The organism is Pseudomonas quercus, from assembly GCF_012033695.1.
Lineage (GTDB): Bacteria > Pseudomonadota > Gammaproteobacteria > Pseudomonadales > Pseudomonadaceae > Aquipseudomonas > Aquipseudomonas quercus.
The window spans coordinates 113,072-206,607 of sequence record NZ_JAAVJI010000009.1 but is presented as its reverse complement, the minus strand read 5'-3'; the positions used below and the strand labels follow the sequence as shown (position 1 = coordinate 206,607).

Genomic DNA, 93,536 nt, shown 5'->3' with positions numbered 1-93,536 from the left:
CCGGGCTGCACTACAATACGTTCCGGTACTACGATCCGGAGGTGGGGCGGTTTACCACACAAGACCCGATTGGGTTGTTGGGTGGGGAGAATCTGTACCAGTATGCGCCGAGTCCGGTGGGGTGGGTAGATCCTCACGGACTTTGCAAAAGTAGCGCAAGTGGAGACAAGGGTAGAAATAAAGCTATACACGATTTTGAACAGAATGGATATAAAGTAATAGCAGAAGAAGTAACTATGAAAGTAAATGGGAGCAGAATTCGTGCCGATTTCGTCGTAAAAGGGCCTCAAGGAAATATGCATGTTTTCGAAGTAAAACATAGCTCAGGAAATTTAACAAAAAATCAGAAAGCTGCGAACGTATTTAATATTTCAAATCCAGCAAATATGACCCGACACCTTGGTGGTGGTAAAATTAAACCTTCCAACGGAAAGGTCGCTGTGTTTCAGGTTGATACAAAAAGTGATATAGGTCGAATTTTAGGTGGCAAAGGTGCGGTGCATACTGCTAACTTTAACGTTCTCAGGTATTGGTGAATCATGACATCGCAGAATAGGACATTCTTCGAAAGTGCACTGCTGCACGAGCTTAAGAAGATAGAAGGTGCTGAAAGGGTATCTATTGCCGCTTCTAAGAATAAGCTTAAGTTCAAGTGGGAAAAAAAAGTTGTAGCGGATATTTTTTTTCAGCACTTGGCTAGGGCTGACGCCTATGTGCTTGGAGGCTTAGTATATGGCGGTCCAATATTTGATCACTCCAGCCAGTTCACTCCCCCATATAAGAGTAACCTTCCTAACGATTCCTGCTACTCATTCACAAGCTCAGGTGAGAAAGATAATAGATTCTGTCGGGCTTTTGGGGGAAGCACCAATACCCCGAATGTATCCTCGGCCGAAAATGTATGCATCAACATACGAAAGGTACTTGAAGAATTCTATGTGCCTTCATTTATAAATCGGATTGTGCCTGGCAAGAGAACAATGGAGGATGTTTTGACCTTTCCAGAAGACTACGCGTATCCAGCAGTTTTTGTATTTGCTTCGGCTGCCTTAAAACCCGAGATATTTAATGAAGAAGTCTTTAAAGCTGCCGTTTCGAACAAAAAAGTGATAAAAAATGAGCGTTTTGATATTGCTCTTTTAAGTAGGCTAATGTCTAGTCAATAGTTGCATTAGGCGGGATAACGGTAAAACCTGAGTACAACAACTTTTTCTTCTAGTGCAATGTGTCACTGTGCTATCAGGAACTGAGTATTGATTGAAAGTGCGTGCATAGATACAGCTCGGCTAGCTTCATGCGTAATCTAGCGGCTGGTCGTTGGGATGTCCGATCGCATGCTCTCAACCATTAGCCATAAGCTTAGTGGGAATGGATTCAGTGCTGCGGCCTGTTAGGTCAGTCATGCTCACTACCACATGTGCCGCCGCCACATTACCGATCAAGCTATGCGCGTATCGACAGGGCCGAAGGAGATACCGAAAACCAGGTGTACTACTTCCACACCGACCAGATCGGCACCCCGCTGGAAATGACCGACGCCGAAGGGCAGATCGTGTGGCAGGCCAAGTACCGAGCCTGGGGTGCTATCGATGCCATGGTCGTGAACGAGGTAGAGCAGAACCTGCGCTTCCAGGGCTAGTACTTCGACGACGAGACGGGGCTGCACTACAATACGTTCCGGTACTACGACCCGGAGGTGGGGCGGTTTACCACGCAGGACCCGATTGGGTTGTTGGGTGGGGAGAACCTGTACCAGTATGCGCCGAGCCCGGTGGGGTGGGTGGATCCGCTGGGGTTGTCGACTTGTGGGCCTAACAAAAAACAAGTTATGAGGCCGTGAGTAGAAGAGATGCTTTCAGGCAAGCGAAGCGGGATGCTGGTATACCTAATACGCAAAGCCCTACGGTTGAGAGAGAATATTTAAAAGACGGTTACGGTAACATGGTAAAAAATTCAAAAGGTGCCGTAGTGAAAACTCGTGATTACTACTTTACTAATAATAAGGGCAAAAAAATTATTATTCAAAAGCATAGTATTGGTCACTCCAAAGCTGTGCCTTTAAGAGGGGCAGATCCGCATTTCAATGTAAGGCCAATTGATAGACCTATGACAGGTAATGTTAGAGGTACTCATGGCCACTATAACTTTAACTGGGAGTTAAAATGAATTTACTTGATATTGTTTTTAATAAAGAATTCCTGGTCAAGCTTTTTCCACAAGGTCTGGCTGAAGAGCTAATAGTTGGCCTGATTGAGTTTGATCCTTTTGGCAATACCACTGTCGCTCTGCACACTAGGCAGCAGCCTGCAATGGAAGTGAAAAAATGGGGCAGGTGGGGGGAGAACTATAATACTACAGTCGTAATACTTTCAATTTCGAGAATAAAAGAATTTTCAGTAAGGAATATTTCTGGAGCATTATACTCGAAAGTTGAGCTTGTGGAGGTGGAAGGTGGTTTCAGGCTCGCACAACAATCGGATGGCTGGAGTTTTCATATGGTTTTTGATCATATCAGTTTCGATAGCTGTAGGATTTATATAGATGGAGATGATGACATTTGTGAGTGACTGAATTTTTTCAAAGGATTTAGAGAAAATAGTGAAATCCATCTCAATATCAGGCCAAATGGTAAGTCCGCCAAAGAAAATTTGAGCGGCAGCCATGGGCACTGCAATCGCAGTAGGGGAAAAATGAATTTACTTGATATTCTTGACTGTAAACACTTTCTCGCTAACCTTTTTCCAGAAGGCCTGGATAAAAATTTGATGATAGGTCAAGTGAATTTGAATTTTCTAGGTAATAGCACTGTGTCGCTGCACACTAGGCAGCAACCTGCTATTGAAGTAAAAAAATGGGGGAAATGGGGTGAGGCATACAATGTAATAGTTGTAAAAATTTCAAGCGTTACAGTGAAAGAATTTTCAGTAAAAAATATCTCTGGTGCCTTATATGCAAGCGTAGATGTTCAGCAAGTGGATAATGGTTTTAGACTTACGCAGCGCGCAGATGACTGGAGTTTTGACTTGGTCTGTGGGTATCTAATGTTTGATAGTTGCAGTGTTTATCTGGATGAGCCTGATTGTCAGGTTTATCTGTAAACCCGGTGCGAATAGCGTCACCGGCACTCATGCTCACTATGAATTTAGTTTGAAGGACAAATGAATTTATTTGACGTTATTTCCTATAAAGAATTCCTGGTTAAGGTTTTTCCTAAAGGATTGTCAGGGGATGTGTTGGTTGGGCAAATAGGGATTACCCCCTTCAGTGACACTAAGATTACTGTGCATACTAGGCAGCAGCCTGAGATAGAAATAAAAAAATGGGGGAAGTGGGGCGAAACCTTCAATACCGTGGCCATAGTCCTCGGTAGCGGTACGGTGAAAGGTCTATTGGTAAAAAATATTTATAAGGCATCCTACGCAGCATTGGATGTTCAGAAAGTTGAAAGGGGTTTTAGATTAAAACAAATGTCAGGTGAGTGGGAGATTGATTTTACGGTTGAAGATTTAGTTTTCGATAAATGCATGGTGTACATGGATGAGGCTGATTAGCTTGTAGATTTCAGAGCTTCCGGTTTAGCGCTTTACAAGGCTGGACTAGGTTTAGCTGCCTGGTAAGGATCGTTTGTATGAATATGCGCCGAGACGGATGGGTAGTTGAACCCGCTTGGGTAAAGTTGCATAATTCTCAGTGACAAGGATTTTCCAAGTGAAAAGTCCAAACTTCCCAACGGGGCTGCTGAATTTTACAAATGGCCAATATGGAGTTATCGTTAATAAAAATATAGGCATGTATTTTAATAAAAATGCGAAGGCGGGTGGTGCATTTTTTTCTACATTTCTCCTTGTTCGGCCAGAAGACAGTCTAAAGCAGGTGCCGCTTTGCTGCTTGAATGGAAAAATACTCGGCAGTTTGAAGAGAAGGTGTTAGTTAAAAAAACTTATTTTGAATGTTGATTCGGTGGCGGCGTAAGTAACAAGTTTGGGGTCTATACATAAAGATGGAGTTTATCAACAGGAAAATTGCTACTTCTCGCGAAAAAGAAATGAAAAGACAGGAGCTAAGCGATCTATTGAAAGAAATTTTGGTAGATTTAAGGGGTTTGGAAGCAATTCGTGGTGGTTGCAGTTTGTACTCAATAATTTCCAGCTATGAGGATACACTTGTATGCCTGGCTCACAAACGGTTAAAAAATAATCATATTAAGCATGCTCCCAGAGAGTATCTTGAGGTTTATAATGATTACAAAAATCCTTTGCTTGAGCGAATGGATCTTGCACAGAGAAAAGTCAAGGAATTTATCGAGCTAGACCACTAGCTGTAGGATAGTTTTTCACCAGATTAGTTTGGAACTGTATAAGAAATTTTCTTAAAAGGAGTGTATTGGTGTCAGGTCAATTTATGATCTTGTCACAGTCAATATCATGTGCACCCATTGGCGTTATAGCTTTATTTAGAGGTTTAAATGAATCTGCTTGATATTGTTTTTCATAAAGAATTCCTAGTCAAGCTTTTTCCACAAGGCCTGGCTGAAGTGCTAATGGTTGGCCAGATTGAGTTTGATCCTTTTGGCAATACCACTGTCGCTCTGCACACTAGACAGCAACCTGCACTGGAAGTGAAAAAATGGGGCAAGTAGGGTGAGAGCTATAATACTATAGTCATAATACTTTCTAGTTCAATAATAAAAGATTTTTCAGTAAAGAATATTTCTGGCGCATCATACTCAAAAGTTGAGCTTTCAGAGGTGGAAGGTGGTTTCAGGTTTGCACAAAAACCGGATGGCTGGAGTTTTCATATGGTTTTTGAACATATCAGTTTTGATAGTTGTGAGGTTTATATAGATGGGGCTGATGAGATTTCCATATAGGGCGCCGCGTGTAGTCGGGGGTAGGCGCGATAAGGTTGCCTGGTAACTGGGAAAGCCAGGGCAGATCCGGTTCAAGGTTGAATTTGACGCTCTCGTTTACACACGGCACCAGCGCTCTTACCAAGCAGGTAAGCAGGGCGCTGGCGGGAGAAAAACCGCCCTTTTCAATAGGGCTGATTTGAAAAACGCTGGCCTCAGCGTGGCATGGCATTTTCAGCAGTACTTTTGAAATACCACGCGAGTCACGCGTTTCCCTCCGCCTCTGCCAAGGCCATCTCTACAAAATGCGCCAGTGCCGGGATGTCGGCATTGCGGGCATAGACCAGCGTAATAGGAGCAATCATTCGAGGTGTGGCGTCTCGTATAGGGCAATAGACGACGCTGGCACTGTGGAAACCTCGCATGGAGGCAGGCACCACGGACACCCCTGCGCCGGCGGCCACCAGGTTGATATTGGTCAACATGCGTTCAACTTCGAACGAAACGCGCGGGGTGAAGCCTGCGTGCTCGCACGCCTGAATAAGGTTGCCGTAGAGGCCAGGTGCGCCGTGGGTGCGGACCAGAATGAACGGTTCGTCTGTCAACTGTGCCAGGCTGATCCCGTGCGTTTCACTGTCTTGGTTCAACAGCCGATGCCCTACGGGCAGCACAAGCAGCATGTCTTCTTCGAGGAGGGGGGAGAAAACGAGGTTTTCCGGGTGAGCCACTGGCGCACGGAGGAACCCGACGTCCAACCGTTGCTCAGCCAGTTCATAGGTTAGCTCCCGGGCATTGCCTTCGCTGAGGTTAAGGCTGACACCGGGGTACCGCGCGCGAAACGCACGAAGCAGTGTGGGAATGGCCGGGTGGGCTGCGGCAGAGGTGGTAAAGCCGACGTTAAGGCTGCCGGCGTAGCCTGCGGCTGCCAGGGCGGCATGGCGGCTGGCATCCTGAACCCGGTTGAGAATGTCCCTGGCTTCGGCCAGAAACACTTGGCCACCTGGCGTCAGGTCCACCCCCCTGGGGCGGCGTACAAAGAGTGCAAAGCCCAGCTCCTGCTCCAGTACCTTGATCTGCTGGCTCAGTGGGGGCTGTTGTATGTTCAGGCGCATAGCGGCCCGGGTGAAGTGGCGCTCTTCGGCAACCATTAAAAAGTAGCGCAGGTGTCGCAGTTCCATCGTGCTATGGCCTGTAGGGTAATGAACGCTTAAAAAAGCTTTTCAAGGCGTGGTCGACAGCAAGCTGCTGAAAGCCTTGTCGAGGTTGCCTTGGGCGTTGGCCAAGTTGTTGCGCTTTGTTTTAAGCCACTGACGGTCCACCTCAAGGGCCTGATGGGCCTCGGCAAGCATACGCTTGACCTCCTCAGGTTGCGGGCCACCCGTGCCTTTGCGTGTGTTAACCATCGCCCGTGGCGACAGTGCCGCACGGAAGGTGGCTTCGTCCAGCGGCAGTGTCGCGGGCGACCATTTGTAGTGCTCAGCAGCCTGGGCGTACAGCTTCTGGGCATGGTCGTAAGGGAAGTTTTTGGGAGTAAGGCCGTTGTCGCGTGCTTCCTCCACAATCAACGATGCAAAGCTGTGGCCGATGCGAAAAGGCACTTTGTGCAGGCGTTCCAACGTATCAGCCAGCTCCATGGAGGTGGTCCATTCATTTTCCAGCTCTTCCAGGGCGCGCTGCGGGTTGACCTGCAGCGCATCCAGTACGGCATTGGTGGCACTGAACATCTCACGGGTGGCGTCGAACACGCCCAGGCTATCGAACGCAAATTTGTAGTCGGTCATGCCGGTGGTCACGTTGTGCGCGCGTAAGGTGACCGCTTGAGCCAGGCCTGCCACATCCGAAGCGGCTTCACGGGCACGCATCAACAGCCCAGGGTTGCGCTTCTGAGGCATGGCACTGCTGGTGTAGGTTTTTTCTTCGTCCAGCAGCAGCCACGGGCGGATCTGGTGGTATTGCGTATGAATGTCGCCCACCATCGCACCGACACGGATGGCTGCGTTGGATGCAATATTCACCGCCTCGATAGGTATGTCATAGGTGGAGACCTGGCTGGCATCGAGGGAGTTTTCCCGTACCCCGTCAAAGCCCAATAGCTCGGCCAGGCGCTCCCGGTTCAAGGGGTAGGCTGAATTTGCCAGTACCGCCGTGCCCATGGGGCTGAGGTTCAGGCGCTGGTACAGCTCGTGAATGCGTTGCCCATCGCGCTCAAAGGCGGCTTCGAAAGCCAGTAGATAATGCGCGTAACTGATGGGCATAGCCTGTACGCCGTTGGTATAGGCAGGCACCAGGGTACCGATGTGCTTGTCGGCCAGTACCAGCAGGCGTTGGCGGGTGCTGTTCAGCGCATCGGCCATGGCCAGTACGTCGGTGCGCAGGGTGGCCAATCGGTACGTGGCCAGCATGTCCTGGCGGCTACGGCCGGAGTGAATCAACGACGCTTCAGGGCCAATTTTGTCCGTCATGATCTGCTCCAGTTGCAGCACATCAGTGGGGCGCCTGCCATCGGGCTGGTCGCCTTGGTCGATGGCGTAGCGCACGCCCCCGGCAATCTTTCGGCCCAGTTCCGGGGTCACGATGCCTTCCTCCGTGAGCATCACGATCGACGCCTGGTTGATGCGGTTAAGCCAGGCGAACTGTGAGTCGGCCGGATCACCTGCCAGCTTAGGCTTTTCAACCGTGGCCCCGATCTTCGCGGCCTGTGCAGCGCACTGTTCGGTCGTGGCGCAAGGTACGCCAGCTGTATTGGCTGCATAGGCGCAGTGGCTGCTGAACAGCGCCACAGTGATGGCCAACGGGGTAAGGCGGGTATGGGAGGGCATGGTGGTCGCTCTTGTTATTAGAAGGTTATGACGCTGGAAGGCAGTGCGCCTGTGATGGCCTGGAAAAGCCTACAGAAGCCATTGGCACAGTTGAAATATATAAAAGAGGGGGTGTCGAGACGCTTCAGGTATGGCAACGATCGCTATCGTTGGCCAGGGTTGTGCTAGCGCGGTACGGTCGGCAGCACGTGCCCCTTTGCGCAGGCGCAGCTTTGCGCTTACGAAGTGCCTTACACTCAGGCGGAGTGAATTCGTGTTTGTTGCTTAGGGCATGAGCTCACGACGCTACAGGCTCAGTTTTCGATCTGAATGACCTCGTCGGTCACTTCGTCCAGCTGCCTGATCACTTGATAGATTTGCGCCACTGCCTGGAGGGTAGGCCGAGGGATGTACCGCCCTTCGGCGACTTTGTAGAGCGTACGCGCCAGCCAGATACTCTGTACCACTGGTACCTTTGCGGCCTTGGCCCGTGCAATCAGGTCCAGGGCGTCATTGTCTTCGCCTTTGCAGTGAATGCGCGGCAGTGGGGTTTCACCGGGCCGGTAGAACAAGGCCACGGCGTAGTGGGTAGGGTTGACCACCACCATGTCGGCCTCTTCCACAGGCTGTTGCGGGGGAGCAGAGCTGGGGGCCTGGTTCAGCAGCTCGTGGGCCAGTTGCTTGCGATGGCCTTTTACATGAGGGTCGCCTTCGGACTGTTTGTATTCGTTTTTGATGTCTTCATGGCTCATGCGCAGCTTTTTGGCATGGAAGTACTTTTGCAAGGCCACGTCCAGCCCCGCCAGTACCAGCAACAGGCCCAAGGTGGTACGCAACACATGGCGGAACAGCTCCAGCAGGGCGTGCCAGTACGTGGTGAGGTCGGAGTTGGCCAGCAGGACCAGCACGTTGAGTTCCGGCTTTACCACGGTATACAGCGTGATGGAGATCAGTGAGGCTTTGAGTATGCTCAACAGCAGGTTGGTGACGTTCTGGCCCGAGAACATCTGCTTGGCATGGGAAAACGGGTCTATCTTCTTCAGGTCGAACTTCAGCGCCTTGGGTGCGAACAGGAACCCGATCTGCACCCAACTGCCCACCAAGCGCATCAGTACCGCCACGCCCACACTGCACAGAATGAACCCGCCCAGCAATGTTGCACCGTCCATGGCCACTTGGCCTACCACACTCGCAAAAGGCTGGCCGGTCGCCGCCAGTGCTACCGACAGCAGGCCCTGAAGGCGACTTACGCTGTCATCAGCCAGCCCCAAGGTGATTTCACTTACCACCAGCAACACCAGCAGTTTGCTCAGGTCCTGGCTTTGGGCAACCTGGCCTTTCTCACGCGCATCGCGTAGCTGCTTGGGCGTGGCTTTTTCTGTTTTTTCAGCCATGGCTCAGGGCACCTGTACAAGGTGAAGCAGGAGGGCTTTGACATCTACCAGCCGGGTAATGCGCTCATTGCCCAGCGCCAGCAACGTGGGCAAGTAAACGATAAGAAACGCCAGCCCCGCCATGCTCTTGGCCGGCATGGCCAGGATCGACACGTTCAGTTGCTGGGCGTACAGGCCAATGATCGCTAGCGACGCTTCAATCAGCAGCAACAGGCCTATGAAAGGTGCGGCGTACAGCATCATGTGCTGCAAGGTCTGGTTCAGCTGTTCCAGAAACAGGTCCAGGCCCTCGATGGTCATGGCTGGCAGCCAGGCTGTGGGAGGCCACACTAGGTAGCTGTCCCAGATCACCTGGAGAATCAAGGTCAGCCCCCCCGACAGAATCACCAGCATGATCAGGGTTTCCTGGAACAGCTCACCCAGCGGCGTAGCGTCCGGCCCGAGCGCGGGGTTGAGCTGCCCACCGCTCAGGGCACCGCGCTGGCTGTCCAGCAGCGCCCCTACCGACGCGAACATCCAGAAGGGTGCGTACAGCAGCATGCCCAACAGAATTCCCAGCACGCCTTCCTTGAGCAGCAGCCCGGCGATGGCAATCAGGTTTTCCTGGCTGCTCAGTGCCTGGCCAATCGCAGGGGCCGGAATCATCGCCACTACGATCACCACCGCATAGCGCAATGGGCCTTTCAGGTATTTGAAGCAAAAGGCCGGTACCAGCATCATGCACGGCAGCAGCCGCGCCATGGAGAGCCCAGTACCCAGCATCAGGTCAAACAGGTACTGAGCATCTAGCGGCAGCGGCACCGAGGACACTGCCACCTAATGAGCCCCGCCGGTACGGGCGATCAGGTCAAAGGCCATGTTGATGAACTGGATCAGCTCCACCCCCACCCAGCGCCCGGTCATGGCCAAGGTGAGGCCCACTGCAGCCAGCTTGATACCGAAGGGCAGGGTCTGGTCCTGGATCTGCATCAAGGCCTGTATCAATGACGTGGCGACCCCCACCAATACCGCGACCAACAATGGCGGAGCGGTGAGTATGACCACCAGCACCATGCCCTGCTTGAACAGCGCCAACGCTTCCATACTGCCTCACATATAGGAATAGAACAGGCTGTCGAGCAGGCGTGTCCAGCCGTTGACCAGCACGAACAGCAGCAGCTTGAGCGGCAGAGAAATGGTCATGGGTGACACCATCTGCATCCCCAGGGCCAGCAGCAAATTGGACACGATCAGGTCGATCACAATGAACGGAATATAGATCAGAAAGCCGATCTGGAACCCCGCCTGTAACTCCGACAGCACGAACGCCGGAATGGCCAGCAGCAGGTCGTCTTTGCTGGCCTGGTCGGCCAATGCCTTGGGCCACATGCGCTGGGTGTTGTCCAGCAGATGGGCCGATACGTCAGGGTCGGTATTGCGTGTCATGAAGCCTTGCAGTGGCCCGATTACACCGGCTGCGCTGGCTTGCAGCTTTTCAGTGGAAGACATGTCCAGCGGGCGTGCCTTGACCCGCTCGCTGATGTCATGGGCCACAGGCGCCATCACGAACAGCGTCGCTGCCAAGGCAATACCGTAGATGGCCATATTGGGCGGCACCTGCTGCACACCGATGGCATTACGTGTGATCAGCAAGGTCATGGAAATTTTCAGGAACGCCGTACACACAATCAGCAGGAACGGAATCAGCGACAGCGCACCCAGAAACAGTGCCAGCAGTACCGGGTTCACCCCGTCCATGATCATGGTTGCGACGCCAGCCGGGTGATCTGCAAGCCAAGGCGACCGTCCACGTCCACCAGCTCACCCTCGGCCACAACGCGCTCGCCGTAACACAGGGTCGCCTGGCCGGGCGCTACGCCGTTTATCTCCAGCACGCTGCCGCTGCCCAGTTCGCGCAACTGCCCCAGGGTCAGGGTCAACTGGCCGCACCGAAGGGTCAACGCCAGCGGCAGGTCTGCCAACAGGTCTGGGTCGGCGGCTACTGCCGGCTCGTCGGCATACTTGGGTGACAGGCCTTCATCGTAGCCTTCTTCGTGGTAGCTGCCTTCGTCATAGCCCTCTTCGTTTTGCGTGCCCTCGTCTCCGGCATAGGACGGTGCATCGTACTCATTTTCCTGAACAGCAGCGTCTTCATCGTAGGCGTTCATGATGCAAAGGATTCCTCATGGCTCAAGGTAAAAAAGAGCTGGCTGCCCTGAGCGACAGCTTCGCCGGCCCACTGCCGGCCTGCTAGCACCAGGCTACCTTGGCCTTGCGTATCGAACAGGCATTGCTGGGGCAGCAGTACATCGCCGGGGCGCAGCGAGGCCAACTGCCGGGCGCTGAGTTCGGTGTAGCCCAGTGGCACGGAAAAAGTCACTTCAAATCCCTCGTCGAGGGGGCGCTGCAAGCGTTGCCAACCGGGTACCTGAAGCCATTGCAGCAGGCTTTGCGGGGGCATGCTCAAATAGGCATGCACCTGTTGTTCGCCTGCCTGTACCTCCACCCGGCAATGCACCAAAGGCCCTTCGGGCACGTGAGTGGTCAAGGGCTCCAGTGGCGACAAGCTTCGGGCGATCGAAGGGGCCAGGTGCTGGCCCACAAACTGCCAATACCAAGGCTGGGCCGGCCCTTGAACCACCACCGGGTGTTCGCTCAACAGGCTCAGCACGGCGTCGGCGTCGCTTAGCCACACTGGGCCTACTGCGCTACTCAACCAGAGCCCACGTGTGGAAGGCACGGTCGCCAACGGGTGCAGGCTGAGCGCCCCGGCCCAGTCGCTTATTCGAAACGGTAAGCGGGCACCTGCGCCCAGTGCTTGGGTCGCGCGGGCCACATGGGTATTCACCGAGCGTAGCTTCAGGGGCGTCACAGGGTAGCCTCGTCGTACATTGCCAGTTCCACAGGTTTGCCCAACGCGTCGGCAAACGCCGCTTCACACTGCCGCTCGCGTGGGCGAAGGCGGCGCGCCACGTCCCGGCGGGCAAAACCTAGCTCAATGCGCCATTGCCCTGGCTGCGGGGTAGCCCGTACGTGAACATTACCCAGGTTGGGCATCAGCACGGTGATCTCCAGCCCCTCCGGTGGAGCCTTGCTCAAGTGCTGAGCCAGTGTGCCTATCCATTCCCCTGACGTTTCTTCTGCGGGGGCGGCCCAGGCAACACTACGGTTGCCACCCATGCCTTCATCACCGCTGCGGGCATCGGCAGGCAGAATCAACTGCGAAAAAAAGTGGCTGTCACCGCTGGGTACCGCTTCTGCCTCCCGGCTAAACCCATTGCCTCGCAAGCGCTCGCTTTCGCTGCGACGCGGCGGCGTGGCCAATGCTGGCTTGGCAGGTTCGGGTGCAGGCGCCGGGCTGGCCACAGGGCGAGGCGGTGAAGGCGGGCGTTGTTCAGCTTTCATCAGCGATGGCCTCCGCCAGGCACGCAAGTTTTTCAGTGGCACGCTGGGCAGCTTTGGCACTGCGCTGCGCATCGAGTACGGCCTGCTGCTGTGCCACTACGGCGCGTCGCTGTTGTTCGATGCCTTGGCGCAACCGTGACAGGTGATCGAGCAGCTTACGTTCCTTGTATTGCCAGCGGTCCATGTCCTTGAGGGTCATGGCCTGGTTCAAGTGTTCTGTAGCCATGGCCTGGCGCTGCACGCCTTTACGTGCGGTTTCGTCCGTCAGCACGTCTTTGGCCTGCGTCAGTTGCTCCTGGCCGGCTTCAAGGGTTTGCTGTGCCTGGCGCTGAGCGCGCTCGGCACGGGCCTGCCGGTGTTGGCGCAGTGGGTTCAGCACGTGAATGACATGCTCTAGCGCTACGCGGTCTGGATCTTCCTGCAGGGCATCGTCGTCCATGGGTCACTCCGGTAGCTGCGCGGTCAGTTGCATCAGGGCGTACAGAGTATCTTCCAGTGGCACAGGTTCCCTAAGGTCCTGGCGCAGAAACGCATTGATAGGCTCGTGCAAGGCCACTGCGCAGTCTGTGACCGGATCGTTGCCCGGTTGGTACTCGCCCAGGCGCAAGAGCATTTCTACCTGCTTGTGCGCCGCCATCAGCCGGCGCAAACGGTTATTGGCCTGTTGGTGCTCGCGCCCGGTCACGTTGCTCAGGATCCGGCTGATGCTGGCCTGTACGTCGATGGCTGGATAGTGCCCCCGTTCTGCCAGCTTGCGCGACAGCACGATATGGCCGTCCAGCAATGACCGTACTTCGTCGGCCACCGGGTCGTTCATGGAGTCCTGCTCGATCAACACGGTGTACAGGGCTGTGATAGAGCCCACTTCGCTCATGCCTGCACGCTCTACCAGCCGTGGCAGCAACGTGTACACGGAAGGTGGCAGGCCGCCACGGCCCAGCGGTTCACCGGCGGCAATACCGATCTCGCGTTGGGCACGGGCGAAGCGGGTAAGGGAATCGAGCAACAGCAGCACCTTCAGGCCTTTGGCACGGTAAGCCTCGGCAATGGCCGTGGCAGTGAACGCCGCACGGGCGCGTTCCATACTGGAGCGGTCCGACGTGGCACACACCAGTACCGAGCGCTGCCGCAGGGTCTCGTCCAGTTCGTGGTCGAGAAACTCGCGCAGTTCCCTCCCACGTTCACCAATCAGCCCGAACACGATCACATCGCAGTCCATATTGCGGGCCAGTTCCGCCATCAGCGTAGTCTTGCCGCAACCGGCACCCGCGAACAGGCCCACACGCTGGCCTTCTCCCAGCAGGATGGCACTGTCGATGGCGCGCACACCGGTGGGCAGGGCGCGGGTGATACGCGGGCGCTGGGTCGGGGGCAGCGCCTCGGAAATGACCGGCACCGTGTCGCGGGGGTCGTTAGGGCCGGCAAAGGCGCCTTCGGTGCCCACCAAAGGGCGGCCGAAGCCATCCAAGACATTACCCAACAGGCGCTCGTCGACGCCGATGCGATGCGCCATGCCCAGCGGGCGTATGCACGCATTGACCTGAATGCCTTCTGGCGTGCCCAAGGCACTGAGCAGCGTGTACTCAGCTGTGAAGCCCACAATCTCTGCCAGGATGGTACTGCCATCGGCCTTGCTTACCTCGCACAGCTCACCGATTTCAGCAGCTGGCACCTGGCATTGCAGCAGAATCCCATTGACCGCGCTCACCCGCCCGCTGGCACGCACCGCCGAGAACCGTTCCAGGCGCTGGGCATGCCCGGCGGCCCATTGCTGCAGAGCGGCATTCACCAGCGCACCTCATAGTGGCGATCACCCTCGAATTCCACTTTGCCGTCGTCGATGCGCGTCAGGCGCAGGCCCTCAAGGGCATCGCCGATATACAGGCGCTTGCCGTCAGCGGTGACCAAGTGCGCCTGAGGCCCCGACAGGATCTGTACGATCACGAAGGGCAGTGCTGAACCGGCGGCGCCCACTTCGTCGATCAGGGGTACCGCGCTTTCGAAGCTACCTTCGAAACGCTGCAGCATGCGTTGGTACACGGCGCGTGTGTCTTCCTGCAGGCTGCCGGTCAGTATCAACCCCTTGGGGGTGGCTTCCACATTGATGTCATTGAGCAACCGATCGCTAAGCATGGTCTTGAGCTTGAGCCGGGCTTGTTCGGCGCTCAGCCGGGTACGTGAGGACGTAGCCACGGCCGGAGCTGATGTGTTGGCAGTGGCATGGCTGACCGGGTGCGCACCGGCCATAGAGGGTTCCAGGGGGGCTGCACTACGGGACAGGCTCCAGGCGCTGCCGACCACACCGATCAACACACCGGTGATCAGCAACGTGGCGCGGTTGAACACTGACCGCCGTGCCTTAGGCACTGGCGTGGGCGCCACGGGCTCGGTTTCACCGGTATTCTGGGCTACCGGCACAGGTACGTTGGGCCAAGCGGCCTCGGCAGGCGTGACCGCCAGCCACACCGACCCCAACACGAACGGGCTGCCGGGTGCCAGGGCAGTCACGGGGTGGGCGTGACCTTCTTCATCCATCACCGCACCGTCTTCGGCGTTCAAGCTCCAGTGTTCGCCGCTGCGTTCCAGGCGGCAATGGCGCTGGGCAACGCCGGGGTCGTGCAGTGCCAGGTCCAGTGCTGCGTCCGAACCGATCAGCCATTGGTCGCCTATCAGGGGCAGCGCGGCGCCTTGATGCAGGCCGGTCAATACGCGCAATTCAAACATTTCGTGTGACCTCACGTCAGGCGGCATAGGGGTTTTCCAGCGCGTCCATTTCTTCTTCCAGCTCGAAACGGCCCATCACTTTCACTTGGGAGGTGGCGCCGATTTCGGCATACGACATCACCGGTACATGGTGGAATTCTTCCTGCAACAAAGTGCGCAAAGGGCTGCGCAGGTCTTGGGCTACCAGCAGAACGGCTTTTTCCTTGGCCCGTACCGGGAATGCCAGGTGCAGCTGCTGCACCAGCAACTGGCTGGTTTCGTTACCCAGGGCAAAGAAGGTTTCAGTCTGGGTCTGGCGCAGGCCATCGCGCAGCACGCCTTCGCTTTCCGGCGTCATGAGCCACACCTGCAAGCCGTCGTCACCGGCATACTGGTGGTACAGCTGGGATTTCAAGGCGATACGCACGTAGTCCGTCAGCGCAGTCACCTCCCGCTCGTACTGGCCATGTTCAATCAAGGTTTCGGCGATTACGCGCACCGAGCGCAGGGGGACGCATTCGGAGGCCAGCCGTTGCAGTACTGCAGCAAAACGGGCCAGGGGTACGGCCCGTTGCATTTCCTGGGCAACTTCGGGTTGCTCCGATTCAAGCCAGCTCAGAATGGCCCTGGCTTCCTGCAAGCCGATGAACTTAGGGCCGCAGGCATGCAGGGCTCGCTCCATACGTTCGATGATCAGGGTATGGGCACTGACAATGTCTGGGTGCGCCTCCATGTCGGCAACCGTCTCGCTGGGCAGCCAGAGCCAATCGGCCTCCTGACGCTCAGCCAGCCCTGCAACGGCCTCATCGGCCTGCTGAGCAAATACATCAGCGGGCACCGCCGTGTGGCTATGTGTGAAGGTGGCTCGTACCAGCGGAACTTCGTACACGTTGAAGCGAAACTCATCCGGCGCCAGGTCGTTAGAGTGCTCGATGACGAAGGAGGGCAGGGTAAGCCCATACTGGACCACCAGGCGGTTGCGCCGCTGACGGATTTCGGTCACCAGCGCCTCCACGTGCCCCTGGCTCTGGGAGGGGTGGAATTGCAACACGAACTGCCGGCTGGGCGAGAAGGTACGCAGGTCTTCGTGGCCGTTGAATTCAGGTGCTACCGCTTCAGCATCGCCGATGGCTGCCGAAGGGCGTGCCCGGTACAGCTGCAACGCACCGCCCACGCCACAGATGATGGAAATGACGATAAACACGGCGGTAGGCATGCCGGGCAGGGCAGCGAAACCCAGCATGGCTACGGCCGCGATGATCCAGGCCTTGGGCTGGCTGGTGATCTGCTCAGCGATTTCCCGGCCGATATTGGTAGGCACGCCCCCGTCATTGTTGGGTACGCGGGTGATGACGATACCGCAGGTAACTGAAATCAGCAGTGCCGGGATCTGTGCGATCAGGCCGTCACCAATGGTGAGTACTGTGTACAGCTGCAAGGCATCACCGGCTGACATGCCGTGCTGCACCACACCGATGGCGATGCCGCCGATCATGTTGATGGCCACGATGATCAGGCTGGCGATGGCGTCGCCGTTCACGAACTTCATGGCCCCGTCCATGGCCCCGAACAGTTGGCTTTCTTTCCCCAGTTCCGAGCGGCGCGTACGGGCTTCCTGAACAGTGATCAGGTTGGCACGCAGGTCGCTGTCGATGGACATCTGCTTGCCAGGCATTGCATCAAGAGTGAAGCGTGCGCCCACTTCGGCCACACGCTCCGAGCCCTTGGTGATCACCAGGAAGTTCACCACCGTAAGGATCATGAAGATCACCATGCCCACGGCCAGGTTGCCCCCCACCACGAATTGGCCGAAAGCTTCCACGATGTGGCCCGCATCCTGGTTCAGCAGAATCAGGCGAGTGGTGGAAATCGATAGGGCCAGGCGGAACATGGTAGTGAGCAGCAGCACGGCCGGGAATGTAGAGAACGCCAGGGGTCGGGGCAGGTGCATGGCCAGCATGATCAGCAGGCAGGAGATACAGATGTTGATGGCGATCAGCACGTCCACCAGCCCAGTGGGCATGGGGGTGATCATCATGAACACGATCGCAATGACTACGAAGGCGCCAACGATCTCTGAGCGGCGCATAGCCGCCAGGGCCACGCCATTGAGTAGGTTGATTACGCGTTCCATAAAGCGCTGTTCTCCTGGATAAGCTTTTGTTCCTCAGCCGTCATGAGGGTGCCGAGTTTGAGGAGGTTGTCCTGGGCGGCGTGGTAGTTCTTGACAGCGCCCCACAGCGGCCTATGTACCTTGTAAAGCAGAATGTTCCTGATCCCGTTCAGGCACGCCAGCTGATCGCGCAGGCGCTTGCCGCCAATCAGCTCCAGCAGCGTGCGAGTATTTTCAATTGGCATCTTGTGCCCCGCCAAAGCGAACAGTTGATGCAGCAAGGCAACGCCTTCCACTCGTAGCTCAGGGTTCTTGCTGCGCATATGGGTCAAAAGATCTTCACAGGCGCGCTTGAGGGTCGCCACATGGGTGGCTGTGGTCATCCCGTGCATCAATGGTCGGGTTTGCGCCTTTGCATTGGCCGCTGCTGCAGAGGCGATGTCCTTGGCCATCTTCGACTGCACTTCTCTAAGCGAGATGTCGGACTTACCGTGCTCGCGCATGTCTTCCAGCAAAGCTTCCAGTAGCCCGATCACGTTATGCGGGCCGTCGACCGCAGCGTTGTACATCGCCTCCTGGGTGTCGCCTCTGGGGCCTGTGGCGCGCGCGCGCCCTCCTCGAAGGGTGGCCTTGCGGTTATATCTAAGCGCACGAGACACATCCTTGCGCATCTTCTGCGCCATCTCGCGCAGCTCGTTGCCCTCTTTGGGTTGTCCCTCCTGATGTGCTTGTCGAGCGGCCTCTTGCAACCATGACCAGGCTACGCCTACATCCCCCTCAGACTCCTGCAGTACACGAGCGGCGATGTTTTGGTAGGTCGGGGCTGCGAGCCCAGGAAGGTTGCGAAGGTCGCGACGCAAGTCGCGCACCTTCGTGTCTACGGATTTTTTATAAGCTGCATTGAGCTCGCGGCTGATCTGGCTGGATTGCGCCGCCTGCGACCTCAGGCCATTGAGGGTTCTTGCCTGATCCCGCTGGTCATGGGTATCGGCCTGTTGTACAAGCGACGCATCATCTTTCAGGTCACCCAGCTTCTGATCGGCCAACGTCTTGGCGGCCGCATCTCCTGTCCCTGGCCGCAAGTTGGCAGGTGTAGAAGGAGGCGGCACCGGTGACAGGTGGCTGGTCTGCGGTATGACGGGAGGGGCGATTTTCATAGCGCGCTTCTGCTCAGGTGATACGCCTGAGTGGTCGAAGCGCTAGGCCGGTTCCATGCGCGCTACGCGCAGAGCGTTTGTGCAAAACCTCGCACCTGGCCATGCAACATTTTGCAAAAACTTGCCCTAGATAACACTGTTTCGAAAGGTGAATATCTTTTAAATCAATTGTTTATGAAACATTCTTCATATGGCACAACTATCGCAATACAGCTAGGGACACTTCTCCAATAAAAGGTAAGTTCCCATGCAAACGAATTGCGTACTCGGCAACGGTGCTCATACCCAACCGGCCAGCGCTATCCGTCACCTGACCTCTGACCAGGTACAGATGCTGCGTGCCTTCATTCACAAGCGCGTGATGAACCCAGACGATGTGGACGACCTTTTGCAAGGCACCTTCCTTGAGGCCATCCGTAACGAGCACAAGTTCCAAGGCACTAGCAAGCCTCAAACCTGGCTGTGTGGGATTGCCCTGAACCTGATCCGGAACCACTTCCGCAAAATGTATAACCAGCCTTACCAGGAAAGCTGGGAAGAGCAGGTGCATTCGGATGGGCACCCCGGCCGTGACATCGGCCATCAGGTAGATGGCCATCGCCAGTTGGCGCGTGTGGTGGTCGCCATTGGCCAGCTTTCGACCCACATGCAGCAGGTGATTGAAGTGAGCTTGGAGATGGATGGCAATTACCAAGACACCGCTTCGTCCCTGGGTGTACCGATCGGCACGGTACGGTCGCGCCTCTCCCGCGCACGTGAGCAACTCAAACGGCAGATTGGCGCTTCGATCTGAATGGCCGGCATACGGAGCACTCAAGGTAGCGACGCTGCAATGCGCTGATTGATCCAGGCATGCGTACGGGCTACTACCTCATTAGCCATGGCTGTGGGGAAGTGAATAAAGCCATGGGGCGCGCAAGGCACGAGGTGGGATTCTACGGGGGCCGACGCCCCCCACTGTTCGGCAAGCATCAAGGTGTCATCGCGCAGAGGGTCAAGTTCACCTGCGAGCAAGAGTGCAGGCGGCAGGCCATTGAAGTCCCCATACAGGGGTGACAACGGGGCTTGCGCGCGCTGGGCATCGGTCAGGCCTGGCGTAAGCCTGCGAAACGCAGCCACCATACCTGGCCCATCCAGCACCAAGGTGTCTGGCTTGGCAGCTCGCACGCTGGGCGTACCCATGAAGTCGTATACGCCGTAATACAGTACCGCGCCGCTCACGCGCTGCAACAGGCTCGGCCATTGTTTGAGCGCCAATAACGTTGCGGCCGCCAAGTGCCCACCGGCTGACTCGCCCACCAGAATCACCGGCAGGCCCACGAACTCTGGGTGTTCCTGGCTGAGCAGTGACCGGGCCGCAGCGAGGCAGTCCGCCAGCAGGCCTTCAATGGGGGTTGAGGTCGCCAGCCGATAATCCACGGACACCACCGTCACCTGGCAGGCGTTGACCATGGCCACGTTGAGGTCGTCGTTCATCTGCGCATTGCCGATCACCCAACCTCCGCCATGAATATCGATCACCAGAGCACGCGCTGGGCCATTGGGCCGAAGAATGCGCACGGGTACTTGGTGGCCTTCACAGCTGAGCACCTGTCTTTGAGCATGCAGGCCATGCCGTGCCAGCTTGGTGGCGCTGCGCAGTTGCCCCATGCGTAGCAATGCCTGGATGGCCAGGGGCGTAAAACGGTTGCGAATACGAAACCTGGGCAGCCAGGCCAGGGTTTTGTTGAAGCGGCGCGCTTGCGCCAAGGTGTGCTCACTCCAGTGCCACGGCGTTTCGTTTTCCACGGGTGTCCCTCTCGTTTGGCCGGCCCGGAGCACCAGCGGCTGTTTTGGTATAGAGCGTACGGTCGCACCCGCCGTTCGTCCGGGTTCATGCATTACGCAGGAACGGTGCTAGTGAAAGAGGGCCACATTCCCTGCTTGTTCGTTAACTGTGGAGGACATCATGAAAGCAATCGTTTACAACGGCCCACGCGACGTCAGCGTTCAGAACGTGCCCGATGCCAGGATTGAGAAACCCACGGACGCTTTGGTCCGCATCACCACCACTAATATCTGCGGCTCAGACCTGCACATGTATGAAGGCCGTACCAGTTTCGAGACGGGTCGCGTGCTGGGCCATGAAAACATGGGGGAGGTGGTCGCCGTAGGCCAAGGCGTGGATCGCGTAAAGGTGGGTGATCGTGTGTGCCTGCCGTTCAATATCGGCTGTGGTTTTTGCGCCAACTGTGAGAAGGGCCTGACCGGGTTCTGCCTGACGGCCAACCCCGGCAGTGCAGGGGCGGCCTATGGTTTTGCAGAGATGGGCCCCTACCAGGGCGGGCAGGCTGAGCTGCTGCGCGTGCCCTATGCCGACTTCAATTGCCTGGTACTGCCTGAGGATGCCCAGGAAAAGGAAGACGACTATGTGATGTTGTCGGATATTTTTCCCACTGGCTGGCATGCCACTGAACTGTCTGGCCTGATGCCGGGCGAGAGCATTGCTATCTATGGCGCGGGCCCGGTGGGCCTGATGGCTGCCCATTCGGCCATGATCAAAGGCGCGTCCCAGGTGTTTGTAGTGGACAATCACCCCGACCGCCTGAAATTGGCGGAGAAGATGGGCGCCATTGCCATCAATTCCCTCGAGAGCGAGGCCGTTGAGCAGATCCTGAATCACACCAACGGCCAAGGCACAGACCGCGGCTGCGAATGCGTGGGCTACCAATGCTGTAACAAGCACGGCCATGAAGCCAACCACTTGACCATGAACAACCTGGTGGCATCGACCAAACCTACGGGTGGTATCGGCGTAGTGGGCGTGTTCGTACCTCAGGACCCCGGCGCCAAGAGTGACCTGGCCAAAGAAGGCAAGATGGCTTTCGACTTTGGTTCGTTCTGGTTCAAGGGCCAGTACATTCGCACCGGCCAAGCCAACGTGAAGCAATACAATCGTCGCCTGGCCGAACTGATCCATCATGGCCGTGCCAACCCTGCGCAGATCATTTCCCACCGTTTGAGCCTGGCTGAAGGCCCAGAGGCGTATAAGCACTTCGACGCCCGAGATCAAGGCTGGACCAAGGTGGTGCTCAAGCCCGCCGCCTGACCACGTCGCTGCCCCGGCCATCGAGCGCAGCCGGGGTAGCAGTGCTTATTCTTATCAGCTGCTATGCAGTACCGCCCACACCCATAGGGCACCCACGCTCGTGCCTGCAGTTTTGCGGATAGAGCCAGACTATGAAGTTTTATTTAAAAAATAATTGGTGCACCAAGGAATTTTCTCATTAAATTGACGCCAAATTGTTGATGGCCTGGAGCCATCCTTCCCAGGCTTCGATTCCCATGAGCATTCCTATGAACAACTCCCTTTCTTTGGCCACACGTATCGGCTTAGCGTTCGCGGCGGTGGTGTCCCTGATCGTTGTTATTACGGCGGTCGGCATCCAGCGCGTGAGCGTGATCGACCACACCTTGTCCAACGTCAGCCAGAACGCAGCGCTGGTGCAGCGCTATGCAATCAACTTCCGTGGCAGCGTTCACAACCGCGCTATTGCTATTCGTGATGCGGTGCTGGTCAACAATGACCAAGACTTGGCCACGCACTTGAATGAAGTACGGCAGTTGGAAGCGGTGTATGTGGAATCGGCCAAGCCCATGGACCAGTTGTTCGCGGACCGCCCTGTGACCGCCCAAGAGCAGAGCCTGCTCACGGCTATCAAGGACATCGAACGCAAAACCCTGGCCTCTTCTGGCGAAGTGGAGGCCTTGCGTCGTTCCGGTGATATCGCCGGTGCCCAGGCCCTGCTGCTGAACAAGGCCTCGGCTGACTACAGCGAATGGCTCAAGCGTATTAACGCCCTGATCGATTTCGAAGAAGCTTCCATTCATGGCCACCTGAGTGATGTGCAGCAGACAGCAGGGCAGTTCAGCTGGCTGATGCTGGTGTTCACAGGCGTAGCCCTCTTGTTGAGCATTGTGCTGTCCACGTTGATCATTCGCTACGTGAAACGGACCCTGGGTGCAGAGCCTGCGGACGTGGCACACGCCATTCGCCGGTTGGCCGACGGAGACCTTAACCAGACCATTACCACTCGTTACCCTGATAGCGTGATGGACGTGCTAGGCAAGGCCTTGGCCAACCTGCGCGGTACCATTGGCCAGGTACGCCTTGCGGCCTCGCAGCTCAGCCAGTCGTCCGCACAGCTTCAAACGGCGTCGTCGAGCAACAACGAGCAGATCAGCCTGCAAACCTCCGAAGCCCAGCAGATTGCGGCCGCCATCACGCAGATGGCGACCACTACCCATGAGGTCTCGGGGTATGCCGTACAGGCGGCCAGCGCCACGCGCCAGGCTGACACTCAGGTAGAAGGGGGCAACCAGATGGTAGCCGCCAGCGCAGTGGCCATTGGTGAACTGGCGCAGATTCTGGAGCAGACCACCTCCACCATGGAGCGGGTAACCACTGACAGCGCGCGCATCGAGACCGTGATCGAGGTGATCAACTCTATTGCGGCACAAACCAACCTGCTGGCGCTCAACGCGGCCATTGAAGCGGCCCGTGCTGGCGAGCATGGCCGAGGCTTTGCAGTGGTGGCTGACGAAGTGCGGTCCCTGGCCAACCGCACGCAACTGTCTACTCAGGAAATTCGTGACATGATCAGTGTGCTGCAGGAAGGCACGCAGAGCGCGGCCAAGGCCATGCGCCACAGCTGTGAGCTGGCCGAGCGCTCGGTCGAGCAAACCCGTCAGTCCCAGCAGGCACTGGACAAGATCAGTGTGGAAGTGGGGGCCATTAACGACATGAACGCCCAGATCGCCAGTGCCTCCTCGCAACAGACCGCCGTGGCGGAGGAAGTGGCCCAGAACATCACCCGTATCCACGGCTCCACCCTGCAATCGGCGTCGGGCTCCAAGGAAGTCGCGGCCTCCAGCCAGGCGCTGGCTAAATTGGCAGACCAGCTCACTGATAAAGTCGCGTTCTTCAAGATCGCCTGAGGCTTGGTCACGGTTTGGCTCATGGTTGAGGTAGCATGCTCCGTCGCTTTCCAAGGAGCCTTACCATGAGCCGCCGCTTGATCCTGATGTGCCTGCTTGCCTTACCCCTGCTGCCTGCTGAAGCGGCTAAAAAGCCCGACCCCAAACCACAAGCCAGCCTGGGCATCACGCCAGCGGCGCTACAGGCGGGCGTTAAAAAATACATTCAGGAGGAAGCGGACTGCCGCTCGGTCAGCTTTGGCGAGGCCAAGACGTTGAAAAAAGGCGCCAGGGTACGGCAGCGGCTTGAGCGGGACGGGGCACAGGTGGACATGACCCTGGATGTGTCCAAGGCCGGTAATGTGTCCAACGCCCGCTTTGCCGCACCCACCAAGGACCCCGCCCATTTGACGGTGATGCTGTGTGCTACCTATGCGGTGATGCGCACTTTGCAGCCCAAGGGTCAGGCACTGGATAGCGCTCGCACCACGGCCTTGGACGTATGGCAGAAGGCGCAGCAACAGAAGGTACAGGTGCCGTTTGCTTCCCATCAGTTCAGGGCACAGATGCAGCCCTTTGAGCTGAACGTGTTGTAGCCGTGAGCGCCAACTGTGTGTTGGCAACGTGCGTCATGGCAGCGCTGGCGTGGAGCGGGCTGCCACGCTGTGTTGCCATGCCCTCAGCCCATACACGGCCAGTACGATAAAACCGGCGTACAAGGCCGCCGTCAGCGGCAGCGCCTTATAGTAGTACAGCCCGGTATACACCAGGTCCAAGGCGATCCATAGCCACCAGCTGGCAATGTACTTGCGAGCTGCCCAGTAACTGGCAACCAGGCTGTAGGCGGTCAATGTGGCATCCAGCCAAGGCACCTCGGCATCCGTGAAATGGGCCATGCCAGCGCCCAGCAACAGGGCTAGTAGCCCGCCTATCACCAGGCTGACCAAGGCCACGTGTAGGGGTAGCCGATCCACGTGCACACGGCCTTCGTCCATTCGGCCCGCCCGCCATTGCCACCAGCCATAGCCTTGCATGAACACAAAGATGACCTGCAACAGCATGTCTGAGTACAGCTTCACATCGTAGAAAATCCAGACATACAACAGCACGGCAATGACATTCACAGGCCAGCACCAAGGGGTGCGCCGGGCGGTCAGCCATACGCCGAGCACGTTAACCAGCACGGCAAGTATTTCCAGGTTGGACATGACGGTTTCCTTAAGACGTTTACGGTGCCTGGCGCTAGAAAGCAGGGCACTGCCTAGTATGAGGGCGAACATACCTTCTGAACCGCCTTTATGCCCACTCCCGTTGCGAACAACCTACAAAATGTACGCACGTAGTCAAGAAATGCGCACAGCGGTCGATAGCCAAAGGTTGAATACGCACGCCCAGCACCCTGAAGCCCTCCGGTACACCCGGCTTGCATGGCAGGGCGAGTCAAATTTTGGAGGAATGCATGAAAACCTGGTTTGAAAACATCAGTGTGACCGCCAAGCTCTGCTTGGGTTTTGCCGTGGTGCTGGTGTTAACAGCACTGCTGGCGCTCACGGGCTGGAACAGCCTGGAAGGCCTGATCCAGCGCAGTAACTGGATGAGTGACATTTCGCAATTGAATAGCGCCCTCACCAACCTGCGTATTTCACGCCTGCAATACATGGTCGCCGACGGCGATGACGCCGCTGCGCAGGTTGTTAAGGTAAAGCTGGACGCAGCTATGGCTCAGCAGCAGAAGCTGCTGGCCTCGTTCAAAAGCCCAGAGAACGTGAAGCGCCTGGAAGAGCAGAACCAATACCTCAAGGGCTACCAGGTGTCCTTGGCGCACATGCGTGATGCGTACACGTCCAGCATCGCGCACCGAAAAGCCCTGCATACCTGGGAAGACACGGTTACGGCCCAAATCGCCAGCCTGGGCAAGACAGCCGCGCAGTCGAGTGACGACGCGGCGGCAATGGCACGGTTCCAGGCCATCACCCAGGTGCGCGAGCAGTTCCAGGCGACCCGTTACGACATCCGGGGGTACGTGCACACCATTAACGCTGAGAACGAAGCCACAGCCTTCTCACAGATCGACGCTACCATCGCCGCCATACCTGCCTTGCAGGGCGCGCTGTCGGGTGACCCGGCCCGTTTCGATGAGTTGAGCACCAGCCTGGCGGCTTACCGTCGCGCGCTGGCCGACTTCAAGGCCGATACCGTGAATATCAACAGCGCCCGCGCTGAAATGACTGACCAAGGCAACGGCATTCAACGCCTCAGCGATGAGCTGTACCAGTTGCAGATCGACCGCCGCGACCAGGAGAGCCAGCACGCACGCGTGGTTCAGGTAAGCGCCGCGTTGCTGGCGCTGATACTGGGTGCTTTGGCCGCTTGGCTGATCACGCGCCAGATCACCAAACCGCTGCAGCAGACCCTTGCTGCGGTGGAACGCATCGCCGCGGGTGACCTTGGTAGCACCATGACGGTGACACGCCGGGACGAGCTGGGCGTATTGCAGCAAGGTATCCAGCGCATGGGCGCTACACTGCGCCAATTGATCACCGGCATTCGCGACGGGGTCACCCAGATCGCCAGCGCGGCCGAGGAACTGTCCGCCGTGACCGAACAGACCAGTGCAGGCGCCAACACCCAGCGGGCCGAAACCGACCAAGTGGCCACGGCCATGCACGAAATGACTGCCACGGTGCAGGAAGTGGCGCGCAGTGCCGAGCAAGCCTCCGAGGCAGCCGTCGCGGCTGATCACGAAGCCCAAGCGGGCGACAAGGTGGTGGGCGAGGCCATCGCACGCATCGAGCGCCTGGCCGAGGAGGTGCGCGGCTCCATGGACGCCATGACCAACCTGCAGGCCGAAAGCAACAAGATCGGCAGCGTAATGGACGTGATCAAGGCGGTGGCCGAGCAAACCAACCTGTTGGCGCTTAACGCTGCCATCGAAGCGGCGCGCGCCGGTGAAGCTGGGCGCGGTTTTGCCGTGGTGGCCGATGAGGTACGCGGCTTGGCCCAGCGTACGCAGAAGTCCACAGAAGAAATCGAAGGCCTGGTGGCGGGCCTGCAGAACGGCACCAAGCGAGTGGTGGACGTGATGCTGAGCAGCCAGGCCTTGACCGACAGCAGCGTGGAGCTGACCCGGCGCGCCGGTGGCTCGCTGGAGAACATCACCCGTACGGTGTCCAACATTCAGGCCATGAACCAGCAGATCGCCACGGCGGCTGAACAGCAAAGCGCTGTTGCAGAAGAAATCAGCCGTAGCATCGTGAACGTGCGTGATGTATCGGAGCAGACCGCGACTGCCAGCCAGCAGACGGCCCTCTCCAGTGCTGAACTGGCGCGCCTGGGCGGCAACCTGCAAGCGTTGGTCGGGCATTTCAAAGTGTAAACCGTGCGGTAAGGGCGGGGCCTGCTCAACGGGCTCCAAGCGCGCCAGGTGGAACCGAGCGCGCTTGGAGGCCACTCAGGGGTACGTTCTTTATTCGTATCAAAGGCCCGTTACCATGACCGCTATTCGATCAGGCGCATCGTCGCCTTCTAGTGTGATAAATACGCCTATGACTGAAGGCCATGAGGCAACAACTTCTCGCCCCGCCTCACCGGCTCCAGTGCCACAAGCCCCTCCAATGCCTCCCAGGCCTGAGGCCTCTGCTGGGAAACCTATGGCTAGCTCGCTTCAAGCTGCACGGTTTAGTGAGTTGGCAAAACCTCAGGTTCAAGCGTCAACGGTGAATGCTGCTCCGGTTTCTGCAAAAGATGAAAAGCAGGCGGCCTGGCACAAGGCGCATTCGGTCCTGGATGCAGCCATCAATACCTTGAAGGTGAAAACCGCGGAGCTAGGTCCACACGACGACCTTGCCTGCCCTGAAAATGACGAGGCGCCTTCGGCAGTATTAGCCGTGAGGGAAGCCTCCAAACAGGCAGTCAACGCGTTTAACGAAACACTGGCAACCAAGGACATCAAAACAGCTACGCCGGCAGAGCAATCGATATTTGCTCAAGATTTTTTGAAGCTTGGCCTTGCGCGGGAGCATCACCCGGAGTTCGTTAAACCTCTTGATGCGCTGTACAACAGCCTGCCCAGCATCGCTGCAAATGACCCCAAGACTGCAAAAGCATTAATCCCAGGGCTGATGACCTATGGGGTGGGCTATTTGGGTGAAAAAGATAAATTCAGTGAAGGTATGAACAGCGTCGTCGCCGCGCTTGAAGTGCTGACGAAAGCCCAGCAACTACCTCAGAAGGGGGAAAGCTATGCCAACAGCAGAGATGAGTTGTTGGAGTTGCAGACCCTGGCCAGCCAAACGTTGGAGAAATGCGAGTTCATGTGCAGCGTTGGCGCGATACAGCAAGAGGTGCTGGATAAGGCAGACCAGGTATCCATAGAGACAGGCAAGGCTGTTGATAAATACAAGTCAGCTGTGGTGAAGGACGCCTCTGCCCATGTACTTTCACCTGAGCAGATTCAGGACGTTGTGAAGGCGCTAAGGTGCACAGAAGACCGTGAAGACCAAGAAGCTCTAGGGAACGCTGTGTTAAAGGGGCTCAAAGAGCCTACCCCTGCGAAGGTTGCACAGTTCATTGCTGACATAAAGGCAGCCACACTGGGTGTGGAAGACATGGACGTAGCCTTATCTGCTTTGAAGAAGGTGATTGGGTAAGGCGTAATCGGCAGGGTCGCACATGTGGGGTAACTGAGGATGGGCCGCCAGGGGGAAAGCCGGTGGCATGTAGAGCAGTGCATTCACTGAACCCCTACGTTTTCAAGCCAGTCCTATCAATACCCACACCGCGCACAAGGACTGAATCCAATGCCCCTCCGTAGCCTGCTCTCTTCAGTATTGATTGGCGCCGTGGCCAGTTGCCGGTCCATGACGCCCATGGCAGCCATCGCTGCCACACGGCTGGCGGGGTACGTTACCCCAGGCCGCCTGCTGCTGCTGGACCGCCCCTTGTTCAAGTATGGTGCGCTGGCCATGGGCATCGGCGAGCTATTGGGCGACAAGATGAAGTCCGCCCCGGACCGGACCGTGTTCTTGGGGCTTTCGGCGCGGCTGGCCAGTGCCGGGATCGCGGGTGTTGCCCTAGCTCCGCAGGGCAAGGAAAACGCAGGTGCAGTGGCTGCCGTGGCCACGGCGGTTCCCTTGGCTTACCTTTCCCTGGCTGCCCGCAAAAAGGCCATCGCACAGGTGGGCCAGACCCGCAGCGGCCTGGTCGAAGACGCCCTGGTAGTGGCAGCGGGCGCAGCCATTGTGTATTTCGCCACTCGCGGTTATCGCGATTAACCCTTCTCAACGCCCAGGCGGGCGGCCAGCCGCGCCAGGTTGGCACGGTCTAGCCCCAGGCTTCGTGCAGCCGCAGACACATTGCCCGCGTGCTGCGCTAAAGCCTCTTCTAGTAATTGCCTTTTGTAGGCCTCCACGGCTGCGCTGAAATCCAGGTGGGCAGGCGCCCTCTGTCTGCTATCCACTGCGTTCGGTGTTTGCATGGCAGGCTGTGGAGCAGGCAAGTCCATGTCCTCCAACAGCAGCGATAGAACGCCCTTTCGGCCTACTTGAGTCATGCGCCTTTTGGCTTTCAGTACCGCTCGAGCAATCAGGTATTCCAGCTCCCGAACATTACCCGGCCACGTGTAATGAAGCAGGGCACCCCGAACTTCAGGGGCCAGGCGAAGGGCCGGTAACCCCATGCGCCAACGGTTTTCCTCAGCAAACGCCCCGGCCAGCAACAGAATATCGCCCTGGCGCTCTCGCAACGAAGGCACCCGAAGCGGATAAGCGCTTAGCCGGTGGTACACATCTGCACGGAAACGCCCTTCACGGACTTCATCGGCTAGCAGCCTGTTGGTGGCGGCTACCAGCCGAATATCCACCCGGTGAGGTTTGTCCGAGCCTACCCGTTGCAGTTGACCATCCTGCAACACCCTCAACAGCTTGGCTTGCACCGCCAGGGGCAGTTCACCCACTTCGTCCAGGAACAAGGTGCCACCGTTGGCCATCTCGAACTTGCCCAGGCGGTGTTCGATGGCGCCCGAGAACGCGCCCTTCACGTGCCCGAACAGTTCGCTTTCCACCAGGTGCTCGGGCAGGGCTGCACAGTTGACGCTTACCATAGGCCGGTCGGCGCGCGTGGATTGCTCATGCAACCGACGCGCCACGAGTTCTTTTCCCACACCGGTCTCTCCGGTGATCAACACGGTGAGGTCGCTGGGCGCCACGAGGTCGATTTCGGTCAGCAACTGCGTGAAGCTCGGGCTGTTGCCAATCATCGCCGGGGCAGGGCGGTGGGCGGCCAGGCGGTATGCCTCTGCGCGCTGGCGCTCACCTTCTACCTTTTGCGCAAGGGCTTCGAACTGGGAGGCCGCCACCACGGTAGCGGCGGCAAAGGTGGCGAAAGTGTCTACTACTTGCAAGTCCACCTCGGAAAACTGGCCCACCTTCAAGGCATCCAGGGTCAAAGCCCCCCACACCTGGTCGTTGATCCTGAGGGCGCACCCCATACAGTCGTGGACGGGCAGCGGGCTTGAGCCGATCAGCCCGTCGTAAGGGTCTGGCAGTTCGCAGCCTGCTTCGAACAGTACCGCCCCCGGGTTGTCCACGATCGCTTGCAACCGGGGATGGTGATGCACCGGGTAGCGCCGGGCCATGGCATCCTCGGCCAACCCATACGCCGCGACTGGCACCAGTACATCGCCGTCCAGCCGCAGCAAAGCGACAGCGTCTGAGGGCACCAGCTCGCGCAGGGCATCCAGCACGCGACGGTAACGGGTGCCTGGCGCTACGTCTGCACTGAGGTCACTGAGCAAAGGCAATAAGGCATGAAAAGCATTGACCTGCTGAGTCGATAGGACCTGATGTGGCATAGATGAAGTCTTTTTGACCTGGGTTAAAAAGACTTTTTACGGGGTTAGAGGCCGTGTTTCAAGGGCTCGGGTGCTGGCATACCCCTTGCTCATGCCAATGTAGTCATTTATCGGAGCTACCCCATGTTGACCGACGTCCAACGCCACATCGTCAAAGCCACCGTTCCGTTATTGGAAGCGGGGGGCGAGGCACTGACCACGCAATTCTACCGGCTGATGCTGGACGGCCACCCTGAAGTAAGGCCCTTGTTCAACCAGGCGCACCAGGCCAATGGCGCCCAGCCACGGGCGCTGGCCAATGCTATATTAAGGTATGCCCGCCATATCGATCACTTGGAAAACCTCGGGCCGCTGGCGGCGCAAATCGTCAACAAGCACGTGGCCCTGCAGATTCTGCCGGAGCATTACCCGATCGTTGGGCGCTGCCTGCTTCAAGCCATGGGGGAGGTGCTGGGGCCTGAGGTGGCCACTCAAGCGGTAATCGACGCCTGGGCAGCGGCTTATCAGCAATTGGCAGACCTGCTGATGGCTGCTGAGGCCAGCCGTTATGAGGCAATCGCCATGGCCCCAGGCGGGTGGCAAGGGGCCAGGGTGTTCACCGTGCTGCGCCGGGTCGTGGAAAGCCGCGAGATTACCTCGTTCTACCTGGCACCGACCGACGGGAAGCCTGTGATCCGCCATCTTCCAGGGCAGTACATCGGGCTTCGGCTGATGGTTAACGGCCAGGAGATACGGCGTAATTATTCATTGAGCGCGGCTGCCGACGGCACCACCTACCGCATCAGCGTAAAGCGCGAACCTGGCGGCGTAGCGTCCAACTACCTGCACGACTGTGTGGTGGAGGGCACCCAGGTAGACCTGTTTCCGCCCTCGGGCCACTTCACCCTCACTCACAGCCCTAAACCTTTGGTGCTGATCAGTGGCGGGGTTGGCATTACCCCCACGCTGGCCATGGCCCAGGCGGCCCTTGAGCACGGCGGCCGCCCGGTGGTGTTCATTCACTACGCCCGCAATGCACAGGTACAAGGGTTCCAAGGCGTACTGCAAGCCTGGCGTGCGGCCTACCCACAGTTCAGCAGTCACGTGGTCCATGCCCAGGCCTGCCATATGCCCGAACAGGCACCTGATGCGGTGGGTTACCCTAGCGCCGAGCACCTTCAGGCCTGGCTGCCCTGCAATCGGGACCTGGACGCCTACGTCCTGGGGCCTACGCCCTTCATGGCGTTCATGAAGCGAACCCTTCAAGGGCTTGGGGTGCCAGCGGCGCAAATCCACTACGAGTTTTTCGGCCCGGCCGAAGCGCTGGCGTAACTGACATTGTTTGATAGCACTGTAAAGGAGTGCCAATTGATGGACGTTCACGAACCCTTTGCTCGGCTGGGTATTCAACGCCCCATCCTCCAGGCGCCCATGGTAGGCGTGTCCACACCCAGGCTGGCGGCCGAAGTCTCCAATGCCGGCGCCCTGGGCGCCATTGGCCTGGGTGCCAGCACCCCTGCGCAGGGGCGTGACCTCATTCGGCAGACACGCGCGCTCACCAATCGGCCTTTCAATGTCAACGTGTTCTGCCATCGGCCCGCCGTGCTTGATGGGGCCAGGAATGAAGCCTGGTTGAAGTACCTCGGAGGCCTGTTCGCTGAGTTGGGCGCTACACCGCCATGTGCCCTGCAGGAAATCTATACCAGCTTCCTCGCCGACCGGGCCATGCTGGACATGCTGCTGGAGGAGCGCCCAAGCGTGGTCAGCTTTCACTTTGGCGTACCGGTTAACGCGTGGGTTGATGAACTGAAGGCTGCAGGTATCTATACCTTAGGGTGCGCCACCACCCTGCAGGAAGCCTGTCAACTGGCGCAGGCCGGTGTTCAGGCCATTGTGGCCCAAGGGTACGAGGCCGGTGGCCACCGCGGTGTGTTCGACGACAGGCCAGGCCAGGATCACCAACTGGGGCTGTTTGCACTGCTGCGCACAGTGGTCTCGCAGGTCGACCTTCCAGTGATTGCAGCGGGCGGCATCATGGACGGTGCCGGTATTCGTGCAGCTATGGCGCTCGGTGCCGCCGGCGCCCAGTTGGGCACAGCGTTCATTCTATGCCCAGAGTCCTGCGCCACCCCGGCACACCGGGCGGCGCTCCGCAGCGACCAGGCTTACGCCACACGGGTCACCCGCTACCTGTCCGGGCGGGCGGCGCGGGGTATCGTCAACCGCTTGTACCTGGAAGGCCACGCACCGGGCATACCCGAACCTGCCGAGTACCCCTTGGCCTACGACGCCGCCAAGGCGTTGCACGCAGCGGCCAGTGCCAAGGGTAACCAGGACTTTGCAGCGCAGTGGGCCGGGCAGGGCGCGCCGTTAGCCAGGGCACTGCCGGCGGCAGCGTTGGTGCAGATACTGGTCCAGGAAATGGCGGCTGCGAAATAGGTGCTGCGTGTAGTACGTTCGCGGTATTGGAAACCAGGATAACCCCTATGACACCCCACTGCGCGCCCGTTCCGCTGATTGTCCTTGATGTTCAAGAGGCCATTGACCGCCCCAACTGGGACGGCAAGAACAACCCTGGGTACCTGGCTGTCATCCAGCGGCTGCTGGGCCTCTGGCGAGCCAGTGGCTGGCCAGTGCTGCATGTGAAGCATGACGAGCCGACGGTGACATCAAGCTACTACGTGCACGGCCCCTGGAACGGTATCAAGGCGCAGGTAGCACCTGTTGAGGGCGAGGCGGTTATCACCAAACAGCAAAATTGCGCGTTTATCGGCACTGAGCTGGACGCGGCGTTAAAAGCAGTGGGTGCCAGGCGTTTCGTGCTCACCGGGGTGGTGATTCACAACAGCATGGACGCCACCGTTCGGGCTGGGAAGGCCCTTGGGTACGACATTCTTCTGCCTGCCGATGCCACCACCGCAGTACCCGTCACGGGCGCCCAAGGAAAGGCCTGGAGCGCTGAAACCGTGTATGACCTGACGCTGGCCATACTGAACGGTGAATACGCCACCGTGCTAGCGGCCAGTGAGATCGTGGAACAGCTTGGTTTACCAAACGCTTAGTTACGCTCAGGCCAGCGAATTGCACACCGCAGGCGACGTATTCGGGTGCATCTGCACTGCGTTTTCAATCAGGCGCAACTTGAACCGAATGTGCAAAATTCCAGCGGGGTGCCGTCTTGGCCAGGCGTTGGCGCATGTCATCTACGTTTGCGGCCAACTGCTGTGTCATCGCACGGTAGCCATCCAGCGCAGGGTAGGGCAACGCCTCGGTCGGCTGGCCAGCGGGGCGGTCCGTGCCACGCAGCAGCCGCTCGCTGTTGCCGTCCCGCAGGGCGCGGGCCATGCCCACCAACTGCCGCCGGATAAAACGGTGCTCGGCGGCCAGGGAGCTACGTAAGGCGGCCATGGCGGCTTCGTCATCGGCAGGGGGGCGGGTATCGGCCAGAATCTCAAGGAAGGAAATACACAGGCGCAGGTTGCGTTGCAGGGCGTCCAGTTCGGTCTGGGAAATATGCACTTCCTTGGACACCGAGGCCATCAGGCCGCGCAGTTGCACCAAGGACGCGCTGAGCGTACGCATGCGTTTGAGGTGCGCATCGCTGGTCACTGCATCGCCGGCAACGATCCGCCCGTGCACCGCGGCACACTCGCGCAGCGTGCTGGCCAGGTTGTAACGCCAGGAATACACCGCATACAGCGGCAAGGCGAAAGAAAACGCCAAGGCCAGCACGTTGCCGATCAGGATATCTACCGTGCGCCACAGGCCATCAGACATGGGGTTGTCACCGTGGCCGGCCACGATGAACACGGTGATGGCCGACAGCAACGCGGTATAGCCCCCTTTGCCGATCGCGTGGTACGCGAAAAAGCCACAGGCCGTGGACATCAGCACGTAAGTGAGCAGGGACCAGCCCAGGTAGCTTTGCTGGGCGACGATCGCCAGCCCGATGACCGCGCCAATCAGCGTGCCATAAGCGCGTTCGGTGGCCTTGCGGCGAATGTTGCCATGGTGCTGGAGCCCGCCGATCACGATCAGCATGGTCACCGACGCCCACTCCCCGTGTGGCAAATGAATGCCGGTGGTCAGCAGAATGGTCGCTATCAGCCCTACGGACACGCGCAGTGCGTGGATCAAGCGGGCGTGGCGGAAGCGGCGATAGGGGTCAAGCAAGGGGCGTAGCAAACGGCGCAACAGCAAGGGCAACGAGGCAGTCATTGAGGGGCTTCAGGTCACGGGTTGAACAGCGGCGGGCATGAGGCGCTCGTGGAGGGCGGACAAGGCGAGCGGCTGGCCGGGTGAAGCTGGAAAGGGTAGTAGTTGGGTGGGTTACAGGCAAGAAAAATGGGCGTTTGCATAAGGGATTGGGCCCTGCCGTGAGGGTGCGGCCCGGAATGGCCACACCGATCAATCACAACAGGCCCCAGCGTGTCCCCTAACAGAGCACTATCAACGCACGTTGCGGAAGGTTTCACGTACGTGCTCGGTCAACACCAGGGGGTTTTCCATTGCGGCAAAATGCCCGCCGTGTTCGGCTTCGGCAAAGAATTGAAGGTTGTCGAAACGCGCCTGCGCCCAGCGCCGTGACAGGCGAAGCAGCTCACCGGGGAACATGCTGATACCCACAGGTAAGGCCAGCGCCGGGCCGGGGCCCTGCTGTTGCATTTCGCCCATGGCCTCCCAATAGAAGCGAACCGAGCTAGGGCCCGCATTGGGCAGCCAGTACAGCATGATGTCGTCGATCAAGGCATCAAGGTCAATGACATGTTCAGGCTCGCCTTGGCTGTCGGAGGCATCCTGGAATAACGCGTACACCCAGGCCGCCAGGCCAATGGGAGAGTCTGAGAGGGCAAAACCAATAGACTGCGGCCGGGTGCTTTGCACTTTCATATAGCCGCTGAGCTCACGCTCGTAGCGCTGGGCATCGGCGAGCATACGCGCCTCTTCTGGTGTGGCCTGTGCGATTTCTTCTGCCGTGGGGCGGTACATCACCATGTTCAAGTGAATGCCAACCAGGCCCGGCGGGCTCAGGTGCCCAATGGCCGTGGTGACGGCGGCGCCCCAGTCCCCACCTTGGGCCGCCCAGCGCTCGCCATACCCCAGGCGGTCCATTAACTGTACCCAGGCGGCAGCCGTTCTACCGACACCCCAACCCGGTGTACGTGGCTTGTCACTGAAACCAAACCCCGGCAACGCCGGAATTACCAAGTGAAACGCATCGCTGGCCTGGCCACCATGGGCCATTGGGTCCGTGAGCGGCCCGACCATGGCCCTGAATTCAAGAATGGAGCCTGGCCACCCATGGGTCAGCAGCAGTGGCAAGGCGTCAGCATGGGGCGAGCGTATGTGCAGAAAGTGAATGCCCAGGCCATCGATTTCGGTACGGCTGCTGTTCCAATGGTTGAGCTGGACCTCGGTTGTTCGCCAGTCATAGCCGCTGCGCCAGCGCTCGGCCAGCGCCTGGATACGGTGGAGCCGTGGCCCCTGGCTATTGTCGGACACGGTCTCCGGTGCTGGCCAGCGCACTTGGGCCAGGCGCTCGGCCAGGTCATCCAGGTGTGCTTGAGGAATATGCAGGGGAAAGGGTTCGATAAGGTGGGTCATCACTGTGCTCCTGGCGCATAGGTACGGGCCAATGTGTCACGGGCAGAGGCCCATTCACGGTGGCCATAGCGGTCGTTATCCACTGTGAGCAGCGTGCCGCGGCCACTCATCATGTCTCGCAGGTACTGCATGCCCTGCCAGGCAGGGAAAGGGTTGTCGGTGGCTGGCGTCAGCGCGCGCGTCACACCGATAAGCGCCGACAGCACGCCGATAGATCCAGGGCGCACTGTGCGGTAGGGCTTGCCTGTCAGCTCGGTCAGGGTGTCGGCAATCTGCACAGGGGACAGGCTGTTGCCGGCAATGCGCAGGGTGCGCGGGGCTTGCGGGTCCAGTGCTGCTGCCGCAGTAAACGCCGCCACATCGTTCTTGGCGGTGAAGTTCAGCGGCTGGTGCGGGTCGCCGAAACACAGCACACGGCGCCCTGGCAGCACGAGGGGCGCATCCCCTTCCAGCAGCTCCAGGAACCCGCCGTTGAGGATGGAAGTGGCCTTTAGGGTGGTGGCATCGAGCCGGCTGGCGAACTGTCGGCGCAGGTCCATGTTGCGGTTATCGCCAGGCCGGGTGCGGGTGTAGTCGAGGCAGTAATCGGAGGGAATGAACCTGGGCACGCCCGCTGCTAGGGCGGCCTCCAGTAGCCTCCCCTGCTGCTCGATGATGACGGGTTCCAGCCCGTTCAAGGCGGACACCACGCAGCCCGCGCCAGCGAGAATAGTTTCTAGCCTGCGGGTGTCATCCAGCGACACCGTAGCGATGGTGCAACCAGGGGCTTCAAGGCCGGCCAGCCGTGCTGGGGTGGTGCCTGGCCGAACCAGGGCGGTCACCCGAGCGCCGTGTTCCATAAGCGCCCGCACCAGGCGGCGGCCCAGATCGCCTGTGGCACCAGCCACCACAACAGGTGAAGCGTTAACGTGGTCCAAGAAGCGTCCTCTTGCTCAGGGTGAACAGGCGTAGAGACCGCCCGCCGTCAAAAGTGAATAACTGAACGGTAGCGTTTAGTTGACGATTGCGCAAGCCGGTTGTAAGTTGCCGACCATGACGTTGACCAAGCCCAAATCCAAAGGCGGCAGGCCCCGGCAAAGCCAGGCGGGCGAGGTCGAGCGCCGGTTGCTGGATGCCGCGCTTCAGTGCTTTCTTTCATACGGTTTCGAAGGCGCCTCGTGCGAGGATATCGCCCGTGCTGCAGGTGCCAGCAAAGCCACCCTCTATGCCCGGTACGCCAACAAGGAAGCGCTGTTTGAAGCCGTGGTTCAGCGCCATGTGGTGACCTTGCTGATGCCTGCCGAAGCCATCCCCGCACTGGCCTTGGAAGGGCGGCTGCGGCATGTGGGGCAGGGTATGCTTGAACACGCGCTGCAGCCGGGCACCTTGGCGATGATGCGCCTGGTTATCGCGACCGCGAACCGCGCGCCTGCATTGGCCGCTGAAGTGAATCGCATGGGCTGGGAAGGCGGGTTTTCACGCGTGCTCGCTGCCATTGAGGCCGGGCCGGACCAGCCTGCAGAGGCTGACGCGCTCGCTCGTCAGTTCGTTGACCTGGTATTTGCGCCTCATCAGCTTCGAGCTGTGCTGGGCGAAGACCGCGCTCAGCTGGTTCACACCATTCCCGAGCGCGTGGAGTGGGGCCTGAAGCTGGTCAAGGCCGCGGGTTTGCTGCACTAATTGTCGCCTTGCCTAGGGTCGGCAAGGGCAATGCAGGCCAGTGAGCGCAGCCGTAATGGCAGCGCAAGCAGCGGCTATTCTGTCCGGGGCGGGGCCTCCTTACCCCCTCACTCAAAGGCTCGCCCTGGAGTGTGCCCTTAGAGGAATTTGCGGACGAGGTAATGGCGTTGCTCGACGAGCAGCCATCGTCGGGTGAAATCCTGGTGGAAAGTGTCAAGCCCTTCCGTTTTGCCGAGCAGGAAGGCACAACGGACAAGCTGATCGCCAGCATGCTGCCTAAATAACGGCAGGTTGGCGGGTGCCGTTGCAACGCCCTTTGGAACCGACTGGGCCCTTGGTGCCACCTAAAGCCCGAGACGCCCGAGTTGCGAATCCCTTGCCTGGGGTTCTTACCCGCACATGCTTGCCCACGCATTTGGCTAGGCAAGCATGTGCTACCTGATTCCATAGGAGCATTTTGCATGGCCCTTCCTCCCATTACCCCGCCTGGCTCACCCTCTATTCAACCGCTTACGGGCGATCCGGTTACCTCCGGCTTCGCTACCCCACCCCAAACCCCGCAAAAGAGCGGCGTTATCGATTTCGGCAAGATCCCTCCATTGTCGCTGGATAAAAAAGAAGTTGAGGAACCTGCTCAGAATGAACACGCCGACAAAGGCGGGTTCAGGGGCGCGATGGATAAAGTAGCCGACAAAACCTGGGCGATCCCTGGCTTTTCGGCGGTAACAGGCGGCATTGCAGACGGCGAGCCTGGGGTGGGTGGGGCGTTGAAAGGCGCTGCAGGGGGTGTGGGCGATGTGATGAAAAACAACGTGGAAAGCCTTAGTATAAGCAGCTTCAGGGACATTCCAAAGTCGCCTATGAAGGCCTTGGGAGATGCTTACGCGAAGAACATTGAAAACTCCGACAGAGCACCAGAGTGGGCAAAAAAGGGTGCTGAGAAACTCGGCTAACCTTCGTGATACCTATGCAGTGGTCAGGGCCAGACAGTCGTGCCCGCTGCATATGACTGCGCTGCTACCCTGTGATTTTGGGTATCTTGGCGAAGGCTGCCAAGGAGGTCGGGCTAGGCCACTGTTCTATCTCACGTACGACCATTGGCCTCTGCCCGCACTACCCACCCGACACCGAGTGTGGACACTGCCATCCCCGCCACCATCTGCCAGGACAAAGGCTCGCCAAACATGGCCCAGGCCCAGATCAGGGTGATCGGTGGGCTAAGGTAAAGCACGCTGGAAACACGGGTAGCGCTGCCTCGGCGCAGGCATACCCAATACAGCCCATAGCCGCCGAACGTGGAGAAACCGGCGGTCCATAGCACGCTTAGGGCAAAGCCTGTGGTGGGCACCGGCGCCAGGCTGCCTTGGGTAAGCTCAATGGCGGCGAACACGAAGCTTGAGACGAAACACTGCAGCCATAGGTTGGGTAGCACGCCCATGGAAGAGGAGGGGCCGGCCCGTTTCTGCCACAGCGTTGCGACCGCCAGCGACAGCATGCCGGCAATGGGTAACCCATAGGCCCACAGTGGGGCATTGCCCAGGCCCAATGCGCCATGGGTCACCCACAGCACACCTACCAGCCCCACCACCAACCCCACCCACACCTGCCGCGCCAACCGCATGCCGAAAAACATCGCACCCAACAGTGCCATGCCCAAGGGGAGCAGATCGGCGCATAAAGCGGTCAACCCAGCCGGTACGCCCTGCTGGATGCCCTGTGTTACGCCTATCATGTAACCGGCCATGGCCAGCAGGCCGATCCCGGCGTTTCGCAGCAGCACCCCAAACGGCGTGGTTCGCAGCGCCTTGTAAACAAAGGGAAGCAGCAGTAGGCATACCACCACACAGCGCCAGAACACCACCAGCAGCGCGGGAGCATAGTCGATGGAAAAGCGTGCACCGATAAACCCTGAACTCCAGGCCACCAGCAGTGCGGCCTCCAACAAGGGCAGCGGCAGCGTGTGGCCCCAAGGGCGGCGCGTCGAGGGTTGGGTGCGAGTGGAAATAGGCTGGCTCATTCCCAAAGGCTAAGGAATGCGCGTAATCTAATAAATCAAAATATCCTGTACGAGTTGTTCACGAAGGTTGAAGTATGGCCGCCATTCTCGATATTGACTTGTTACGCACCTTTCAAGCGGTTGTACGCCTTGGCAAATTCAGCGCAGCGGCTGAACAGCTGCATAAAAGCCCGGCGGCCGTCAGCGTCCATATTCAACGCCTTGAAGCGATAGCAGGCGGGCGGCTTCTTGATCGTGATAACCAAGCCATTTCACTAACTGCCCTGGGCAAGCGCCTGCTGAACTCCACCTCAAGCCTGTTGCGGGTGCACGACCAAGCCTTGGCCGACCTTCACGGCACGCACTTGGTCGGGCGTATTACCTTAGGGGTGCCTGATGAGTACGCCACCCATGTCATCCAGGATATTCTTCCCACCTTTACCGCTGCCTGGCCCAATGTGGTGCTAGAGCTCAAGACTGCGCCAAGCGACACGCTGAAAGCCTGGGTAGGGCGGGGGACGTTGCAGGTTGCTGTCATTGCCCAGCCCAAAGGGGAGCTAGGCCCTGTTACCCAGATACTTACCTCAACCACCCCAGTCTGGGTAGGCCCTGCCCACAGTGCTTTGGCCTGTAGCGATCCCTTGCCGCTGGCTGTGCATGCCGTACAGTGCCCTTACCGCCAGGCGATGATCGGTGCGCTGAAAGTGGCAGGGCGCCGTTCCCGGATCGTGTTGGAAAGCACTTCCAATCAAGCGGTCAAGGCGTGCGTGGAGGCAGGCTTGGCCATCAGCCTGATCGACCGCGGCAGGGTCACCGAACGCATGCAGATCCTGGAAGGGCTGCCCGTTATTGCAGACTACGACATTGTGCTAATGCGCAGTGCGGCCTCCCAGGAAGAGGAGGCGGTAGACCGACTGGCGCAGGCGATTCAGCAGGGGTTTAGGTTGTAGGTAAGGCCAGCGCCTGGGAAGTCATACGCTTTTGGCAGTCACCTTGCAGCTCCACTGGCTTCAGAAGCGCTAGATTCAGATGGACTTCACCCATTCTGCAGCCTGGCCCGCGACCGATGGACTTCTCACGGCAATCTGCGATCTTACTGTTCAAGCGTTTCATGCTTGCCACGGCTCGGCACTGCTTGCGCATGCCGAGCGGTCTGAGTAATTGAGTGCCCCACTGGCGGTTTTTGGCACGTAGCCCCCCGGTACAGCGACGATGGTGCCACGCAGAGGTAAACGATTTGACTGAATGTGATCTGAGCCTGTTGTCCCGCGAGGCCCTAGAAGCCGAAGTGGTTCAGTTACGAAGTTCGCTCTACCAGTCGGTTCAGGACAAAGCCTGGAAACTGGCTGCCTTCGACAGCGCCGTGGAGTTTGCAATCGTTGTCACGGACACGGACGGCACTATCACTGCCTGGAATGCCGGTGCCGAGCAGGTCATGGGGTGGTCATCGACGCAGATGCTCGGGCGGGACGCCTCGTGCTTTTTCACACCTGAGGACCGCACGGCAGGGCGGGTAGCCTATGAGATGCAAACGGCACTGCGTGATGGCCGTGCCACGGATGAGCGTTGGCACCTGACCCAATCCGGCGAACGCTTCTGGGCGTCCGGCCAGATGATGCCTTTGCGGGATGAGCATAAGGTGCATATCGGCTTTTTGAAGATCTTCCGTGACCGCACCGCTGAACACCTGGCTGGCAAGGCACTGAAGGAAACAGAACGTCTATTGCGCCAGTCCCAGGAAACCCAGACCGCAAGCAATGCTCACTACCGAACGCTGTTCAATGCCATTGATGACGGCTTCTGCATCATCGAATTTATCGATGGGCCTGAGGGCCCCTTAAGCGACTATGTGCACGTGGACGCCAACCTGGGTTACGAGCGCCAGACGGGCATTACCGGCATTATCGGGCAGACCATTCGTGGGCTTGCCCCGGCCGAGGCCCAGGGCTGGGTCGATCTGTACAAGCAGGTGTGGAAAACCGGCCAGCCCTTGCGCATGGAACGCTACTTCGAGGCCGCCGGCCGTGATATCGAAGTATTAGCTACCCGCCTGGAGCCGGTTGGCCAACACCAGGTGTCCATCCTGTTCAGGGACATCAGCCAGCGCAAGCACACCGAAGCACTTGTCCGTGAAAATACGCGACGCCTTCAACTGGCCCTTGCCGCAGGTGCGGTTGTGGGGACGTGGTTCTGGGATATCCAGGCTGACCGTTTCACGGTAGATGAAGCGTTTATTCGCACCTTTGGCATGGACCCGGACCTGGGCCATGTGCATATCTCTCCTAGCAGCATCCTGGAAACGGTGCACCCCGATGACCGGGAAGGCCTTTCCGAAGCCGTAAAGGAAGCGTTGGCACGCGGCGGCAGTTACGCCCACCAGTACCGCACACGGCGTACCGATGGGCGCTACTACTGGATCGAAGGCAATGGTTATGTCACACAGGCACCGGACGGCAGCCCTCAGACCTTTCCAGGCGTTCTGGTCGATATCCAGGACCGCCGTGCCGTGGAAGCGGAGCGAGACCGTGCCAACGAAGCCTTGCGTGCCCTTGCCGAGACGCTTGAGCAGCGGGTAGAAGAACGTACGCGGCGGTTACAGCTTTCCGAAGAGCAGCTGCGCCAGGCACAGAAGATGGAAGCGGTAGGCCAGCTTACCGGCGGTATCGCCCATGACTTCAACAACCTCCTGGCGGGCATCATGGGTAGCCTAGAGCTGATGAACACCCGCTTTGCCCAAGGGCGCCTCAAAGACATCGATAAATACATGGCTGCCGCCCAAGGCGCGGCCAAACGCGCCGCCGCGTTGACGCACCGATTGCTGGCCTTCTCACGCCGGCAGACGCTGGACCCGAAAACCACCGATGTGAATGCGTTGGTCGATGGCATGTGCGACCTCATTCAGCGCACGGTAGGCCCCAGTGTGCCGCTGCGTGTCGTCGGCGCCGCTGACCTGTGGCTGGTACAGGTGGACCCCTCCCAACTGGAGAATGCCCTGCTCAACCTGTGTATCAATGCCCGGGACGCCATGCCGGAAGGCGGCTCGATCACCATCGAGACGGCAAACCGTACCATTGACGAACAAGGCGCTGCGCGGCAGGGGATGCGCCGGGGGCAGTACTTGGCATTAAGCGTGTCCGATACCGGCACGGGTATGTCTGCGGAGGTGATCGCCAAGGCCTTCGATCCGTTTTTCACTACCAAGCCTATCGGCCAGGGGACCGGCCTGGGCCTCTCCATGATCTACGGGTTTGCCAACCAGTCCAACGGCCAGGTCAGGATTCATTCAACCCTGGGCCAGGGCACTACCGTGACCATCTACCTGCCCCGGCACAAGGGCGCACTGGAGCCCGAAGATAGTGGTAGCGATCCGTACTTGCTAGGCCAGGCCAAGGCAGGTGAAACCGTGCTAGTGGTGGAGGATGAGCCCACGGTGCGCCTGCTGGTGACCGATGTATTGGAAGACCTGGGCTATACCGTGATTGAAGCGACGGAAAGTGTAGGCGGGTTGCGTGTGCTGCAATCCAATACACGTATCGACCTATTGATCACAGATGTAGGCCTGCCCGGCGGCTTAAACGGTCGCCAACTGGCAGATGCCGCCCGCGTGCGCCGTGCTGGGCTCAAGGTACTGTTTATCACCGGCTATGCCGAAAATGCCTTGCTCAGCCAGGGCCAGCTGGAGCCTGGCATGTCTGTGCTAACCAAGCCGTTTGCGGTAGAGGCACTGGCTTCACGGCTGCAGCAGCTGCTTTCCCATTGATAGCTCGATAACGGAAATGGACGGAAGCGAGGGGCTGGGCCAGTACCGCCCCAACGCCTTTCCCTCGGGCACGCCTGGCAAACCCGCCGTTTTGCAGGCAATAAGCATCAAGCTTCCTGTGGCCCAGCCGATACGCAAGGGATGAGCTAACGCACAGGCGCAGTGCCTGCAGCCCGATCCCTTGCCATGAGGCCCCCCAATGTCCGTTTTCCAGAACATGAAGCTAAAGCCCAAACTGCTGTTTTCTTTCGGGTTGTGCGCGGTCATTACCGTTGGGGTTGCCGTATTGGGCCAACTAGGCAGCTCACGTATTTATGCGCTACTGGCTGACACGGTGGCCAATAGCCTGGTATCGATTCAAAGCGCAGACTCTGTCAAAGCCAACGCCATTGGCACCAATCGCGACCTGTACAAGGCCATGGGCCTGGTGCTGAGGAAGGCACCCGCCGAGGAACTGGAAGCAGCTGTCACGTCCTTCCGGGGCAACCAGGCTGACGCCGAGAAAGACTTCAAAACCTACCGCGCTACACCGCTGGAAGATGACGAACGTGCGGCGGGCAATGATTTTGAGCGCGACTGGCCGGCCTATGTGTCTGCGGCCGAGCAAGTGTTCGCCCTGCTCAAAGCCGGAAATGTCGAGCAGGCTGCCGCATTGTTGGACACCTCAGCCTATCCGCTGTACCGCAAGGCAATCGGCGAGCTGAAGATCATTATCGACTCCAATGCCCGGCAAGCCGGTGACGTAGCACGCAACGGCGCAAGCACCAACCATGAAGTCACCTGGGCGCTGATTATCGGCGCTATTATCGCAGCCGCGTGTGCATTGGGCTTGGGCTTGCTGGTCACCCGCATGATCACCCGGCCGTTGTACCAGTCTGTAGAAAGCGCCAGCCGCATTGCCCAGGGCGATCTTACCCACGCTGTCGCCTCAGGCAACCAGGACGAAACCGGGCAGTTGCTGTCGGCGCTGTCGGACATGCAAGGCAACCTCAAGGCTACCGTACAGCAGATCGCTGACGCCTCCGATCAACTGGCATCGGCGGCTGAAGAACTGACCGCCGTGACAGAGGACAGCACGCGTGGGCTGGTCCGCCAGAATGACGAGATTCAACAGGCGGCCACGGCGGTCAATCAGATGACCGCTGCAGTAGAAGAAGTAGCACGCAACGCCGTGAGCACGTCACAGGTCTCCAGCGAGACGGCTGCAGAGGCCAGCAAAGGCCAGCAGCAGGTTCAGCAGGCGGTTAGTGCCATGACCACCATGACCTCGGACATTACCCATTCCACCCAGCGGGTCGAGACCTTGGCGGGCCAGATCCACGACATCACCAAGGTGCTGGACGTAATCCGCGGTATCGCCGAGCAGACCAACCTGCTAGCCCTGAACGCGGCTATCGAGGCAGCACGGGCCGGTGAGCAGGGCCGAGGCTTTGCGGTAGTAGCCGATGAAGTGCGCGCCCTGGCCCACCGTACCCAGGCCTCCACCAGCGAAATCGAAACGATGATTACGCAGGTTCGCGCCGGCGCGGACGAAGCAGTGCAGTCCATGGCCAAGAGCCAGGCCATGGCCCATAGTACCCAGACGCTGGCCACCGAAGCAGGCTTTGCCCTGGAACGTATCAGCGAAGGGGTCAGCCAGATCAACGAGCGCAACCTGGTGATCGCCAGTGCCGCCGAAGAGCAGGCGCAGGTGGCCCGCGAAGTGGACCGCAACCTGGTCAATATCCAGGACCTCTCTACCCAAACGGCTGCTGGCGCCAACCAGACCAATGCCTCTAGCCAGGAACTGTCACGCCTGGCCGTCTCGTTCACCCGAACGGTCGCGACGTTCAAGCTGTAACTGTCCAGCGCATCGGCTACACCTGCCGGGGGCCTTTAGCGTGGCCCCGGTATCCACCCGCCACATGGAACCCTCTTCCCTTTGCCGCCACACACCATGGAGCCTCCCTCTCATCCAGAGATGACCATGATGCGTATCCCTTGCGACGGCGTAGCACCGCAACCCAGCAGCCTGCCAGAGGGATTATCGCTGGCGCGTAGTCAAACCCCCAGCCAGGGCCCAAGCACAAACGGCACGGGCAATGGCCTGATTCACTTTGGCAGCGACACCAAAAGCGCGGTAACGCCAGACTCGCCCGCCGCTCGCCCCACGTCCTCCTCCGGTTCACTGACAAGCCTGTTGAGCAGCCTGATCACTGCCTTGAGAAACAAACTCGGCAACGCGGACGGCCCGGGCCAGAAGCCTCTTGCCGCCTCCACCTCGGCCCCTGTGCAAACGCCTGCGGCACCCACAGAGCCCACTGCGGAACAGAAGCTCGCCATCGAGGGCAACTCGACTGACATCCCAGCGGCCGATGAAAAAGCACCGCCCGGCTTTGACGTTAAAAAGATCAACGAACTGAATGGCGGGATTCTCGGCAAGCTGGGCAACAACCAGGATGTGAAAAAAGACGGCAACAGCGTGGGGCACTTGCGCGACGTGCTGGCCAAGGACCCGAAGGTCAATGGCGATATCGATAACGACCCGGACGCCGCCTGGCGTGCCTACAAAGTGCTGACCGCAGTCAAGAACGAAAAGAACCCGGACGGCTCGGACAAGCCTGCGGACTTTCGCCATAACGGCAGTATCGGCGGGTTTACTGCAGCCAGTTGGGGGGATGCCGCCGGCGGTTCGGAAGCCGGCACCCTGCAAGACTATTTGGTGAAAGGCCGTATACCTAGTAAGCGAGAAGACCAGCGCGACCCCCATTGCGGCGAAAACGGTGGCGGCACCACTGGCCTGCAAACCTTCGCCAATAAAGTTAAATACGGCTTCGAAGACTTCGGCAACATGATTGTCGATACCGCCAAGAAAATTGGCAACGCGTTCGTCAACCTGGGCCATGACATTGCCAATGGCTTCAACCATTTTGGCCAAATGGTCAAACATGGCTTTGACGGTATTGGCGCGGCCATCCGCGGCGACGAAGCCAGCAAGGAAAAGGAATGGGCCGAAGCCCGAGACAATGGCACGAAGTTGGGCGAGGACATCAAAGACGGCTTCCAGCAACTGGGCACCATTGCCGAAGAGTTAGGGCCGCTATTGCTCAATGCGATTCCGGGGGTGGGTACTGAATTGTCCGTCGCCGTGATGGCCGCCAAGTTTGGCGCTGAAATGGCCCTCAAGGCAGGCCTGAAAGTGGGCACCAAAGAGTTCACGGAAATGGCGCTCAAGGAAGGCGGCAAGGAATTGGCCAAAGGTACCGCGCAGGCCGCCGGGAAGTCCGAAGCCCAGGCGGCTGGCTCCCAGGTGTACGAAAACATCACCGGTGAAAAGCCTAGTGAAACGGTAAAAGGCGCAGCGGGTGAGGTGAAAGAGGATGTGAGGGCGATTGCCTGAGCAGGTTGACCACCACAAGCGCGGGCCGTGCCTTGAACAAGGTTTAGGCCAGCGCCTCACGGTGCGCATGACTACGTCCCCCATTGAACAGACCATAGGTGATTCATGAAGATTTCTCCCCCGCCAAGCCCTACCTCTGTACAGGCGTTAAACGAGCCACATCGCATCAGCGCCGATACTACGCCCTCACGCGAATCAAGCCTTAAGAGTAGAACGACCGACCGCTCTCATGACTATCTGCTACGCCTGACAAACCATGGCAACTTGCACGAAAAACAAATGGCTAGCAGTGCACGTATCGCATTGGAACATGGCACGTTCATTCATAACCCCGCTGTAAGCGAACCGGTCCACCAGTATGGTATCGCCTCAGAGGTTGAGGATCGAAAAGGTGTGCTGCTAGCGAATTTCATCGCCCATGGCGAACAGCTTGAACTAGCGGCCTTGGGCTTCAGGGAAAGCCGTTACTTCGGCGGGGAGGCTGGCCCTGTGAAAGTCGTGGCGCTGGACCACGCCAAAGTCCTGCCGGAATCGAAGCCGTTAGTGCCAGCAGGTGCCACGCCATTTTTGGAAGATCCTGTCACTGCCCCGGAAACGAAGCTGCGAAAGTCTGCTTCGACACCTTTACTGGCCAAGAAGAAAGCGACTGGATTAAGTGATATCTCTACACAATCTGAACCGGCAAAGACGTTCGAGAAGGACATCAAAAGGGCGCGCCGTGATTTGAAATGGATGGCCCTCAAAAACCAGCTTACCCCGATGCATTTTCAGATGGCGTCTGTTTTGGCCGCTAGTCGTGTGAAACAGGCGGAGGAAGAAGGAAGGCATATGAACTCATGGGCAGCGCTCCCTGCTGCACATCTGGATATTTTGAAGGCCAAGGTCAAGAAACCCGGGAAATCTTCAGCTCTGGAAACTGCTCCATACACGCCGCCACCGCCTGTTCAAAAACGTGAGATACCAAACCTTCTGCCTTATCAATTTCCCAAAGAAACCTTCGCAGTGTTTCATGAGGATTTTCTCTTGCAGGAAAGCGATATCAAGGCGCCGAGCTTGCCAAAAGTACGGCCTAAGGGTGGCATCGTGGATCAGCAGACAGTCAGGAAACTCACCAAGCGCCTAGCTGCGCATCCGTCACGTACATCAGAACCCGATGCTGGCCCTACATACAGCCAGTTCATTGGGTCCATGCCGGTCAGCCTTCGCGCTGCCATAGACGCCGCTGAAAAAGAACGGCCTAAGGGCAGAATAATGGATCAGCAGGACGTCAAGAAACTCAACGAGCTGCTAGCGGAGCAACCGTCACGTATATCAAAACTCGATGTTGGCCCCACATATAGCCAACACATTGCGTCCATGCCGCGTAATCTCCGAAATGCCATAGATGCCCTTGACAGCGATACAGACGATGAAAGGGCAGAGGTCAGCCCTTCTAACGGCCTGTCTTCAGAACTAAATACGGCAGCGATGGATCCAAGCAGATGCCTAAGCGACCGCTAGCTGCACTTATTCGCGCAGTTGATCGCCTTCGCCTGTGCCGTATTTCACGGCACAGGCGAAGGCCGTGGAAGTGTAAGAAGCAAGCACCTTGTTTCACATGGCTTGTACTAGCAGCTTCTTGAAACAAGTAAACCGCATGATATTTATACAAAACAGGCGTTTCGTCGACTTGCGAGAGCAAAGTGGGCTGAAAACGTTCTGTGAGTGGTGAATAGTCATGACGTGGACGCTTGGATATGCCTTACCGCGATGCCCCCCTGGCTGACAGGTCAATCGTGATATTGATCGTAGAGGATGACCTGATCCTGCGCGACCTGCTGGCCGAAGTAATGACGGAAATGGGCGCTAAGGTGCATACCGCGCCTACGGCCGATGCGGGTTGGGATGCCGTGATGGAGCACCCTGAACTCAACCTGCTGATCACAGACGTAGTGACGCCAGGAACGGCCACAGGCTGGGACTTGGCAGCCCGCGTTCACGAACAAAAGCCTGACCTTCCGGTGATTGTAACCAGCGGGTTCAGCGCCAAGCACGCCGCAGACCTGCCACCCAATGCTACCTTTCTGGCCAAGCCTTGGTCGTTGACTGAGATCTGCACGTTGGTCAACAGTAGCCTGGAGCGCCGTTAGCCACGCGTTGCCAGTAGGGAGCACCCAGGCGTAAGGCCATTCGCCCTGCGCCTGGTTGTTCTCATCCTTAAGCCTGCTCGGCCTTGATAACACCGGTCATTGCCGTGAACCGGCTCTGCTTGTGCTGCACCTTGTCCAGCACCTCATCAGGCGTGGATTCGCGAAACACTACCATGTGCCCCACGTCCTTGCCGCCCTCGGTCACCCGCTCAATGTCATTGATCATCCAGGTGGTCAATTCGTCAACGCTGATGCCCAGGGACTTGGCAACTTCAGTGTGGAGGTACTCGGTGGTGTGCTGATTGCCGTGGTCACTGCTCATGGGCGTTGCCTCGTTACGGTTAAGGGTAAGCATCAGGCCCCATGGCATGCCGAACAGTTCATTTGCTGTCCCTTGGGGTTATGCAGCGCCCAGTGCCGGATCGTGCTGAACACCCACCAGCTCCACCTCAGGCACAGGTGCGGCAAAAATGAAGTTCGCCCCTTGTACATGCGCGGTCTGGTTGCCGGTCATGGCGAACTCGAACTGGTTGCCATCGGCGTCCGGGTCTCGGGATTTGAAGTAGGTCTTGTCGCCAGCGTCGTTCAGCACCATGACCAGCGTGCCGTCGTGGCCATCGCCCAGCCCAGTGAAACCCAGCGCTGACACGTCGATACGGTCGGTGCTGGCATCGAAATCGGTGATGAGGTCGCCCTGGTTACCTTCGGCCTTGCTCAGGTTGTAGTTGCGGTAGCTGTCCAGCAGGTTGGAGAAGCGGAATACATCGTGGCCGCCACCGCCAGTAAGGATGTCTGCACCCGCACCGCCATCAATGATCTCGCTGGCATCGGTGCCTGTGAGCCGGTCATTACCTGCGGTGCCCAGTACCAGGTGCTGAAATACCACGTTCTCGCTGTTCAGGCTGCTGGCTAGGTTACCGCTCAGGCCGACCTCGAAGCGGTTACCGTCGGCATCCGGGTCCAGGCTTTTGAGGTAGGTGCGGTCTGTAGCGGCGTTGTACTGCACGGCGAGGGTGCCGTTATGCCCATCTCCCAACCCTGCGAAGCCCAGGCCCGCTACGTCTATGACGTCCTCGTGGGCGTCGAAATCCGTGATCAGGTCAGCATGGCTGGCGTTGACGGTACGGTAGCTGTCACTGATGGCGGTGTAGCGGAAGGTGTCTGCGCCGTCGCCGCCGGTCAGCTTGTCGGCGCCACCCCCACCGATGATCAAGTCATACCCGTCGGTCCCCATTAGCACATCCTTGCCGTCGGTGCCTTCAATGCGGTTTACCGGAATATCTGCCAGCACCACGCTGCCTTCACCGTACACCAGGGTGTCGCCACGGGCGGTGTGCTCGACAGTGTTGCCATAAACGCTGTTATGGGCTGTGCCGGGTTCGCGTCGTTCGGCGATACCGTAGGTGGAGAGGTCACTGCCCACGATGGTATTGCCCTGAACCAGGTTGTAGTCGCCTGTGTAGTAGCGGCCACTGACGCCCGTGGTGTCGTCATAGGATTGGATAATCACTTCCGGTACGCCACCGGCCTGGGCATTGTCATGGATGCTGTTGTCCAGCAGGTTTACGCCAGTGCTGCCGTACAGCCGAACGCCAGCGCTGCCGTTGTCGTGGATATCCAGGCCCTGAACAGTGATATCGGTGCTCATTTTCACCAGTACGCCTTCAGCCGCGTTGCCATACACCTGGCCCCCGGTGATGACCACGTTGGTCACCAGGTCACGGTCTTCGCTGCCACGCTGCACCACGATACCTGCGCCGCCGTTGTCATAGGCCACATTGCCCGTGAGGGCGAAGTCATGGGTGCTGGTGACGATGTTGAAACCATGTCGGTCATTGTCGTAGGCCACGTTGTTGATAAAGGCGCCTTCGCTCTGGTAGTCCGCGACAAAGCCGTCCAGGCCATTGCCATGGGACACACTGTTGCTGATGGTAAGGTTTATGGTTTGTTCATGAGGGTCGAACCCGTAGCCCGAGCAGTCCTTGATTTCCACGCTGTCGAGCAACACATTGCTGTCATGGCCTTCTTTGTCAGGGGCAAAACCATTGAACCAGCCATCCACCTTGCCCGTGGTGTTGCCCCGGTTGCCGTCCAGGGTGAGGTTGTTCATGCCGAAGTCATGGGTTTCTTCGCCGTAGGCTGAACGCACCATGCCGGTGACCTTGCCGTCGTAGCCGTCGGCGAGCTTGAGGGTGGTCACCCCCATGCCCTGGCCACTGATGGTCACATTGCTTTTGATCTCCAGGCACCCGTCGGTAGGGTCGCCCGTACCGCTGATAATGAAAGTGCCTGCCGGTATCACCACCTCGCCGCCACCTGCTGCAAACGCTGCATCAATGGCGGCCTGAAGGGCTGCGGTATCGTCGGTTACGCCATCGCCCACGGCGCCGTAGTTCGTCACATCAAAAATCATCGTCACTCCTCGACCACTGTTGTAAGGGGCAGTGGCCTTATGCCAATGCGAGGGATGTGACCGGGTGCATACCCCCGCGTTGCCTGAGTGATCCCGCTGATTTGTAATGGTTTTGCACAGTGCGCCCTAGTTGATGGCGTTTTGCCTTAAGTTAGGGGCTTCGACGGCAAACTGTGAACGCACCATGAAGCGCGCAACAAAAAACCCAGGCGTGATGCTCAGCCTTCTAGCCACCTTTTGGACAACGGGCTGCCTGGCAGAGACGACCTTGAGCCAGCAGCACGAGAAGCGCTGCGAATGGGGCCAGCAGTACGCAAGCCAGGTAGAGGCCCGGCACGCAGAGGGGGTTTCCTATCGGCAAGCTGTCACGCAGGTGGACGGCATGGGGTATGCCGCTGCGTGGAAATCCAGAATGGCCTACGCCATTACCGACTGGGTCTACGGCCGACGCGTTGGTACGGGGCCTGCCCACCCTGAGCGTGACTACTCCAGCCGTTGCACGGCGTATTATCAGCAGAAGCAGGGGGTGTTCGCCCCTCGTGGGCCCACATCGGCTGATCCTGAGCCGGTGCTTGGGTATTTGCCGGGAGTTGTGGTGGTTCATGCTCGCTGACTTGGGCCTGTGTTTTTACCTTGCCTGTACCTGCAGCCTGAGCGATACTGGATATCCATCCAGCAAAAGGCCAATCACCATGGACCATCAACTCGTTGCTTCCCACGTTGACCCCTTGGCGGGAGGCGCGTTGTCGCCGCTTCAGTCCTGGAAGCACCACTGGGTATTGCTCAACCATGAACTGGACGACGTCAACCGGCAGTTGATCGAATGCCATGAGCGTATCGCCCGCCTGATGGCCAGCCATGCAGACGACAAGGCCCGCCTCGGTCACCAGCAGGGCAGAATCCTGGAACTGGAAGCCCAGTTGAAGCGGTTTCAGGACAAGCAGGCCCTGGCTGCAAGCAACGAAGTGGCTGGGCGGGGCGCAACCGTTTTCTCGCTCGCGCACTTGCGTTGAGCATCACGTGCCAGGCGCGGGCAATCCCGCTTGAACAATTTTTTGTAATGGTAATGCACAAGCCGCCAAGTTAATGGCAATTTGCCTTAGTGGGGGGCTTTGAAGGGGTGTGGCGAACCAATAGCCAGGAGGGTGGCCCAAACCATGTCTGGCCCCTGATACCACCGCACCGCTTATTACCTGCACACAGAGGAATTGTTCGATGAGCACGGACCGACATCTGCTGATCGTGGATGACGACCCGGACATTCGCCAGCTGTTGAGCGAGTGCCTCAGCCAGGCGGGCTACCGTGTAAGCACTGCCAGAGATGGGCGCGACATGCAGCTCAAGCTGGACACCAATGTGGTGGACCTAGTGGTGCTGGATGTCATGCTCCCCGGTGTCGATGGCTTGGCCCTGTGCAGGCGCCTGCGCGAAGTGTCCAATGTGCCTGTCATCATGCTGACAGCCCGTGGCACCTTGGACGACCGTATTGCCGGGCTGGAGCAGGGCGCTGATGACTACCTGGTCAAGCCCTTTGACCCTCGCGAGCTGTTGTTGCGCGTTCAGACCGTCTTGCGCCGGGCGCTCAGCTTTCCCCAGCGGGCCCGGATCGACGAGGTCGCCACCCTGAGTTTCGCGGGTTGGGCACTGGATACACGCACCCGCCAGCTGCTGTCTCCCCAAGGGATCGTAGTGTACCTGGGCAATTCGGACTTTCGCGTGTTGCGGTTGCTCCTGCAGCATCCCAATCGCCCCCTCAGCCGCGAGTTCCTGCGCAACCATGCGTTCGATAAGGACAGCCGGCCGTTCGACCGGGCAGTAGACGTGTGTGTGAGCCGGTTGCGCCAGCACCTTGGCAATGCTCTTATCAAAACCGTGCGCAACGAAGGCTACATGCTCACAGCCACAGACGTCGAAAGCCGTTGAAACGCTGGCTCCTCAAACTGTTACCCCGGTCACTGTACGGGCGCATGGTCGCTATTCTGGTGGGCGGTACGCTACTGGCCCAGGCCGCCACCAGCACTGTGTGGTTCGATGTGCGGCATATCCAGTCCCTGGAAATTCCTACACGCCTGGTGGCCACTCACCTGGCCGACATCGTACGGGTGGCTGAACAATCGCCGGCCGACGTTGATCACCTGTCGGCGCTTCTGCGCTCACCGGGTTTCGAAGTAAGTGTCAACGCCTCGCCTACCCACCCTGATGTACCACTGGACGTGGATTCCCAAGCGGCCGAAGACCTGTTGCGCAGCGTATTGCATGAGAAAACCGGCAAGGCCCAAACCTTCCAATTGCTACGGCTGGAGCTGCTTGACCGCCATAACCGCAAAGCAGGGCTGACCGCGCTGTTATCGGCCCGGCCCACTACGGGGCGGTTCCTCATCGACTTGCGTTTGCCCGATGGCCGCTGGCTGCTGGTCGATGCCAAGGAAAGCCAAGGCTGGAGTTCCCACGCGCCCTGGTACCTGGTTGCCGATTACGTGCTGCGCATCTATCTGCTGCGCATCCTGTTGGTGCTAGCGGTGACGCTGGTCGCCGTACGGCTGGCCATTGCCCCGCTCAAGCGCCTAGCGGATGCCGCGCGGGCCCTGGGCGCCGACATCTTGCAACCGCCGCTACCCGACCGGGGGCCCAGCGAAGTCCGTGATGCCAGTGCGGCGTTCAATGCCATGCAACGCCAGCTGGCCGAAAACCTGAGTGAACGCACGCGGTTCATCGCGGCGGTGTCACACGACCTGCGCTCACCGCTCACGCGCTTGCGCCTGCGTACCGAGCAGGTGGCTGACGAGGCGTTGCGTACCCAGTTGCAGCAGGACCTGGAGCATATGCGGCAACTGGTGGACACCACGCTGGACTTCATTTCCAGCGGCCATACCCGGGAGCCGCGCCAGCGCATCGACCTGGATGCCTTGCTGATGAGCCTGCAGGCAGACTTCACCGACATGGGCGCCCAGGTGAGTGTGACAGGCAAGGCGGCTACGCCGGTGTCAGGCTATGCACGCCCTCTGCATCGCTGCCTGGAGAACCTGATCGACAATGCGGTGCGCTACGGAGGTAGCGCTGAGGTGGCCGTAGAGCACCAGCCCCGTTTATGGCGCGTGACCGTGGCGGACCGGGGCCCTGGCATTGAGGAGTCGGAACTGCCGCGGGTGACCGAGCCCTTTCTACGCCTGGACCCTGCCCGCCACAGCGAAGGGTTCGGGTTGGGCCTGTCCATTGCCGAGGCTGTGGCCAAGGTGCACGGCGGGCACTTGACCCTGCGCAATCGCGAAGGTGGCGGGCTGGAGGCCGTATTGGAAGTACCGGTAGCTCTGAGTACCTGATGTGCTAGAAAAATGGGCATACATCGTTTGGAGGCTGCGTCGTTCACAATCCTTTCCCAAAAGAGTAAATGCGGAATGTATCAGTGATATGGACAAGCGAAAGCCTTGAACTGCGCTCGTGGTCCTCATCCTCGCGCCCAGTTGCCTGGGAATATTTGCCGCTATCTAGAAGAGCAAAATCATTTTTACGTCAAAATTGAATTTGTTTCGAGCAAGTGTTTTTATCTGCTCTTACTGGTTATGTAGCAAATACTTGGTTGAAGTTCATAGAGGGCACTTGATGCAGGCAATTTTGGATTTGATCGAAATTGCGACGATGCAGGCTTGGATTTGGGGACCATTAATGGGGGTGGTTTGTGGTGTTGATGATTTTGCCACTCCTCAAGCGAGCACCTTTACCCGCAATCCTGGGGCCGAAGACTGAGCAAAAGCCCCTTACTTCACCGCCCACTCTAAAACTGTGGAAAGAGTGCGGTTTCCTGCTGACACTGCCTATTGTGCTGGCTTCGCCATTCATTCCCTGATCGCAACGGGGCCGATTTTGGATACGTACCGACCACTACGCGTATTGCCGTTCTTCATGATTCCTCTAGGCGTGGCTATGCTTGCGCTTTTTGCTCCAATGCGTGCAGGTAGCGCCCCTATACGTGACCTTGACGGGGTGTGTCATCAGCGGTGGCTTCCCTCCTGGCGCCCCTCTTCATAGACGATAGGCTCATGTTTTCAGCCCTGCATCATGAGGCGCCCGCTTCAATTCAATGGCCGTGTTGCACTCGGCTTCTGCAACCGTATGTTGCGGCTAACCGGACAGACCGCATGGGTTGAAAGCAAGCCGCCTTTTTAGCTGTACTCCGGCCCAAGCCACACTACCGCTTCATGCCATACGCCCTTGGTGGCAAGCTCCTCAAGCGTTTCTAGGAGTATCTTTTCCCAGCTCATTCCCAACCTTGAACGTCGCCGGTCCTTTAACGTTGTGATCGAGACAACCGACCTGATCCCTGGCCGCTCAATAGAGTGCGCGACGAGGTTGCCCTTCGCAATGTCTTCCTGAACAGCCGCATGAGCAAGAATGCAGTAGCCGTGTCCTTCGGCAACTAGTCGCTTAGTAAGGCTGACGCTATCCACCTCCAAACGAGTTTTCAAGCGAACCCCATTTTGGGCCGCGACCTGCTCCAGTAGACGCCGATTGCTGTGTGGAAGCCCCGGTAATATCAAAGGCATATCGGCGAGTTCAGCAAGGCGCACTGATCTGATTGGTTCGCCAGGCGGTCCGACCAAAACCATCGGCTCGCTGAACAACGATCTAACATCAAAGGCTTCAACAAGCGGTTGGTTATACACTACGGCCACTTCAATTCTACCGCTTAGTAACCATTCCTGCAGGGAGGTGCTAAGCCCCTCAAGTACGTGCAATGACGCTTTTGGCCAACGCTGTTGAAACTTCGCAATCAGCTGAGGGCCCACCACTGTACCAAGTGTTGGAGGCAACCCGACAGCCAGATGTCCGCGTTCTACCACTCCAGCGTTGCGAACATGATCGGACGTTTCTTCTGCGAATCGTAGCATGACCTCCGCTCGCTCAAGCAGTCGTGAGCCCGCAGCAGTGAGCTCCACGCCTTTTCCATGCCTGACAAACAGGGTGACCTGCAGCTCCTCTTCCAGCTTAGCGATCTGACGGCTCAAAGCCGGCTGGGCAATGAATAACTCGCGCGCGGCACGGCTGAAACTGCCGCAGTGCGCGACCTTTGCAAAAGACCTCAGCTCTCTAATATCCATGCTATTACCCATGCTTTATTGGCATAGCTTTGTATCAAAATAAAGTTTTTGCGCCAAGTACTCGTTTTTTCTATGCTCCGGCTATATGGCTCGTTGCAGGTTGATGGCGACCGCAATACGCGATACGACAAGAACAATGACGCCCACAAGGGCGAGGAATAGCCATGAAACAGTTGAAGAAGCTCCACGTCCAGGTGCTTTTAGCACTGGTCGCAGCAGTCATCCTTGGCTTCGCTGCGCCCGGCTGGGCCGTCGCGATGAAGCCCCTTGGCCAAGCCTTCATCGCACTTCTGAAGATGATGCTTGCCCCTATCGTATTTGTAACCTTGGTACATGGACTGACCCATGTTCAGGACATGCGCAAGCTTGGTCGGCTGGGCGTCAAGTCGCTTCTGTATTTCGAAGTCGTCAGCACAGTCGCAATGATCATCGGATTTATTCTGGTGAACGTTGTACAGCCAGGCGTAGGGCTTCATGCCACGACAATGGCAGAGTCCAGCGAGGCTATAAAAGCTACCTCGGGAGCCGGTAGCGTTTCTATGGTGAGCTATGCACTGAGCTTGATCCCCCACACTCTGGTAGACGCGTTTGCCAAGGGCGATATCATCCAGGTGCTCATCATTTCTGTGCTGGCGGGCATCGCCATTAACCGCGTCTGTGGTCCTGACTCCGTCGCCGTAAAAGCAATTGATGAAGCGCAGAGCATCTTGTTCAAGATGCTGAGCTTCATCATGAAGCTTGCGCCGCTCGGTGCTTTCGGCGCAATGGCCGCAGCTATCGGTAGTTATGGCGGCGATACTCTGCTTTATCTACTCAAGCTCATTGCAGTGTATTACGCAGCGTCGCTGATCTTTGTTTTCGGCGTGCTGGGCTCTATCAGCTGGTGGATTGGGCTGCCATTCCTAAGCGTGTTGCGGCTCATTCGGGACGAGATCCTGCTCGTATTCGGCACCGCGTCCGGCGAGGTTGCCTTCCCACGCCTGATTGAAAAGCTCAAGCGAAGCGGGTGCGATGAAGTGGTGGTCGGGTTCGTGCTGCCCGCGGGCTACAGCTTCAACCTCGACGGTACCGCCATCTACATGGCGATCGCTATTGGCTTTATCGCACAAGCGACCGACACGCCTTTCTCTCTCTGGCAGCAGTTGGGGCTGCTGGCAATCCTGAGTATCACCTCTAAAGGGGGTACCACCGTTGCCGGCGGCGCTTTCATCAAACTCGCTGCAACACTGCAGTCGGTTCAGACACTGCCTCTCAGTGGTCTCGGATTACTCTTCGGCATCGATCGCATCATGGCGACTGCCACTGCCCTGACCAACATTGTGGGCAACACCATCGCCGTGTTTGCAATCGCGCGCTGGGAAGGCGCGTTCAACCCTGAAGACTTCAAGCGTGAAACAGGCCGTGCGCCGGGTCGCAGCCTGTTGCGTCCCCCGCCTGACGCCAAGCCTCTCGCAGAGAAAGCGCTGGTACCCAAGCCACAAACTCAGCCTTAAAAGCTGTCGAGGAACTTGCCATGAATCGTCTACCTCCCGTTGACCCTGACAACCTGAATGATGCGCAGCAGGTTATTTACGAGCGCATTGCCAACGGCCCGCGCAAGGGCGTCCGGGGCCCGCTGGCAATTTGGCTGCACCGCCCGGAGCTCGCCGAGTGCGCGCAGGCACTGGGTCGCTATTGCCGCTATGACAGTTGCCTGGAGCCACGCCTTTCTGAGCTCGCTATTTTGATGATGGGTCGGCATTGGCTGGCCGAGTACGAATGGGCAGCTCATAAGCCATTTGCACTCAATGCGGGGTTGTCTCTCAACATCATCAATGCAATTCGCGATGGTCAGAAACCACTCTTCGAGCGCAAAGACGAGGAGTTGGTGTACCGCTTCATCCACGACCTGCACTCACAGCGATACGTGACGGACGCAACGTACCAGCGGTTTATCGAAACCCTGGGCAATGATGCTGCTGTCGATCTGGTCGGTATCGCCGGTTATTACACGCTGATCTCCATGACCATCAAAGTGTTCGAGGTACCGCCGCCTGCCGGCGTCCAACCCGAACTGCCTGCCCAACTCCAATAAGGATTTCCCATGACCGAAGCACTTCCTAAAAGCGACCGCCTGCATGGTAAAGTGGCCATAGTTACAGGCGCAGGTTGCGTTGGCACTGGTTGGGGCAATGGGCGCGCAGTCGCTGTGCTTTTTGCATTGGCTGGAGCAAAAGTATTCGCCGTGGACCGGGATATGGGGCCCATGGAGGAAACGCTCACCCGCATCAGAGAAGAGGGTGGTGATGTCACTCCTTACGTCTGTGACGTGACTGACAGTGCGGCGGTGGAGGCGATGGTCGCGGCGTGCAAGGACACCTACGGCGGCGTGGACATCCTAGTGAACAACGTCGGTGGTTCGGCCCCTGGTGGCGCCGTTGCTCTCAGCGAAGAGAAGTTCGACGCTCAAATTGCACTCAACCTCAAGAGCGTGTTTCTGACCTGTAAGCATGTTTTGCCGCACATGGAAGCCCAAGGCAGCGGTTCGATCATCAACACGGCGTCAACGTCAGGAATCCGCTTCACCGGATCCGCGCAGGTGGCCTATGCCTCAAGCAAAGCCGGAGTGATCCAGCTGGGCCGCGTCACCGCTGTTGAATATGCCCCGAAGGGGATCAGGGTTAACACTGTAGTTCCTGGTCAGCTACACACGCCGATGGTTGAAGTCCGCTTGGCAGGGCAGCGCACTGGTGGGGACGTCGACAAGCTGCTTGATTCCCGTCTTGCCCGCATCCCACTGGGCTTCATGGGCGACGGTCGCGATACAGCCTACGCGGCGCTGTATTTGGCCAGTGATGAATCACGTTTTGTGACAGGCACCGAGATCGTTGTCGACGGCGGCATGAGCGTGCGCTGTAACTGAAGCCCGCGCGTGGCCTTAATCAGGCTTGTCATGCTCATCTAACAAAAATCAGAGCACTCAACCATGGCTGACCTGCCCAGCTTTCGGGCGTCTCGACGCTTTTTTATCAAACAAACAGCAACTGTCGCCGCTGGGGTCAGCCTTCTCGGTGACGCGTTCACCCAGACTTCCGGAGCTACTATGCCCAGCCCATCTACAGCACCTGCTCTTTGGGATTGTCACACCCATATTTATGGACCGTGGGACCGCTTCCCTCTTCCGGCTAATGCGGCGTACACGCCTGATCCGGCGCCTTTCGCGGATCTATTGGCGTTACACGAAAAGCTGGGGATCAGTCGTGGCGTGTTGGTGCAGGCGGCGCCGTACGGGACAGACCATTCTGCGATTCTTTCTGCGATTGCCCAAAGCAAAGGGCGGTACAGAGGCGTCGGATTGATCGACGAAAACACCTCCGATGCGGAGCTGCAGAAGCTTCATGAGGGTGGGTTACGGGGTATCCGATTCAACCTGATGGGCCACCTTCCGGGTGCGCGTGATCCTGAGAAGTTGCGTCATCTGGCAGAACGCGTCGCACCGCTGGGTTGGCATGTCTTGGTGCATGGTGAGCTCACCACGCTGCTCCCGTTCCTGCAGCAATGGCAGAACCTCAAAACACCACTGGTGATCGATCACATGGCCCGGCCGGACTTCACCCAGCCGATGGACACCCGCGCGTTTGCGCAACTGCAAGAGCAGCTCAAGCGTCCCGACCGTTGGATCAAGTTGTCGGGCGTCGACCGGGCCATGCAGGGTCAGCCAGGACCGTGGCCACAGGCGCTGGATCGGGTTCGCCAGTTGCTTGAGTGCGCACCGGAACGAGCGATCTGGGGCTCCGATTGGCCACACCCGAATATAAAGGGGTCAACGCCCAGCGATGCTCAACTTCTTGAGTTCATCGAGCAGGTTTGCGGCAACGCCACGCTGCAAAAAGCGGTGCTTGTCGACAACCCCACGCGCCTGTATGGCTGAACCGCCGCGTGCGAACTGGACTGATCTGGAGTCACCCATGAACGATCCTGAATGGCGTCCCAGTACTCGTGTGCCCGATCCGGCAGTCAAAGTGCTGGATCCCCGCTTCGCGCATTACCGACTTGCCCACGCCAAGGTCGAACGGCTGGCGACGGGCCTGCGCTGGGCTGAAGGTCCCGTCTGGTTCGGCGATGGGCGCTACCTGCTGTTCACCGACTTACCAAACGATCGAATCATGCGTTGGGATGAGGCTAACGGCACGCTAGGCGTATTTCGCCAGTCATCTAATCAGGCCAACGGCATGACCCGTGATCGCCAGGGCCGGCTGTTGATATGCGAACACGGCGCAAGGTGCATTACACGTACGGAGTACGACGGCTCGGTAACTGTCCTGGCTGACCGATTTGAGGGCATGCCCCTTAACTCGCCCAATGACATCGTGGTCAAGTCAGACGACAGCGTCTGGTTTACCGATCCGCCTTTCGGGCTGGTCAGTGACTACATGGGGCGGCAAGGGTCGCCATCGCTGCCTGCAAATGTGTATCGCAGGGACCCCGACGGCACGTTGCATTGTGTAGCCCGGAACCTTGAAGGTCCTAACGGGCTAGCATTTTCTCCTGATGAAAAAACGCTCTATCTCGTTGAATCCAGAGCACGCCCGCGCAGGATCGTCGCCTATAGCGTTGATGAGGACGGTCGCTTGGAAAACCGGCGTCACTTGATCGATGCAGGCACAGGTTTACCGGACGGCTTGCGGGTAGATGCCGATGGCAATCTCTGGTGCGGCTGGGGGGCTGAGGCGCCTGGACTCGACGGCGTAAGAATATTCGCTGCCGATGGCACAGCCATCGGGCACATCGATTTACCCGAGCGCTGCGCAAACCTCTGCTTTGGCGGCCCGCGCGGCAACCGCCTGCTGATGGCCTCAACCACTTCTTTGTACTCACTGTTCGTAAACACGCGCGGCGCTTGAACGCGCTCTAGGAAAGGTGGCCCTGTGATAAAAACAAGAAATACCCCGTTACTACTCTCGACCAGTTTGGTGGGGTTGCTGACATTCTCACAACTCGTAGACGCAGCAGAACTGAAGGTCATCGCTAGCGGCGCGCTTAAAGGCGCTATGGCACATCTGCAGCCCGCTTATGAAAAAGCCAGCGGTAATACGTTGGCGATTAGCTGGGGACCTTCGATGGGCGAGTCTCCTGAGTCCATTCCACAGCGCATCAAGCACCATGAGCCGATGGACCTAGCAATCATGGCAAGCGAGACCCTCGACCTACTCGCTCCGTCAGGCGCATTCGACCTGACCACGCGGCGCGATATCGCCGATTCTCCGATTGGCGTAGGCGTTCCCCACGGGCACGCACATCCGGACATCTCCACAGTGGCAGCACTCAAAGCGGCCTTACGGGGGGCGGACAAAGTCGCCTACTCACAAGGTGCGAGCGGCGTCTTCATTCGCTCGGAGCTGTTCCAACGCCTGGGAATCGCCGAACAGCTCAAGGGCAAAACTTTAGAGGTTCAGGGTAAGGAGCTCGTGGGCACTGCACTGGCCCGTGGGGAAGCCGACATCGGCATGCAGCAAGTCAGTGAGCTGAAGGTGACGCCAGGCGTGGATTACCTGGGACCGCTGCCCAAAGAAGTCCAAAAGGTCAGTCGTTTCTGCGCGACGGTGGCCTCGCAGACCTCAAATGCCGTCGTGGCGCGTGAGTTCGTACAGTTTCTCGCCAGTCCTGCTGCCCACCAACTGCTGACGGAAAGCGGGCTGGAGCCCGTACAGAATTCGTCTAATCAAGGAGCTAAGCAATGAACATGGTCTCCCGTTTTTTTGTAGGCGCATCGCTCAGCCTGGCGGTGGGGTTTGCTTTTGCCGACGCAAAGCTTGAGCACGACATTGTCCGTTACGCCAACGTGCAGATCGAAGTTAACTCTCAGGGAACTGGGCCTGTCGTCGTCATGCTTCCTTCCCTCGGAAGGTCAGGGCGCGACTATGACAAGGTTGCTCAATATCTTCAGGAAGATGGCTTCCGTGTCGTCAGACCAGAGCCCCGCGGTATTGGTGAAAGCAAAGGCCCGATGGAAAACCTGTCGGTTCATGACTTTGCCCGAGATGTGGCGGCGGTTGTCGAGCATGAAAACAAAGGACCTATAGTGGTCGTCGGACACGCTTGGGGGAATTTCGCAGCACGAATGCTCGCTGCCGATCGTCCTGACCTCGTTCGCGGGGTTGTGATGGCAGCTGCATCGGCAGGCAAGGTGCCACCTGGCTCCACCGAAAAACCTATCAACGCCGAAATGCGCCAAGCCATCGATGGGGCCGGCGATCTTTCTCTGAGCAAAGAACAGCGTCTCGTTTATCTGAAAAAAGCATTCTTCGCGCCGGGTAATGACCCATCTGTGTGGCTTGATGGCTGGCACGAAGCAACCCATGACGCCGAGTCCCATGCGCGCAATACAACGCCTGTCGACGACTACTTTGCAGCTGGCAAGGCACCAATTCTGGACCTGCAAGGCGAAGCTGATACGGTGGCACCGAGACGTTTTTCAGGCGTACTTAAAAGCATGTTGGGCGATCGGGTCCAAGTAGTGGTGCTGAAAAATGCGGGACATGCGATGGCACCTGAACAACCAAAGGCGATGGCTGATGCAATCGCTGCATTTGCCAAGGCCCAGTACGCACGCTAAGGTCGCTGAGTAATGAGAACAGGCGCCCTTGGGCGCCTGTTTTACTTTCAGCAACGCGAAAGCTTTGTATGGACGCCAGTTAGCTTGGCCTTAACTGGTCAGTTCCCGGCTGGTTTCACTGGAATGAGTAGACATGATCGATTGGGACAGCCTGCGTTTTTTCTCTGCGTTTGCCCGAGTAGGTTCGCTGGCAGCTGCGGCCCGATTGCTAGGCGTCGAGCATGCCACTGTGGCTCGCCGGATAGCGGCACTCGAGACTTCATTGAATATGAAACTTGTAGACCGCCGAGGCCATGCCTACCAGCTCACCGAAGACGGGGTAAGGGTGAGCGAGTACGCGACGCAGATGGAGTCTACTTCGTTTGCCTTGCAGCGCTTTGCAGAAGGGGAAGAAAGCCGCGTAGAAGGCGAGGTCATTTTGTCTGCCCCTCCTGCTTACCTAGGAACAGTGGTCGCAAAGCGGCTTGGAACATTGCGCAGTACCCATCCACGGTTGCGCTTGAGGCTGGTGGGGGCCAAGTCCACCGCTTCGCTTGCAAGAAAGGAAACCGACATTGCAATTGCTTTCAGCCGACCACAGGAACAGAACGTCATCGCTAAGAGCTTAGGTACCCTGGCTTTCTTTGCTCACGCCAGTCAGGACTATCTAGCTCGGCACACTTCCGACGCGTTTGAGTTCATCGGTTACGACCCAAGCATGGCCGAATCGGTCCAGCAGCAATGGCTCCTGGAGCGGCTAGATGACAGGCCCATCTCCGTTACCAGCAACGACTTGCGCATCCAGGCGCTAGCCGCCGCAGGGCATGCTGGGGTTGTCTTCCTACCTGGCTTTTTGGGAAGGGAATATGGATTGGTAAGAGTTGATATGAACGACACGCCGCTTGAGTTGCCCCTCTGGCTTGCGTTTCACGAAGATTTACGCGGCTCTCAAAAAATCCGCGTTGTGCTGGATTTTTTGATGGAAGGTTTAACGCAGGCACAAGGGCAGTGAATTTTTTAACATCTGGTATGCGCCATTCGCTAATGGGACACCGCGCAAGCTTCTCTTAGGCTATGCACATGTTGACTGCCCATAGCGAGCCCTTCCCAGATGACTAACACCCACCCCCGGCAGCGCCCTTTGGCTGTGTACCGAGCAGCATGGATCGTGACCGCGATTTTCATACTTTCCAACGCGGCGACACCGCTCTACAGCATCTGGCAGCAGTCGCTGGGCTTCAGTTCTGGCGTACTGACCGTGATTTTCGCCTGCTACATCATCGGTCTTCTTCTCACGCTCACCGTTGCTGGTCAGCTATCCGACCACTACGGGCGTAAGGCGTTGTTGCTGCCCTGCGTAGGTCTGGCCATCGCAGCGGCCATCTTGTTTGACCAGTCCTACAGCATCGGGAGTTTAATGCTTGCGCGATTTCTCACCGGCGTTTCGGTTGCGCTTGTGGTCTCCGCGGGCATGGCGAATGTGGTCGAACATGCGCCCGGGCACAATAAGCACTTTGCTTCGCTGATGGCATCAGTGGCAATGGCCGCCGGCGCAGGTACAGGTCCGCTGTTAGCCGGGGTGGTTGCCCAGTATTTACCCGACCCGATTCATACAGTTTTCAGAATCGAAATCGGGGTGTTGTGTGCGGCTCTCGTCGCGCTGTTGTTGCAAAAAAACCAGAAGCTTGGCGTTGGCCCTTTCAGGCTGCGGCTGCCCACTGTCGCCAAAGAACATCTTGGGATCGTGCTGATGGGAATCGCTTTCTTCGGACCCGGGCTGGCTTCGACCTCCTTCATCTTGTCACTAGGTCCTAAGCTGATCGCCACATTTCTAGGGGGCAACAGCCCACTGATTACTGGTTGCATGGCGTTTTCAATGTTCTTGGTGGCGGTGGCAGTCCAGTTCGGGGCAAGGCGATTTGGCACGGGCACATTGTTCGCCCTGAGTGGCAGTGCGACCATTTCATCCATGGTCATTGTTTGGATTGCTTTGCAGGCTGGCTCGGCGCCATGTCTGATTACCTCGGCTCTGCTTGCAGGCGCCGGCCAAGGCCTGGGCCAACTTGGAGGGCTGACCCTGATTGCCGATAACGTGCCTGATAACAAACGGGCCAAAGCTAACGCCGTCTTTAATATGGGTGGCTATGTGCCCGCTGGGGCAATCCCGGTTGTATCAGGCTACTTGATCGATCTCGGCGGTCTGGATCTAGGCATTGATGCGCTAGCTATGATTATCGCGGCTCTGGCCTCGTTGGCACTGAACCAGCGTTTTCGATACAGCCGAGGACACTCCGTGTCTGCATGAGGTGTATTGCCTCATTACGTGGCGACCTCAGGCTTCTTTGACGATGTACCTTAAAATAAGGGTGAGAACGGTCGCCAAACAAAGCATTGCTGCCATGCCGATAAGCCCTGCATTGAATGAGTGCGTGACGTCTTTGAGTACACCCACAGCATAAGGACCAACCAGACCGCCCAAGCTGCCGACCGCATTGATGAATGCAATGCCTCCGGCAGCCGCCTGCTTGCTCAGGAAGGTGGCGGGAATGCTGTAGAAACACGTACGAACCGAGCTTAGGCCGATCAGCGCAACCGTTAATCCGATCAGCGCGGGTATTAAATCGCTGTAGACAACGGAGCAAATGAAGCCAGCTGCGCCGGTCGCACAGGTGATCGCCAGGTGCAGGATATAGCGGCGTTTACGAGCGAGGATTTTCGCCCATAACAACATCGCTATGCTGGCAATCAGGTAGGGAATCGCGGACACCCAACCGATCTGTGTCGTAGTGAGCGAATGGGTTTTCAATATCTGCGGCAACCAGACGCCGATCCCCAATATGCCGATGATGTAGCTGAACAGGATTGCCGCCAGTAGCCACACCCGTACATCGCTGATGGACTGGCGAAAGCTGTGGGTACCTTTCGATTCGTGCTCCGCATCAATGGCAGACTGAAGCGCTTCCCGCTCACGAGCGGTTAGCCAATGCGCATCGGCGGGCTTGTCAGCAAGCATCTTCAAGCAGACAAGTCCGATTACGCACGCAGGCAACCCTTGGAGTACCAGCAGCCATTGCCAGCCTGTCACTCCCCAGATTCCATTCATTTCCAGCATGACTGCCGACAAAGGGCCACCAAGCACGGATGAGATAGGAATCGCAAACAGAAACCATGCCATAACGCGGGTACGGTACTGCTGGGGAAACCACAGAGACATAAAAAATATAACGCCCGGGAAGAAACCCGCTTCAGCAATCCCAGCAAACAAACGGATCACTGCGTAACTTGTAGGACCTTGGGCGAACGCCGTGGCTGCAGAACATAAGCCCCAGGTAATCATGATGCGCGCAAGCCAGCGTCGCGCACCGAACCGGTAAAGCGCCAAGTTGCTGGGGACTTCAAACAGGCAGTAACCGATGTAGAAGATACCGGCGGCAAAACCAAACTGAGAAGCGGTAAGCCCCAGATCTTCGTTCATGGTTAGCGAGGCAAAACCAACGTTTGTTCGGTCGAGATAATTGAAGAAGTAAGCGATGGCCAGAATAGGTACGAGTCTAATGGCGGCTTTTCGGCAAGCGCTTTTCTGCAGGGCTTCACGATCAAAAATTTCTGTCGTCGTTAGGTTCGTCATGGCTGTCCGATTATTTTTATGGCGGTTTTTCAGGAGAATATGGGAACAGGGTGCAGCGTCGCCAAGACCAAATTCCCATGGCTGTCCATAACATTGCGGCATAGGGCGACGAGCTTGAACAGTGGGGAAATAACGCGCTACCTATGCCTGATCAGCATGGATTACCATCAGAAATGGGTATTTGAAGTACAGGCGTGAGTATCGGAGGCTGATTGCTGATGGCTATTCAATCAACAACTATAAAAAGGCCCTGTATGCACGCCAAACACGTTCTGCCTTCGCTATTTCTTGCCGGCATCGCCGTCTTAAATAACCCCACGCTTGCCACTGAACCAGCTGTTCGCACCATCACGGCTGAGGCTGGTAATGTGCACATTGAGGCGCTTGATCAGGGCCAAGGGCTGTTGATCGTAATTCTGCCTTCGAAGGGGCGTGGAGCCCATGACTATGATGAAGTTGCACGTTACCTTGCCGACGATGGGTACCGCGTTATCCGTCCCGAGCCCAGAGGCGTCAATGGCAGTAAAGCGCCGATGGATACTCCTACCCTCCACGATTTCGCTGCCGACGTCGCGTTGGTAATGGACCACGAAAAAAGTGGACCGGCTATCATTGTGGGACACGCTTGGGGCAGCCAGCCAGCACGCGTTCTAGCTGTGGATAGGCCGGACCTTGTGAAAGGGATAGTGCTGGCGTCGGCGTCTATCGGGAAACTACCTCCTGGATCGTCTGAGAAGCCATACGGCCGCATGGTCGAGGCCATCAAGGGAGCTGGCAACTACTCGCTGCCTGAGGCCAAGCGCATTGAGTATCTGCAAGAGGCCTTTTTTGCTCCGGGCAATGATGTTCGGGCATGGCTACCTGGATGGTATGACGCTACCCACAAGGCTCAGGATCATGCGCGCGACACCACGCCTGTCGAAAGCTATTGGTCTGGCGGCAACGTTGTCCCCATCCTCGATCTGCAGGGTGAGAAGGACGCCGTTGTTTTACCTAACATTCTGAAGCCCATGTTGGGTGACAGAGTTGAGCACGTCGTTGTCAAAGGCGCTGGGCATGCCATGGCGCCAGAGCGGCCACGAGAAATGGCCGATGCAATCGCCTCCTTTGCTCACCGGGTGTATGGCCAAAAATAGGCTCCAGCTAGCCCCGCTCAGAGCCACTGCTTGAAGAGGCATTGAAAAGCGTTGCCTATTTACCTGCTTGATCGGGCCATGGAGGGTCAATGGCTCGTATCAGCAGGTAGCCCAACGGAGGTCTGCGATGCTTGCTAAGCAATTAACCAATCAAGATGTGAAGCCTGGGGCGCTACTTCTTGTTCTACTGGAGCCGCCCTCACCGCTGGAGGAGGAATTCAATGACTGGTACGACTATGAGCATTTTCCACAAAGACTAAGCACGCCTGGTTTTATTAGCGGCCAAAGATGGGTAGCCATACACGGTTGGCCACGGTACCTGGCGCGATACACGTTGGAAAATTACGCAATATTCAAGTCAGCCGAATACCGGGCAATCTCTGGAGCAAACAACAGCCCCTGGAGCAAACGTCTATTATCGAGGACGATTGGAAGGCAACGGCTTGCGGCTCAGGTGCTGTCACAGAAGGTTAGCAGCCGGACTCCGATCTCTCTGGGTCTAATCCTATGGCCACTGGACGATCCGGATCTGTCAGCAGAACTGGTATTCCAAGCCGGTCACGTTGTCAGCAACATGCCAGACGTCATCGAATACCAGTGGGCTCAGACCGAAGGGCTACTGGTTTGTATTCTTGGGTTCGATCATCTGAAGGCTCCAGCAGAGCTGGCGACCTTAGCCCGTCTTGCAGGCGTGGGTGCTAGCACATTGAATGTGTACGTCCGCTACACCAGGGGTTAATGCAAAGCAGCTCTAGACTATTCAGGCCCTGTGATCTTCTTTGCATCAGTGGACAAGGGTTTAAGCACTTATCCGACCTTGGAAGGCCAGCAGGCTGATAGACTCCAGCGAGCTATGTCGCCGCTGGCGGTCGTAGTCTATCTCGATATATTTGAACACGGCTTCACGTATCTGGGCACGACTGCTAAATCGCTCGCCATGGATGCATCCAATCTTCAAACAGTGCAAGGGCGGTCTCAGTCACCAAGTACAACACCCAAGGTAAGGTGCTGCATGACTACTCACTGCACCCACCTGACCATTGAGGCGCGCGTGACGCTGATGATCATGCGTATGCAAGGCTCCTCGCTTCGAGCCATCGCCCATCTTCTTGGGCGTCAACCCAGCACACTGAGCCGAGAGGTTCGGCGCCAAATGCGACCTGAACGCTATGACGACAGCGCTGCCGGTGCTTGAGCGCGGACGCTCAGGAGCGCGATGTAAACGATGTTGTCGAAGCTCAGGCTCTGCCAGTGTTTGGCGCGCAGCCAGGCAACCATTTCATTCCAGGCCAGCCTGTGGTGATTTGCGGGTACCTGATGGACTGAACCAGCGCTCAAGGTCGGCCAAGCGCGGCCGATAGCAGGAGACGACCCTTTGTCGTCTCCTTCGGACCCCCGCCATGCTAAAAACAATTCAGGCGCGCTATACCGCTACGTTCATTGGCTCCATCACACTGATCGCTGCGCTTACGGCCATTGGCATCAACCTGTTCGTGACCCCCAGCCTGACCGCTAACGACGAGCGACACCTGACCAACGCGGCTGCGCAGATTGGCGGCGTGATAAAAGCCGAATTGGGGCGCGTGCAAGCCCAGCAGCGGGTAATCACTGAAACCGTGCCGCAGCTTGAAAGCGACGACATCGACCGCCTGCTGCCCTCGATGGTAAACCAGTACGGCGAGCTGAAAGTATTCGGTGGCGGGGTGTGGCCCCTACCCAACCAGCGCACCCCTGGGCGCGCCAAGCACAGCACCTTCTACCACCGCGATGCCAGCGGCAAGTTGATCGTAAACACCCATTGGAACTCACCCGAATCCCAGAATTACTTCGAGCAGTCCTGGTACTTGGGCGGGCTCAAGGCACCGGCTGGCCAGTGCAACTGGGCCACGGCCTACCGCGATGATGCCAGCCCGGAGCCGCGCACCAACTGCGCCATGGCCATCAGCAAGAACGGCGCCGCTTACGGCGTGGCCACCATCGACGTCACGCTGGGCTTTTTCAACGATCTGGTCGCCAGCAAAGAAGCCGAGACCCATGCCCTGCTGATGATTGTAGAGAAAAGCGGGACGGTACTGAGCAACCAGCCGGAAATCCCTGGCAACAACGTGCTCAAGAACCTGTCGGACCTGGCAGGCCAGTACCCCTTTGCTGCGGCCCTTCAAGGCCTGCTTAAAACCGGTGCCAGCAGCGCCCACTACAGTGGCAGTGACGGCCAGGATTACACCCTGTTCCTGGAGCCGATCGAGGGTACGCCCTGGCTGATGGCCGTCGCTCAGCAAACCCAGATGCTGACCGCCCAAAGCAGCAAGGTGCTCAGTACCCTGGCAGCCATTCAGTTGCCCATGGTTGCACTGCTGCTGTTGCTGATGTACCTGGGGCTGCGCCAAGTGATGAAGCGGCTGTCTGTACTGCGGGCCAACATCGACACCCTGTCGGCTGGGGAGGCCGACCTTACGCGCCGCATCGTGATTCGGGCTGACGATGAAGTGGGCGCGGTGGGCAAGTCAGTCAACCGCTTTATTACCTACCTGCAATCCATGGTTGCGGAAGTGTCAGACGTTTCCCAAGTGATCGCCCAAGGTGTGGAACAACTGAAACAACAGGCCAAAGGCACCAACCTGATTCTGGTGCGCCATGCCAATGAGACCGACCAGGCTGTCACCGCGATCACCGAGATGAGTTCCACCGCAGATGACGTGGCCCGCAATGCAGCACAAACCGCCAGCATGACCCGCACGGCCAATGACAACGCGCGCCAGTCCAAGGTGGTGGTTGATGATGCGTCTTCGAGTGTGCAGGCACTGATCGGCGAGGTCGATGCGGCCACTGATAAAGTGCGCGCCATGGAACAGGACGCGCAGCGGATCAACGCGGTACTGGGTGTGATTGGCGAAATTGCCGGGCAAACTAACTTGCTGGCCCTCAACGCCGCCATCGAAGCGGCTCGGGCCGGTGAGCAAGGCCGCGGGTTTGCGGTGGTGGCCGACGAAGTGCGCGCCCTGGCAGGCCGTACCCAAGCCAGCACGTCGGAAATCAACGACATGCTGACCCGGCTTCAGCAGGGGGTAAGCGCTGCGGTAGTCGCCATGGAAAACACCAAGCACAGTTGCCAGGCCACGGTCGATAAGACGGCGCGGGTGAACGAAGGCCTGGATGACATGGCCGACTCGGTGGTCAGCATCAACGACCTCAGCACTCAGATCGCCACGGCGGCCGAACAGCAAAGCGCCGTGAGTGAGGAAATCAACCGCAACATTGTGGCAGTGAAGCACATCGTGGAAGAGCTGGTGGCCGAAGGTGAGCAAAGCGAACGCAGCACGGCCGCCCTGGCAGCGTCCAACGATAAGTTGATTGCCGTGGTTCGCCGCTTCAAACTCAAGTGACCTGTACCCGGCGCGCAGGGCTAAGGCCCTCGCGCCTGGGCGTTGCGCCGTGGCCACTGGAACCCCGCTATGAAAAAAGATCAGCTACCGGTCAAGGCTTGCGCCGTGTGCGGGCTGCCCTTCACCTGGCGCAAGAAATGGGCACGGTGCTGGGAGGAGGTGCGCTACTGCTCGGAGCGTTGCAGGCGACACCGGTAACGCGCTCCTCACGCGCTGGATCGCAGCCTAGGCCATGCGCCCACTGATTAAAAAACGACCGGCGGTTTTCGCTTCCAGGTTCGGAACGTGAACGTTTCATGGATAATGGCGGTCTGACATCACGCTCTTATACTCTGGCCCACGAGGCCCCTATGATCGACTTCCATCGCCCCCAACCCTACCGCCTTGTCCGGCTGGTGCTTTTGACCCTGCTGACCATGTGCAGCCTGGCCATCCTCTGGGAATTCAAGCTTGAAAACTGGGTCATGGAAGGCCTTGGCCTTCCCTATGACAACGATTTTGAAAGCACGGAACGCTGGCGCTTTGTACTGACCTCCACCGGGTTTTCCCTGCTGTCACTGATTATGCCCACCTTGGTGCTCAAACGGCTGATCAGCAACATGCGCTTCAGTTACCGGCACATGCTGCAGGTGCAAGGCCAGACCGAAACCCTGGCCCGGTACGACTCCCTCACAGGCCTGATCAACCGGCGTGTGTTCATGGACCAGTTGCAAAGCTACCTCACCCAAGGCCAGCCCGTCGCAGTGATGCTGATCGACCTTGACCGTTTCAAAGCCATCAATGACAGCCATGGCCATTCCACAGGTGACAGTGTGTTGGTTGAGGTGGCGAACAGGCTGAACCAGCTGATGGCCGAACACGACGGTGTTGCGGCGCGCCTGGGCGGTGACGAGTTTTGCCTGTTGATTCGAGGCCGCTCGGAAAAGGCGCAACTCAGCGCCATCGCCCAGGCTGTGATTGCCCGGTTAAGTGCGCCCATCCTGCACAACGTTGAAAACGCCTACTTGGGGGCCACGGTGGGCATCTCCCGCTCATGGTCAGACGCCAGTGATGCTTCGACGCTGCTGCACTATGCGGATACGGCCATGTACAAGGGCAAAAACAGCGGGCGGTCGACCTGGGATTTCTATGACACCGCTTATGAGCGTCAGCGCCAGGCTGAATTCGAACACGACAATGCGCTGCGCAAGGCAGTGGAGCAGGAAGCCATCGTGCCGTTCTTCCAGCCCATCGTGTCGCTGCCGTCCCAGGCGGTTGTAGGGTTTGAGATCCTGGCGCGCTGGGCCAAGCCAGATGGCAGCATCGGGATGCCGATGGACTTTATCCCCTCGCTGGAGCGTATGGGCCTGATTCCGGCCATGACGCGGTCTCTGGTGAGACAGGCCTGCGCAGCCTCTCGCACCTGGGACGACCATTTGCACCTGTCCCTGAACGTGAGTGCTGCGATGATTACCGACGAGCTGTTCCCGGACAGGCTGCTGGAGCAACTGCGCCAGGAAGGTTTCCCCTTCGAGCGTTTCGAAGTGGAGATCACCGAGGAAGCGCTGGTAGGCAACCTGGTGGCCGCGCAACGTAACCTGAGCAGGCTGCATGACCATGGCGTCACCGTCGCACTGGACGATTTCGGCACTGGGTACTCGGGGTTGTATCACCTCACCCGGTTGTCTATCGACAAGATCAAGATCGACAGGTCCTTCTTCGAGACAGGGCACACCGATCACCTGCCCATGGTGGAGGCCATCCTAGGCATGGCACGCAGCTTGAAAATGAAAGTGACTGCCGAGGGCATCGAAGCCGAACATTTGCCGCACCTGCCGTCCTGGCTAGCCAGCAATGGCTGCCACTTCGCCCAAGGCTACCATTACGGCCGGCCTCAGGCGGGCCAGGCCACGGCTACGGCCTTTGCGTTTACCGGTAACGTAAACACCCGCCGGGCAAGGGACCCGGCCTGACAGGTCGGGCCGCGTAGGTCGGGCCGCCCGGTTAGGGACGTCCGGTTCGGACCGCGCAGGCTGGGGCACGCAGCCTAGGGCAGTTACGCCGAGCGCCCTGGCTGCACGATAACGTTAGCGACTTTGTCCAGCCCGATCACTGTACGGGCGCCGCCCAGGCGTATCGCCTCCTTGGGCATACCAAACACGACGCAGCTGGCTTCATCCTGAGCATAGGTATCGGCACCGGCCTCAAGCATTTCCCGTAGGCCCCGGGCCCCGTCGTCCCCCATGCCGGTCATGATCACACCGGTAGCGTTGGCACCGGCGAAGCGCGCCACGGAGCGGAACAATACATCCACCGACGGCTTGTGACGGTTCACATGGGGTCCATCAGTGACCTGCACGTGGTATTGAGCGCCACTGCGCTTGAGCAGCATGTGCTTGCCACCCGGCGCTATCAGCACGCGGCCCGGCAACACGCGGTCATTGTCCTGCGCCTCCAGCACTTCCACCTGGCAAACGCTGTTCAGGCGCTGAGCGAAGGCAGCGGTGAATTTTTCCGGCATGTGCTGCACCACCAGGATGGCCGGGCACACGCGAGGCAAGGCACTCAATACCCGCTCCAGCGCTTGGGTGCCGCCTGTGGAGGTACCCAGTGCAATCACCCGTTCCGTGGTGCGTGCCATGGCCTGGCTACCCACCAGGGGCAGGATGGCATCGGCACTGTGCTTCTGGGCCACCGTGGGCAGGGCGGGGCGAGCCCGTAGGGCGTTCAGGTTGGCCTTGGCGGCACCCCGTACCGCCGCCGTCAGCTCGCTGGCCGACTGGTGAAGGAATTCTTTCAAGCCCATCTTGGGTTTGGCGATGATGTCTGCCGCGCCCGCTGCCAGTGCCTGGAGGGCCGTCTGGCTGCCGTTTTCCGCCAGGGTGGAACAGATCACCACCGGGGTAGGGCGCTCGGCCATGAGCTTGCGCAGAAACGTCACGCCGTCCATACGAGGCATTTCTACGTCCAGCACGATCACATCCGGCCACTGCTTGGCCATTTTCTCCATGGCGAACAAAGGGTCGGCAGCCACGCCGATCACCTTGAGGTCCGGGCTCTGCTCCAGAATGGCCTGCAGTACCTGGCGCACCACGGCCGAGTCGTCAATGATCATTACCTTGATGGGCATAATAAGCGGCTCATGGTTTCTGGTAGAGGGAGGGAGAGATCAGGTTCAGCGCGTCGGTTACGCCGTTCAGGCTTTCCGAGTGGCTGACAATGAAATAGCCTCCACTGCGCAGGAGCGGTACCAGCCGCGCAATCACACGCGCCTTGGTGGGCGCATCGAAATAGATAAGCACGTTGCGCAAGAAAATCACGTCGAACTCGCCCAGCCGTGGTAGCTGGTCGTTGAGGTTGACCTGCAGGAACTGAACCCGGTCCCGTAGTGCCTTGTTCACCAGCAACGTGCCCTCCTGGCGGCCAATGCCTTTGAGGCAATACCGGCTCAGGTGCTCCGGTGCCAGGTTACGCGCGCGCTCCAAGGGGTAATGCCCCCGTGCGGCTTTTTCCAGCACGCGGGTACTGATGTCCGACCCCATCACCTCCCAAGGCTTTTCGCCCAGGCAGTCGGCCAGCAACATGGCCAGGCTGTAGGGCTCCTCACCCGATGAACAGGCCGCGCTCCATACCCGGAACGTGCGCCCTGGGCGGTGCAGTACCGGCACCTGTTGGCGCAACCATTCAAAATGCTTGGGCTCGCGGAAAAAGTAGGTTTCGTTGGTGGTCAGCAGGTCCAGTGCCACTTGCGCTTCGGTGGCCCCTTGCGGGCTGGTGATGATCGCAAAGTAAGCCGCGTAGTCCTCCAGCCCATGGTGACGAAGGCGGGTGGCCAGGCGCCCGGCCACTAGCGCTTTCTTGCTGGCCGCCATATGGATGCCCGCGCGCTGGTAAAGCCAGCGCTGGAACTGGTTGAAGTCCCTGTCACTGATCCCGCTCTCGCTCACGCTGCCGCCTCGCCTGCCAGGTGCGACAGGGCTGCCAGGTCATGAAGGGCCAACACGCGGTTGGCATTGAGCACAATCACGAACCGGGCATCCAGGCGAGCCATGCCCGCAATGAAGTCGGCCCGAATCCGTGCACCGAAGGCGGGCGCAGGCTCCATATGTTCAGCGGCGATGTCCAGGACGGCGCACACGGCGTCCACCAGCAGGCCGAACACCTGCCGTTCACCTTCGTGCCCTTCGATTTCCAGAATCACCACGCAACTGCGACGCCCCAGTTCTGCCGGAGGCTGACCGAAGCGAGCAGCCAGGTCGATAACCGGCACTACGGCGCCGCGCAGGTTGATCACGCCGCGCACGTAGGTTGGCATCATCGGCACAACGGTCATCTGGCTCAGCTCGATGATTTCCTTGATGCCTTCAATGGCCAACGCGTACGTGTCGTTGGCAACTGAAAAGGTCAGGTACTGCGCGTCCACCAGTGGTTTCAGGTGTTGATGTGGCATGGCATGGCCCTCTCAAAAACGAGTGAACTCGGCTTCGTTGAACGCCGCAGCCGGCTCGCTGCGCCAGGCAGTACGGGCGGGGCTAGCGGCTGCCGAGCGTGCCGGGCTGCGATGGGACGCCGGAGGTACACCCCGCGATCCATCATTTTCAACCTTGAAGAAACTCATGGCCTGTTGCAATTGCTCAGCCTGGCTGCTCATTTCCTCGGCCGTTGCGGCCAGTTCTTCACTGCTGGACGCGTTCTGCTGAGTGACCTGGTTCAACTGCACCATGGCCAGGTTGATCTGGGAGACACCGGCCGACTGTTCTTCGGAGGCGGCGCTGATTTCCTGTACCAGGTCGCTGGTCTTGCCAATGGACGGCACGATTTCGGTCAACAGCGAACCGGCGCGTTCGGCCAGGCTGACGCTGCTGATGGACAACTCGCCGATCTCCTGGGCTGCAACCTGGCTACGCTCGGCCAGCTTGCGCACTTCGGCGGCTACCACCGCAAAGCCTTTACCGTGTTCCCCAGCGCGTGCCGCTTCGATGGCAGCATTGAGCGCCAGCAGGTTGGTCTGGTAGGCGATGTCGTCGATGATGCCGATGCGCTGGGCAATCTTTTTCATGGCATCCACGGTGGCCTGAACCGACTGGCCGCCTTCTACCGCTTCACGCGCCGCCTTGCTGGCCATGCCATCGGTGACCTTGGCGTTTTCAGTGTTCTGGTTGATGCTGGCGGTCATTTCTTCCACCGAGGCACTGGTCTGCTCCACGCTGGCGGCCTGTTCGCTCGTGGCCTGGCTCATGGACTGTGCGGTGGCACTCACCTCTTCAGAGGCGCTGGCCAGGTTGTCGGCGGCATGGCGGACTTCGCTGATGATGCGGCCCAGCTGGCCAGCCATGTTTTGCATGGCCTGCAGCAGGCGACCGGTTTCGTCGTTCCCCTTGGCCTGTACCTTCACGCTCAGGTCACCCTCGGCCAGGCGAGTAGCAACGTCCATGGCATGGCGCAATGGGCGAGAAATGATGCGCGAGATGAACCAGGTAAGGAACAGGCCGATCAGGATCGAGCCTGCCAGTACCCCGGCGATGGTCAGGCGTGCGTGGTCATAGGTGGTCGCTGCCTCATCGTTGAAGCTTTGGGCATTGGCATCGTTGAGGGCTACGAGCTTGTTGAGGGTGGCGGCGGCCGTCTCGAACACGGGCTTGGAATCAACTGCCAGCATGGTCTTGGCTGCCTGCTTGTCGCCTTGCGTAGACAGGTTCAAGACTTTTTCGCTGATGCCTAGGTACTGGCGGTATTCGCGAACGAACTCGTCGTACAGCATCTGTTCTTCAGGGCTGGAGATCAGCGGTTTGTACTTTTCCAGGTTGGCGTCCACTTCAGCACGGGACTGCTGGGCGTTGCGCAGCATCTCGTCCGTTTCTGCTGGGGTATCTGCCAGGATGTGGCGCGCCTCACGGGTACGGTACTGGCTCAAGTTGTAGCGCATGCTGGCGGCCGTACGGATGGACGGGATAGCGTCTTCACCCATCTTCACGGTGGCGCTGTTTACGGCAGCCAGTTGAAGAATGGCGAACACGCCCAGTATCACCGACAGCGACAGCACCACCAGAAAGGAAATAAGCAGTTTGGTGGAGATTTTCAGATTATAGAACCAGTTCATGACTACACCTCGGGACGGACCTTATACAGCCTGGGAAGGGGAAGAAATTACGATCGAGGCGGCTTCGCGCTCGGTCAGGTGCTTGAGCAGGGCCGGCACGTCGAGGATCAGGGCGACCACGCCGCTGCCGAGCACGCTGGAACCACTGATGCCTCGAACGCCGCCAAATAGCGCGCCGAGGGGTTTGATAACGGTTTGGTATTCACCCATGAGGTGGTCCACCACCAGGCCCGCCTTGAGCCCGTGGGCATGAATCACCACAATGTTTTCGCGCCGCGGTGCAGCGCCTTGCAGTTCAAAGTGATCGCGAAGGAACACCAGTGGCAGCACCTCACCGCGAAGGTCCACATGGCCACGGGCGCGCAGGGCGTCGCGCTCTCCAGGCACCAGCTCCATGCATTCGCGCACCATGCCCAACGGAATCACATAACTGCTGTGAGCCGCTTCCACCAGCAAGCCATCGATCATGGCCAGGGTGAGGGGCAGGCGAATGCGCACGGTGGTGCCTTCGCCCGGTGGGCTGAACAGTTCGATGCTGCCGCGTAGCCCACTGATGTTGCGCTTGACCACATCCATGCCCACGCCACGGCCTGACAGGTTGGTCACCGCCGCTGCTGTGGAAAAGCCAGGTTCGAAAATGACGGCCAGCAGTTCACGGTCGGTGGGCTCAGCGTTACCCAACAGCCCACGCTCCCGGGCTTTGGCCAGGATGCGTTCGCGGTTGAGCCCGGCACCATCGTCGCTCAGCTCTACCACGATATTGCCGGCATCATGGAAGGCCTTGAGGTGCAAGCGCCCACGTGCGGGTTTGCCCGCGGCCAGGCGTACGTCGGGCGCTTCGATGCCATGGTCCATGGCATTGCGCAGCAAGTGCATCAACGGGTCGCCCAATTGGTCTACCAGCGCCTTGTCCAGTTCGGTTTCACCGCCGCTGACCACCAGTTCGATGTCCTTGCCCAGCCCTTGGCTGGCATCGCGTACCGTACGATGGAAGCGGTTGAAGGTTTCACCGATGGGCACCATGCGCATGGCCAAGGCACCTTCGAGCACTTGCTCCACCAAAGCGTTGACCGAGGCAGTAGCTTCGAGAATGGCCTCGTCACCCCGTGCAGCAGCCAGCCGCTCAGCCAACAGCCGTGCGCCAGCGCCAGCGGTGATCAGTTCGCCCGCCAGGTTGATCAGGGCTTCAAGCTTGTCCGCACGTACTCGCACCCAGGCCTGACGGTTGTCCTGGCCTGGGCGGCTTTCAGCAGGCGGCGGCGCAGCTGGCGTTAACGGGCTAGCAGGTTCTACCAAGGCGTGGGCAGGCGCCTCAGCGGGTGCGTCGGCGTGCACCTCTTCGATGGTCAGCTCGCACTCGCCTTCCACAAAGGCGAAGGCTTCTGACAGGGTAGCCACCTCGCAGTCTGCGATCAGGTGGAGTTCGAAGCCCAGGTAGCAGGTTTCCGGGTCGAAGGCTTCGGCCAACGCCTGCGTGTGCAGTACGAATGACTCGCGCTGGCCCAGGGTATCCAGGTAGCGCAGGAAGGAGAGGGGGTCCATGCCATGGCGGAAGGTGTCCTCACCAAAGCGCACGTCGATGCGCCAATGGCGGGCGGTACCCTGGGTTACGTTCGCTGTAGCGACTGTTACAACAGCGGGCGCCTGACCACCGCTGGCCGCCAGGCGCTCCCGCAACGGTTGCTCGACAGCCAACAGCGCAGCATCGGGTTCCCGGCGTTCCACGGCTACACATTGCAGCAGAGCGCTGAGGTGGTCGTTGCACCCTAGCAGCAGGGCAATACGGTCGCCATCGATGTGGAGGCTGCCGCCCCGCAGGCGGTCCAGCAGGTCTTCCACCACATGGGCAAAACTGACCAGCGCGTCCAGGCCGAACAGCCCTGCTGAACCTTTGATGGTGTGCGCCGCGCGGAACACGGCATCCAGGCCTGCCCGGTCGCCGGGCTCGCTCTCCAGGCGCAGCAGGGCCTGCTCCATGTCCTGGAGCAGCTCGCGGGCTTCGGCGATAAAGGTCTGCAAGGCTGCATCAAGGTTCATGGGGCGGCAGGCTCCGGTGTGTTGGAAAAAGTCAGGCAGCAGGGGCCAGGTCAGTACCTGGGACCAACTTGAGCACGTCCAGCACCGCATCGCTGGCACCGGCAAGGGTCAGCGCGTGGCCCGTGGTGCCCAGGTGCCGCTGGAGGAACAACAGCCATTGCAGGCCTGCGCCGTCCATTTCAGGCACTTGGCTCAGGTCCAGCTGCCAAGGGCAGGGCTGGGCCAGCCAGGCTTGGGCAGCGGCGTGCAGTTCGCCAACCTGGTAGATGGTCAGCTCAGTCTCCAGGGCCACGTTCAGGGCCTCGCCCACCTGCTGCGCGCGGATCATGGCGCAATCAGCTTGGCGACAGCTGCCAGCATCTGCGCAGGCTGGAAGGGTTTGACGACCCAGGCGCGAGCACCTGCCGCCTGGCCTTCCTGTTTACGGCTTTCCTGGGATTCGGTGGTCAGCATGATCACCGGGGTAAACTTGTAGGCGGGCAGCTTCTTCAGTTCCTTGACGAAGGTGATGCCGTCCATGTTGGGCATGTTCACGTCGCTGATCACCAGGTGAATCTTCTGGCCTTTGAGCTTGCTCAGCGCATCTTTCCCGTCGCAGGCTTCCAGCACGTCATAGCCCTGGCCCTTAAGGGTGATACCCACCACTTGACGAATGCTTGCCGAGTCATCCACTACCAAAATGGACTTGGCCATATAACCTCCTGAACGCTTGAAATTAAAAACAGGTTGCCCAGGGCACTGCCCTAGAAAAAGGTGATCGAGTTGTCTGCAGGCTTGGCGCGTGCATGGCCATGGTGGTTGGCGCGCTGTTCCTGCATGGCGTATGTGCGTTCGGTTTCAGCCAGCCAGGCGTCCACATCCAGCTGGAAGGGCGTGTGAGTGACGCTGCAGCGCTCGAACTGCTGGTGCAGCCCAGCCATGCGTTCGTGTACCTGGGCCAGCATCTGGCTGACGCGATCCTGGAACTGCAGGTCCACCAGCACTTGGGAAAGCTCTTGGCTGATCCCAGCGCTTTCGTGTTGCAGCAGGGCCGAAGCTTCCTGCAACTGGCCAGTGATGCCTTCAAAACGACCCAGCACGCCCTGGATGGTGTGCTCGGCATGGGTAACGCTGTCGTTACCCTTGTCGTTGCTTTCACCGGCTACGTCTACCAAATGGGCAATGGCGCCATTGATTACGTCGACCTTGGCGGACATCTTCTGGCCGGTTTCGCTGGACTGGCTCGACAGTGAGCGCACGGCGTCGGCCACTACAGCAAAACCTCGACCTGCTTCCCCAGCACGGGCCGCCTCGATGGCAGCATTGAGGGCCAGCAGGTTGGTTTGCTGGGCAATGGCGGCCACTTCAGCTGCCATCTGGCGCAGCTCACCGGTGTAATCGGTCAGGTGCCGTACGGCCTGCAGCATTTCAAGACGGCTTTGCTGGCTGGTGCGCAGCGTATCCACCACCTCGTTCAAGGCCACCTGGCTTTCCCCTAACCCTTCTCCTACACCGCCTTGGCCCATGTCGCCGGCGGCTTGGCGGGAGGCGTCCACGGTGTGGTCCAGGCGGCTGGCGATATCCACGAAGCGTGACGTCAACGCACTGATGGCGCTTTCGGTCTGTTCACGGGAGGTGCTGATCTGGCGCATCCACACCGGAAAGGCGGCCTGGCACAGGCGATCACTGTCAGACGGCTGTACTGGCGTGGCAACAGGCTCGTGATCAGCCTGCAAGGCGCTGGCTTTTGAAGCCGACGCCTGCAGCCTGGCACTGAGCACACCCGCAGCGAGGGCGGGCAGGGCAATGCTCAGCCCCATCAGCCACGCATTCATGGCAGGTTCGGCGGCGAACACGGCAATGGAAACCAAGGCGCCCGCCGCACTGAGCAGCACAGGTGCATAGCGGGTGGCAGAGCGCGTGTCGAGGGCGGGGGATGTCATGGATAACCCTTAGGCTACAGCCCCACTCTGGGGCAGGTATGAGGGTTATCCCCTATGGCCTCCATAACATTAATCAATGAAGCTACCGCTGGTCGGATAATAGGATCCAGGTGTACGAAGGCTCTACAACCGGGTTGCCGACGTAAAACCCACCGAACCGGTGCGGGGCGGCGCCAGCGCCAGCGCTGCCGGGCGCCCTCAAGGGATAAACCGAACGGTACGAGTTAAAGGTCTTTGTACAATTTTTTACAGCGACAGACATACTTGATGGCGCTTAGGTATTACGCCGGAATGCTTACTTCGAACACTACATCCTCACCACGCTGGCGGGCGGAAATGGCACCGCCGTGGGCGCGGGCGATGGCATCAGAGATGTACAGGCCCAGGCCCAGCCCGTCCCGGTTGCTGCGCTGGCTGGTTGTCCCTTTGAACGGCGTGAACAGGTTGCTCAAGCGGTCGCTACTCATGGGCGCTGCCGGGTTGGTCACATCCATGACCAGCCCCTCGGCACACCCTTTCAGGCTTATACGCGCACGGTTGCCGATGCCATGCTGGCTGGCATTGGAAATCAGGTTGATTACCACCTGGGCGAGGCGATCAGGGTCTACATTGGCACTGAGCCCTGGTTCGATGGCCCATTCCAGCTGCATGCCGGGATACGCCAGTTCTGCTTCGTTGGCCAGGGCTTCGAACAGGGTGGAGATGTCCGTAGGCACACGATCCAGCGCCATGCCAAGGCCGGCCTGCAACCGGCTGAGTTCCATCACATGCCCCACCAGCCTGCTCATGCGCCCTGAAGACGTAGCGATACTCTGGCGCAACTTGGCCGTACGTTGCTCGCTATCAGACAGCATGGACGCGGCCATGGTGATGGATTGCAAGGGTGTGCGCAGGTCATGGCCCAGCGCCGCGATCAGCATCTGGCGCATGCTATTGGTATTGCTGACCCGGTTGTGCACCAGCTTTACCAACGCCTGGCGCAGGTATTCAGCGACGGTGCGGTCAATACGGGACCAAGGGGTGCTTTGCCCACGCACCACCTCTTCCCAGGCTTCGAACGAGCCCCGGGGCGTGAGCCTGGCCCCCATAGGGCCGGTGTCTATGATCTTTTCTGGCTTGCCACCCCAACGCACGTTCTCTACCTGTTCGGAACGGAACCACATGATCCAGCCGTTTTCGCGGTGGTCGAAGCGAACGGCCAGCACGCCGCACAAGCCATCCAAGGGCGTGGGGTCTGGCCATCGGTCCATGGCATACAGGTCACGATCACTGAGCATCGCCAAATGGGTGTACATCTGAAGGGCTGCTGCGTCGGCAAGGCCGTTCAACGTCTGCACCCGGCCCTTAAGGCACACCGCAACGTCTACACACGTCATCAACTGGTTCAGCCCTGTGCCTTCCTGGCACAGAGCGGCAATCAGGTCATCGGCGTCATGCAGCCCTTCCTCAAGCGCATGGACCCGGGCCTGGGCCAAGTTGATCGCTTCACCCTCCTGAATCTGCTCGATACGCTCCACCAAGGCCGAGCAGATTTGCGACACCATTTGAAACGATAGCCGTACTGAATACGCCAGGGTTTTCGTGGAGTCATGGTGGCAGGAGAACAAGCCCCAGAGCTTGCCGCCCACGACGATGGACACACTCATGGAGGCGTGCACCCCCATGTTGCTCAGGTATTCGCAGTGAATGGGTGAAACGCTGCGCAGCTCGCAATGGCTAAGGTCGAAGGGCTGCCCGGTGGCCGGGTTGAACGCGGGCACCAATGGCGATGGGCTATAGGCCACATCGGCAATCAACCGGGTAGGGTTCTGGATATATAAACGCCGGGCCTGGGCAGGAATGTCCGACGCGGGGTAGCGCTGGCCCAGGTACGACACCAGGTCTGGCCGGTGAGCCTCGGCCACTACCTCGCCTGAATCGTCCTGGCGAAAACGGTAGGCCATTACCCTGTCGTAGCCGGTCAAGTCCCGAATGCGTGAGGTAAGCCGGGTAAGCAATGCCTCGGTATCCCTGGCGTGGCGAATCTGCGTAATGATGCGCTGCGCATCCCCTGCCAAGTGATAGAACGCGTTCTGGGGGAGCGGCTGGGGCTCGAATTCCAGGTACACCACATCGTGGTGCCGGTGCGCTATCACATCGAAACCTACCTGGTCTTCGCCATAGCGGCTGCTGTCGGTCCAGCCATCGAACGCCGCCAGGCCTGCCTCCACCAGTACACCCAGGGGTTCCTGCAAGGGTGCAGGTAGAAAAGCGCCAGGCTCTGCATCGAAGCCCAAGTGCAACAGCAGGTTCTGGCTGCGCGTCAGTACGCGCCCATCCAGGCCAAGCGCAATCAGCGCCCCATGGGGCTGAATGGAACCGGGTGTATGAATAGGCTCGCTTTCACAGTTTTGTAATGTGATCTGACCGGGCAAAGCTTGAGGCATGGCGGGCCTGTATCGCAGGTAAGAGGCGTTATCTTACGACAAGCAAGCACGGCAAGGGTGCCCCGATGGCGACCTTCTATCAGTAGGGAGCTATCGGCGACGCCACCCGTTGCCCGTACGTGAGGTACGGGCCAGGGGCGAAGAGGGCAGGGGTATTACTGAGCGACCACGGTACCAGGGTAAGGGACCACCTCAGCGGTGATCTGGACATTGGCGTCATGGGCACGAACGGCCAGCTTGGCATTGCTGTCGCCGTATTGCACAGGTTGCCAGATACGCCAGGCCTGGCCCGCTTCTAGGTCGGGCACTTCCACGGTTTCCCGTGCGACCACTTTGTCTTTTTTGCTGACTTCTATATCCAGGTAGCCACCACTGACCGCGTGATCGGTAGTGTTTACGACAGTACCTACGATGCTTGTGATATGACCGGCATCCACCAGTTGCACATTGCGCACCTTCAGATCAGTTGCCCAAGCGGATGAGGCGACGATACTGGACAGTACGATAGCTAATACTTGACGTTTCACGCCTGACGCTCCCTTTGGGCACCGAGATGGTGGCCTAATGATAACTAACTGGAGCAGCAGGAAAACCGTTTTCTGACGGTTTGTGAAAATTTTGTTGAAAGCGCCAGAAACCCGTCAAAACGGTAGGCAATAAACGCGGCGGCGCAATGGCGGGTGGGGCAGAACAGCGAGGGAGGAAAAGCTGTGCGCGGTTTGGCACGCACAGCTAGCAGGCTGGAAGCCCTTATTAAAAATGCTTTGCAGCACCCTGGGTGCCGGGGTACTCGATTTCCTGAACGATCTTGTTCTTGATGTCCAGCCGCTTCTTTTTCAGGCCGCTGACGGTCTCGTCATCCGCAGCCGCCTTCTCCGCGTCTACCACCTGCCGGTCGATGTCTTCATATTTAGTAACCAGGCTTTGCAGCAGGGTGCTGGTTTGTTGCAGCGCGGCAACCTCCTCCTTGGTTCGGCCAAGGTCGGCGTAAAGATTGTGCGTAACTGGCATGTTTCACCTCAGGGTCAGTGGGTTAACAGCACATGGCTGCGGGTGCAGGGGTTGGACCCCCCGGAGCTGTTAATTCGTTCCCTGCCCAGGCTACACCATGACCGCTGGTAGGTTCAGGGTGCACCTGGCGGCAGCGAACCGCAGGTATAGCAGCGTCATGCCTGCATAAAAATGAATGTTTCCTATAATTTTTGTCAGTGTTTTGTTAAATAAAAACCGTTACCCGGTATCACCATATTTTTCACGAAATATTGATTGAGCGGTACTTAGAGTCCGCCCAGCTCGGCTGGCGAGCGCCTGTTATCAAAGTGAAAAATATGTCGATGATAAAGCCGCTTCGGCCCGAAGTGCTGACCCTTGCGGCCAGTGTCTGCTTGCTGGCGTTGTTCAACTTTCCACTGTGGCGCCATGTGGCAGTGGTCACGCAACACAACAACCTGACCCTGGCCCTCGCGTTTGCCGCCCTGCTAGTGTTTGCCTTCAACCTGGTGCTGGCCTTGGTGGCCGGGCGCTGGACCCTCAAGCCGTTGTTAATGCTGCTGTTTCCGGTCAGCGCAGGTGCCGCGTGGTTCATGAGCCAGTACGGCATTGTGATCGATGCCGCCATGTTCCGGAATATCGCTGAAACAGACAGTGCCGAAGTACGCGATCTCCTTTCTTTAAAGTTCGTCATCTATATGTTCTTGTGCGGGGTGGTTCCCGCTCTAGCGATCTGGCGCTTGCCTGTAAGTTACCGCAAAGGTATGCCTGCAATCGTATCTAAACTTCTGGCAGTAACTGCAAGCGCGGCACTTATGGCGGCCATTGCGCTGAGTAACTATCAAGGGCTGTCTTCACTGTTTCGAAACCATCACGAACTTCGCCTGCTAGTGGTGCCCAGCAACCTTGTGGGTGCTGGGATGGCGTACCTGAACGAGCAGGTAGCCTCTGCCCGCCAACCGTTTGTGCACATTGGCACCGATGCCCACAAAAGCGCCGCCTGGGCCGGCCATGCACGCCCCTCTATTACCGTGCTGGTGATTGGTGAAAGCGCTCGGGCTGATAATTTCGGCATCCTAGGGTATGGCCGTGACACGACCCCGGCCCTGGCTGCCGAAGACGGCGTGCTGGCCTTCAGGAATGTGCATTCGTGTGGTACGGAAACAGCCGTGTCGGTGCCTTGCATGTTCTCTGGCATGGGGCGCCAGGCCTACGATGCCGTGCGAGCACAGAACCAGGAGGGTGTACTGGATGTGTTGCAGCGGGCAGGCTTGAAGGTGCTATGGCTGGACAACCAGTCTGGCTGCAAAGGCACCTGCACCCGTGTGGCGTACCAGAACCTTACTCAAAGCAAAGACCCGCGTTACTGCGATAGCGAATGCCATGACGACATCTTGCTCAAGGACGTGCCTGCCTTGTTGGCCAACCTGACTCAGGACACGGTGCTGGTATTGCACCAGATGGGCAGCCATGGCCCGGATTATTACAAGCGCTACCCAGCCGGCTTCGAGCACTTTACCCCTGTGTGTACCAGCAATGCCTTGGACACCTGTGCGCGGGACAGCATCGTCAATGCCTACGACAACAGCATCCGTTATACCGACCATGTGCTGAGCACCTTGATCGATACCCTGCGCAGTCGGCAAGACCACGTTGACAGCGCCTTGCTGTACCTGTCCGACCATGGCGAGTCCTTGGGGGAGTACAACCTCTACCTGCACGGCACGCCCTACATGCTGGCGCCGGACCAGCAAAAACACGTGCCTTTGATGGCGTGGTTTTCTTCGGGGTACCGCCGTACGTTCCAGGTCGATACCCAATGCCTTGAGCACCACCAGAGCGACCCTTTGAGCCAGGACAATCTCTTCTCGTCGTTGCTGGGCCTGTTGCAGATCGATACGTCAGTCTACGCCCCAAGGCTGGACCTGTTTGCCGGTTGCCGAAGCTGACCTGTAACGATCCCGGCGCGCGGCGTTATACTGCCCGCATTGTTCGAGGAGAGGCTTGTGGCCATAGCGATAAAGTGGGTCTGTGACAACGAGGCGCTGGCGCAGCAGTGTGCTGCCTGGCGAGCACTGCCTTTCATCGCACTGGATACCGAATTCGTGCGGGTAGACACGTTCTATCCACGGGTGGGCCTGTTGCAGATCAGCGACGGGCACACTGCCTTCCTGATCGACCCGCTCAGTATCTCCGAGTGGGCGCCGCTGGCCGAGCTGCTGGCTGCCCCGGCTGTGGTCAAGGTGTTGCATGCGTGCAGCGAGGACCTGGAAGTACTGGCCCGGTTGACCGGCCAGCTACCCACACCTCTGTTCGATACCCAGTTGGCGGCTGCCTACCTGGGGCTTGGCTTCTCTATGGGTTATTCACGGCTGGTGCACGACGTACTGGGTATCGAGTTGCCCAAAGGCGAAACACGCTCGGACTGGTTGCAAAGGCCTCTATCGGAACTGCAGGTGAGTTACGCGGCCGAAGACGCCCTGCACTTGGCAGAGGTGTACCAGGCACTACGCCCCCGCCTGAGCGATGAGCGATTTGCCTGGGTGCTCGAAGACGGCCACGAACTGGTGGCTCAGTGGGGCCGGGAGGTTGACCCGCGCGAGCTGTACCGGGATGCCCGCCTGGGCTGGAAGCTCAACCCCCGGCAACTGGCAGTGCTGCGTGAGCTGTATGCCTGGCGCGAAGAACAGGCCCACCTGCGTGATGTGCCGCGCAACCGGGTGATCAAGGAGCAGACCCTATGGCCCTTGGCACGTTTCCAGCCCAACAACCTGACGGCGCTGGCCAAGGTTGAGGAGATGCACCCGCGCACCATTCGCCAGGATGGCGAGACCTTGCTGGAGCTCATTCGCCGGGGTGCGCTCACGGCCGAGGAAGACCTGCCTGCACGGCTACCAGACCCGCTGCCGATGGAAGCCTCTGGCCTGGTCAAGCAATTGCGTGCCGTGGGGCAGGCCGAGGCCGAGCGCCTGGGCATCGCCCCGGAGCTGGTGCTGCGCAAGAAGGTCATCGAAGCGCTGTTGCGCAGCGGCTTCCCCCATGGCCCTTACACCCTACCTGACAACCTGCGTGGCTGGCGGCGCGAACACCTGGGTCAGGCCCTGCTGGATAGCCTGGCCAGTGCCGGAGAAGAACACCCTTGAAACGTATTTGCTCGATCTACCGCAGCCCGAAAAAAAACGAAATGTACCTCTATGTGCTCAAGAGCGATGCCTTGGCGCGCGTACCTGAAGGCCTGTTGGCCGGGTTCGGCAAGCCTGTGCATGCGTTCGACCTGGTGTTGACGCCCGAGCGCGCTTTGGCACGAGAGGACATCACCAAGGTGCTGGCCAACCTGGACGCGCAGGGGTACCACCTGCAGATGCCACCGCCGGAGGAGGAATACATCGAGCACCTCCCTGAAGAACTGTTGCGGCGAAACGATCCGGTCTGACGCTCCCACCCTGTTTCCAAGGTTTACCCATGCGCGTGCTTATCGCGGAGCAGGCTTTTGCCGCCTACACCGCTCTTTTAGAAACAAAGGCCCCTGGCCTGAACGTGTTTACCAGCGATGATTCAGCAGAACTGTCCCGCATGGCCTCGGACTGCCCAGTCTGGCTAGGCCAGCCTGACCTGCTGGCCAGCCTGTTGCGCCAGGGGCACCGGCCTCAATGGGTACAGTCCACGTGGGCAGGCATAACGCCCCTGTTGGCGCTGGGCCTGCCTCGCGATTATCGCCTCACCCGAGCCGTGGGCATCTTTGGCCAGGTGATGGCTGAATACGTGCTCACATACGTTCTTGGCCACGAGCGCAAGGTCATGACCCGCGTGGTCAGCCAGGTGGAGCGCCAGTGGGACAGCCGGCCGGCTGCCAGCGTGGCCGGGCGCAAGGCCTTGATCGTCGGGGTGGGTGACATTGGTCGCAGTGTGGCCCACTGCCTGTCGGTGTTGGGTATCGAGGTGTACGGCATCGCAACCGCGCCGCGGGACCTGCCTCCCTTCAAGGAGGTGGCCGCACTTGACGCATTGCCACGGCTGGTAGGGGAGGTGGATTATGTGATCAACCTGCTGCCAGACACCTGGCCCACCCGGGACCTGTTCGATGCCAAGGTGTTTGCCGCTTTCAAGCCTGAGGGGTTGTTCATCAACATCGGGCGGGGTTCGTCGGTGGTGGATGCCGACCTGGTTCAGGCCCTGCGCGAGGGCCACCTGGCCGGTGCCGTGATCGACGTGTGTCGGCAAGAGCCGCTCCCGCGACAGCATCCCTTCTGGACGGCCTGGGGCTTGCTGCTAACCGGGCACACGGCAGGGCCGACGTCGCCCCCGTTGATGGCTGACCTGTTTCTCGAAAACCTGACGGCCTTCGAGGCAGGGCAGGCCATGCGCGGTGTGGTGGACTTCGACCGAGGCTACTGAAGGTAATCAGTCAAAGGCGAAATCGCCGCCTTTGGCCAGTTCGCTGACAGGCCGACGTGGGCTTGGCACTTCGCGGCCTTGCAGGTACTCCGGCAGGCTGCTCTTGTCACCCAGCTTGCCCACGGCTACCGCTGCGTGCAGGTCGTACCCTTCAGGCACTTTCAGCTCTGCGCGGGTCTTGGCCTGGTCGAAGCCGGCCATGCCGTGGGTGTAATAGCCGCTCAGGCTTGCCTGCAAGGCGAAGTAGGCCCAGGCGGAGCCGGTGTCGAAGGTGTGCCACAGTGCCGGGCCTTCTTCAGTGGCCCCCGGCGCCGTAAAGGTGGTTTTCGACGCAATGATCACCAAGGCCGAGGCGTGCTGTGCCCAGTTGCGGTTGAACTCGTTGAGCAGCCCCAGGTAGCGTTCCCAGTCCGGTGTGTCCCGGCGCGCATACAGGAACCGCCACGGTTGCGAGTTATAGGCCGAGGGTGCCCAGCGTGCCGCTTCAAAAAAGCTCAGCAGTGTGTCTTCGGCAATGGGCTCCGGGTTGAAAGCACGTGGGGACCAGCGGTCCAGAAATTGCGGGTCGATAGCATGGTCGGCAACGCGTGGGGTATCGGGCATGGCTGATCTTCCTGAGAGAGAAGACAGCAACCTACTCAAGCCGACCCCAGCTGGCAAGCAATGGCTACCAGTAGTCGTAATCGCTTCCCCCGGCCGCTACACATCACTAGACTTGCGCCGCTTCCGCCGATGCACCTGTCGGCGCGCTTTCGTCTCAGGAACGCCCATGGCCGCAAAAGTAGAACCTTTCTGGATGCGCAAAACCCTCGACCAGCTCGATGCAGGGGAATGGGAGTCGCTGTGCGATGGCTGTGGCCTGTGCTGCCTTCAAAAGCTGGAAGACGAGGACGATGGCAGCGTGTATTACACACGCATCGCCTGTCGCTTGCTGGATCGCGATACCTGCCGTTGCAGCGACTACCCCAATCGCAAGCTGCAGGTGCCGGACTGCATTCAGCTTACCCCGGACCAGGCTGACGAGTTCAAGTGGCTGCCACCGACCTGCGCTTACAGGCTGGTCAGCGAACGACAGGACCTGCCCCTATGGCACCATCTGGTGTGTGGAGACCCTCAACAGGTACACAAGCAACGGGTGTCCCAGGCCGGGCGCATGCTGAGCGAGAATGCGGTAGCGCCGGATGATTGGGAGGAGCACCTGATTTTCAGGGCGGGTTGAAGCGGGGGTGTGGTGAACCTGGCGCGGTACCGGCAGTACCGCGCATGGGTGGCGCGATTCAGACCTTGGGCGTGTTCAGGCTGTCGTTGCCCGTCACTGTAGCGGATTGGGTTGCTGCCTCGGCGTTGTCTTTGAGCTTGCTGGCTTTGTCTTCAACGTCCCGTTTCACGTCCTGGGCTTTGTCAGCGGCCGTGTCTGTCGCGTCTTTTGCTTTAGCCACGGCGGTGTCTTTGACCTCTTTGGCCTTGTCTACTGCGTCGCCCGTCAGCTCCTTGAGCTGGTCGCCGGCGCGTTCGATGTTACCGCGCAGGCCGTCCAGTTCTTCCCGGCCCTTGGCCAGCAGCGTTTTGGTTTTGCTACGGCCGGTAAAGCCACGGGCGAGGGCTACACCGCCCAAGGCAATCTGGATCAGCCCGAGGAAACCGCCGCGGCGGATGCCTTTGCCCACCAACATTGCGCCACCCGCGATGGAACCGGCGCGTTCCCAGCCATGGACGTTGGTGTCATCAGTGGTGGAGGTAGGCAGGGCTTCTACAGCTTCAGTGATAATGTCTTTGCTCATCAGGGGTCTCCGGCGATTGGACGTAATCAGCAGACCCCTGAACACCGTAGCTGTTCCGCTTATTTGAAGCGTGGCCCGGAACGGGTGTTGTTGCCCTTGGCCAGGCGATCGTACAACACCACATTCACCGTCGCTGCCAGGTTCATGCACCCTTCAGTGGGGATGTAGATGGTTTCTTCGCACCACTGCCGCAGGTCTTCATCCAGGCTGCCGTCTTCAGGGCCGAAGATGTAAAGCGCGCGATCCGGGTGGGTATACGTCGGCAAAGGCCGGGCATCCGGCACCAGCTCCACCGCGACCGGCACACAATCGAGGGGCAGGATCGCCCGTAGGTCTTCCACGCCAATCAACGGAATATCGTAGTGCACACGCTTGGTGTCGGTGATGAAGTCCCTTGCCCGTTCGTAGCGGCGGCCCGTATAGAACACGGAATTGACCCCGTAGCAGCCCGCCGCACGCATCACCGAGCCTACGTTCTCCGGGGATTTGGGGTTGGACAGCCCGATGCAACTGTATCGCTTGTTACCCACGGCCAGGCCCTGTTTGAAAAGTGCGCGATTATCAAGGGGCGGCCAGCGCCAGGCAAGCGCTAGCCGGCATGCGGCCGCTAAAGCTTTTTGCCGGCACTGTGACGGCGTTCACATAAGGCTTGCCGTGAAGCGTGGGCAGGGATAGCTTTACGCCTTATTTTCAGCAGTGCAAGGCTGCCATGACTCGACCTCTTCTTCTGCTGTTGCTGTCACTGTTCACTTCGGCGGCCAACGCGGCGACCGAGGCGCCCGCGACGGTGGATGCCGCGCCCCCGGTGCCTGCCAATGCACCCGCCACTACGCCTGTGCAGGGCGGCCCCGGCGCCACGGCCTCGCCAGCGAGCCCAGCCGTGCCCTTGCCAGAGTTGCAGGTTCCCCAGCCACCACCGGTTAGCCCGGCGGCTGTCCAAAAAGCTACCGGCTAGCAGGCTTACGACAAGCGTTGGCCGTCCGCCATGCGCAGGCGCTTGGACAGTGCGACGGCCAGCGCCCGGATAACCTTGGCCGCCACTTTCGGCGCCTCGTTCATCATCTTTTCCAGAGAGTCTTTGCCCAGGCTGAGCAACTGGCAGTCGGTGGCCGCCGTGCAGGTCGCTGACCGGCGCTCACCATCGAGCACGGCCATTTCTCCGAACGACCGGCCCTTGCGCAACAAGGCGATCTCCACCTGGTTGCCCTCGGCATCGGTCTTGGCAACCGACACATTGCCGTAATGAATGATGCACATGAAGGTACCCGCGTCACCCTCTTCGAATACACGGGTACCCTGGGCCATGGAAACAATGCTGAAGTAGCCAGCGGCCACCCCGCAGTCATCGGGGTGCAGTTGGCTGAACAGCCCGCAGTCCATGAGCATGATGCGGATTTCGTTGTTCAGTGAAGCGGCGTTTGCCATGCTGATGCCTTCGCTATGCCGTGATCTTGATTTACACCAGTTTAAGCACCTTGAGTACAAACCCATACTCAAGGGCGACGTCGCGCAGGCCTTGGTAACGCCCACTCATGCCACCATGGCCAGCGCCCAGCTCTGTCTTGAGCAGCAACAGGTGGTTGTCCGTTTTGAGTTCGCGCAGCCGAGCCACCCATTTGGCAGCCTCCCAATAAGCCACCCGGCTATCGTTGTAGCCCGCCACCGCCAGCAGGTGAGGGTAGGCCTGAGCCTTCACGTTTTCGTAGGGGGCATAGGCCTTGATACGGGTATAGACCTCAGGCTCCTGCGGGTTACCCCATTCGTCGTATTCGGTCACGGTCAGTGGCAGGTCTGGGTCGAGCATGGTGTTGAGGGTGTCTACGAAAGGCACTTCGGCGATGGCTGCTGCGAACAGTTCGGGGCGCTGGTTCAACACTGCGCCGATCAACAGCCCACCTGCGCTGCCGCCGCTGATCACCAACTGGTCGGCGCGGGTAATGCCGTTACTGATCAAGTGCTCGGCACAGGCAATGAAGTCTGTGAACGTGTTGTGTTTGTTGGCCTGCTTGCCCGCCTGGTACCACTGTTCTCCCAGTTCGCCACCGCCGCGTACGTGGGCGATGGCAAACCCTATGCCGCGGTCCAGCAGGCTCAAGCGGGAATGGGAGAACCAAGGGTCCAGGCTTTCGCCATAGGCACCGTACCCATACAGGTACAGTGGCATCGGTTCACCCATGCGGTCGCGGCGGCGCACCAGGCTGATGGGCACCTGGGTCCCGTCCGGGGCAGTGGCCCATAGGCGTTCGCTCAGGTAGTCGTCGGCATTGAACGCACCCAGTACCGGTGTTTGTTTGAGCACCACCTGCCCGCCATCGGCCAGGCTTAGCTGGCGCACCTGCCCTGGGCGGTTCAAGGCTTCATAGCGCAGGCGCATGTGGTCGCCTGTGAATTCCAGGGTGTCCTGCACATACAGGCTGTAGGCGGCATCCGGAAGCTGTACGCGGTAGTCCGCTGCACCTGCAGGGTGTACCTGGACGATCGGGAGGCCGCCTTCGCGCAAGCTCAGCACGTAAGCCCGGTGGTTCAGGCTGAAGCCATCCAGCATGCGGGTCGGGCTATGGGGCACCAGCAATTGCCAACGGTCTTCGCCGGGTACGCCTGTGTCGCCTGGGGCCTGGTACAAGGCAAAGTTCAGGCCGTCCCGGTTGGTGCGTATGAACCAGGCCCATTGGCCGTTCAACTGGCCATGGTCAATGTCGTAGTCATGCCCTTCGCGGCGTTCTGCCACGCAAGCGAAAGGCTTTTCGGGGTGTTCTGCGTCCAGTACCCAGGCTTCTGCGGTGGTTTTGCTATTGATGTGCAGCACCAGTTGCCGCTCGGAGCTGGACCGATAGCAATGCAGGAAGAAGCGCCCATCGGGTTCCTCGAATACCTGCTCTGCGCCTGGCGTACCCAGGCGGTGCCGGTACAGGCGGTAGGGGCGGTGGGTGTCGTCGTGGGTGGAAAAGAACAGGGTGGTGCTGTCG

Annotated in this window: 93 protein-coding genes and 7 pseudogenes (1 of these 100 cut by a window edge); 57 read left to right on the top strand and 43 right to left on the bottom strand. The window is 58.9% G+C overall.

Annotation, left to right across the window (positions count from 1 at the left end):
* The 9 genes and pseudogenes from HBH25_RS15840 to HBH25_RS15800 all read left to right on the top strand — a co-directional run.
* Positions 1–536, top strand: a 536-nt coding sequence (locus HBH25_RS15840; RefSeq protein WP_168084900.1) for an RHS repeat-associated core domain-containing protein, incomplete at its 5' end; no start/stop codon positions are given.
* 3 nt (positions 537–539) lie between these two features.
* A complete protein-coding gene (locus tag HBH25_RS15835) occupies positions 540–1,166 on the top strand; it encodes a hypothetical protein (protein ID WP_168084899.1) in 627 nt (208 codons plus the stop codon).
* A 227-nt stretch (positions 1,167–1,393) separates the two neighbouring features.
* Positions 1,394–1,801 (top strand): annotated as a pseudogene (locus HBH25_RS23105) (RHS repeat-associated core domain-containing protein); the annotation flags it as partial.
* A gap of 35 nt (positions 1,802–1,836) precedes the next feature.
* The gene (locus tag HBH25_RS23100) at positions 1,837–2,166 is read left to right on the top strand and encodes an HNH/endonuclease VII fold putative polymorphic toxin (protein WP_168084898.1); all 330 of its coding nucleotides are present in this window, start codon (positions 1,837–1,839) and stop codon (positions 2,164–2,166) included.
* Complete coding sequence (locus HBH25_RS15820; protein ID WP_168084897.1) at positions 2,163–2,567, top strand: hypothetical protein; 405 nt, start codon at positions 2,163–2,165, stop codon at positions 2,565–2,567. Before HBH25_RS23100 ends, HBH25_RS15820 begins: the two co-directional genes overlap by 4 nt.
* Before the next feature lie 123 nt (positions 2,568–2,690).
* Entirely contained in the window at positions 2,691–3,098 is a 408-nt protein-coding gene (locus HBH25_RS15815; RefSeq protein ID WP_168084896.1) for a hypothetical protein, read from the top strand.
* 60 nt (positions 3,099–3,158) lie between these two features.
* Entirely contained in the window at positions 3,159–3,551 is a 393-nt protein-coding gene (locus HBH25_RS15810) for a hypothetical protein (protein ID WP_168084895.1), read from the top strand.
* A gap of 449 nt (positions 3,552–4,000) precedes the next feature.
* Positions 4,001–4,318 carry a hypothetical protein gene (locus HBH25_RS15805; protein ID WP_168084894.1) on the top strand — a complete coding sequence of 106 codons (318 nt, stop codon included), beginning with the start codon at positions 4,001–4,003 and terminating at the stop codon, positions 4,316–4,318.
* 147 nt (positions 4,319–4,465) lie between these two features.
* The gene (locus HBH25_RS15800; RefSeq protein ID WP_168084893.1) at positions 4,466–4,639 is read left to right on the top strand and encodes a hypothetical protein; all 174 of its coding nucleotides are present in this window, start codon (positions 4,466–4,468) and stop codon (positions 4,637–4,639) included.
* A gap of 473 nt (positions 4,640–5,112) precedes the next feature.
* Here the strand turns inward: HBH25_RS15800 and HBH25_RS15795 are convergent, their stop codons facing one another.
* From HBH25_RS15795 to HBH25_RS15730, 14 genes are all read right to left on the bottom strand, one after another.
* A complete protein-coding gene (locus HBH25_RS15795) occupies positions 5,113–6,027 on the bottom strand; it encodes a LysR family transcriptional regulator (RefSeq protein WP_168084892.1) in 915 nt (304 codons plus the stop codon).
* A 42-nt stretch (positions 6,028–6,069) separates the two neighbouring features.
* Complete coding sequence (locus tag HBH25_RS15790; protein ID WP_168084891.1) at positions 6,070–7,668, bottom strand: argininosuccinate lyase; 1,599 nt, start codon at positions 7,666–7,668, stop codon at positions 6,070–6,072.
* Positions 7,669–7,961: 293 nt separating this feature from the next.
* Positions 7,962–9,041: a type III secretion system export apparatus subunit SctU gene (sctU, locus tag HBH25_RS15785; protein WP_168084890.1), complete on the bottom strand. Its 1,080-nt coding sequence runs from the start codon at positions 9,039–9,041 to the stop codon at positions 7,962–7,964.
* 3 nt (positions 9,042–9,044) lie between these two features.
* Complete coding sequence (gene sctT / locus HBH25_RS15780; protein ID WP_168084910.1) at positions 9,045–9,836, bottom strand: type III secretion system export apparatus subunit SctT; 792 nt, start codon at positions 9,834–9,836, stop codon at positions 9,045–9,047.
* A 21-nt stretch (positions 9,837–9,857) separates the two neighbouring features.
* Complete coding sequence (sctS, locus tag HBH25_RS15775; protein ID WP_168084889.1) at positions 9,858–10,124, bottom strand: type III secretion system export apparatus subunit SctS; 267 nt, start codon at positions 10,122–10,124, stop codon at positions 9,858–9,860.
* Positions 10,125–10,130: 6 nt separating this feature from the next.
* The gene (gene sctR / locus HBH25_RS15770; RefSeq protein WP_168084888.1) at positions 10,131–10,784 is read right to left on the bottom strand and encodes a type III secretion system export apparatus subunit SctR; all 654 of its coding nucleotides are present in this window, start codon (positions 10,782–10,784) and stop codon (positions 10,131–10,133) included.
* Complete coding sequence (locus HBH25_RS23590) at positions 10,781–11,188, bottom strand: FliM/FliN family flagellar motor switch protein (RefSeq protein WP_324616902.1); 408 nt, start codon at positions 11,186–11,188, stop codon at positions 10,781–10,783. Before HBH25_RS23590 ends, sctR begins: the two co-directional genes overlap by 4 nt.
* Positions 11,185–11,892 carry a type III secretion protein gene (locus HBH25_RS15760; RefSeq protein ID WP_168084887.1) on the bottom strand — a complete coding sequence of 236 codons (708 nt, stop codon included), beginning with the start codon at positions 11,890–11,892 and terminating at the stop codon, positions 11,185–11,187. Before HBH25_RS15760 ends, HBH25_RS23590 begins: the two co-directional genes overlap by 4 nt.
* Positions 11,889–12,425, bottom strand: coding sequence for a type III secretion system HrpP C-terminal domain-containing protein (locus HBH25_RS15755; RefSeq protein ID WP_168084886.1), 537 nt, complete (start codon positions 12,423–12,425; stop codon positions 11,889–11,891). Before HBH25_RS15755 ends, HBH25_RS15760 begins: the two co-directional genes overlap by 4 nt.
* A complete protein-coding gene (sctO, locus tag HBH25_RS15750; RefSeq protein WP_168084885.1) occupies positions 12,415–12,864 on the bottom strand; it encodes a type III secretion system stalk subunit SctO in 450 nt (149 codons plus the stop codon). Before sctO ends, HBH25_RS15755 begins: the two co-directional genes overlap by 11 nt.
* Before the next feature lie 3 nt (positions 12,865–12,867).
* A complete protein-coding gene (locus HBH25_RS15745; protein WP_168084884.1) occupies positions 12,868–14,214 on the bottom strand; it encodes a FliI/YscN family ATPase in 1,347 nt (448 codons plus the stop codon).
* The gene (locus HBH25_RS15740) at positions 14,211–15,149 is read right to left on the bottom strand and encodes an FHA domain-containing protein (RefSeq protein ID WP_168084883.1); all 939 of its coding nucleotides are present in this window, start codon (positions 15,147–15,149) and stop codon (positions 14,211–14,213) included. The genes HBH25_RS15745 and HBH25_RS15740 overlap by 4 nt, the downstream gene beginning before the upstream one ends.
* A gap of 16 nt (positions 15,150–15,165) precedes the next feature.
* The gene (sctV, locus tag HBH25_RS15735) at positions 15,166–17,262 is read right to left on the bottom strand and encodes a type III secretion system export apparatus subunit SctV (RefSeq protein WP_168084882.1); all 2,097 of its coding nucleotides are present in this window, start codon (positions 17,260–17,262) and stop codon (positions 15,166–15,168) included.
* The gene (locus HBH25_RS15730) at positions 17,250–18,398 is read right to left on the bottom strand and encodes a hypothetical protein (RefSeq protein WP_168084881.1); all 1,149 of its coding nucleotides are present in this window, start codon (positions 18,396–18,398) and stop codon (positions 17,250–17,252) included. The genes sctV and HBH25_RS15730 overlap by 13 nt, the downstream gene beginning before the upstream one ends.
* 247 nt (positions 18,399–18,645) lie before the next feature.
* Here HBH25_RS15730 and HBH25_RS15725 point away from each other — a divergent pair, with 247 nt between their 5' ends.
* The gene (locus HBH25_RS15725) at positions 18,646–19,191 is read left to right on the top strand and encodes an RNA polymerase sigma factor (protein WP_168084880.1); all 546 of its coding nucleotides are present in this window, start codon (positions 18,646–18,648) and stop codon (positions 19,189–19,191) included.
* 20 nt (positions 19,192–19,211) lie between these two features.
* Here HBH25_RS15725 and HBH25_RS15720 read toward each other — a convergent pair whose 3' ends face one another.
* Positions 19,212–20,186, bottom strand: a complete 975-nt coding sequence (locus HBH25_RS15720) for an alpha/beta fold hydrolase (protein WP_324616901.1) — start codon at positions 20,184–20,186, stop codon at positions 19,212–19,214.
* 160 nt (positions 20,187–20,346) lie between these two features.
* On the opposite strand from HBH25_RS15720, the gene HBH25_RS15715 reads away from it, so the two are divergent.
* The 4 genes and pseudogenes from HBH25_RS15715 to HBH25_RS15705 all read left to right on the top strand — a co-directional run bounded on the left by HBH25_RS15715 (position 20,347) and on the right by HBH25_RS15705 (position 23,950).
* Positions 20,347–21,486, top strand: coding sequence for a glutathione-independent formaldehyde dehydrogenase (locus HBH25_RS15715; protein ID WP_168084878.1), 1,140 nt, complete (start codon positions 20,347–20,349; stop codon positions 21,484–21,486).
* A gap of 200 nt (positions 21,487–21,686) precedes the next feature.
* Positions 21,687–22,244, top strand: a pseudogene (locus tag HBH25_RS23815) (MCP four helix bundle domain-containing protein); the annotation flags it as partial.
* A 72-nt stretch (positions 22,245–22,316) separates the two neighbouring features.
* Entirely contained in the window at positions 22,317–23,375 is a 1,059-nt protein-coding gene (locus tag HBH25_RS23810; RefSeq protein WP_420708497.1) for a methyl-accepting chemotaxis protein, read from the top strand.
* A 65-nt stretch (positions 23,376–23,440) separates the two neighbouring features.
* Positions 23,441–23,950 carry a hypothetical protein gene (locus HBH25_RS15705; RefSeq protein WP_168084876.1) on the top strand — a complete coding sequence of 170 codons (510 nt, stop codon included), beginning with the start codon at positions 23,441–23,443 and terminating at the stop codon, positions 23,948–23,950.
* Positions 23,951–23,983: 33 nt separating this feature from the next.
* Here the strand turns inward: HBH25_RS15705 and pnuC are convergent, their stop codons facing one another.
* Positions 23,984–24,562, bottom strand: a complete 579-nt coding sequence (gene pnuC / locus HBH25_RS15700) for a nicotinamide riboside transporter PnuC (protein ID WP_168084875.1) — start codon at positions 24,560–24,562, stop codon at positions 23,984–23,986.
* Positions 24,563–24,813: 251 nt separating this feature from the next.
* On the opposite strand from pnuC, the pseudogene HBH25_RS23805 reads away from it, so the two are divergent.
* From HBH25_RS23805 to HBH25_RS15685, 4 genes and pseudogenes are all read left to right on the top strand, one after another.
* Positions 24,814–25,875, top strand: a pseudogene (locus tag HBH25_RS23805) (methyl-accepting chemotaxis protein); the annotation flags it as partial.
* Positions 25,867–26,730 (top strand): methyl-accepting chemotaxis protein, encoded by an 864-nt coding sequence (locus HBH25_RS23800; RefSeq protein ID WP_420708496.1) that lies wholly within the window; start codon positions 25,867–25,869, stop codon positions 26,728–26,730. The pseudogene HBH25_RS23805 and the gene HBH25_RS23800, both read left to right, overlap by 9 nt.
* A 274-nt stretch (positions 26,731–27,004) precedes the next feature.
* Positions 27,005–28,003 (top strand): hypothetical protein, encoded by a 999-nt coding sequence (locus HBH25_RS15690; RefSeq protein WP_168084873.1) that lies wholly within the window; start codon positions 27,005–27,007, stop codon positions 28,001–28,003.
* Between the two features lie 150 nt (positions 28,004–28,153).
* A complete protein-coding gene (locus tag HBH25_RS15685) occupies positions 28,154–28,627 on the top strand; it encodes a hypothetical protein (protein ID WP_168084872.1) in 474 nt (157 codons plus the stop codon).
* Here HBH25_RS15685 and norR read toward each other — a convergent pair.
* Positions 28,624–30,204, bottom strand: coding sequence for a nitric oxide reductase transcriptional regulator NorR (gene norR / locus HBH25_RS15680; RefSeq protein WP_168084871.1), 1,581 nt, complete (start codon positions 30,202–30,204; stop codon positions 28,624–28,626). The two genes, HBH25_RS15685 and norR, sit on opposite strands and share 4 nt — an antisense overlap.
* A 123-nt stretch (positions 30,205–30,327) precedes the next feature.
* On the opposite strand from norR, the gene hmpA reads away from it, so the two are divergent.
* The 3 genes from hmpA to HBH25_RS15665 are packed head-to-tail and all read left to right on the top strand — an operon-like array spanning position 30,328 to position 33,245.
* The gene (gene hmpA, locus HBH25_RS15675; RefSeq protein WP_168084870.1) at positions 30,328–31,515 is read left to right on the top strand and encodes an NO-inducible flavohemoprotein; all 1,188 of its coding nucleotides are present in this window, start codon (positions 30,328–30,330) and stop codon (positions 31,513–31,515) included.
* A 39-nt stretch (positions 31,516–31,554) separates the two neighbouring features.
* Positions 31,555–32,622, top strand: coding sequence for an NAD(P)H-dependent flavin oxidoreductase (locus HBH25_RS15670; protein WP_168084869.1), 1,068 nt, complete (start codon positions 31,555–31,557; stop codon positions 32,620–32,622).
* 47 nt (positions 32,623–32,669) lie between these two features.
* The gene (locus tag HBH25_RS15665) at positions 32,670–33,245 is read left to right on the top strand and encodes an isochorismatase family protein (protein WP_168084868.1); all 576 of its coding nucleotides are present in this window, start codon (positions 32,670–32,672) and stop codon (positions 33,243–33,245) included.
* Between the two features lie 64 nt (positions 33,246–33,309).
* On the opposite strand, the gene HBH25_RS15660 is transcribed toward HBH25_RS15665, so the two are convergent.
* From HBH25_RS15660 to HBH25_RS15650, 3 genes are all read right to left on the bottom strand, one after another.
* On the bottom strand, positions 33,310–34,401 hold the full coding sequence (locus tag HBH25_RS15660) for an FUSC family protein (protein ID WP_168084867.1): 1,092 nt from the start codon (positions 34,399–34,401) through the stop codon (positions 33,310–33,312).
* Between the two features lie 231 nt (positions 34,402–34,632).
* A complete protein-coding gene (locus tag HBH25_RS15655) occupies positions 34,633–35,787 on the bottom strand; it encodes an epoxide hydrolase family protein (RefSeq protein WP_168084866.1) in 1,155 nt (384 codons plus the stop codon).
* Positions 35,787–36,704, bottom strand: a complete 918-nt coding sequence (locus HBH25_RS15650; protein ID WP_168084865.1) for an NmrA family NAD(P)-binding protein — start codon at positions 36,702–36,704, stop codon at positions 35,787–35,789. The genes HBH25_RS15655 and HBH25_RS15650 overlap by 1 nt, the downstream gene beginning before the upstream one ends.
* A 115-nt stretch (positions 36,705–36,819) precedes the next feature.
* On the opposite strand from HBH25_RS15650, the gene HBH25_RS15645 reads away from it, so the two are divergent.
* The 3 genes from HBH25_RS15645 to HBH25_RS15640 all read left to right on the top strand — a co-directional run bounded on the left by HBH25_RS15645 (position 36,820) and on the right by HBH25_RS15640 (position 38,399).
* Entirely contained in the window at positions 36,820–37,446 is a 627-nt protein-coding gene (locus HBH25_RS15645) for a TetR/AcrR family transcriptional regulator (RefSeq protein ID WP_168084864.1), read from the top strand.
* Between the two features lie 161 nt (positions 37,447–37,607).
* Positions 37,608–37,730, top strand: coding sequence for a hypothetical protein (locus HBH25_RS23535; RefSeq protein ID WP_267874403.1), 123 nt, complete (start codon positions 37,608–37,610; stop codon positions 37,728–37,730).
* A 177-nt stretch (positions 37,731–37,907) separates the two neighbouring features.
* Positions 37,908–38,399, top strand: a complete 492-nt coding sequence (locus HBH25_RS15640; RefSeq protein WP_168084863.1) for a hypothetical protein — start codon at positions 37,908–37,910, stop codon at positions 38,397–38,399.
* 131 nt (positions 38,400–38,530) lie between these two features.
* Here the strand turns inward: HBH25_RS15640 and HBH25_RS15635 are convergent, their stop codons facing one another.
* Positions 38,531–39,463 (bottom strand): DMT family transporter, encoded by a 933-nt coding sequence (locus tag HBH25_RS15635; RefSeq protein ID WP_168084862.1) that lies wholly within the window; start codon positions 39,461–39,463, stop codon positions 38,531–38,533.
* A 74-nt stretch (positions 39,464–39,537) separates the two neighbouring features.
* On the opposite strand from HBH25_RS15635, the gene HBH25_RS15630 reads away from it, so the two are divergent.
* From HBH25_RS15630 to HBH25_RS15605, 6 genes are all read left to right on the top strand, one after another.
* On the top strand, positions 39,538–40,392 hold the full coding sequence (locus HBH25_RS15630; RefSeq protein WP_168084861.1) for a LysR family transcriptional regulator: 855 nt from the start codon (positions 39,538–39,540) through the stop codon (positions 40,390–40,392).
* Between the two features lie 287 nt (positions 40,393–40,679).
* The gene (locus HBH25_RS15625; RefSeq protein WP_168084860.1) at positions 40,680–43,202 is read left to right on the top strand and encodes a PAS domain S-box protein; all 2,523 of its coding nucleotides are present in this window, start codon (positions 40,680–40,682) and stop codon (positions 43,200–43,202) included.
* A 199-nt stretch (positions 43,203–43,401) separates the two neighbouring features.
* Positions 43,402–45,042 carry a methyl-accepting chemotaxis protein gene (locus HBH25_RS15620; protein ID WP_168084859.1) on the top strand — a complete coding sequence of 547 codons (1,641 nt, stop codon included), beginning with the start codon at positions 43,402–43,404 and terminating at the stop codon, positions 45,040–45,042.
* Between the two features lie 126 nt (positions 45,043–45,168).
* Positions 45,169–46,581 carry a hypothetical protein gene (locus tag HBH25_RS15615; protein WP_168084858.1) on the top strand — a complete coding sequence of 471 codons (1,413 nt, stop codon included), beginning with the start codon at positions 45,169–45,171 and terminating at the stop codon, positions 46,579–46,581.
* A gap of 105 nt (positions 46,582–46,686) precedes the next feature.
* Complete coding sequence (locus HBH25_RS15610) at positions 46,687–48,081, top strand: hypothetical protein (RefSeq protein WP_168084857.1); 1,395 nt, start codon at positions 46,687–46,689, stop codon at positions 48,079–48,081.
* Positions 48,082–48,317: 236 nt separating this feature from the next.
* The gene (locus tag HBH25_RS15605; RefSeq protein WP_168084856.1) at positions 48,318–48,710 is read left to right on the top strand and encodes a response regulator; all 393 of its coding nucleotides are present in this window, start codon (positions 48,318–48,320) and stop codon (positions 48,708–48,710) included.
* A gap of 67 nt (positions 48,711–48,777) precedes the next feature.
* On the opposite strand, the gene HBH25_RS15600 is transcribed toward HBH25_RS15605, so the two are convergent.
* On the bottom strand, positions 48,778–49,080 hold the full coding sequence (locus HBH25_RS15600; protein WP_218585500.1) for a hypothetical protein: 303 nt from the start codon (positions 49,078–49,080) through the stop codon (positions 48,778–48,780).
* Between the two features lie 30 nt (positions 49,081–49,110).
* Positions 49,111–51,123, bottom strand: a complete 2,013-nt coding sequence (locus HBH25_RS15595; RefSeq protein ID WP_168084855.1) for a glycosyl hydrolase family 28-related protein — start codon at positions 51,121–51,123, stop codon at positions 49,111–49,113.
* A 184-nt stretch (positions 51,124–51,307) separates the two neighbouring features.
* Here HBH25_RS15595 and HBH25_RS15590 point away from each other — a divergent pair, with 184 nt between their 5' ends.
* From HBH25_RS15590 to HBH25_RS15570, 5 genes are all read left to right on the top strand, one after another.
* Positions 51,308–51,736, top strand: coding sequence for a hypothetical protein (locus HBH25_RS15590; protein WP_168084854.1), 429 nt, complete (start codon positions 51,308–51,310; stop codon positions 51,734–51,736).
* 79 nt (positions 51,737–51,815) lie between these two features.
* Complete coding sequence (locus HBH25_RS15585; protein WP_168084853.1) at positions 51,816–52,136, top strand: GreA/GreB family elongation factor; 321 nt, start codon at positions 51,816–51,818, stop codon at positions 52,134–52,136.
* Positions 52,137–52,338: 202 nt separating this feature from the next.
* On the top strand, positions 52,339–53,046 hold the full coding sequence (locus HBH25_RS15580; RefSeq protein ID WP_168084852.1) for a response regulator transcription factor: 708 nt from the start codon (positions 52,339–52,341) through the stop codon (positions 53,044–53,046).
* A gap of 44 nt (positions 53,047–53,090) precedes the next feature.
* A complete protein-coding gene (locus HBH25_RS15575; RefSeq protein ID WP_168084907.1) occupies positions 53,091–54,443 on the top strand; it encodes an ATP-binding protein in 1,353 nt (450 codons plus the stop codon).
* Positions 54,444–54,723: 280 nt separating this feature from the next.
* On the top strand, positions 54,724–54,867 hold the full coding sequence (locus HBH25_RS15570; protein WP_168084851.1) for a hypothetical protein: 144 nt from the start codon (positions 54,724–54,726) through the stop codon (positions 54,865–54,867).
* Positions 54,868–55,283: 416 nt separating this feature from the next.
* On the opposite strand, the gene HBH25_RS15565 is transcribed toward HBH25_RS15570, so the two are convergent.
* Complete coding sequence (locus HBH25_RS15565; RefSeq protein ID WP_168084850.1) at positions 55,284–56,219, bottom strand: LysR family transcriptional regulator; 936 nt, start codon at positions 56,217–56,219, stop codon at positions 55,284–55,286.
* Between the two features lie 164 nt (positions 56,220–56,383).
* Between HBH25_RS15565 and HBH25_RS15560 the strand changes: the two genes are divergently transcribed.
* The 9 genes from HBH25_RS15560 to HBH25_RS15520 all read left to right on the top strand — a co-directional run bounded on the left by HBH25_RS15560 (position 56,384) and on the right by HBH25_RS15520 (position 65,098).
* The gene (locus HBH25_RS15560) at positions 56,384–57,712 is read left to right on the top strand and encodes a cation:dicarboxylate symporter family transporter (RefSeq protein WP_168084849.1); all 1,329 of its coding nucleotides are present in this window, start codon (positions 56,384–56,386) and stop codon (positions 57,710–57,712) included.
* A gap of 20 nt (positions 57,713–57,732) precedes the next feature.
* On the top strand, positions 57,733–58,293 hold the full coding sequence (locus HBH25_RS15555; protein ID WP_168084848.1) for a carboxymuconolactone decarboxylase family protein: 561 nt from the start codon (positions 57,733–57,735) through the stop codon (positions 58,291–58,293).
* 9 nt (positions 58,294–58,302) lie between these two features.
* Positions 58,303–59,121, top strand: coding sequence for an SDR family NAD(P)-dependent oxidoreductase (locus HBH25_RS15550; protein ID WP_168084847.1), 819 nt, complete (start codon positions 58,303–58,305; stop codon positions 59,119–59,121).
* Between the two features lie 63 nt (positions 59,122–59,184).
* Positions 59,185–60,129 carry an amidohydrolase family protein gene (locus HBH25_RS15545; RefSeq protein ID WP_229631932.1) on the top strand — a complete coding sequence of 315 codons (945 nt, stop codon included), beginning with the start codon at positions 59,185–59,187 and terminating at the stop codon, positions 60,127–60,129.
* Positions 60,130–60,166: 37 nt separating this feature from the next.
* Positions 60,167–61,102 carry an SMP-30/gluconolactonase/LRE family protein gene (locus HBH25_RS15540; protein WP_168084846.1) on the top strand — a complete coding sequence of 312 codons (936 nt, stop codon included), beginning with the start codon at positions 60,167–60,169 and terminating at the stop codon, positions 61,100–61,102.
* A gap of 24 nt (positions 61,103–61,126) precedes the next feature.
* The gene (locus HBH25_RS15535; protein WP_168084845.1) at positions 61,127–61,939 is read left to right on the top strand and encodes a substrate-binding domain-containing protein; all 813 of its coding nucleotides are present in this window, start codon (positions 61,127–61,129) and stop codon (positions 61,937–61,939) included.
* A complete protein-coding gene (locus HBH25_RS15530; RefSeq protein WP_168084844.1) occupies positions 61,936–62,814 on the top strand; it encodes an alpha/beta fold hydrolase in 879 nt (292 codons plus the stop codon). The genes HBH25_RS15535 and HBH25_RS15530 overlap by 4 nt, the downstream gene beginning before the upstream one ends.
* A 133-nt stretch (positions 62,815–62,947) precedes the next feature.
* On the top strand, positions 62,948–63,805 hold the full coding sequence (locus HBH25_RS15525) for a LysR family transcriptional regulator (protein ID WP_168084843.1): 858 nt from the start codon (positions 62,948–62,950) through the stop codon (positions 63,803–63,805).
* Between the two features lie 156 nt (positions 63,806–63,961).
* Positions 63,962–65,098 (top strand): MFS transporter, encoded by a 1,137-nt coding sequence (locus HBH25_RS15520; protein ID WP_324616900.1) that lies wholly within the window; start codon positions 63,962–63,964, stop codon positions 65,096–65,098.
* Positions 65,099–65,125: 27 nt separating this feature from the next.
* Here the strand turns inward: HBH25_RS15520 and HBH25_RS15515 are convergent, their stop codons facing one another.
* Positions 65,126–66,421 carry an MFS transporter gene (locus tag HBH25_RS15515; protein WP_168084841.1) on the bottom strand — a complete coding sequence of 432 codons (1,296 nt, stop codon included), beginning with the start codon at positions 66,419–66,421 and terminating at the stop codon, positions 65,126–65,128.
* 218 nt (positions 66,422–66,639) lie between these two features.
* Here HBH25_RS15515 and HBH25_RS15510 point away from each other — a divergent pair, with 218 nt between their 5' ends.
* Entirely contained in the window at positions 66,640–67,557 is a 918-nt protein-coding gene (locus HBH25_RS15510) for an alpha/beta fold hydrolase (protein ID WP_229631931.1), read from the top strand.
* 127 nt (positions 67,558–67,684) lie between these two features.
* Entirely contained in the window at positions 67,685–68,296 is a 612-nt protein-coding gene (locus HBH25_RS15505) for a DUF4286 family protein (RefSeq protein ID WP_168084840.1), read from the top strand.
* Between the two features lie 60 nt (positions 68,297–68,356).
* Here HBH25_RS15505 and HBH25_RS15500 read toward each other — a convergent pair.
* Positions 68,357–68,521: pseudogene (locus HBH25_RS15500) on the bottom strand (IS3 family transposase); the annotation flags it as partial.
* A gap of 48 nt (positions 68,522–68,569) precedes the next feature.
* Between HBH25_RS15500 and HBH25_RS15495 the strand changes: the two are divergent.
* A pseudogene (locus HBH25_RS15495) lies at positions 68,570–68,749 on the top strand (helix-turn-helix domain-containing protein); the annotation flags it as partial.
* A 14-nt stretch (positions 68,750–68,763) separates the two neighbouring features.
* Here the strand turns inward: HBH25_RS15495 and HBH25_RS23385 are convergent.
* Positions 68,764–68,868: pseudogene (locus HBH25_RS23385) on the bottom strand (sulfate transporter CysZ); the annotation flags it as partial.
* Between the two features lie 89 nt (positions 68,869–68,957).
* On the opposite strand from HBH25_RS23385, the pseudogene HBH25_RS23795 reads away from it, so the two are divergent.
* The 4 genes and pseudogenes from HBH25_RS23795 to HBH25_RS15480 form a co-directional block, all read left to right on the top strand.
* Positions 68,958–70,079 (top strand): annotated as a pseudogene (locus HBH25_RS23795) (cache domain-containing protein); the annotation flags it as partial.
* Positions 70,080–70,094: 15 nt separating this feature from the next.
* Entirely contained in the window at positions 70,095–70,940 is an 846-nt protein-coding gene (locus HBH25_RS23790) for a methyl-accepting chemotaxis protein (protein WP_420708495.1), read from the top strand.
* Between the two features lie 69 nt (positions 70,941–71,009).
* Entirely contained in the window at positions 71,010–71,138 is a 129-nt protein-coding gene (locus HBH25_RS15485) for a DUF2256 domain-containing protein (protein WP_168084837.1), read from the top strand.
* A gap of 152 nt (positions 71,139–71,290) precedes the next feature.
* Entirely contained in the window at positions 71,291–72,892 is a 1,602-nt protein-coding gene (locus HBH25_RS15480; RefSeq protein WP_168084836.1) for a putative bifunctional diguanylate cyclase/phosphodiesterase, read from the top strand.
* Positions 72,893–72,975: 83 nt separating this feature from the next.
* On the opposite strand, the gene HBH25_RS15475 is transcribed toward HBH25_RS15480, so the two are convergent.
* The 11 genes from HBH25_RS15475 to HBH25_RS15425 all read right to left on the bottom strand — a co-directional run bounded on the left by HBH25_RS15475 (position 72,976) and on the right by HBH25_RS15425 (position 84,415).
* On the bottom strand, positions 72,976–74,049 hold the full coding sequence (locus HBH25_RS15475; protein ID WP_178088993.1) for a protein-glutamate methylesterase/protein-glutamine glutaminase: 1,074 nt from the start codon (positions 74,047–74,049) through the stop codon (positions 72,976–72,978).
* Between the two features lie 10 nt (positions 74,050–74,059).
* A complete protein-coding gene (locus HBH25_RS15470; RefSeq protein ID WP_168084835.1) occupies positions 74,060–74,866 on the bottom strand; it encodes a CheR family methyltransferase in 807 nt (268 codons plus the stop codon).
* On the bottom strand, positions 74,863–75,369 hold the full coding sequence (locus HBH25_RS15465) for a chemotaxis protein CheW (RefSeq protein WP_168084834.1): 507 nt from the start codon (positions 75,367–75,369) through the stop codon (positions 74,863–74,865). Before HBH25_RS15465 ends, HBH25_RS15470 begins: the two co-directional genes overlap by 4 nt.
* A 12-nt stretch (positions 75,370–75,381) precedes the next feature.
* Positions 75,382–77,019 carry a methyl-accepting chemotaxis protein gene (locus tag HBH25_RS15460; RefSeq protein WP_168084833.1) on the bottom strand — a complete coding sequence of 546 codons (1,638 nt, stop codon included), beginning with the start codon at positions 77,017–77,019 and terminating at the stop codon, positions 75,382–75,384.
* A gap of 21 nt (positions 77,020–77,040) precedes the next feature.
* Positions 77,041–79,056, bottom strand: coding sequence for a chemotaxis protein CheA (locus HBH25_RS15455; protein ID WP_168084832.1), 2,016 nt, complete (start codon positions 79,054–79,056; stop codon positions 77,041–77,043).
* Between the two features lie 31 nt (positions 79,057–79,087).
* Positions 79,088–79,384 (bottom strand): STAS domain-containing protein, encoded by a 297-nt coding sequence (locus tag HBH25_RS15450; protein WP_168084831.1) that lies wholly within the window; start codon positions 79,382–79,384, stop codon positions 79,088–79,090.
* Entirely contained in the window at positions 79,381–79,749 is a 369-nt protein-coding gene (locus HBH25_RS15445; RefSeq protein ID WP_168084830.1) for a response regulator, read from the bottom strand. Before HBH25_RS15445 ends, HBH25_RS15450 begins: the two co-directional genes overlap by 4 nt.
* Positions 79,750–79,799: 50 nt before the next feature.
* Positions 79,800–80,462, bottom strand: a complete 663-nt coding sequence (locus HBH25_RS23785) for a methyl-accepting chemotaxis protein (RefSeq protein WP_420708494.1) — start codon at positions 80,460–80,462, stop codon at positions 79,800–79,802.
* 797 nt (positions 80,463–81,259) lie between these two features.
* Positions 81,260–83,404, bottom strand: a complete 2,145-nt coding sequence (locus tag HBH25_RS15435; protein ID WP_168084829.1) for an ATP-binding protein — start codon at positions 83,402–83,404, stop codon at positions 81,260–81,262.
* Positions 83,405–83,559: 155 nt separating this feature from the next.
* Complete coding sequence (locus tag HBH25_RS23380; RefSeq protein WP_168084828.1) at positions 83,560–83,931, bottom strand: FxLYD domain-containing protein; 372 nt, start codon at positions 83,929–83,931, stop codon at positions 83,560–83,562.
* A gap of 226 nt (positions 83,932–84,157) precedes the next feature.
* The gene (locus HBH25_RS15425) at positions 84,158–84,415 is read right to left on the bottom strand and encodes an HP1242/YdcH family protein (RefSeq protein ID WP_168084827.1); all 258 of its coding nucleotides are present in this window, start codon (positions 84,413–84,415) and stop codon (positions 84,158–84,160) included.
* A gap of 317 nt (positions 84,416–84,732) precedes the next feature.
* Between HBH25_RS15425 and HBH25_RS15420 the strand changes: the two genes are divergently transcribed.
* Genes HBH25_RS15420 through HBH25_RS15405 form a run of 4 tightly spaced genes read left to right on the top strand, consistent with a single transcriptional unit; the run spans position 84,733 to position 88,789 of the window.
* Complete coding sequence (locus tag HBH25_RS15420; protein WP_168084826.1) at positions 84,733–86,343, top strand: phosphoethanolamine transferase; 1,611 nt, start codon at positions 84,733–84,735, stop codon at positions 86,341–86,343.
* 57 nt (positions 86,344–86,400) lie between these two features.
* Complete coding sequence (rnd, locus tag HBH25_RS15415) at positions 86,401–87,537, top strand: ribonuclease D (protein WP_168084825.1); 1,137 nt, start codon at positions 86,401–86,403, stop codon at positions 87,535–87,537.
* Positions 87,534–87,827, top strand: coding sequence for a YcgL domain-containing protein (locus HBH25_RS15410; protein ID WP_168084824.1), 294 nt, complete (start codon positions 87,534–87,536; stop codon positions 87,825–87,827). Before rnd ends, HBH25_RS15410 begins: the two co-directional genes overlap by 4 nt.
* A 29-nt stretch (positions 87,828–87,856) precedes the next feature.
* Positions 87,857–88,789 carry a D-2-hydroxyacid dehydrogenase gene (locus tag HBH25_RS15405; protein ID WP_168084823.1) on the top strand — a complete coding sequence of 311 codons (933 nt, stop codon included), beginning with the start codon at positions 87,857–87,859 and terminating at the stop codon, positions 88,787–88,789.
* A 6-nt stretch (positions 88,790–88,795) separates the two neighbouring features.
* On the opposite strand, the gene HBH25_RS15400 is transcribed toward HBH25_RS15405, so the two are convergent.
* Complete coding sequence (locus HBH25_RS15400; protein WP_168084822.1) at positions 88,796–89,392, bottom strand: nitroreductase family protein; 597 nt, start codon at positions 89,390–89,392, stop codon at positions 88,796–88,798.
* A gap of 166 nt (positions 89,393–89,558) precedes the next feature.
* On the opposite strand from HBH25_RS15400, the gene HBH25_RS15395 reads away from it, so the two are divergent.
* Positions 89,559–90,008 (top strand): YcgN family cysteine cluster protein, encoded by a 450-nt coding sequence (locus tag HBH25_RS15395; protein WP_168084821.1) that lies wholly within the window; start codon positions 89,559–89,561, stop codon positions 90,006–90,008.
* 58 nt (positions 90,009–90,066) lie between these two features.
* On the opposite strand, the gene HBH25_RS23375 is transcribed toward HBH25_RS15395, so the two are convergent.
* Positions 90,067–90,570 (bottom strand): DUF2892 domain-containing protein, encoded by a 504-nt coding sequence (locus HBH25_RS23375; protein ID WP_229631930.1) that lies wholly within the window; start codon positions 90,568–90,570, stop codon positions 90,067–90,069.
* Between the two features lie 59 nt (positions 90,571–90,629).
* Positions 90,630–91,100: an RNA methyltransferase gene (locus tag HBH25_RS15385; RefSeq protein ID WP_168084820.1), complete on the bottom strand. Its 471-nt coding sequence runs from the start codon at positions 91,098–91,100 to the stop codon at positions 90,630–90,632.
* A 179-nt stretch (positions 91,101–91,279) separates the two neighbouring features.
* Here HBH25_RS15385 and HBH25_RS15380 point away from each other — a divergent pair, with 179 nt between their 5' ends.
* Positions 91,280–91,525, top strand: a complete 246-nt coding sequence (locus tag HBH25_RS15380; RefSeq protein ID WP_168084819.1) for a hypothetical protein — start codon at positions 91,280–91,282, stop codon at positions 91,523–91,525.
* A gap of 5 nt (positions 91,526–91,530) precedes the next feature.
* Here HBH25_RS15380 and HBH25_RS15375 read toward each other — a convergent pair whose 3' ends face one another.
* Both HBH25_RS15375 and HBH25_RS15370 read right to left on the bottom strand, forming a co-directional pair.
* Positions 91,531–91,995 (bottom strand): Crp/Fnr family transcriptional regulator, encoded by a 465-nt coding sequence (locus HBH25_RS15375; protein WP_168084818.1) that lies wholly within the window; start codon positions 91,993–91,995, stop codon positions 91,531–91,533.
* A gap of 31 nt (positions 91,996–92,026) precedes the next feature.
* On the bottom strand, positions 92,027–93,536 hold the 3' portion of the coding sequence (locus HBH25_RS15370) for a S9 family peptidase (protein ID WP_168084817.1). The gene runs 533 nt beyond the window's last position; only the last 1,510 of its 2,043 coding nucleotides appear in the window; its start codon lies off the right edge, out of view; it ends in the stop codon at positions 92,027–92,029.

Bases quoted from the DNA above. Each gene is read 5' to 3' on its own strand.
- HBH25_RS15835 (WP_168084899.1), top strand. From the start codon at position 540: ATGACATCGCAGAATAGGACATTCTTCGAAAGTGCACTGCTGCACGAG.
- HBH25_RS15820 (WP_168084897.1), top strand. From the start codon at position 2,163: ATGAATTTACTTGATATTGTTTTTAATAAAGAATTCCTGGTCAAGCTT.
- HBH25_RS15815 (WP_168084896.1), top strand. From the start codon at position 2,691: ATGAATTTACTTGATATTCTTGACTGTAAACACTTTCTCGCTAACCTT.
- HBH25_RS15810 (WP_168084895.1), top strand. From the start codon at position 3,159: ATGAATTTATTTGACGTTATTTCCTATAAAGAATTCCTGGTTAAGGTT.
- HBH25_RS15805 (WP_168084894.1), top strand. From the start codon at position 4,001: ATGGAGTTTATCAACAGGAAAATTGCTACTTCTCGCGAAAAAGAAATG.
- HBH25_RS15800 (WP_168084893.1), top strand. From the start codon at position 4,466: ATGAATCTGCTTGATATTGTTTTTCATAAAGAATTCCTAGTCAAGCTT.
- HBH25_RS15795 (WP_168084892.1), bottom strand. From the start codon at position 6,027: ATGGAACTGCGACACCTGCGCTACTTTTTAATGGTTGCCGAAGAGCGC.
- HBH25_RS15790 (WP_168084891.1), bottom strand. From the start codon at position 7,668: ATGCCCTCCCATACCCGCCTTACCCCGTTGGCCATCACTGTGGCGCTG.
- sctU (WP_168084890.1), bottom strand. From the start codon at position 9,041: ATGGCTGAAAAAACAGAAAAAGCCACGCCCAAGCAGCTACGCGATGCG.
- sctS (WP_168084889.1), bottom strand. From the start codon at position 10,124: ATGGAAGCGTTGGCGCTGTTCAAGCAGGGCATGGTGCTGGTGGTCATA.
- sctR (WP_168084888.1), bottom strand. From the start codon at position 10,784: ATGATCATGGACGGGGTGAACCCGGTACTGCTGGCACTGTTTCTGGGT.
- HBH25_RS23590 (WP_324616902.1), bottom strand. From the start codon at position 11,188: ATGAACGCCTACGATGAAGACGCTGCTGTTCAGGAAAATGAGTACGAT.
- HBH25_RS15755 (WP_168084886.1), bottom strand. From the start codon at position 12,425: ATGAAAGCTGAACAACGCCCGCCTTCACCGCCTCGCCCTGTGGCCAGC.
- sctO (WP_168084885.1), bottom strand. From the start codon at position 12,864: ATGGACGACGATGCCCTGCAGGAAGATCCAGACCGCGTAGCGCTAGAG.
- HBH25_RS15740 (WP_168084883.1), bottom strand. From the start codon at position 15,149: ATGTTTGAATTGCGCGTATTGACCGGCCTGCATCAAGGCGCCGCGCTG.
- sctV (WP_168084882.1), bottom strand. From the start codon at position 17,262: ATGGAACGCGTAATCAACCTACTCAATGGCGTGGCCCTGGCGGCTATG.
- HBH25_RS15730 (WP_168084881.1), bottom strand. From the start codon at position 18,398: ATGAAAATCGCCCCTCCCGTCATACCGCAGACCAGCCACCTGTCACCG.
- HBH25_RS15725 (WP_168084880.1), top strand. From the start codon at position 18,646: ATGCAAACGAATTGCGTACTCGGCAACGGTGCTCATACCCAACCGGCC.
- HBH25_RS15715 (WP_168084878.1), top strand. From the start codon at position 20,347: ATGAAAGCAATCGTTTACAACGGCCCACGCGACGTCAGCGTTCAGAAC.
- HBH25_RS23810 (WP_420708497.1), top strand. From the start codon at position 22,317: ATGCTGGTGTTCACAGGCGTAGCCCTCTTGTTGAGCATTGTGCTGTCC.
- HBH25_RS15705 (WP_168084876.1), top strand. From the start codon at position 23,441: ATGAGCCGCCGCTTGATCCTGATGTGCCTGCTTGCCTTACCCCTGCTG.
- pnuC (WP_168084875.1), bottom strand. From the start codon at position 24,562: ATGTCCAACCTGGAAATACTTGCCGTGCTGGTTAACGTGCTCGGCGTA.
- HBH25_RS23800 (WP_420708496.1), top strand. From the start codon at position 25,867: ATGGGCGCTACACTGCGCCAATTGATCACCGGCATTCGCGACGGGGTC.
- HBH25_RS15690 (WP_168084873.1), top strand. From the start codon at position 27,005: ATGGCTAGCTCGCTTCAAGCTGCACGGTTTAGTGAGTTGGCAAAACCT.
- HBH25_RS15685 (WP_168084872.1), top strand. From the start codon at position 28,154: ATGCCCCTCCGTAGCCTGCTCTCTTCAGTATTGATTGGCGCCGTGGCC.
- norR (WP_168084871.1), bottom strand. From the start codon at position 30,204: ATGCCACATCAGGTCCTATCGACTCAGCAGGTCAATGCTTTTCATGCC.
- hmpA (WP_168084870.1), top strand. From the start codon at position 30,328: ATGTTGACCGACGTCCAACGCCACATCGTCAAAGCCACCGTTCCGTTA.
- HBH25_RS15670 (WP_168084869.1), top strand. From the start codon at position 31,555: ATGGACGTTCACGAACCCTTTGCTCGGCTGGGTATTCAACGCCCCATC.
- HBH25_RS15665 (WP_168084868.1), top strand. From the start codon at position 32,670: ATGACACCCCACTGCGCGCCCGTTCCGCTGATTGTCCTTGATGTTCAA.
- HBH25_RS15660 (WP_168084867.1), bottom strand. From the start codon at position 34,401: ATGACTGCCTCGTTGCCCTTGCTGTTGCGCCGTTTGCTACGCCCCTTG.
- HBH25_RS15655 (WP_168084866.1), bottom strand. From the start codon at position 35,787: ATGACCCACCTTATCGAACCCTTTCCCCTGCATATTCCTCAAGCACAC.
- HBH25_RS15645 (WP_168084864.1), top strand. From the start codon at position 36,820: ATGACGTTGACCAAGCCCAAATCCAAAGGCGGCAGGCCCCGGCAAAGC.
- HBH25_RS23535 (WP_267874403.1), top strand. From the start codon at position 37,608: ATGGCGTTGCTCGACGAGCAGCCATCGTCGGGTGAAATCCTGGTGGAA.
- HBH25_RS15640 (WP_168084863.1), top strand. From the start codon at position 37,908: ATGGCCCTTCCTCCCATTACCCCGCCTGGCTCACCCTCTATTCAACCG.
- HBH25_RS15635 (WP_168084862.1), bottom strand. From the start codon at position 39,463: ATGAGCCAGCCTATTTCCACTCGCACCCAACCCTCGACGCGCCGCCCT.
- HBH25_RS15630 (WP_168084861.1), top strand. From the start codon at position 39,538: ATGGCCGCCATTCTCGATATTGACTTGTTACGCACCTTTCAAGCGGTT.
- HBH25_RS15620 (WP_168084859.1), top strand. From the start codon at position 43,402: ATGTCCGTTTTCCAGAACATGAAGCTAAAGCCCAAACTGCTGTTTTCT.
- HBH25_RS15615 (WP_168084858.1), top strand. From the start codon at position 45,169: ATGATGCGTATCCCTTGCGACGGCGTAGCACCGCAACCCAGCAGCCTG.
- HBH25_RS15610 (WP_168084857.1), top strand. From the start codon at position 46,687: ATGAAGATTTCTCCCCCGCCAAGCCCTACCTCTGTACAGGCGTTAAAC.
- HBH25_RS15605 (WP_168084856.1), top strand. From the start codon at position 48,318: ATGCCTTACCGCGATGCCCCCCTGGCTGACAGGTCAATCGTGATATTG.
- HBH25_RS15600 (WP_218585500.1), bottom strand. From the start codon at position 49,080: ATGCCATGGGGCCTGATGCTTACCCTTAACCGTAACGAGGCAACGCCC.
- HBH25_RS15595 (WP_168084855.1), bottom strand. From the start codon at position 51,123: ATGATTTTTGATGTGACGAACTACGGCGCCGTGGGCGATGGCGTAACC.
- HBH25_RS15590 (WP_168084854.1), top strand. From the start codon at position 51,308: ATGAAGCGCGCAACAAAAAACCCAGGCGTGATGCTCAGCCTTCTAGCC.
- HBH25_RS15585 (WP_168084853.1), top strand. From the start codon at position 51,816: ATGGACCATCAACTCGTTGCTTCCCACGTTGACCCCTTGGCGGGAGGC.
- HBH25_RS15580 (WP_168084852.1), top strand. From the start codon at position 52,339: ATGAGCACGGACCGACATCTGCTGATCGTGGATGACGACCCGGACATT.
- HBH25_RS15575 (WP_168084907.1), top strand. From the start codon at position 53,091: ATGGTCGCTATTCTGGTGGGCGGTACGCTACTGGCCCAGGCCGCCACC.
- HBH25_RS15570 (WP_168084851.1), top strand. From the start codon at position 54,724: ATGCAGGCAATTTTGGATTTGATCGAAATTGCGACGATGCAGGCTTGG.
- HBH25_RS15565 (WP_168084850.1), bottom strand. From the start codon at position 56,219: ATGGATATTAGAGAGCTGAGGTCTTTTGCAAAGGTCGCGCACTGCGGC.
- HBH25_RS15560 (WP_168084849.1), top strand. From the start codon at position 56,384: ATGAAACAGTTGAAGAAGCTCCACGTCCAGGTGCTTTTAGCACTGGTC.
- HBH25_RS15555 (WP_168084848.1), top strand. From the start codon at position 57,733: ATGAATCGTCTACCTCCCGTTGACCCTGACAACCTGAATGATGCGCAG.
- HBH25_RS15550 (WP_168084847.1), top strand. From the start codon at position 58,303: ATGACCGAAGCACTTCCTAAAAGCGACCGCCTGCATGGTAAAGTGGCC.
- HBH25_RS15545 (WP_229631932.1), top strand. From the start codon at position 59,185: ATGGCTGACCTGCCCAGCTTTCGGGCGTCTCGACGCTTTTTTATCAAA.
- HBH25_RS15540 (WP_168084846.1), top strand. From the start codon at position 60,167: ATGAACGATCCTGAATGGCGTCCCAGTACTCGTGTGCCCGATCCGGCA.
- HBH25_RS15530 (WP_168084844.1), top strand. From the start codon at position 61,936: ATGAACATGGTCTCCCGTTTTTTTGTAGGCGCATCGCTCAGCCTGGCG.
- HBH25_RS15525 (WP_168084843.1), top strand. From the start codon at position 62,948: ATGATCGATTGGGACAGCCTGCGTTTTTTCTCTGCGTTTGCCCGAGTA.
- HBH25_RS15515 (WP_168084841.1), bottom strand. From the start codon at position 66,421: ATGACGAACCTAACGACGACAGAAATTTTTGATCGTGAAGCCCTGCAG.
- HBH25_RS15510 (WP_229631931.1), top strand. From the start codon at position 66,640: ATGGCTATTCAATCAACAACTATAAAAAGGCCCTGTATGCACGCCAAA.
- HBH25_RS15505 (WP_168084840.1), top strand. From the start codon at position 67,685: ATGCTTGCTAAGCAATTAACCAATCAAGATGTGAAGCCTGGGGCGCTA.
- HBH25_RS23790 (WP_420708495.1), top strand. From the start codon at position 70,095: ATGGTTGCGGAAGTGTCAGACGTTTCCCAAGTGATCGCCCAAGGTGTG.
- HBH25_RS15485 (WP_168084837.1), top strand. From the start codon at position 71,010: ATGAAAAAAGATCAGCTACCGGTCAAGGCTTGCGCCGTGTGCGGGCTG.
- HBH25_RS15480 (WP_168084836.1), top strand. From the start codon at position 71,291: ATGATCGACTTCCATCGCCCCCAACCCTACCGCCTTGTCCGGCTGGTG.
- HBH25_RS15475 (WP_178088993.1), bottom strand. From the start codon at position 74,049: ATGCCCATCAAGGTAATGATCATTGACGACTCGGCCGTGGTGCGCCAG.
- HBH25_RS15465 (WP_168084834.1), bottom strand. From the start codon at position 75,369: ATGCCACATCAACACCTGAAACCACTGGTGGACGCGCAGTACCTGACC.
- HBH25_RS15460 (WP_168084833.1), bottom strand. From the start codon at position 77,019: ATGAACTGGTTCTATAATCTGAAAATCTCCACCAAACTGCTTATTTCC.
- HBH25_RS15455 (WP_168084832.1), bottom strand. From the start codon at position 79,056: ATGAACCTTGATGCAGCCTTGCAGACCTTTATCGCCGAAGCCCGCGAG.
- HBH25_RS15450 (WP_168084831.1), bottom strand. From the start codon at position 79,384: ATGATCCGCGCGCAGCAGGTGGGCGAGGCCCTGAACGTGGCCCTGGAG.
- HBH25_RS15445 (WP_168084830.1), bottom strand. From the start codon at position 79,749: ATGGCCAAGTCCATTTTGGTAGTGGATGACTCGGCAAGCATTCGTCAA.
- HBH25_RS23785 (WP_420708494.1), bottom strand. From the start codon at position 80,462: ATGCTGCAGGCCGTACGGCACCTGACCGATTACACCGGTGAGCTGCGC.
- HBH25_RS15435 (WP_168084829.1), bottom strand. From the start codon at position 83,404: ATGCCTCAAGCTTTGCCCGGTCAGATCACATTACAAAACTGTGAAAGC.
- HBH25_RS15425 (WP_168084827.1), bottom strand. From the start codon at position 84,415: ATGCCAGTTACGCACAATCTTTACGCCGACCTTGGCCGAACCAAGGAG.
- HBH25_RS15420 (WP_168084826.1), top strand. From the start codon at position 84,733: ATGTCGATGATAAAGCCGCTTCGGCCCGAAGTGCTGACCCTTGCGGCC.
- HBH25_RS15405 (WP_168084823.1), top strand. From the start codon at position 87,857: ATGCGCGTGCTTATCGCGGAGCAGGCTTTTGCCGCCTACACCGCTCTT.
- HBH25_RS15400 (WP_168084822.1), bottom strand. From the start codon at position 89,392: ATGCCCGATACCCCACGCGTTGCCGACCATGCTATCGACCCGCAATTT.
- HBH25_RS15395 (WP_168084821.1), top strand. From the start codon at position 89,559: ATGGCCGCAAAAGTAGAACCTTTCTGGATGCGCAAAACCCTCGACCAG.
- HBH25_RS23375 (WP_229631930.1), bottom strand. From the start codon at position 90,570: ATGAGCAAAGACATTATCACTGAAGCTGTAGAAGCCCTGCCTACCTCC.
- HBH25_RS15380 (WP_168084819.1), top strand. From the start codon at position 91,280: ATGACTCGACCTCTTCTTCTGCTGTTGCTGTCACTGTTCACTTCGGCG.
- HBH25_RS15375 (WP_168084818.1), bottom strand. From the start codon at position 91,995: ATGGCAAACGCCGCTTCACTGAACAACGAAATCCGCATCATGCTCATG.